We start from the raw sequence: 115,343 nt of genomic DNA, 5'->3' as shown, positions 1-115,343 counted from the left end.
CTGGCATATTTTCTGGCCTATGCAGCCCGTTCAACAAAATTTAGCCAATGTATTTCTTGAAGTGGCTAACTACCTAGAATCCAAGGCTAAATTGTTTCACCCTGTGACCGATTTAACGCCGCAGCCTTTACGCATCAATGAAGCCAGACTCAATGCGAGCACGGTAACCGCCCTGAACAACTGTAAAGCCACTCTATTGGCTCGATCTAAACGTGGGCATATAGACAGCGCCAGTGACCGTTTTTTGAATGTTTACTTCCTAGCGCAAGATATCCATGAGCGAGTGAGTTCAAGCCACTATCGCTATCAAGAACTGGCACAACACTTTGGACGATCGGATGTGCTTTTTCGATTTAAATACCTACTAGAGACACAAGCACAATCTTGTCGAAAGGTGGCGGAATCGATTCGTTTGGGTAATGAATACCAGCATGCTTCGGATTCAACATTGGCGCTAGATGAGCTTCAAAGCTCCCTAAACAACCTAAAAGAGCAGCAACGCCCTGAATGTCGAGCGCTTCTTGCCCAACTTGGCTATCTATTTACTAACCTTTCTACTGTAGAAAAACAACTTTCCAACGTAAGTAACCCCGACGTCACTATCATTGATGACGGCACGCTTGATGACACCGACCCACGCACCATAAAAACAATGTGGCAAAAAGTTAAAGCGAACCTCAATAAAGACTCACTGCTATTTCGACATGCCATCCGCATGGCCCTCGCGCTTACTGCGGGTTACGGCATCATTCAAGGGTTTGATATTGAACGCGGCTATTGGATCCTACTTACCACGCTGTTTGTTTGCCAGCCAAACTACAGTGCGACCAAGCAAAAACTTATTGCTCGTGTAATTGGAACATTGGCAGGTTTGCTTGTTGGTGTCCCACTGTTAACCCTCTTCCCATCTCAAGAGAGTCAGCTATTTTTCATTGTTATCTCAGGCATTATGTTTTTTGCCTTCAGAATGAACAATTACAGCTTTGCCACCGGGTTCATTACGGTTCTCGTACTATTTTGCTTTAACCAACTCGGTGAAGGCTATGCCGTGGTATTGCCTCGTTTAGCCGATACTTTAGTGGGCTGTGCTCTGGCTGTTTTAGCATTGATGTTAATTTTGCCAGACTGGGAATCAAAGCGACTTCATAAAGTGATGGCGGATTCCATACAATCGAACCAACACTATCTTGCTCAGATCATTGGCCAGTATAGAATAGGTAAGAAAGACACTCTAAATTACAGGATCTCCCGTCGCGCAGCGCACAACCATGATGCTAACCTAACTTCTGCAATCAGCAATATGCTAGCAGAACCGGGAAAATATCGTGCAGCGGTCAATGAAAGCTTCCGATTCTTAACATTAAACCACGCCTTGCTGAGCTATATTTCAGCGTTAGGCGCTCATAGAACACAACTGGATGACCAAGCCACGCATCAATTGATCTTAGATGCACACCGTGTGATCCATCAGCATCTAGAAGCAATACATCACCAACTTTATGAGCATAAAACAGAGTGCGATATTGATAGCTTCGGCCAAGACGACCTTCTTGCACGCTTAAGTGAATGGAGAGAAGAAGATGACAGTTCAGTTAGAATGGTGCTTCAACAACTTCATTTGATATATCGAATGCTTCCAGAATTGCACTCACTGGCCAGTAAGTTTGCCGTGCGCACTTTATGATTTCGGCACTTGATGATCTTTAACGCTTTATGATCTTTAACAGAAGCATTAAGCAAACAAAACCAATCACCTCTCATGCAGCGGCCAATCTATAGTGCCGCTGTTTGCTTGCCCTAAGTCCCCCTGATAAAAAATGTCATCGCTGATAAAAATATCGACGTTTATTTCACACGCCACTCATTATCATCATCTTAAGCTCAAAAAACACATGCCATTCGCCGAGATATTAGTCACATTACTTGACGAACAATTGAAGCGAACTTGACACTGCCCGGACAAAAAAACAGCGTTCAAAACTTAAAGTAAATCTATACAAGAGAGACTAAATTGATGTAATTGAAGTAAAGCTCTTCCTTCTCTCAAAATGTGTATTTTTCGGTCATACCGCCAGTAGAGGTAACGTTATGAGTTCACGACAATTTGAATTACTAAGAAACCAGCTTCAGCTACTTTCACCCCAACAACTGAAATCGTTGCAAGGTGAAATATCAAATACTCTAGGTGATCAAAATAAAGATTTGCTGACCGATGAAGAAAAAAACTTAATTTTCAACCTCTTCTCTTATGATGAGGCACCCAGTGTTCAATGAGCATAAGTTGCAGGATCTCACTAAGAGGTTTAAGCTGTAGATAGTACGAAGGAGTTTAGCTATGTCTATTTCCGGTATACAGTCAGGCTACCAAATGATCCAGCAGTCATCTGCAATGGCAGAAGACGCTGCGCGTGATATAAATCAGATTAATAAAACCCCTTCTCATGTGGAATCAGAGTTCCAACCAAAAACTGAAACTCCTCCAAAGCAAGACCTCGAATTACAGCAAGACCCTATCGTCACCCAAGATGACAGCCTTAGTTTCAACAAAATTGAATTTATGAAAGAGCCGGAACCATCAGCGCCAATATCCTATGTTGATTCCACGCAGCAATTAACTCAAGCGGCAGGTTATAATCGAATTGGGGCTAATATTGTGGAACGCAGCAATGAGATGATTGGTAGCTTGTTGGATATCCATATTTAGTCACTTCTCCTGCGATGTTTACCAAATATATACGTGTAAAAATCCGCGATAAACGGTTACCTCTTTTAACCAGCCCTTGTTTCTCAATTTGTTGTCGGTAGAATCGACCCAAATCAATTATGTTGTACTCTTATGCCAAAACTTAATCTGCATCGCCGTGACTACGTTTCAATTTTAGGTGGCGATATCTCCGCAGACGAATTAGAGCAAACGCTCCAGCCAAATTTTTCTCCAATCAAAAACAAACTGACACCTAGCCCTTATTTGACAGACAAGAACATCGAACGTCGCTGGAAAGCCCTCAATCAGGATGACTTAAAAGCCCAGCTTCTCGATCCCCATACTCTTGCGAATGCGCAAGCCTATGAAAAAAATATCGAGCACTTCATCGGGACGGTAAAAATCCCAGTAGGCATTGCGGGGCCACTTAGAGTCAATGGGCTATTTGCCAAAGGAGACTTTCTAGTCCCTCTTGCCACAACAGAGGCGGCTTTGGTCGCATCTTATAACCGTGGCGCGAAACTACTGAGCGCATGTGGTGGTGCAAGCGCAATGCTATTGAATGAAGGGGTGACTCGTACTCCGGCTTTCGCTTTTTATGGTATAGCTCAAGCAGGACAGTTCGTTGCTTGGGCGGTCACTCAGTACGACGAATTCAAAAAAATTGCGGAATCTACAACGTCACATGGCAAGCTCACCGATATTAATATCAATATTGAAGGCAATCACGTTTATATCGTTTTTGAATTCTTAACCGGTGATGCTTCAGGGCAAAATATGGTGACCATTGCCACCAATGCGGTTTTCGAATTCATTATGCAGCACAGTCCCATTCAGCCCGAGTATGCGTTCCTTGATGGCAACTTATCCGGTGACAAAAAAGCCAACACCCAGACACTTCGGAGTGTGCGAGGAAAGAAAGTAACGGCAGAAGCTCATATACCTGCAGAGTTAATTCAAAAGTACCTACATACGACGCCCGAAAAAATGATGCAATTTGGTCAAATGACAACAGTGGGTGGTACACTAAGCGGAACGATAGGCATTAATGCCCACTACGCCAATGCGCTGGCTGCACTGTATATTGCATGTGGCCAAGATGCGGCATGTGTCGCTGAATCCGCAATAGGTATGACAAGGATGGAGGTCGATCGCGAAGGCGGTTTATACGCCAGTGTTACGCTCCCGAATTTAATGATTGGTACGGTTGGAGGTGGCACATCCCTTCCAAGCCAGAAAGCTTGCTTAGACGTCATGGGGTTATTTGGTAATGGTAAATCCCAGGCGCTCGCAGAAGTCTGCGCGGCGTTATGTCTTGCGGGTGAACTCTCTATTGTTGGAGCATTCTGTGCAGGCCACTTCTCAAGAGCTCATCACAAACTCGCACGCTAATACTAAACTTCCCTCTCAAATCGCCACCTATTCAAACATTTTTGTTATTCAAAAAGCCTTACTTATCCAGTAAGGCTTTTTTCGTCTATGCTTTATTTTGAGTGAACGAGTAAAAAACATGATCTCCATCATATAAAACAATCAAAAAGTAACAGATATGAAAAATAAATGTGTATATTCAACTCACCAAATGAGCGAACGAACACAAAAGGCAGCGATATGACCAAGATAACGAAACAAAGCGAATGTAATGATACAAAATCATCCATCTTAGATCTGATTGTTGTCGGCGGTGGTATTAATGGTGCAGGCATAGCTGCAGATGCTTCGGGCCGTGAACTTACCGTTGGTCTATATGAAGCGAAAGATTTTGCTAGCGCGACTTCATCGGCGAGTTCAAAACTGATCCATGGTGGGCTGCGCTATTTAGAACATTATGAGTTTCGTTTAGTGGGTGAAGCGCTAGCCGAGCGTGAAATTCTACTTAAGAAAGTGCCACATATTGCTAAACCAATGCGTTTTCGTTTACCACATCGCCCATATCTACGCCCTGCTTGGATGTTAAGAGCTGGACTGTTTCTATACGATAACTTAGGAAAACGAACCTCATTAGCCGCGAGCCAAAAAATCAAGCTAAACGCTGGAGTTGTCACTAAACCCGACATGAAAATAGGATTTGAATATTCAGACTGCTGGGTTGATGATGCTCGTTTGGTTATTCTCAATGCCATTCAAGCTCAACAGAATGGCGCGGAGGTAAAGAATTACTGTAGCGTTGAAAAAGCTGAGCGTGATGGTGATATCTGGGTGGTCACTCTATTTGATCATGTCAGTCAACAACGATTCATTCGTCGCTGTCATACCCTAGTGAATGCGACAGGCCCTTGGGTGAAATCATTTATTACGGACAAAATGGATGAACAATCTCCTTATGGTATCCGATTAATCAAGGGGTCTCACCTTATCGTGCCAAAAATTCATGATGAGGAGCAAGCCTATATTCTGCAAAATGAAGATAAGCGTATTGTGTTTGTTATCCCTTATTTAGACAAATTCTCGATGATTGGTACCACCGACGTTGAATACGATGGAAAACCACGAGATGTCGCGATCAGCGCCGAAGAGACGAAGTATTTGCTTGATGTCGCGAATAAGCACTTTATGACTCAAACTCAAGAGACAGATATTATTTCAACATTCAGCGGTGTGCGACCGTTATGCGATGATGAATCAGACTCCCCACAAGCCATCACACGTGATTACACTATCGCCCTTCAGCAAGAACTTGAACAGGCTCCTTTGCTTTCAATCTTCGGCGGCAAGCTGACCACATATAGAAAACTAGCTGAATCTGCATTAAGCCAATTATCTGAATTCCTCCCACATATGGGACAAGCTTGGACAAAAGATAGCCCATTACCTGGTGGTGAAAGTTTTCATTTTAATACCCATTTTAGCCACCTCTCTAAGAAATTCCCATTTTTGAATCCTGTAATGATAAAGCGTTGGCTAACCACATACGGGAGTCGAACTGAGAAATTACTTCGCAACGTAGCATCGCAAGATGATCTTGGTCAGCAGTTTTCAGATGAGTGCTATCAAATCGAAATCGACTACCTTATTGATCATGAGTTTGCTGTCACCGTGGAAGATATACTCTGGCGTAGAACCAAACTAGGGTTACTTTTAACTACCCAAGAAATCGATAACCTAACACTGTATGTAAACAAGCTAAAATCGCCTCAAGAGATGAATATCGAAACTTATTGTAACGAACCGATCAGCGATACTCCCTTAAACGCTCAAGCAAAAGCAGTCAATGGGTAGTTAAGTATGAAAAAAAATGCAAGGCAACGCGACTTCGATATTGCACACAATAACGGTGTGATCACACACTTTTATTGTGTTGCATATAAAAAGCTAACAAATTGAATTATTAACGATTATATTTTATCTAATTTCGGCATTGGAACGGCACTTCTAGGGTAATCGTTAATAATTTATGAGCTCAAAAAACAACAACAACCAAGATATTCAAAAGTTCATGAAACCAGGGATGAAGGTTTCAGTCACTCTTGAATTTGGCCCCACAGATAAACTGATCATTCATACTCACTACATTGGCTGCAAAGACGAGCAATATCTCATCATTGAACTCCCTATCAAAATCTTAGAAGATCTATCCATGCGTCAACTGGCTAATGTAGATACCGTAATCCGCGGCATTTCGGATACCGAACTCGGACACATTATTGCTTTCAAAACGTCGGTGATAAATACCATTACCAAGCCTTTCCCGTTGCTTTTTTTAAGAGCACCTAAACAGTTTGCTACAAAGGCCGTTAGAGAACATCAACGCTATAAGCTTTCGCTTCCTGTGACAGTGAGTTATCAATCGAATGTCTTTGAAGGAACAATTCTCGACTTCTCAGTTTCAGGCTGCGGTCTTCTATTAGAGACCAGAAATGAATTAGTTTGCGACACAGAGATAAACGTTGAATCACAATTGAAGCGTTTCCTCCCTAGCGATATCAAATATTGTATTGTGAGTGTGAAAAGGCACCAAAAAGGTCAGTTGGTTGGTATTAAGTTTGATAATCCAATAATCATGGGAGACGATCTAAAACAGGAGATACTAGAGCAAGCTTTTATCGCGGGTAGTATTTGATCGTCACATGAACGCAGGGCTTACATTTAAGCCCTACAAATACGAATACAACTAAAAAACGAATGGGCAATGGGTGAGAAATGAATACACCACCATGGATCTATTCACTCTTCTGAATTAAGAAAATGCCTTTTAAAATGAACGAACGCAGCATGTAGCACATGTTCCTTAATTGGCTTAACAATCACATAATTAGCCCCAGCGGCGATGAATGCATCATTAGTAGAAGCAAGGCTATCTGCAGTACAAGCGTATATTGGCGTGGATATGTGTAAATCGTTTCGAATCGCCATGGTGGTTTCGATTCCGCCTAAATTCGGCAACTGGTTATCCATCAGAATCAGATCAAAAGACTCTGCCTCAATAATTTTCAGTGCACTCAACCCATCTTTCGTCCACTGCACATCCATCCCATATTTTTTACAAAATGCCTGTGCGATAAATGCGTTGGTACCATTATCCTCTACTAGCAGCACCTTCAGTGTTCTGTCAAAAAGCTCATGAGGAAGAAGTTCTTGTTCTGTTGATTGAAAATCAGAACCGACAGAACCACTCTTCACAGGGACAGTGACTACAAATTCTGTACCTACTCCCTTTTCACTCCCAACTTGAATATCACCCCCTAGCATATCAACCAGGTTCTTTACTATGGTCAGACCTAAACCACTACCACCGTATTCCCGTGTTGTTGTTGATTCCTCTTGTACAAAAGGATCGAACATTGCGTCCAAACGCTTCGGATCAATACCAATTCCAGAGTCCTTAATGTTAATAATCAGCATGTCATTATTTGCAGACTCGAACTGTTCTAAATCGAAGCCAATTTTAATGGTTCCAGAGTGTGTAAATTTCACTGCGTTGCTTAAAAGATTAAACAAAATCTGATTCAAACGAACTTGATCTGTGTAAATCAACGTATTCGTTGCCAAATTATTATTAATAACTAACTGAACATCATTTTCGGCACAGGCAGGCTGATAGATAGTTTCAAGCGTATTCACGAGTTCAGAAAACTTGAACTCATTAAGCTGAATATTAAACTTACCTTGTTCTAATTTTGAAAAATCCAGAATGTCATTGAGAACAGCCAATAGATGTTCACCACTATTGCATAAGACATCAATCTGCTTAAGGTTTTCAGCATCATGAATAGAGCGCTTTAATAGCTGGGATACACCCAAAATACCATTCAATGGCGTTCTGATTTCATGACTCATTTTCGCTAAGAAATCAGCCCTCATTTTTGCCGACTCTTCCGCCTCTTTTCTCGCTAAATCACTCTGTTTTTCAGCTTCAATGAAGGTTGTAACGTCTTGGCCTTGGACAATAATGCTAGAGATATCCCCTTCAATCCTTATCGGGGATAAATTCCAGCGGTAAACTTTATCTCCAATCGGAACGTTAACTCCGGTAAGCGTTGCGCCTTGAGCTGACATTCTAATATGAGGAATTAACTGGGACTTAAATACATCAAAATGAGGTAAAATCTTGTACTGTCCTAACTCGTTTGCTTTCGATAACTCTTTGCGAGCAGCTGGATTCATCTGCAAAACATCACCAGCGCCAGACCAAACAATAGTAGGAGAGAGTGCAAAGTTGAATAGATCTTGAAAAGACTTCTCCTGCTCAGCCAACCGCTCAAATGTGCTTTCGAGGGTGTGACCAATATGATCGAATTCATAGATCGTAGACCCTTCAAACCCTCTTTTGGCGTCTTTTATCCCGGCGAGTTTAGTGTAAGTCATTAATTTTGACAGTTCGTTAGAGACTTTTTTCTGCACCCATTTCCGTGTGAATGCAAAAACAGCGCAAATAGCGAGCATGGTGAAAATCAGGCCATACTGATGATTTCTTTTCAACGCCATTACACCTTTACTGTACTCGACAGTAAATACCGTCAGAGGTGTCTCTTCATCATTAACCTTCAATGCCGTTGCACTCACCAAAGTCTCTCCAAGCTCGCTATCAACTTGTTTTCTAAAACTAATAATGTCATCGGCAGTATAAGGCTCAGAACCTAGCAAGGTTGTCGCGATTGGTCGATCATCTAAAGCAAGTACCACATTATCGCTATTACTGCGTCGTTGAAGAGATTCGATCAACATGACGTTGTTATCGAGGATCATCCCAACATAAAGTTGGCCTAATACTTCTCCCGAATTATCATTGATTATCGGAGAACGCCTCACTAATAAGTGTTTAAGCCCTATTGAACTATGAAGTTCAAGTATGTGCCAATTACTATTAAACGCGACTTGCTCTGCAACATCATTAAGCAATTCAAGAGATAAACCGTAGAATTCGGCGTTGCCATCATCCCAGATAATACCCTTTGGTTTTGCAATAAAGCGTACATCAGGAACATGTTTAGGCTCACGTTGATCCAGCCCTAGGAAATAATAATCGAGAAGTTCTTCGTCTCCAGCCACAAAAAAATCCACCAACGTGTCACTTTTCGCATTACTGTCTTGGTGGATTTGCAAAACAGCCAATCGGTAATCAAACAGACTTTGAATCAAACTCGATGTCTGCTGAAGTGTTCGGTTGACTTCTTGTTTAATTATACGATTACTGAATTGAAAACTTTGTACAAGCACGCCCAACGTCAATATGCAGATCACCAAAATGACAATTTGTGAAATTAAGGTAACAAGTGAGCGTTTTTTCGTTGGGCCAAGCTTTATTTTCATGACTTATCTGAATACCTAAAAGCACGTTCTTTTAATTTTTGGATATGTTCGGGCTCATCCTCGGTAGAGACTACTTCAAAGTCTCCAGAATAAACGGTAGGCACCTTCTTACCTTCTAAATCAAGTTTGATCGCTTCTGCCATTGCAACGCCTGTATCATCATTCATTCGCATAACCGTCACATCGAGCTCACCACGCTCCAAAGCTTCAAGTTCGGCGGAGCCTCCTCCCCATCCGTTAATTTTGATATCCGTACGGTTCAGGTCTTCTAAAGCTTGCACCGCTCCCAGAGCAACGTCCGTCGAACAGGCGTAAATAAAATCGAGATCAGGCGTTTTTTCAATGCTCAACTTGGCAACATCATACCCGCTGGCTTTCGTCGTTTTTGTGTAGAATGATGAGCGCAATTCGTAATCTGAATGGTGACTCATCTCTTGAATAAAAGTATCACCCCTAGCATCACTGATGTAGCCTTCAGAAAAGTACAGTACCGAATAGTTACCTCCAGCCTTAACGTGCTGTTTGAAATAGTCCGCTAACGCTAAGCTTCCTGTTGAGTGGTCAAAGCCCACGTAGAAGAAAGGTTGGCGATTCTTCCATGCGCGTACTGGCGTTGTGATGTTTTGCAATATTAGCTTTGTTTTTTCGGAATTAATTACATGCTCAATAAATTTACGATGACGTGTTGTATCCAATGTAAAGATCAAGTAATCCGTTTCATTTTGAATGGCTTTTTTTAAGGAAAGACTTTGCTGCTTTACATCAATATTAGGGCGAGTAAATACTTGGTTAATTTGGTATTGGATGCCAAGTTCATCGAGCCTTGCTTCAAATGCTCTGATGTTGCGCACCCAATAATCAGATACCTGTTGACCTGGATACACAACCGAAATTGTGACGGGTTCTTTTTGTTTAACCGAAATCTTTTGTGAGTCGTTACGAACGATATCACTGAATATCTGGTTCAATTCATTCTGTTTCGGGAAAGTTTCCAGAAACTCTTTATATTCCCAATACCCTGTGAGAACTTGCGCTGGATGCGCCATTAATGGCATGGAAAAACTAGCCAATGCGGAAAGCAATAGTAAACGTTTCATTTTTATCTCAGCCTAGATGGACTACATTGGCCCATAATTATTAACCTAATCAATGACCATACTCTTACGCATGGTATGAAAATCATTATGAGTTAACCTTATTAAAAATGATAGTTCTATGCCAGATAAAGATGGCGGGAATAGCGTGTAAAAGAGAAGTTAAACCGATAAAAATAACGCGGGGGCTTTATCTATTGATCACAAGGATGAGTAATGTCAATTGATGTGCAGTGTTTCTAGATCCCAAAGTTTCTGAATTAATTGTTCCTTCTTTATTTTTGGCAACTTTTTCAGCTTAATTTCGTATTTTAAAGCCAAACTTTTCGTTTCAACAGAGTGACTCCAAACGAGCTCCAGTGGCCCTTTTCCGCGAAGAAACTTAGCCCCTTTTCCCATTTGGTGTTGTATGAACCGACGATCTACATCGACCGTTATTCCACAATATAGAGCATCACTTCGTGTCCGAATTAGATAAATATACCAAGACGGACACGTTTCGCTTACCGTTGTCATGAAAATCAGAGAACAGATTCAACTAACGCTTTGAGCTCAGCCAACTCGTTCTTCAATTCTGCCACTTCTTTCTCTAGTGACTCGATTCTTTGAGATGATGAGTTTTCAGAAGAATGGCTCATTGTTGAATTGACCGGCATTGCCGCCGCGATCGAATCCACGTCAACAGCACCACTTAAAAGATGCTGATAGCGAGATTCTCTCTTACCCGCTTCGCGTGGCAATTTCACCACCAAAGAACCTTCGGCACGATTCGCTAGCTTTTCAAGTACCGCTTCCACCTCTTTTACATCTGTGAATGACGCCAATCGATTAGTACGAGTGCGCAATTCGCCAGGAGTTTGAGGCCCACGAAGTAACATGCAGCAGATAATGGCGCGTTCTTGTTCACTAAACTGTAAATCGCCAAATTCAGTGTTACAAAAACGATGCTGATACTTACTCACACGGCTATTAAAGCTACTCTCATCACTCACTAAACGACGAGAGATAAGGCTCTCTACGACATCAAGAATATCTGAATCACTCAAGACCATGACAGGATCTCGGTTACTCTTCTGATTACATGCAGTGGTTAGACTATTAAGTGTTAGAGGGTAATATTCAGGAGTGGTTACTTCTTTTTCAATCAAGCAGCCAATAACTCTTGCTTCAACAGGTGACAGTTCAATGCTCATACTCAATTCCTTGTTTTTATTATTAGCTTTGTTGCACTAGTAAATCTAACGACTCAACCATTTAAAGCGCTGAATTTACGTTGTGAGTGTTAAATTCTGGCTCAAATTTTTAGCTTTGCATCTCTTGTGATGGGCAGTGTAACTATCGATATTCAAACATTGATATTCAAACATTGATATTCAAACATCGATATTCAAAAACATCAGTATCCAAACATCCGTTTTCGCTAATGCTCCGGAATCAGTGGGATGCGTTTCATATTGCCTTTTTCATCAACCAATATGATTTTTGCTCGGTTTAGCTCAATCTCAGTTATCTCTAATTTTGTTCGCTCAGAAATATAGGCCTCACGTAGTTTCTCTTGCTCCACTTCACCTTCAGGTTCTACGTCATGCGACTCGTAATCATCTTGTTCGACTGGCTGTTCCATGTTTTTTTTCATTACACTGTCATACTTAATAACGCATAATATAGCGAACGCACAAGCGAACACAATCGATTAAAGAGAGAGTGCTGATTAATTCACCAACATCGCCAGAGGATTGATCTTAAGGCTGTTCTGTATTCATTTGTTGTGCTTTAATCAAACCAGACATATTTTAGACTAGGAAAAAACTATGAGTAGTGTATTTGAAATCGTAAACCAAGCACGTCGTAAAAATAAGCTAAAACGTGAACTTGTTGATAACGAAAAAAAAGTTCGTGATAACCGTAAACGTGTTGATCTACTTGATAACCTTCTTGACTACATTAAACCAGAAATGAGCCACGATGAGATTCTGGTTATTGTTAAAAACATGAAAGCCGATTACGAAGATCGCGTTGATGACCACATCATCAAAAGTGCTGAGATCTCTAAATCTCGCCGTGACATCAGCCGTCGCATTCGTGAACTGACTGAAGAAGATAAGCAAACTCAAGGTAAAAAATAACCTTAGCTTATCGATAAGATTCTGGTAGACCTAGCTTGCACACAACCTAGTGTGTTGTTTCATTTCGCAGCTAGGAATATCTAGGTGACAACAAAAAAGCCGAAGCAATATAATATTGCTTCGGCTTTTCATTAACCTTTATCTATAAACCTTTGTCTATAAACCTTTTTTATATTGCTGGCTGCTCGTTTGCGCTAATGCCTGTTTTATCGCAACTAATGCCGGAGACTCGACCTTATCGCCACGAGTGTCCAAATGGTTCATCGATTCCTGTAGCATTTCTTGGAATAGCACAACCAAGGCTGCGTTATCGATCTCCGCTTTATCTAAACTCACTTTGGTCTGTGTTTTGATATTTCGTAGATCAATCAGAACATCAGAATAGAGCCCTGCACAATCTTTAAGTACGTCTGTATTCAAGAAGTTTTGTTCGCTGTACAAACTGTTGTGATCGCCTTTTTTCTTATCAATCACATAAGGCTTATCTTTCAAGTTAATGATAGAGGTTGTTTTCTCGCACCCCTTCAAACAACGATTATCCACACGCTTTTTCTTACAACCTACACTTTGTAAAAATAGGCACTGACGACTAGTTAGCATCGCAATCGGGTGGTAAATGCTATGAAACAGGCGGAAGTTATCTGGACGAACGATCTTACGCATCTGCAGTTTGCTTAACTCATTAGAGATAAAAGCACCACTGCCTTTGTACTCTTGTTGAATACATTTGAGCGCATACGAATTAGTGATATTCAGTTGCGGCCCTGCAATCCATTGAATGCCTCTTTCATAAGCCAGTTGTGCTACGCCTGTATTATTGGTGACGATCAACGCTGGCTTAACTGTATCTAAAAACGTTCTCGCCGCTTCAAAGTCATCTCCAATTTGAATAGCAGAAAACCAAGGGATCAAAGCTGGATTTTCAGTAAACAGTGTACTCAATTTAGCCAACTGTGTGCTCAGCGCCATTGGTAACTGATAGAAGACATCTAAAGGTGTCGTTGAAGTGTTCATTTCGCACAACGCAACATCTTCTGCCGATGAGATAAGTACAGATAATTTTGGAGCCGAAGTCAAAGGCGTTGATGGTGGAAGCTTTGGTAATTCAACGGCTTTCACGTAATCGGGGTCGCCTTTTACTACCGTTAATGACTTTGAATCATCAATCACTAAATCTTTGGTCTTCTCTTCCACCAGCGCCATGATATCCGTTTTTTCATCAAACAGATCTTTTTTCACTTTATCGATACTGGCTTCAGTAGTACAGCCGTAAATCTTAGTGAAGTGTGTAGACGAATTGTCTCTTGGGTTATCGATATACATATCTTGGGAGATGTTATCTTTCAGATATGAGTTCGAGAAGTCACGATTAAATACCGTGTATAAGCCTTTGGTATCGGTTAAAGGTTGGCCACCAGCACAATAAGTGTCTATCTGTTTACGCCAATTATCGACCACAGTATAAACGTAATGCGCTTTCTTGATTCGACCTTCAACTTTTAATGAGTAAACACCCGCATCAACCAACTCATTCAAATCACCATAAGCAGAGTTGTCTTTCATGTTCAGTGGGTAATTTTTGCCTACTTTCGTTGTTTCGTATTGATCACGGCAAGGTTGGCTACAACGACCTCGGTTCCCCGATGCACCATTTTTGACAGAACTGATGTAACAAAGGCCCGAAAAGCCAATACAGTAAGAACCATGCACGAACACTTCCATTAGAACATCATGCTCTAGTCCAAATTGAGCTAAATGTTTAATCTCGCTGATATTTAACTCTCGTGAAAGGTTTACACGGCTTGCACCTAACTTATTGAGTAATAAGATTTGGCCTTCATTATGAGTGTTCAATTGTGTCGAAGCGTGCATATCTAAGCTAGGGAAATAGTGCTTAAGAATATAGCCTAACCCAAGATCTTGAATGATAACGCCATCGATATGAGTGTTAACCAATTTATTCAATAAGCGGACAACCGTTGGTACTTCACTTTCAAGAATAATGATATTCAACGTTAGGAAGATTTTACAGTTGTTCTGATGAGCCAAATCAACCAAACCGTTTAAGGTATCTAGGTCGAGGTTTGTTGCTCGATTACGGGCATTAAACTTATCCAAACCACAATAAACGGCATCCGCGCCAGCAGCAATCGCCGCTTTTATCGAATCTATATCGCCACCAGGGGCCAACAACTCAAATTGATCTTTATTCACAGAAAATGTACTCGCCTTACTGTATAGCGTAATAATAAGGCGAGTATTTTACGGGTTTCGGTTACAAATTACCGCATGAGTCACACTTTTTTTTGAAATTAGCGATAGATCAGCACCTTAATTTCCCAAAGTACTCATCGCGTACCCACAATCAGTCGATTACTTAAAACAAGTTTCAGCCCAGCGAGCCAAACCTGCTGTAACCGAACCAAAGTAATTCCCACTCACAATCGGCACATTTGGCAGTTGAGATTCCACAGCCTGACGTAATACAGGAGAACGAGCAGAGCCTCCCGTCATGAAGATCACATCCGGTTTTTTCGCACTTTGCGCGACCGCTTCTTTCACTAAATCAACCATCTTCGCTTTTGGAGTCTCAATCGCGTCTATCATTTGGTCTAAACTGATGTCTACTTCAACCAATTCAGACACTAAATCCATCTTGACGCGAAATTCGTTGCAATCTGCAAGTGCTATTTTCGCTTCTTCCGCTTTTCTTACTACGCTGTAGCCTAATGTCTCTTGGTACATTCTAAGTAAGCGATCCAATTTTTCCGGAGACTGCGCCTCTTTTTTCAGTAGCTTAAGTGCTTTAAGGTTCTCGCGTGAATAAAAGTCGCGTTGTGCTTCTACATTGTTGATCGCAATCGGGTTCCAAAATTGAGTCAGAGGCATATCGATACCAGACAGTGACTTACTCGTGGAGCCAAAAGAGGTCATCAGCTGTTTGAACGCTAGGTAAATATCAAGATCATTTCCCCCAACTCGTTGCCCACTATGAGCTAATAAGCTGGCAGTACGATCACTCATGCCTCGCCACGTTGGTCCCATATCAATCAGCGAACAGTCGGTTGTACCACCGCCAATGTCCACAACTAATACTGTTTTATCTTCTGTTAGTGTGCTCTCGTATTCCAACCCTGCCGCGACAGGCTCAAATTGAAATTCAATATTATTAAACCCTGCGCGCTTGGCTGCTTGTAATAATATTTTTTCCGCTTGTTGGTTAGCGAGTTCACCACCACGACCGTGAAAGTTTATCGGACGACCAATCACCGTGTCGCGGATCTCTTGTTCACTTTGAGCTTCCGCTTTTTGTTTAATATTGGCCATCATGGCGCATACAAGATCTTCAAAAAAACTGACCTGAATATCATGCAACCCGCTTGCGCCTAAGAAGGATTTCGGCGATTTCACATAGTAAACATCTCTCGGATCTTCTAAATAAAGATCTAACGCCGCTTGACCAAAGGCTAAGTCACCTTTGATTAGGTCGATACTCTCTTCTCGATTGAAGGCAATCGCTCGGCGAAGTACTTGTTCACCAATCGCATCAGAAGGCGAAATTTTAAAGTGACGAAATAGATACTCAGATACAGATTCACGCGTCGGAGCACAAATAGTAGAAGGGATGTAAAAGTTGTCCCCTTCAAGAGAAAGTAATCTTGGTTGGCCATCAGACATCGAAGCAACAGAGCAGTTCGCTGTACCATAATCAAAACCTATAAACATTTTTACCTCTAGCCAATCCAAAAAGGTCGGCAATGCTACCTCAATTGGCTCTTAATTTCGAGCAGCAAAAACCTCAAAAAAAGCATAAATTTATACCTGAGGAAGACGTTAAATCTAAAGCTCTACCCTCTTCGAAGCATTACGCTCTAACTGGATCTGGTTCACAACTTGATAAATTACTCAAATAACGTTTCGGTTTAAGCCATTTTTTAGCAAGTTCTTTAAATTCAAACAATTAACCACACGAAGATTAACGCTGATTCTCATGACTATTCTCATCACTCCACTAAGCTTATGATTTTATAAAAAATATTATAATCCAGATATTAAAAACTTATTCATCACTCAATTAATATAGCCCCAGTCAATTTGACAGCCTACAACCTCGTTACTAACGTTTTACTGTCGTTTCTAATAACAATGTTTAGGAAGAACAATGAATAAAAATAAATTAGTAATAGCATTAGGCTTAACAAGCAGCTTAGGCTTGGTTGGCTGTGGTGACGGAGAGACCGGTACGACAGCAAACAGCAACGCCTATTCCGTCACAGCAATTGATGGATATCTAAAAAATGCCCAAGTTTGGCTAGATGTCGATGGCGATTTTCAACTCGATCCTGATGAACCGTCTGCCATTAGTGGCGATGGAGGTAAAGCCGTTCTTGATGTCTCCAATACCCCTAATCCCGAGAATTACGCCGTTATTGTTAAAGCAATAAAAGGTCAAACCGTCGATGAAACAACCGGACCTGTTTTATCTGATTATGTAATGTCAGCACCTGCGGGACAAACCGATGTTACTCCCCTCTCGACTCTTGTTCACGTAAAACTAGAAAGTGGCACTTTTAGTACCATCGAAGAAGCCGTTACCGATGTAGCAAATGACCTAGGACTTGAAGAAAGTGATGTTCTAGGCGATTACATCGAAGATGGAAAAACAGACGCTGCATACAGTGCTGAAGCTCTTGTGACTTCAGGTGTTATCCCAGAAGATACAACCGAATTATCTGATAATGCCGATGGTAGTAAAACAGATTTATCAGATAACTCAGAACAGATAGGGACCATTATTAAGGCTCCTGATTTTGATCCTGACAAAACTGCGATCATTCCTGGAGACAACGGAGGATATGAGTCTGTTGAAAATACAGACACAGATGGTGACGGCGTCATTGATGAGCTTGATGAGTTTGTTGACGACGATACGGAATGGGTTGATTCAGACAAAGATGGAACTGGTGATAACGCCGACACCAATGATGACAACGATGCAGCCCTAGATGTCGATGATGATTTCCCATTTGATAAAGATGAGACAACAGATACTGACGGTGATGGTATCGGTAACAATGCCGATCTCGACGATGATAACGATGACACACCTGATGCAAGTGATGACTTCCCATTAGACGAAAATGAAACAACAGATACCGATGGCGATGGTGTTGGTAATAATGCCGATCTCGATGATGATAATGATGACACACCTGATGCCAGTGACGACTTCCCATTAGATAAAGATGAAACAACAGATACTGACGGCGATGGTATCGGTAACAATGAAGATACTGATGATGACAATGATGGCATCTTAGATGAAGACGACGACTCTCCTCTCACCCCCGATTTAAGTCCTATTCAGCAAGTTATTACCTTCATGCGTGACAGTGGTACTTTCTATTCTCTTTGGGCAGATGAAGAGACACGTAACAACAACGGCGTAGAAACAACCGATGTTGAGGTATTTGTCGAAGAGTTCACAATGAACAATGACATAGGTACTTTATCTAAACTCTACCAAGTCGGTGCCGATGGAAGAACGCATACGATTGATCCAAATGATGATAAAGACATCATTCTAGGTCCACAAGGTTGGGAAATGTTCAATGATGTGTACTCACTTGCGATAGTAGGTGATGCCATATCTGTTTACCCTGCCGATCTACCAACATTAACCAGTACCGCTTCTGGCTATGTGCGAGATTTAAGTGGTAAATCAATTGCTGGTAATGCGGGCGAGTTGTCTGATTATGTCAATGAAACCGCGGTATTCCCACAAGGTTCTCAAGGTGGCTCAGTCAGTTTAACCGCTGATTTTGATGAGTATTACTTATGGAATAAACCTTGGTTCTATCACGGTACCGCGAATAACGAAGAAGACGGAAATAATGCAACATCATTTGCAGATGTTATTGTTAATACAGCGGCGGGAGACGGAGCTCTGGTAAGCACCGTTAAAGGGTTATCCATAGGTTACGATATAGGGATTGAACTGGTTACTGGTGGAGTGATCAACTACTACACTTGGGATTGGAGTTGGACTAATGGTCAAGAAACCATGGTGACTCTCAACGGTTCTGGTCAATGGACACAATCCACCGTCAATGGGGAAGAGGTCATTCGCTTCGATATTCCGCAATCTGTTATCGACCTATGGGGAGATGCTTGGGATCACGATACCAACCAACGCATTTTATCTGCTTACGATGGCTACCTATATGAAGGCGAGTTTATTGCTGCTGGCGATGCTGAAGATGACAACGATGGCTACCTATTGAATGCTGTTGCAAAAGAGGCATTAATTAACGCAATCAATATTGAAGGTTGGTGCTTCATTACCGAAACCGATTCAGGCTCAACTCTTGCCGATTTCGAAGCACAGCTAGCGGACTGTACATTACCGACCATGATGCCAGAAGACTCAATTTCTTACCGTGTTAGCGGTTCAGGAGAGACAAGATCCGCTGCGTATGGCGATAATAGCCAAATGCTACGCTTTAAAAATAGTGCCCCTAGCATGAAGTATTGGAACATGAACAGTAAGGGCATTTTAGAAATAGGTGAAAACGCGAATGAAATTTGGGACTACCGCAAACTTATTATTGATGTAAACGATGATAAGCAATACTCAGTGGCACATTTTGATCCAGAAGAAGGTTCAATATGGCTAGCGACGTATTTAGATGTTGATATAAATAAAGATATCCATACATGTGATGTCGATGAATCCGGTTGGAATGATGAAACCGACCAACCTATTAACTTCAAGACTTACGCTCAATATACCGCAGCTCTAGACTCCTGTCGTGAAGACGAAGACTACAAAACACCATTGTTTAGTACTCGCTTCATTGGTGATGAAAGAGTCTTACAAGCTGAAGATGAACGACTAAGCTTTATGGCCGACGGCTCAGGTAAATTTGAAGACCTAAACCCTGATGGAACGGTCATGGAATCCTTTAATTTCACTTGGGCAATGCACGATATTGATAAAGGTATAATCAAGCTTAGCTTCGCTTACACCGATGATAATAACGTCGCTCAAACCGCCACTGACTACATGACGATAGCCTATAGTAATGGGATTGAATTCAATGTAAAAGTATTCACCGTTTCTAGTGAATGGGGCGGAAACGCAATCACGGAAGAAGGAGAAATATGGTATTCAAACTATAGCAATCCGGATTCAGAATCAGAACTGACAGACTTAGGTTTTATCACCCCAGCAACACCATAAACAAGTCACTTTAACCTAAATTAAAAGCCAAGTTTTTTACTTGGCTTTTTTATTTCTTACATCCAAATAAAAAACTGTTAGATTTACGGTACAAGTTTTAGAGAGTAAAGATGAATGAAAACACCTTGTATTGCTGCGTGCAAAAACAGTGATGGTATCTGCTCAGGCTGTCATCGAACCATGGCTGAAATTATCGGTTGGAAAGAGTATTCAGACACTGAGCGTGAAACCATTATGAAGCAGATAACTAGCGTCTCACACACTCATCAATGTCCATCATGTGGTGAAGGTGCACACTGTGATATCAGCGCAGGGAAAAGCACCTGCTGGTGCTTTGAAGTAGAAGAAAGGAACACAAGTAAAGTGTCGGATAACCAAAGTTGTGTGTGTCGAAAATGTTTAACGGCTCTACCGACAATTTAGCTCTGAGTCAAAGAGTTCTAACGCAAATAACTGACATTTAAACCTACATTAGAAACCATAATAGACGCTCAAATTAAGGCTCATAGCACCATCATCTCCGTCAGGTGCTATCGAACTCTCTTTTACATATTGTCCTTCAATATCAAAAATTAATGGTGTGTTGTTTCTAAAACGCATCCCAGCACCAATACTCGGAGCCCATTCTGTACCGTGGTTTTCCGTTCCAATCGCGCTATAACCCAAAGTCCCGAACAGATTAAAATGATAATCCAATGGGATAAACCACTTACTCACCACACCTGCATGCCACTTAATTCGGTCATCTTTATCCGATACCACGATATATTCCCGCCCTTCTATTGCGAAAAAAGATAATGGACGATAACCAAAAACGACCCCAGCAAGCGTACTATCAAATTTATCATCATCTCGATATTGCGAATCGCTGAAGTTTGCCATGCTAAAACCGGCACCTAGGTACAACTGACTATACTCTTTCTCTTCTTCTTGCTGTGCATAACTCAGTGAGCTTATAACACTCAGCGCAAGAAAGATGGAGGAAACTGGATGCTTCATTATCACTTCCTTTTCTATTTGTCCCATAAAAAGGTTAGCTCATACGCAACCAGTCACTCTATAGCCATTAATATATGTGATTTAGATCTATTATTTGATCTTCAACGTATTTAGCTTTCAATACGTTCTATATCAATATTTAGCTATTAATACGTTTGGTTATCAAGATGTTCAGTTATCAATATCTTTAGCAATCAATGCAGTTTGTTCAAATTTGATTCCACCCCAACCTGTCTTGCTAAAGTTTCGGATATTTTGATGGTCCTTATCATCAGGGTTACCAAGTACATCGACACGGTAAAACTTCCCAAAACAGGAAAGCGTCTCCTCTTCCGTTAACTTGTGAAGCAAACCAAAGGCAAAAATTTTACATGAACCATTATTTTCTCCAGCTTCACTTCTTAAGTCACCGTTAGTAAATGAAGTAGGAACAAAGTCATAATTTGCATCAATGACATCCATGACCTGCTCAAATTTTATTTCCTTAGGACTATTTAATAAATCAAACAAAAAACCTTTTACTTCCATAATATATCCATATCCTCATGTACTTAATGTTAAATTTTATGCCAAATATGTGAAGAAACAAAGCACCATGAAATGCAACAACAACTATTTTGGTCATATAATGTAAATAGACAAAATACCATACTAAGGACGCCAATGAGCCATCGTGATACATGCTTATCAAATTCAGATCAAAAAATTATCGATCTTCAAAAATGGCAGCATACGGTTGATCTCATGTCTGAACTGTTTGGGGCTACCTGTGGGACCATCGTTCAATTGAGAGAAAATGAGTTCAATGTTGTGGTCGCGAGCCACAACAAAGAAAATTTCTTAAAAACAGACGTTTCTTGGCCGTGGGAAATGAAAAGTTTCTGTCGCACGATTATGGAAACCAAGCAGAACCTGTATGTAAATAATGCAAAGCAAGATGATTATTGGAAAGATGCTCCTCCGGTTACACACGGCCCCGTAGAATCCTACTGTGGGCTTCCTATCTATTGGCCAAATGGCGAACTATTTGGAACCATTTGTGTTATAGATACGAAACCAACCTCCTACCCGACAAAACTACTCAACTTACTTGAGCAATTCAGTAATTTGATCATGTCTGACTTAAAAGTTTATTGTCACTATCAAGAGCTACAAGATCTTGCCCTGACGGATGAATTAACAGGCCTGAACAATCGCAGAGGTTTGCATTTACTTGGTGAACAGCGAGTTAAAGATGCTAAACGGGCAAGACAAACCATTGGTGTAATTTACTTAGATATCGATAAGCTAAAACAAGTCAACGACCAACATGGACATTGTGTTGGTGACGAATGCATTAAAACTGTGGCAAAAGTATTATCCGAAAACTGCCGGGAAAGTGACATTGTGGTGCGAATGGGGGGAGATGAATTTGTCATTATGAGCTTATTTAACGATGAAGATGGATTCAATCATGATGAGCAACTTGAAGCACTCTGCCAACGTTTAATTAAAAACTACCACGTCCAAATCGAAGCTCAACCACAATTCGGTATGACATCTCTTAGCTACGGTCAAAAAACGTTCAATCACAACAGAGAACTTACAATCGAAGAGATGATCGAGCAAACGGATCACCTGATGTATCAAAATAAAAACAAAAAATGAGCCACAATAATAAGTAGAATAATCAAGGGATGATAATGAGCCGCACTCCACAGTTCGAGAACAGCAAGCAAAGCCCTATATCGAGCCATATCGGACGACGAATCATCCTAATCTTAATTCTGATAAGCAGTGCGGTAACCCTAATTACAACGCTGATACAGACCTATTGGGATTATAATCGTGAGTTGAGTGCCGTAGAAAGCCGCCACTATGAAATTGAGAAAATTCATATCGATTTACTCGCCCCATCACTATGGCGGTTTGACTTAGAGCTTTTACAGCAACGAATAGAAGGTCTTGTCAATTTACCTAAAGTCGATTACCTAGAAGTCGAAGCCGATAACTACATACTTAGAGCTGGAACCCCAGTAGAAAAGCAAATCATTTCTAGCCGCTATCCTATCAAATTTTCAATTTCAGAAAACGAGCCAAAAGAGGTCATTGGTAGCTTGTATGTAGAGTCTGACGCCAACACTATCTACAGCTATCTCTTAAAGCAATTCCTTATCACTCTTGGAATTAACGCGCTTAAAACCGCTATTGTCTGCTATCTGATTTTAATGATATTTCACCAGAGCGTTAACCGACGACTGTTCTCCATCGCGCAATATTTACGAAAATTCAACCCTCGCAACCCAAGTAAACCACTTACACTCCAATACACGCCTTGGATTATGGAAAAAGAAGACGAACTCAAATGGCTTGGAGATGAAACCAATAAAATCACGTCGAGTGTGTCCTCTCTTTATCGCGATATTAAATATCAACAAGAGCGTTTTGCTGACTTTGCCGATGTCTCTTCTGATTGGCTATGGGAGACTAATGAATCAGGGGTATTAATTTATGCTTCAGATGAAATGGTAAAAAATTTAAACCTCAACGGCTGCGAATCAGTTCCCCTATTTAACATCCCAACATTCAACAAGACTCACTCTTTACTCGCCCATATTAACGCAAAATTAAATTTCTCATTATGTGAAGAAAAATTGATAATCGAGGGCCAAGAGCGATTTTTACTCTTTCAAGGAACAGCAAAATATCAAGATGATACCTTTACTGGGTTTCGTGGGACGGCATTGGATATCTCAGCCTTAACTCAAGCTAAGGTAAAGCTAGAGGAGCTCAACCATACTCTTGAGAATAAAGTAAAAGAACGAACTCAAGAACTAGAAAATAATATGGTCACTCTGCAAAAGACCCAAGATCAGTTGGTCGAATCTGAAAAGTTAGCCGCATTAGGTGGGCTCGTTGCTGGAGTCGCTCATGAAGTAAACACACCATTAGGAATATCCGTGACCGCCGCGTCTATCATCAAAGAAATCACACAAGAACTTAACCAAGCATTTGCTGATCAGACATTATCCAGCGTTCAGTTTTCAGACTTGATGGAGCGCATGAGTGAGAGCACAATTATGCTGGAGGATAACTTAAATCGAGGTTCTAAACTGATACGTGACTTTAAACAAACTGCCGTCAACCAAGTGTCAGAATGCAGGAGCAATTTTGTTATCCATCAAGTATTAGATGCATTAATTACCAGCTTGCACCCTGAGACTCGAAAAATCCCCGTGACGCCAATCATTTCAGGCAGCGACACTCTTTCAATGAGCAGTTTACCTGGAGTACTCACGCAAGTGATCACCAATCTCATTATGAATAGTATCAATCATGCCTTTGCGGATTCATCTGAACCCGCAAAAATTAGCATTTCTTTCTATGAACAAAACAACGAGATTATCTTCGAATATATCGATAATGGTTCTGGAATTGAAGAAGCATTGCATCAAAAGATATTTGAACCTTTTTACACCAGCAAACGCGGAACTGGCGGCTCGGGGCTTGGGCTCAACTTAGTGTTCAACCTTATACACCAGAAGCTAGCGGGAAGCTTAAATTTTGAGTCATCCATTAATCAAGGCGTCCATTTTACATTCAGAACGCCGAAAGAGTTGCCGATATCACCAGAACAAAGCTCATAGCATTGTTCACCCTTCACAATTTATTGAGTATTAGTCAGGAAAGCTGTCACGGATCTCAGTAAACGTATCCCAGTTATCCAGCATTAAATCGACTAACACGGGTTCAAAATGCTTTCCTTTCTGAGACAAGATTTCCTTTCTAATCTTCTCATCAGGCCACGGTTTCTTATAACTTCGCTTAGCGCCAAGGGCATCAAACACATCTGCAATTGCCGTAATTCGCCCACTGATTGGAATATCTTCACCGCTCAATTGATTGGGGTACCCTGTACCATCCCATTTCTCATGGTGGTAAGCCGCGATCTCTTTGGCGACTAAAATCAATTTTCGCTTTGAACGACTTAAAATATCAACACCATATTCAACATGCTTTTGCATAATATACCACTCATCTTCAGTGAGCTTTCCAGGTTTATGTAATATGCTGTCTGGGATCGCCACCTTACCCACATCATGCAAAGGCGACGCTTGTTTAATCATAAAAGTATCATATTCCGAGAGACCATATAAAATCGCTAGCTGTTCCGATACCAGAGACACGCGTTGCACGTGCGCCCCCGTCTCTTTGCTCCTTGCTTCCACTGCGTTGGCTAAATTATAAACCAACTCTTTTGAGGTCTCTTTTAAATCCACAAGCAGACTAAGGTTCTCAAACGTCAACCCTATGTTATGCATATAGATTTCAAGTAACTGCTTATCTAACTCTGAAAGTGCAGTATTAATATTGATATAAAGCAGGTTGTTCACGCCACGCTCATCAGCCATAAAAAATACGTAGGCATCCTCGTAGCTCTGACTTTGCTTTTTCTTGGCCGCGTCATGACAACGTTTAGAGACAATATCCGGCAAACGGTCATATGCACATTCAGAGTAGGCATTCACATCCCCTCCCGTAGCCGCGAGTGTTAATGCGCTCGATTCCTCCCCTTCAGGCGTAGGCTGAACAACGCCATAAAAAGCCGAAACGTCCAATTTCAATAATGATGTCGCCTGCAACAAAGACGCCGCGGCATAAGCTTTCATCGTCGTGGTATTTTGCACATTAGCAGATGCTTGAATGACTAACCTCAGACCTTCTCTTTGCTTATCAATGGTACAAAGGTCTCGATATGCTCTTAGCATTGAATACAGCAATGTACGTAGCTTCTGGGTAGTTAACTCCGTTTTTTCCTTGTAATCATCAATTTCGTACTCTTGAATAACGATATCTTCAGGTGCCTGTCCTGCTTGTCCCGTTCGAAGTACCAAACGAATAAGCTTGTTATTTAATCCTCCGCGAATATGCCGAACCAGATCCAAGCCAGCATGTTCCGTTTCCATCACGACATCAACAAGGGCAATAGCAATATCATCGGCTGAATCTAAGATCTGCTTCGCTTCTTCACCCGACAGCGCTGAAATCAGCTCTAATTTACGCTCCTGAAATGTAAATCCACTCAAGGCTAATTTTGTGATTTGATGAACCTGATCATCATCATCTACAATTAATACGCGCCACGGTTTCAGAAGTTTATGGACTTTACTGGCTGATGGTTCAGTTTGTATTTCATTCCGATAATCAGAAAATAACTCCATCAGTAACCTCAATATTTACACAGACTCTTATAGGTTTAGCACACCAACGCCTATCTTGATCACTAATCAATTAACAAAAGACTCAAGAATGCAATTCAACACTAAATTACGCCATCAGCATGTTGCAACAATGTTAACAAAACAGTAGGGTAGGAATTTAAACGATTGTTTGATTTTTGAGGCCATGTGTGGAAAACCTACTAAAAGAGTACTCTGTTATTACTGAAATTCCTGTCGCCTGGGGAGAGATGGACGCACTCAATCACGTCAACAACGCGGTCTATTTTCGTTATTTTGAAACCGCTCGCATTGCCCATTTTAATAAAGTGGAATTGATGGAAGAGATGGCCATGACCAAAGTTGGGCCAGTACTTGGAGAAACTCAGTGTCGCTACAAACTCCCAGTTACCTACCCTGACACGCTTTTGATTGGCTCCAAAGTCACCGATATACAATCGGATAGGTTCACGATGCAATATGAAATTGTGAGCAAAAAACTTGGAAAAATCACAACGATTGGCAGCGCAACGATTGTTATGTTCGATTTCAAAACCAATCAAAAGGCTGAGTTATCGGAACGCCTTACTCTCGCCATTAAAGCGCTGGATAAAGAGCTAGCGTAAGCAGGTATGCTGTCACTTCACTCAATGTTAAGATAAATATCAATTCCACACTCTGACACTGATGGTAGTTAATGACTCGTTACGAACAGCTTGCTCAAGATATTAAGCGGCAGATTAGCCAAAAGGTTTGGCGATCTGGTGAAAAGATCCCTTCGGTACGAGTAAGCTGTAAAAGTACGGGTTATAGCATCGCCACCGTTTTACAAGCATATCAGTTACTTGAGAGCCAAGGTTGGGTGACTGCAAAACCGCAATCAGGCTATTTCGTCGCACCACAGATTGAAAACCTACTTAGCCCTCAAGCATCATCAAGCTCTACGAAGCCAAAACAGATTAATATCAACGATCAACTGTTTGATGTGTTACAGCGCAATAAACAACAAGACATGGTGCCCTTAGGCTCTGCCTTTCCCGATCCATCCCTCTTTCCCCAACAAGCACTTGCTCGAAACTTGGCTAGCGCGAGTCGCAAAATGCCTGAAAATAGCGCCATAATAAATATGCCTCCAGGGAGTGAAAGCCTACGCCGCAATATTGCCCAACGCTACGCTCAGCAAGGTTTATCAGTCTCACCCGATGATATAGTGATCACCTCAGGGGCAATGGAAGCGCTAAGTTTAAGTTTGCAAGCCGTAACAAAGCCTGGAGACTTGGTGGTGATTGAAAGCCCAACATTCTATGGCGCTTTACAGACGATTGAACGGCTTAATTTGCGAGCCGTCGAGATCCCAACCCACCCCCTTGAAGGGATTGATTTAATCGCGCTTGAAAAGGCATTAACTGAACTCCCAATCAAAGCATGCTGGCTAATGACTAACTTCCAAAACCCACTTGGATTTTGCATGTCAGATCACGCTAAGCAATCTCTTGTTGAACTACTTCATCACCATCAAACGCCTCTGATCGAAGACGATGTTTATGCCGAGCTGTTTTTTAGCCCAGATAAACCCAAACCAGCGAAAGCATTTGATCAACACGACGACGTTTTGCTCTGTGGTTCATTTTCAAAATGTTTATCTCCGGGTTTTCGTATTGGCTGGGTTGTCGCCGGACAGCGAAGCGAAACAATCCAGCGTTTCCAATTGATGTCGACTCTTTCAAGTAGCGTTCCAATTCAACTAGGGATCAGCCACTATCTTCAATTTGGCTCATTTGATGCACATTTAAGAAAGCTAAGACGCAAACTTGAACAGCATAAACACCAAATGCTTGCAGCAATACGAACTTACTTCCCTGACTCCATCAGCGTCACGGACCCAAGTGGTGGCTATTTCATTTGGATTGAATTCGGCGGTCACTTCGACTGTTCCCACTTCTATGAACAAGCACTCCAGTCTCAAATAGCCGTGGCTCCTGGAACACTCTTTAGTAGTGATAACCAAGGTTCTAAGCACATTCGGATCAACTACTCCTACCCATGCGAAGGCAGGATCTTAAACGCCATCATAGAGTTAGGTAGGCTCGCGCATTTAACCCTCAATAAACCCGAGTGATGTCACCAAACCAACTGTTCTATGTTTTTTCATCATAGCTGTTCTATCTCTAACAGTTAGCATCGTGGTTCAATGTCTGTTCACATACCTACCTTGAGTCAATAGTATGAAAACGACGGCCACAAAACATGAAATTAGATTGATCATCGTCGCCATTATCGGTGCACTTTTATTAATTTTCGGCCATTTAATTTTAGCGAAAAGTTTCTCTCATTTCCCTTGGGCTGAAATCACGGCAGCGCTGATCCCATTTCTTATGTTTGCCTTATGTGTCGGCTCCATTCATTACGCCGTGAATGCCGATGACAGCGACCACGGCAATAATAGCAACAGCAACAGCAACAGCAACAGCAACGATGATGAATGATTGTGACGCTCGGTTGTCTACACCTACGAAAAAAGCACTTAAGCCACGAGAGGGAGCGACTTAAGTGCTTGGTATATCTATTTTGAATGGCCTTTAAACCGTAGCAAAATTATTCATATTTGAATTGAGCCATCTCCTTATTTAGCTCTTGAGCTTGATCAGTCAATGCTCCTAGCACCTCATCCACATCATTTACTTGGGTAGAAACAGAAGATGAAGCATCGGCAATCGAGGTGATGCTGCCACTGATTTCATCGGTCACCGCTTTCTGCTCTTCAGTCGCGGCGGCAATTTGAATATTCATATCATTAATTTCAGTGAGCATTGAGACGATTTGCTCAAGCATTTCTGTATTTCGTTCACAACTTTCAACGCCTTTTATCACGGATGTATTCGCCTCCTCAATTCCGGTAGACACCGACGCGGTCTCTTTCTGAAGGGATTCAATTTTGGATCGTATCTCTTCCGTCGAAGCTTGTGTACGACTGGCAAGAGAGCGTACTTCATCTGCAACGACAGCAAAACCTCGTCCCTGCTCTCCTGCCCTTGCGGCTTCTATCGCTGCATTTAACGCAAGTAAATTAGTCTGCTCTGCAATGCCTTGAATGACATCCAACACTTCTGCTATCGAGTTGCTTTCACTGTGCAAACGACCAATCGCTTCCACTGCCGTGCGCATTTGAGCATTCAGTTCCGTCATTTCATTGCCTAAGACTAACCCGACTTGAACACTCTCACTTCCCGTATCATTAGCATTTTTTACAAAATCGGCGGCTCGGTTCGCAAACTGTGCCACTTCAGCAATCGACGCGCTCATTTCATTAACAGCGGTAGCTACAGACTCTGTTCGATGCGACTGCTCATTCACTGCTTCTCTTGTACTGCTCATATTTCCAGACATCGTTCGCGTGTTTCTATCGAGCTCATTAGTGGCGCTTGCAAACTCTTTGATCATATTTTGAAGTTGAGAAAATAGTTTATTCAGCGATACTGCGAGATCAGACATTTCATCTTTACCACGTTCATCCAACCGCTCTGTCAGGTCATTCCCTTTGCTGATTTTTTGAATTTGTAGTGAAGCCATCCTGATTGGGCGAGATATACCGTTTCCGACAAGATAAGAGATCCCAATTGAGATCAGTACAATCACGACAATACTGATGATCACCGTAGTTTGCACCGCTGAATTAAGGGCAGTAACATCCTTAAACGCTTCCGATTCGTCTATCTCGGTTAATATCCCCCAAGAAAGTCCAGCGGCATTGATAGGAGCGTACGCAGAGAGAACCGAGATACCACGATAATCTTGCACTAACTCATACCCACTCTGTCCGCTTAATGCTCGCTTTGCCGTCTCAGATTCAACAGGTTGCAGCCCGATAGCTGAGTTTTTACCTTTAATATTTTTGACTACACTGGCAGAAACGCCAGCCATTGAAAGAGCCGATAAATACTGACTTGGGTCTTCAATTAGAAAGCGAGGTTGGCTTCGTAGTAGCCCATCTTGCCCAATTAAATAGGTTTCTCCGCTCGCTCCTAACCCTGCCGCACTCCAGTTTTGATTAAACGTCATGATCGAATTAATGGCATCAACAGGCATTTGAAAAATCAGGGCTCCGATCCGTTGACCACCTGAAAAAACGGGCGTGCCTATAAATGATGCAGCAGACTCATAAGAGGGATAATAAGGAGAGAAGTCTTCAATATAGAAGTATCTATTGGATGCATTTTTTACCTGATTGTATGTTTTGGCTAGACCAGACTGGCGGTAAGGACCAGTAAGTAGATTGGTGGCAAAATCCAGCTCTTTATAAACGGAATACACCACGTTACCTTGGTTGTCGACCATAAAAATATCGTAATAGCCGAATGAGGTGAGAAAATGACGCAGCGAATCATGATACCGCTCGTGAACTTGATCATATCCTGTGTTTAATGGATCGGAATCTAATAAATGCTTTTCACCTACTTGATTAGAGTTTACACCGATGTATCGAGCTTGCAGTGCTTGCCCCGCAACGGACAGTTGGCTCAGGCGGCTTAATTCATTCGCTGATTTTTGATCATTTTTATCACGATATAGAGCACCAAATTGAGAGGTATAGTAATTGCGCAAGGCTGAGTAATCTTGCTCTGATACTTGCTCAATGGGATAACGTTCAAACTCTCGACTAAATGCAGTCAATGCATCTTGAATCGCCACATCGCTGGCTAACGTCTCTAGTTGGAAATGAATTTGATCGAAATATCGCTCAATTTCACCCTTTTTGATCTCTCTTACCGACAGTAGTTGACTTGATGCTCGCTCATGCAGTGCTTGTTTCGATAAAGAGGACGCTTTCCAGCCTACAAATCCCCCACTGACCACAACCCCAATCGCACAAAGTACAGTACAAGCTAAAATAATTTTAGTTGCAATTCTCATCCCAAAACCTCACAGCTAGATTGCTGAAATAATTCATGTATATCCCGAATCGATGTCGAGATCAGACGCACCTAGCCGTAGGTAAGTACCAACTTTATAATATGAATTTGTCTTGATACTCAGACGAAAGTTTAGAAGTGAAAATCGGTTTTATCGAATTTATTAATAGTTTTATTACTAACCCAGAAAGATTCATTGCTAATCACTATCAAAGGGGAAGATAGCCTGATGACTCACCGAGAAGGGGATGGTGAGCCACCAAGCTAAATGGTGGTTATCGCCGCTTGAGCTCATTTCAACGGCATCAACTTAACTAGCATTCAATAGGTCACATTTAGATGCACAGATAAAATCATTTCTATGTAAACCTTTAATTGAGTGACTCCACCATGTCACCGTTACCTTGCCCCACTCTAGTAAGGTTGCTGGATGATGAAATTCTTCTTCAGCGAGTTGCGCGATTTTATTGGAAAACGCCCATGCTAATTTATAGTTTTTAAAAGTATAGACTTTCTCAAGCTGGGGGATTTCATCTCGCTCTACAAGCGCCCAACCATTAAGTTCAGCTAAAAGCTCTTGCTGTTCAAATTTCGTTAGTGATACAGAATCAATGCTGCAAGCTTCGCAGCGTAGTTCGTTAAGCATGGTTCATTTCCTTAGATTTTGCTTTCGGTTCAAACAAAGGCGATAACATTTCTGCTTTCATCGCTTTGTGTACTTGGTCCATCAAGTCCTGCTGACTCAAACGATATAACGCCGCAATATCATCCAGTTCGTAATACAACGGCTGCATAATATCAATTCGATAGGGTGTATTCAGTACAGTTTGGATATCAAATGGTTGACGTTTCGCATCAGTACTATCCAGCGAATACACCGTTTCACCTGGGGAAGACAAAATTCCGCCACCATAGATTTTGCTTTTCCCGTTCTCTTTCACCAAACCAAACTCGACGGTAAACCAGTACAATCGGGCAAGATAAACGCGCTCTGCTGGGGTTGCCGCTTTTCCAAGCACACCATAAGCATGGGTAAATGCAGCAAAATCTTGATGCGTTAACATTGCACAATGGCCAAAGATTTCATGGAAAAAATCTGGCTCTTGTAAATAGTCAAAGTCCTCTCTGGTTCGAAGAAACGTTGCCACCGGAAATTTGCGTTCTGCTAACAGCGAAAAGAACCGATCAAAGTTAATTAATGCCGCAACAGGCTCGACTTGCCAACCCGTTTCTTGCAGTAAAATTTTATTGATATCATTTAATTGTGGAACACGATCGTGTGTTAATTGAAGCATGTCTAGTCCATCTAGATATGGACGACATGCCCTATCACCTATGACGCTTTGCTGACGAGTAACAAGTTCCGACCATATTTGGTCTTCTTCTGCACTCCACTCAACTTTCCCTGCACCGTTTACCGGCTTGGAATGATATTGCACCATCACCCCTCTCCTTTACATTGTGGTTACATAAAGCCTATCTCTCGACGCCGTTCATCGCCAACCCTCTTTCAAAATCAACCAGTTAATTGATGTAACATATTGTTTACAATTTTGTGTTTTTTTCTTATTTTTCATACTTATATTTCTTGTGGGAATGTTTGACTTTGACTCAATTGAAGTCAAAACTTGTTCGATAATTGATCAAAAATCGACAATGAGGGAACAATGTCAGATTCAGAACCGGTATGGATACCAACTCAACAGCGAGTAAGCTCTTCACTTCTGCATGGATTTATTGAACGTCTTAATGCGCAAGGCATGGATCTTGATGGCTTTCAACCACTCCACCAATGGTCGATAACAGAACCAAGATCGTTTTGGAAAGAAGCCTGGGAGTATTGCGCTGTCATCGGCTCTCAAGGAGAATGCATCATTGATACAGGAAGAGCCAAATGGGGCGATTATAGCCCCCCTAGAGATTCCATTTGGTTCCCACAAGCTCAGTTAAACTATGCAGAAAACCTTTTATGTTACGCCCACAAAACCCCAAATGAGATTGCGGTTTGGTTTAAAAACGAACGAGGGCATCAGCACAAGGTTTCTTGGCTGGAGTTATATGAACAAGTATCCGTTACTCAACAATGGCTGAAAAATAATGGCGTAGGCAAGGGAGATGTCGTCGCTGGTTACCTCCCATATTTACCTCAAACTCTCGTGGCAATGCTTGCGACCACAAGCTTAGGCGCTATTTGGACATCGACTTCACCCGATTTCGGTGCAAGCAGCGTTATTGAGCGTTTTGAACAAGTTAAACCGAAAGTTTTATTCTGTTGTAATGGTTATACCTTTAATGGCAAGACTCACCTTATGGGCGATAAAAACAACGCCATCGCCAATGCCATATCGAGTATTACCCATGTTTGTGAAATTGAATATCTAGAACCCTCCGCAGGTTTTCCTTCAAATAAATCAGAGAACTCAGCATTGACACATTGGGATGATTTACTCTCTTGCTTCTCTGCGCGTGAAGTGCAATTCGAGCGTGTTGCTTTTAATGATCCCCTCTTAGTTCTTTATTCCTCAGGCACAACGGGAAAACCCAAATGCATCACTCATTCTGTTGGGGGAACAACGCTCAATCACTTGAAAGAACATCAGCTGCACTGCGATATTAAGCCTAGTGACCGCGTTTTTTATTACACAACTTGCGGCTGGATGATGTGGAACTGGCATGTTTCGACATTAGCAAGTGGAGCAACCTTAGTGATTTATGACGGCAGCCCAATGTACCCAACAGCAGATACGTTATGGGAACTGGCGGATCATGCTGAAGTCAGTCTTTTTGGCACTTCGGCGAAGTATTTGGAAGCGTTACAAAAACAGAATATCAGCCCCCAATCGACTTATAATTTACACGCATTACGAACTCTCTGCTCAACAGGTTCCGCCTTGTATCCTGAACAATTTGATTTCGTTTATTCTCATATCAAACAGGATATTCATTTAGCCTCCATTTCGGGAGGAACGGATATTTGCGGCTGCTTTGTATTAGGTAACCCCATCTCTCCTGTTTATCGTGGAGAATGCCAAAATTCAGCGCTTGGCATGGACGTAAGGGTATTTTCAGATAGAGGCTTAGCCATTGAACAACAGCGCGGTGAATTAGTGTGTTTGAACAGTTTTCCAAATCAACCGATTGGCTTTTGGGGAGATAACGGAGAACGCTATCACCATGCGTATTGGGATAAATTTCCAAATATCTGGCACCATGGTGACGATGTATTGCAAACTTCAACACATGGCATGATTTTCTATGGACGCAGTGACACCACCTTAAATCCGGGAGGCGTGAGAATTGGCAGTGCTGAAATATATCAACAGGTCAATCAGCTTGATGCGATAGAGGATTCCATTGCCATTGGGGAACAGTTTCAAGGCGATGAGCGAATCGTACTTTTTGTAAAACTGTGTGATGGATTCAGTCTGAGTGATGATTTAAAACAGTTAATCGCTCAAACATTAAGAACCAAATGCTCCCCGCGCCATGTTCCTGCTATCGTTCACTCGATCAGCGACATTCCTAAAACCAAATCTGGGAAGTTGGTGGAATCAGCAGTTAAAAATATTGTGCATGGCATTCAGGTTAAAAATCTCAGCGCCATCGCCAACCCTGACGTTCTCGATGAAATTGCGGAACTGTATCCATCCACTTAACTCTTTCGCTGTATCGCTATAGCCGTATCGCTATAGCCGTATCGCTATAAATAACGTCATTATCTTGAGATTCATTTTATGATGCTCAATGATGACGTTATACTCCCCGAGTTCCCCCTCTCCTATGAGAAAAATTGATGGATTACGTACACCTATCTCGGATTAGCTTAAAACACTTAACGGCATTACACATTATGCTCAATAGCCATAGTGTGACTCTCACTGCTGAACAACTATGTGTCAGCCCATCAAGCGTCAGTAAAACACTTTCTCAACTCCGATCACTGCTCAATGACGAGCTTTTCTATCGTGATGGGACTCAATTGATCCCAACACCGTTTGCTTTAAAAATTGGTCCAACCGTACATTCTATCTTAGCGAGCATGAACGGTTTGCTTCACCAAGAGCAGTTCAACCCCGCGACGTATAATGGTTCGTTTTGTCTCTCCATGCGTGAGAGTGCTTTCGAAATTTTCGCTCCGACGCTTGCTCAAATTGCAGCCAAAGATGCACCTCTTGCGCGTTTCAATATCCATTCGAAAGAACACTTGGGGTTTGATGCATTACTCAGTGGGCAGGTTGATTTTATTATTCTTCCGCATGACATTAGCCAACCTCCAACCAATGATAAAGATCTGGTGTGGGAACGAATATTAGATGATGAGATGGTTTGCATCATGCACCCAAGCCACCCGCTGAGTGATCAAACGCTCACGATTGAGTCCTATCTTGCGAATAAACATATTGGGATTTTGGATAAGGAACTCTCGATTCCCTACTTTGAGCAAAACCTAACACAGCAGCATCACTCAAGAGAGATTGCGATATCTGTGGCTGATTTTGGCTCAGCAGCCGTACTGTGCCACCACACTGATTTCCTATTTACCAGTTCAAAGTGTTGGGCTGAAAAGGCATTACAAGCGCGAGGTTTAGTGCAAAAATCATTGCCGTTTGATTACGGAAAAGTAGCTTATAGCTTGGTCTGGAATAAGCCAAACATGAACGATCAAGCCATGACTTGGCTGCGTACTCAATTACGTCAGTTTGCGGTGTGAGTATAAAAAAGCGCGACCTTGATGGCCGCGCTTTAACTGTATTTAAGCTATATTTGAACTAGATTTAGCTGTATTTAAACTGCATTTAACTTACGTTTACAACGATGACATTATGCCTCAGCTAACTCGTTTTCTTCTTTGTTTACCGGAGCTTCAACCGGAGCTTCAACTTCTTGTAGTCGAGCAGTGAAGTGGCGCAGAACCGCAGGCTCATAAATGAAATCTAACCCTTTTACATTCTTCGCATTCGCTTTCACTTTCTCAAACGCTTCAATAACAAAGTCCATGTGAGTTTGAGTGTATGTCGCACGAGGAATGGTCAAACGTAACAATTCAGCAGGACACGGATGCTGCTTACCTGTCGCAGGATCACGACCCAATAGCAACGACCCAATCTCAACGGCGCGAATACCAGCCACTTTGTATAACTCACACGCAAGGGCATGGGCAGGGAATTGCTCAGCAGGAATATGAGGTAGAAGTTTACCCGCATCCACAAATGCAGCGTGACCACCAGCTTGCTGACACACAATGCCTAGCGCTTCTAACCCATCGACCAAATATTGCACCTGACCAATGCGGTACTCTAACCAATCTTGGCGCATACCGTCATAAAGACCAACTGCAAGACGCTCCATAGCTCCGCCTTCAAGTCCACCGTATGTTGGAAAACCTTCTTGAACCACACATAGAGTGCGACATTCAGTGTACACATCCATCAATGATTCATCTTTAAAGCAAAGCAAACCACCCATTTGAACCATGGCGTCTTTCTTCGCTGACATCGCAAGACCATCAGCATATTTGTATGATTCACGAGTGATCTGTTCGATCGTCCAATCTTGATACCCCTCTTCACGCTGCTGGATGAAGAACGCATTTTCTGCGTATCGAGCGGAGTCCATGATCACGGGAATATCGTATTTTTGCGCAATCTCGTAGACCGCTTTAAGGTTTGCAATTGAAACAGGCTGACCACCCGCTGAGTTACAAGTGATAGTACTTACAATGTATGGAACATTCGCTGCACCTGCTTCGATGATCGCCTCTTCTAGTTTGATCAGGTCGAAGTTTCCTTTAAAGTCTGCGCTCACTGCGGTGTCGAATGCATCGTCAAGATAGACATTTTTCGCCATACAGCAGTTAATTTGTGTATGTCCTTGAGTAGTATCGAAGAAGTAATTAGACAGAGCCACCATTTTACTGCGATCTAAACCCTTTTCCATCTCGCGTTTTTTAATCAACACTGGAATATAGATTTGCTCAGCACCACGACCTTGATGAGTTGGAATGGTCATTTCGTAGCCGAAAATATCTTTCACAGCATTCGACAGAGCGTAGTAACTACGGCTGCCACTGTACGCTTCATCACCCATCAACATTGCCGCTTGCATACGCTGAGTGATGGATCCTGTACCGCTATCGGTTAACAGATCAATAAACACATCATCGCTATCAAGTAAAAACGGATTCATTCCTGCTTTAATAATGGCTTGCTCACGGTATTCACGAGTCGTACGTTTCACAGGTTCAACAACACGGATACGAAATGGTTCTGGTAAATGCTTAAAGTTTTCCATAATAATGCCTTTTCATTCACTTGATGCTGACACACCAAATTAGTTCATCTATTAATTTCTCTATATAGAGAATTGCGTTCCGACTATTACACGAGCATATTTTGTCTAATTTAAATGAATGACTCGTTTAATAGTTCAAGAGAAAAAGAGTAGAAACACAATATTTAAAGAGGGTTTCGTTTTACCGAAACGAATAACCAACATCACCACAGATCAATTCAATATAGATCAATCATACGAAAATAGTTTCAAGAAAGTGGTACAAATTGATGAGGTTATACTGCGCACACTGCGCTATATGGCGAGAGACGCCAATGAACACACTCTATTCAGAAGAAAGGTGGAATGAAAGCTGATGATCCAGAGTATACCAAGCTAACATGGTTAGCCATGAGGTAGATTGCCACTTAAGGTACATATTCACTTGATGTTCCTTTGTTGAAATCCAGAATGAAACGTTATACTTACTATATTGTAAGCCATGATTTGAGTATGCACACAAATAAAATAACTGTGAACTCTACAACCAATATTTAAGCCTTAAGAATAAAACTTGCCGACACGTTCACAAATACACGACAACACTATGAAACTAATATCTATCAACTATTTTTAATGTCTAAAAATATTCCAATGATTTTATATCAAGAACAACCACTTGATGAGTAATAGGATGAGATTTGATTTTATAAATAGCGGAACACTTAAGAATAGTGCTTATATATAGACAGATGGAAGTTGAATGTCGCGCTTAACATACTGAATCAGCTCTTGATGGAACGTCATCATATCCTCCTCTCCACACTTTTCCCACTGTAAAGCCTCACCGATTACACCATGGTGTTGAAAAGCATTAAGACGCACTTTCACGCTTTCCGGCAGGCAATTTAAATAGTGACCAACACTCTCTGCTTCACTCTGTAGATCCGTCTTTCCAGGAATGTGCAGCAAGCGGACTTCATAGAGTTTTTCAACTTCTGCAAGGTAAGTCATCGACTGAAACACTCGATGATTATCTCTCCCAACAAGCCATTGGTGAGTCTCGTTTTGCCACGCTTTCAAATCGATCATCGCGCCATCTAAGTATGGCTCAACCTTTTGCCATCCAGATAATGAAAGCGAACCATTACTATCAATAAAACAGCTTAAATGGTTTAACTCTGCATCCTGCTTTATCGCTTTAAAGAGATCGACCATAAAGCCTATTTGCAAGGTTGCTTCCCCACCAGAAACCGTAATACCACTTAAGAACACATGGTTTTTGCGGATCAACTCAATCATCTGGCTCACTGAGAAGTGTTGTATTTTGGGGTTGGACTTATACTGGCAAACATCAATGCATTTATCACATTGCGTGCATTTTGATGGGTCCCACTTAACTTTTAGATCTGCATCTAAAGACAGCGCATCAGCTGGGCAGTGAGAAACGCAATCACCGCAATGGTTACAGTGATTAATGGTATGAGGGTTATGACACGATATACAATCGAAATTACACCCTTGCAAAAAAATGACAAGCCGGTTTCCCGGCCCATCGACACAAGAGAAGGTCAGCACACGGCTGACCTTCGCTTGTTTTTCTGTAGTACTTTTTATATTAACCCTAGCCATGAGTTGTTAGTATTTTTACAGAATTATTCGAAGCTTGGCGACATTTCGAAGCTCGCCACTCTTGGTTTACGTTCTAGAATCCCCGTATTTTTCGCCGCTTCCGCCCCTAAGAATGTCGTATTCGTTCTTGAGCCTTGCTCTGAGAATTTGGCGATGTCAGAAAGCTTAACCATATAGCCCGTTACGCGGATCAAATCATTCGATTCAACGTTAGCGGTAAACTCCCGATAACCAAGCTCCAGCGCCCCTTTACAAAGGTTAAACATCGCTTCTGGGTTAGATTTCACCGTCTGATCAATCGTTAAAATATCGCTGATTCCAGAAGTATAGTACTGATGGTGTTCTGCCGTCGCGCGTACATAACTCACAGGATCCGGTTCCGTTCCATATGGAATACGAACACCCGGAGTCACGCCATCATCTAAACTGATACCGCCTTGAGCGTGCAATAAGGCTTTCCCTTCCAAGCCATATTTAACCGTAGTCGACTCAACGATCTCTGCAAGTTTTTTCGATATTCTATGACCAAGTTGGTTCGCTTCTTCATCTTGACCATATTGTGCCGTGACTCCCTCTTTTTCCACTAGGATATTGATCGCTTCAGCCATGCCATAAATGCCAAACATTGGCGCAAAGCGAGACTCATCAATTAAGCCTTCAGTGGTTAAGAACCCTAGGAAGAAGTTCGACTCCTCATGCAAAAAGCGACTACGCTCATCAATCAGATCGAACATCACTTTACAGAAGGAAGGTAGCACTTGGTTTAAGAAATCCACACGATCATTCGATTTTAGTGCCACTTCTTTTAAATTCATACGAACCAGTGTGTTCGACCCACCCGCCAGTGGCAGTGAGTTATAGCAGCTTACGATACCGAACTTTTTATCACCATAAACATTCGCGTGGATTGGGTAGTTCGCGATATGAGGTTTACTGCATTCACAGATGTTACTTGCCGCTTGGCGTAATAGTGAATCAGGCGTCACCGCAGGGTCGTACATGAAAGTCAGGTTCGGAGCGATCTGTTTTAGCTCTGCATCCACACGTAAGATAGTACGGCAAATGATGTTGTCACTTGGGCCAATATTCACATGCATAAACGCATCTGGCAGAGTGCGATCCAGCATGATCCAAAACAGTTTCAGTTTTTGGTAAATCTGCGCTTCAGTTAAATCACCTACATATGGCAGCAACACATCATCGAGTTGACCAAGGTAAACAGGGATAGAAGTCACCGAAGGAACATGGTGATAAAGGATCGTGAGCAAATTTAGCGCTTCATCAAAATTGTTTGCCGCTTCAAGCTCTAAATGCTCAGAGCCTTGACGTAAGAATTTTGCGTAATCAGGTAACACATAACGAGGTTTATAAGGAGCATGCCCTTCAAACATGTCACACAGAACACCGCTATCTAACGCTTCTTTTGCTGCATCTGAAATTGGCATATACGGTAAGCTCGCTTCCGCTTCTAAAGCAAGATATTGAGACTTTTGCTTTGGCGAAAGGTGTGCATCCGTAATGATCTCTTGGAATCTCTGTTGTGTGGCGTTAAATGCTTGCTGGCTCATGCTTAAATCCTATCGACTTAAAACCCTATGTTTAATATGGGAACACTGTAAGTCAGATAGTGCATTTCCACAAATGAAACATATAGAATTATCAATTTCCAAATTGGAAATAGCGACCCCTTTATTTAAGCCTTATATTGAATTCTATAAACACAAAGGCAGACGAAATGATTGTTGATACATCCCCTTCGTCTGCACTGTACTCAAAGCGCTGTGGTGCAGCATCAAAATTGATTTAATAATTTTAACTCCGATCCCTAGTGAACCACTCTCAGAATCATCTTCTGTTTGATTAATCAATGTGATGTAAAGCGAAGCATCCTTCTTAGCCACATCCACGTTAAGTTCAATAGCTGAACCTTCCGGGCTGTGGCGGATAGCATTTTCAAATAAATTTTCAAATAACCTTGAAAGCAATAATTTATCCCCTTCAATCGTTGGGTAAGATTTATCGTCAAACACCAATGTTAAGTGTTTTTTCGTTAACTCAATCTTTGTGGCTTCTACGACGTCTTCCACCAGTGAGGCTAGATTAATTGGCTCTTGATGATAACTCGGCATGAGGCGTTCTTGCTTTGCCATATTGAGTTGAGTTTGCAACTGTTCTGACAATTTAAGAGCATTTTTATAAGCCACATCGATCATAGAATCTGGCTGTTGCTGCTGGAGCCTCCAAGTCTCTAAATAACCTAACACGCTCGATAGCGGAGTTTTCAGGTCATGGCTTATTTGCATGAGTTGAGAGTGCTGCGCCGACGATTGAAATTCTAATTGTAAGAACTGCTGCTGAATGCGCTTTGCCGCCAATTGATAATGTTGAGCAATCGGTTTTAGCTCTGGGACTTGGTTGATAAAGTTAGGGCTTAAACGGAAATCTTTGTCTGCTTGTTGTTCTAAATCTTTTGTTACGACCTCAATAGGCTTGAGCAGGCTCATTTTCACTAACCAATAAGCGACAATACTGAACCCGACAATCGTGACAAAACCGAGCATTAACGCCCAAAAAAGTGGGGTTCTGGTTTCAGAGTTAATAAGACTGGTATGCTGCTCACTGCCAATAACCACATAGAGATAACCCACCGTTGAACCGAACTCTTTGATTGGAGCCACTGAAAACACTTTGTTTCCGCTCAGATTTCGAGGGTCATCCCCCAAAATCGGGTAAGGTTCCCCCGCAATAAACGCTTTGATGGGTTCAATAGAGATTTGCTTGCTCACGAATGCATCTTTAGGCGCAGCATGGCTGGTTACGTTTCCTGACGCATCAAGAAAATAGATCTCAAAATCAGGTCCAATTAGCATGAGGGTATGGAAAATAGATTTCAGTGCGACAGGGTTATAATCCGTTCCAATCATCAAAGGATTATCGTCTCGCATATGAGCAGCCAGATCTTTATGCAAACTCTGCTTAGTACGTAGCTCCACTTTTATCTGCTGATTTTGATACATCACGGTCATCGCAACGGACGATGCAAAAAACCAAATAAAGGTAAGCAACAGTAAACGGATTTTAAAACTCATGGCTCACCTTATCTTACTGGCCGTAAGCGGCACTGTTATCTTTTGAATAGTACAAACCGTTAATCCATACCATTTTGGAATTTGTACCCCACACCCCAAACCGTATGAATAAATCGCTGGTTGTTTGAGTGAGTTTCTAATTTGCTACGTAAGCGGTTCACGGTGCTACAAACCGTATGTTGATAGCCTTCATATTGAGTGTTCCAAACATGATCTAAAAGTTCGTCCTTGCTATAGACCCGCCCCGGTCGCTTCGCTAAAAAGTGCAGCAGTGAAAATTCAGTCGCCGTTAACGCCACGGTACGTTCAGCCAGTTTGACATGATGCTGTTCAGGACAAATAAACAGTTGCCCAAACTGGAGTTGCGCCGATGGAGGTAGGTTTGCATCATCCCTTTTTTCACTCAAAGAGGCGTTATTTGTTGGGTGGGGATCTATCGCAGAGTGGTCTACCAAACGGGTATCTGCTGAGGATTGATCTTCCAAAGCATTATCTATCGGAACATCACCTATGGGCATTTGGTTGGTGAGTTGTCTATCGGAAGTGGTTTCGGGTTTTTGTTGTGATCGTTGACTCATCAGCTCTTGCCTGCGAAGAATGGTTCTCACTCTGGCTTGAAACTCTAGAACACTAAATGGCTTGGTCAGGTAATCATCTGCACCAGACTCTAACCCTTCCACCTTATCCACCTCAGAATCTCGCGCTGTCAGCATTAAGATAGGAATATGGTTTCCCTGTTGCCGCAACTCATAACTCAGCAACAAACCATCACCATCGGGTAAACCTCTATCCAAGATCATCAAAGAAAAAGAGTCCGATTTCATTAATTCTTTGGCTTTAGATAACTGATTAACACGAGTAACGCTGTGCCCTTGAAAACCTAAGTGCATGTGAATCAGCCCAGCTAAATCATCATCATCTTCGACAATTAAGATGTTCACTGGCGTAATCATTTCAGAATTTAGCATTCCCTTCCCTCATTCCTGCAACCCATCAACATGACCGGAATGAAGGAGGAAATATTTCACAAAATGATAATTAAGGTTACTTAACTCGGGTAATGATCAGTTTTGCCCCCGGATTTAAGAAGCGATGTGTCGCATTCAATGCAGATGCAGCCAACCCATCATCTTGACTTATAACGCCGGAATGAAAGGTAACGATGTCGTTATCATCTCTTGCGCTGTTAAAGCCTTCCCCACCGCCTGCGGGGCCCGGAACCGTCGCCGCAGTTTCGGAATTCGCTTCCGTTCCCGAATCCCAAACATCCATAGACATGGTGTAACTTTGACCAACACTAAACCCTGTTGTTTTAAGATCGGTTTCCCCGACAAAAGCATCATTGGTATTCACCAACATACTTGCTAAAGAGAGATGCGACGATTGATAAGGGTTAAGCGTGATCGACACAGTGTCTGATGCTCCCGGAAGAATTAAACCCGCCCCCGCCTTAGCTTGATACACATCACTGTTGGTATTGACTCTATCAAGCAGCATGCTGTTATCACCAGACTCAGCCAACATCTCCAACGCAACAGAAGAGGCTTGCCCAATATTAAATAAGTGATAATCACTGTTATGCCCAAGAACAACCAAAGGCGACATTGGCTGATTGGCCGTTTGGTTCTCAACCGTGATGGTAAATGTTTGGATTAGGTCTTTATCGGAGTCATCAGGACACCCTGCTAATAGTCCCACCGAAGCCGCAAGTATTAATGCACGATATTTCATAGCGAGCTCCTTAGTTAACCGTAATTGTCAGAGTCGCCACAGGATTTAACCAACGATGACTGCTTGAATCTAGGTCGCTCTTACCACCCGTTGCATCGCTGTCCCCAAGGTTCCCAGGATGAATATGAACTTTACTATTAGTCACCGCTGTTTCAACTCCCGTTCCGTTTAAACCAAAAGTGATAAATGGAGGGTTTGGCATACTTGCCGCTAATTCATCATTCGCTTCAGTACCAGCATCATAGCCATTTAAGGAGACTTTATAAGTGCCCGGTTCTGTCGGAATTTTCCAGCTATCTAAACCAACAAAACCATCGTTCGTTGGTAGCAGCATCGCGCCTAATGAAAGATATTGATGAGAGCCAGTATCAATTGAAACAGAAGCAGAGACGCCCGGATTCAAGATCCCTGATGCTGGATTTTCTTCCACAACCCCACCAGCGTTCGTCACAGCAGATGACAATCCTGAAATATCACCACCCTCTGCCATCGCCTCTAACTCAGCACTTGCCGATTCACCTGTTTTAAATAGCGAAATAGTTGAGTCATGCGCGGCAACAAGAATTGGTGTGAAGTAAATACCTTTAGTGGCATTAGTCAGCGTAATGTCCAAATCTGCGGCTTGTGTGCTAACACTTGAAAGCATACCGACAACGGCTAAAGATGCGGTCATCATTGGGGTGAGTTTTTTAGTATTTTCCATGTTCTGTCCATCCTATGTTTCGAAATAAATTGTTTTCGACACAATGATGATGGTTGTGAGATCTAGCAGCACCCTCACATAAATCTCATAAATTTCTCACAAGCGTTATTTTATAGAAGAAAATCCATTATCAGCACGAATAACTTTACAAATATAACCATAAAACAATTAGTTATAGAAAAATTGAATAATAGAAAAACTGAAGACTGAAGACTGAAGACTGAAGACTGAAGATAAATTGCCGCAGTCACTTTTAAAAAGCAACTGCGAAACAATTCAATTATAAGGGAAGTATTTTCTTAGGTATTTAGAGCGACGATACTCAACTCGACGATATTGAAATCAAGGTTACTGAAACGCACCTCTTCGACCGACACCCATGACCACTTTCTGTGCCCCTTTGCCTGCATCAATTTCAAACGGAACTGACACTTGTACATCATCAAAACCAGCGGCTGATAATACATTTTCAATTTTTTGTACGCTGAGACCATAGTTAGCATTTTCATCTTCAACTAACCAATCCCAGTGAACAAACAGACCATCATCTTCCAAGAGAGTATAAATTAAGCTCACACTATCTTGGAAATTTGGGAGAAAACCACATACTGATGACGCCACAACCAAATCAAATTGACGTCTAAACGCAGGGTGCTGCGCAGCTAAACCTCGTGACAGCAGGTCGACAACAGGTTCAACATTAGGTAACTCTTTTTTGTCCAACTCTTCTACCATTGCTTCAGACCCGTCTATCGCGACAATGTCTTTGACTAGTGGAGAGAGTTTTTGGCTTAATAAGCCCGTACCACAACCAAAATCTAATACACGAACATCTTCAAGGTTTATGAGCTTTTCCAGCTCATTGAATACAGACTGCGAAAACTGCCCCGTAGCTTGATCTTTTTCCCAGTTAACTGCGTATTCATCCCATTCGTTTGCCATCATGGCCTCCATCGTAACTTCTTGTATTCGGGAACTGCCGATAGAGTAAACCAAAATGATTCCAAGTTCATAGCGTTATTGCCCAATCTTTTGCACAAATCTGTCGTATGCAACATAACGATAATTAAGTATTCTAGGTGAGTCGTATTTATCTAGGTATATTCATGAATCTTTCTCAAGTTCAAGCATTCTGCACCGTTGCCGATCTTGGTTCCGTTTCGGAAGCTGCTCGCCAACTTGAATGCAATCGTACTAAGCTCAGCATGGCGATTAAAGCGTTTGAGAAAGAACTCAATATTCAACTTTTTACTCGTAGTGGCAACAATTTAACTTTATCTGAAGCCGGTAAAGCCATTTATAAAGACTGTGAAGATTTGTTGGTCACTGCGGCAAGAATCAAACAGACTTGTTCTCATGTTTCAGGTGAGTTTAATGCGGAGATTTGGATTGCACGCGATGACTCTTTGCCTGATGAAATGTGGCAAGAGCTGTCGCTGGATCTCAACAAGCGTTACCCCTCAACTTCATTTAATATTGTTTTGGCATCGAGTGGTGATCTCGCCAATTTAGTTGAGACCCAACAGGTAGACTTTGCCTTCGGTGTCGATTACGAACGAAACAATGATCCAAGGATCCGCTATCACCCATTAGGTAAAATTCGCATGATGTCGGTGTGTCGAGCCAGCCACCCTCTCAGTAAAATGCGCCGGGTCTCCGATGCTAACTTACGTAATGCGATGCAAGTCTCTATGAGCTATCTCAACGAAAAAGATAACCCTGAACTTCAACCTTTTTCTCTGCGTTACCTTGGTTTTTCGAGTTTTGATTACATGCTCAATACCATTTTAGCAGAGGATGCATGGGGGGTATTACCTGAGCCACTCATTCGCCATCATCTCCGCCAGCAAGATATTGCGGTCATTAAACACACCTATGGTCTAACGCAAGAGGATTACTGCATGTTAACCGCCGCAGGTATGGCAGAGCACCCAGGGATGACTTGGCTAGCCGATAAATTGAGCGATTATCTCTTCGACTTCTAACTAACGCGGTATAACCATCAGTCAGCGTCAATTTTAATGACAGCCAAAATTCCACCTAACCATCTGTTTATTAATGGTTAATTAGTTATCTCTTTCAATCCTCTATGATATCAGCCAGATACCAATTGTATATTTAGCCTAAGATGCGAACAATGAAGGCGTGTTCCCAATTAGGATTATTTGTATGTGTGCTAGGACAAACCAAAACGAAAATCGAGTTCTTATCTTTTCAGCCCTTTTAGCATCAGGCTTTGCTATTGGTGGTTTAGTTCTTGGTCTATTGGTTGGCTCCTTAGTAATCGTATTTGACGGTGTTTATTCTCTCGTCAGTTTACTGTTAACATTATTGTCACTCGCCGCATCCAAATACATTCAAAAACCGTCTGACGCCTCTTTCCCACATGGCCGTGCCGTTATTGAGCCCATCGTTATTGCGATCAAAGGAGCGGTAATATTAACAGTCGTTGGCTTTTCTCTTTATTCGGCAATTATTGCGCTCTTTAATGGTGGACGCGAAGTCGATGCGTCGATTGCGACTCTGTTTGGCGTAATCAATGTGGTCGGTTGTGGTTATGCGTGGTGGTATATTGCTCGTAAGAGTCGTACTTTCTCGTCTGGATTGATTGAAGCGGAATCTAAACAGTGGCAAATGGACACGCTACTCAGTGTTGCGGTTACAGCAGGCTTTGTGGTAGCATGGTTAGTGACATTGTCACCTTTCTCAGCTTACTCTGTTTATGCTGATCCCATGATGATGGTGTTGATGTCGTTCTACTTTATCAAGGTACCTTTTGATATGTTGAAAGGTGCAGTCCGTGAATTGCTCAACATGGCACCAAATAGAGAGATTTGCGATAAAGTTGATGAAGAAATTAACGCCGTGAATAGCGACAGCGAAGCTAATGCAAAATTGGAGTTAGCAGGCGTCACTAAAGTGGGACAAGAATTAAGAGTGACGGTTGATGTCCACTCTTGTGCGAGTAATAGCATTGCTGCAACCGAGATTGCACGTACTCGAAAAAATTTGCATCGCCGTTTATCTACTCTTCCTTTTGAGCTTCAGCTAAACCTAAATATTGCGAGCTAATAGATTTCACCGTCTCGCAATGACTCAGCACGCTAACAAGCCAATATCTAATGAAGAGCAGTATCTAGTGAAGTGCAGTATCTAATTACGAGCAATTTCTAGTGAAAAACATAAGCCTCACCTTAGGCTTATGCTTTTATTAAATTTAATGAGTTACGCTTTTATTGACTTATCTTTTGTTACCCAATAGCACACCAGAGATCCCACCGTCACCATTACAACACCTTGCCAGAAGGTAGAGCTTAAAGAGACACCTAAAATCAGCGAAGACAAGAATGTTGAAAATATAGGGGTAAAGTAGGACATGGTTGCCAATAGCATCATATTTCCACCAATTATGGCGATATTCCAAAGCGCGTAACCACTTCCCATAACCAAACCAGCCAACAAGAGATCTACTCCGGCACCTAAGCTAAATGTCATGCCTGCCTCGTCACTCAGCCCATATTGGATCCACAAGACGATTGCCGTTGCCGAGAAAAAAAGAGTAATGGCATTTTGACCATTAGCTAAACGTTTAGTTAAGTTGCAATAGATCGCCCATATGATCGCCCCAAAAAACGCCATAGCATAAGTGGCGGGGTTCGTCGCGACGTTAGCTACGATCTTACTGATCGTCAGTCCATCGTCTCCACTAATGCTCCACGCTACGCCAAAAAAAGCCAATATAATGCTAGGGTAAACAAGCCAACTGGTTTTTTTAGGGCTAGTAAGCACAGCAAATAACACCGTGAATGCAGGCCATAAATAATTGATCACCGCCATTTCCATTGCTTGTAAACGATCATTTGCCATACCAAGCGCTAAGGTTAGGAAAATCTCATAAACAACAAACAAGCCTCCTCCAACTAAAACATAAGAGGCTGATAATCCTTTAAGTTTCGGAGGCCCCATGACCAGTAATAAAAAAATAGCACTGACGGTATATAAGCAAGCAGCACCTCCTACAGGACCTAACTGTTCAGTGACATTACGCGATAGAGCCGTTAAACAGCTCCAAAAGAGAATGGCAGCACAGCCAAAGAGTGTAAAACGATATTTAACAAACAAAAGCATTCCCTTTAAATTATTTCACACAAACAGTACACATAAGCGTAATGCTTACTGTATGACCTTGTAAATAAGGTGGTTACTTGGATAAATGCTGAAAAGTAATCATCAACATAACGGCTTCTGCATCAAAATATTAACAATTATCGCTTTATTATATTGATCACACTGCATACAATCGTCTGGATCTAGAGAGGACTCTTAAAATGCTCGTGTCATACAACTTTAAACTTTATCTCAATAACAGCTTACAAACTATTATTGATGCACCTTCTTGTCAAAATGCAAAAGAGATATATCAACAAGTTGAGCAATACGCAAAAGCCAATAATGTTGTCATTCCGACCGCTTATGAGCTGTTCTTTTCTGGCTACATTCTTTATCGTCAGGGGATTTTTAACCGAGCCCTTAAAACGCACATTCATGCTCTCGATCTCGCACAGCAATATCGCTATGTCACATTAGAAAACTCTCTACACTTTATTATTGGTTTAGCCCTGTACCGTATCGGTGATAGCAGTAAAGCCATTGCATCACTTTCGAATGCCATCAAATGCAAAGAGCATAACCAGTCCAATCTAGCGTCTCGGGTCTACAATACATTTGGCATGCTCTTTCTAGACGCGGCTGACTACGATCAAGCATGCTCTTATTTCGCTCTTGCGTATCGAGAAATAGAACATCAGGAATGCATTAGCTATACACCCATTGTGACGAATTTAGCTTACCTCCATGCCATTCTTGGTAACACAGAGAAAAGCGCTCAATTATTTTCACAATTTAAGCAGAACCTTGAAACCTACCCCAATCAATTAGGGCAGCTATTTTATTACAGTGCTTACGCATCCTATTTGGAGATCAAACAGGACTACTCCAGTGCTCTAATCTATTTTTTCAAAACCATAAAATGTGCAGAAGAGATAAATGACGATGTTCAAATGCTAAACGCGATTGAAGAATATTGTCTGTGCTTGCTCCATCATTTCCCGGATAGAGCACTTGAACCCTATTTATCACATGGAATTAGACTTGCGAAACAGTTAGGAAGCACCGCAACCATTCAAAGCTTTTCCAATATCATATTTAGGCAAAGTGAAATGATTGGTTCTGAACATTACAAATACCAATTGATTAAGCGGGCCTACGAGTTACAAACGCTCTCCATTGAATTGCATACGAAAAAAGACAAAAGCTACCTTTCACAACTTTATCAATTAAACTCAGATCGAGTTAAGCTTGAGAGTGCGCAATCTATTGAGTCTAACCTTGAGCTAATTGCCTCTATTGGTGAGTACATCGCCTCACATAAATCGATGGATGATCTCATCATGAGGTTATACGACGACTTAAGTTTAGTGATGCCAATCAGCTCGCTTGCGTTAGCCACTTATCATGCCGATTTACATATCTTGGATTATTCCCATTGCGTGGTAAATGGGCGTTTATTAGACGCCTTCACCATCAATTGCAACAAGACACAAACACTAAGCACTTATTGTATCGAAACTCGACACTCGTTTACTCATGGGCAATTTAATGACCGTGTTTTTGAACAATTGACTGGAAAACAACCTGAATCTATCGCTTATGTAGATGACAAAATTGAGGATGAAGAAGGTAAGTTTCCATCCATCATTATGTTGCCTCTAATACTTGATGGTCAGATCCTTGGTGTTATGTCGGTACAGAGTCAAAAAGAGTTGGCTTATCGAGATTACCACCTCTCCTTATTCAAACATTTATGCTCATACCTGACGGTTGGATTGCAGAATAAAGCGCAGCAACGACTTCTGATACAGCAGCAAGGAGAGCTTGAAAAGCTGGTGTTGATCGACCCTCTCAGTGGTTTGTTCAATCGTAAATCTCTTGTTGAGTCGATCATTGAGCAAACAGAGGCGGTTAAAGGAACACAGAAACTTGGTATCTTGTTAATCGATATTGATTACTACAAGCAATACAATGATCGATACGGACACTTACAAGGGGATAACGTACTTGTCACCTTAGCCAAGTTACTTAGTTCGCATTTCGACAAACCAAATCACAAAGTATTCCGCTATGGGGGAGATGAGTTCTTGGTGCTACTGCCTGCAGATAGCAGTGAAACTATTATTGAATTGACGACCTCACTACAAGAAAAAACAGAGCAACTTAATATTGCTCATGCAAACTCTTATTGTAGCGATCGAATAAGTTTTTCGATCGGTGGCGCTATTTTTGATGTCAATACACTGAAAAACAGCAACGCACACTTATTGATTCAAACCGCTGATGATGCGTTATACAAAGTAAAAGCACATGGACGAGCACATATGCATATCGAAGATACAACTGATATTGAAGACACAACCGACATAGAAAGCTTTGCTGTTGTGCCATAAGCGGCACAACAGTGAGTTACCCTAGCAAGATGCCTTGCAATTCAGACAAAGATCGAACCTGGTAATTAGGGTTGATATGTTCAGGTTTCATCGCTTCAGCTGTATTCAGCCAACATGTCTCAATTCCAAAGTTTAACCCACCAAGCACATCTGAATGCGGGTTATCGCCGACCATCAACACTCTCTGCTTTTCTGGTCGACCGATCAGGTTATGGGTATGTTCAAAAATACCAATATCAGGCTTAGCGATGCCCACTTCTTCTGAAATAACCACATGAGAGAAGTAATCACTCATCCCTGTTCGTTCCAAACGAATGGCTTGCAGTTCAGTAAAGCCGTTCGTGATGATGCCCATCTTCACTTTTCCATTTAGGGCTTCCATCAACTCTTTTGCTCCGGGCAATAGTGTACAAATATCGGCCATCGCTTCTAAGAATGCACTATTCAATGCTGCCGTTGTTGTTTCTAATTGATCGGCCCAACTCTGAAAACGAGTGTGCTTGAGCTCGCTTGCTGTAATAACACCATTTTGGTAATCAACCCATAATGGCTGGTTCACTTCTTGGTAGACCGCAAAATCTTGCGCATTGAAATCAACGCCCAATCGAGAAAACATAAGCTGCATTCCTTTAAATGCATCAAAGTGGAACAGCGTTTCATCCGCATCAAATAAAATCCAATCGTACTTCATGTCGTTTCCCTTATTTTTATTGCGCTGTAGTGTAGTTGTTTTTTACTGAATGTTCTTCTCTTCAATGATTTTCACGACCTTAAAAACTGTGAGCAAAGATCAAAAACATTAAACCTAGTTGAAAAGCGCAATAAGAAATGATGCAACGCAACTTATGCAACTGACTTAGCCTCTATAACGTAAACTAAATTCAGCTGTTATTGGAGTCCAATATGAAGCATTTTTTACCATCATCCGTAATGTTAACGCCTTTTGTTGTAAAGTATTATGATTCGGAATTAGATGACCAAGAAGATGAAGAGCAAGAAAATGACAGTGTCTGCCCCAGTGATGAAGCGCCATCGGATATGAATAACCCGACATAACTTGCTCAATAAAAAGCCATAATTTGTTTTAAATAAAGAGTCGCATATTTTATGCGGCTCTTTTTTGTGACTCCTATAACACTATGATAGCAAAGGGTAATATCACTTTCTGTTGGTTAACCGATTGCGTCTTATCAATGTCAATTTTCATTTTTGTACCACGTAAAAAAACCAACCGTTTGCTTAGTGAGGGGGCTCACACTCTATTACTCTAAAGTGGTAGTACCTTTTGTAAATTGTCTCAGATCAAAAATGAAAAGTCCCCCTATGTGACAAGCTAAACCCAATTCAACAACTATACAAAATTCAATATTTACTAACGGAGTTATCCAATGGCTAGTGCATTTTTCATTCCAGCAATTAACTTAATGGGCGCAGGCTGCCTAACTGATGCAGCTGACAGCATCAAATCTCAAGGCTTCAAAAAAGGCCTAATCGTTACTGATAAAGTGCTAAACCAAATTGGTGTTGTGAAACAAGTTCAAGATCTTCTTAACGAACGTGAAGTTGCTACTGTTGTATTTGACGGAACTCAACCAAACCCAACAACTGGTAACGTAAAAGCGGGTCTTGAACTGCTTTCTGCAAATGAGTGTGATTTTGTAATCTCTCTTGGTGGCGGTTCTCCACACGATTGTGCTAAAGGCGTAGCTCTTGTTGCGGCTAACGGCGGCGAAATCGGTGACTACGAAGGCGTTGACCAATCTGCAAAACCAATGCTACCGCTTATCGCAATCAACACGACTGCGGGTACAGCTTCAGAAATGACTCGCTTCTGCATCATCACTGATGAAGCTCGCCACATCAAAATGGCTATCGTAGATAAGCACACAACTCCACTTATCTCTGTAAATGACCCAATGCTAATGCTTGCTAAGCCTGCTTCTCTAACAGCAGCAACAGGTATGGACGCACTGACTCACGCAATCGAAGCATATGTTTCTATCGCTGCAACGCCAATCACTGACGCAGTAGCGATTAAAGCGATTGAACTAATCCAAGCGCACCTACGTACAGCAGTGGCAAACGGTGACGATCTTGAAGCTCGCGACCAAATGGCTTACGCACAATTCATGGCGGGTATGGCATTTAACAACGCTTCACTGGGCTACGTACACGCAATGGCACACCAACTAGGTGGTTTCTACGACCTTCCACACGGTGTATGTAACGCAGTACTTCTTCCTCACGTACAACGCTACAACGCACAAGTATGTCCTGAGCGCCTACGTGATGTTGCAAAAGCAATGGGTGTTGATGTTGAAGGTATGAGTGCTGAAGACGGTGCTAACGCTGCTCTTGAAGCAATCAACGTACTTTCTAAAGATGTTGGTATCCCTGCTGGTCTTAAAGACCTTGGTGCGAAACTAGAAGACATCTCTGTTCTTGCTGATAACGCACTTAAAGATGCTTGTGGTTTCACTAACCCTAAACAAGCAACGCACAAAGAAATTTCTGCAATCTTTGAAGCTGCTATGTAACGTTTAGTTACCCTTGCCCTAATCAAAGCCCTGAATTCTGTTCAGGGCTTTTTCATTTCATGCCTATATTCGCGTCCGATTTCATCTCTACTTTGCATTGCTAATGCTGCCAATTCACAATAAAACTGTGCTTGATTACAAATAATTGCGCTCAAGAACTAACCAACTCTAATTCCTTTGTTATTGTTAATTGAAATAAAGCATAGCAAGGACATCGAATGCCGACTCAAATACAGCTTTTTGGATACAAAAGTTACATGAAAGCGCTCAAAGTAGCGGCGAAAGTGATTCCTATGCCTAAGCCCACACTATTTACGGGCGTGGGATCATCGATAGAGTTGTGTGAAGCGATATCACTCATTGGGATAAAAAAGCTACTGCTTGTCACAGATGAAAGCATTGTTCGATTAGGCTTACTCAAACCGATCCAACAGGCACTTCAAGACAGTGGTGTGGAAATGGCCATTTTTAGCCAAGTCCAACCCGACCCTACCTATTTACAAGTGGAAGCAGGGCTAAGAATTTACTTGCGCTGTGAGTGTGATGGTATTCTTGCGGTTGGAGGTGGCTCGCCCATAGATACCGCCAAAGTCATCGCGGCAAAAGTTCATAACCCAAAACCGATTCATAAACTTGCCGGATTGTTTCGAGTATGGAAAACCCCTTCCCCTCTATTTGCAATTCCAACAACCGCTGGAACTGGATCTGAAGTGACGATTGCCGCCGTGGTGTCAGATCCGGACTCTCATCAGAAAACGCCTTTAATTGATCCCAAACTTGTTCCCATGATGGCCGCTCTCGATCCTAGCATCATGGCAGGTCTTCCCCGCCCAATCACGGCGGCGACCGGGATGGATGCGCTCACTCATGCGATTGAATCTTACCTATCTATGAACGCGACAAATGAGACCAACGGTTATGCGCTAGCAGCGGTCAAACTCGTCATGACAAACCTACCCCTAGCCTATGAAAATGGTGAAAACTTAGTGGCCAGACAAAACATGGCTATAGCGTCTTACTACGCTGGCCTTGCCTTTACGAAAGCGAGCTTGGGTTACGTACATGCTATATCCCATAATCTCGGTGCGTTATACGGTGTGCCTCACGGGCTTGCAAACGCTATTGTTCTACCCTACGTTTTAGACTTTTCCCAACATGCAGCACAGCCTCAATTAGCGGAACTATTTCGCGCCACCAGCAACTCAAATGAAGAGATGTCAGAATCAGAACAAGCGCAAGCTTTCATTCAACTTGTCCGACAATTGCAGCAACAATTAAAAATCCCAGCAACGCTAGATATGTTGGTTGAAAATGATATATCACATTTGACGAAACTTGCTCTCAAAGAAGCTCACCATAACTACCCTGTCCCTGTTTATATGGGCAAAAAGCAGTGCGAACAACTTTTAAGATCCATGATGACTCCAGCCACTGTCATGGATGAAGCCCTGCCAGAGCCAAAATAGTAACTTGGCAATATAGTGACCTAACAATATCGTGACCTATCTAAAGTGAAGAGTTAAACTTGGCGCCTCACATTGCAGGTGCCTTGTTTCACCATTGCCAATTATCACTACTCGCTCAAAAAGATAGAAAACCATGCACAGCTCAACAGACTGCTTTACCCCTTTCAATCAATCCATTGAAACCTATACTTTTCCTGAGCGTTTTACGTTTCCATTTTACTATCAACCACATCCCTTGTGCATTCTGGCAGCTGAACAACTCCAACAGCATTTGCTCTCTCAAACAGAATGGCACCATAATTTCGGTGTAGCCGAGGATGCGCAAGATCCAGCAGCACCCGCAATAGGAAAAATGTTCGGTGTTTTGGTCGTCGAAAACTCACAAGGCGAGATCGGTTTCCTTTCTGCTTTTTCTGGAAAAATTGCAGACCGCAACTTACTGCCTCATTTTGTGCCACCTGTGTTTGATATGCTCGCTGAAGATGGCTTTTTCAGAAACGAACTGGATGAAGTAACCCAAGTAAGCAACAGATTGAAAGAGTTACAAGCAGATCCCAAAATTGATGAATACGAACGACACCTTGCATCAGAAACAGCCAATTCATTAGCGGAAATTGAAGCTCATCGCAACTTGATGATTGAGGGTAGAAAATCGAGAAAGGAGCGACGAGCTCAAGGTGAAACGAATTTAACCGATGACGACTTTACCGCTCTCAGTATTCAACTGAGCAGAGAGAGTGTCGCAGAAAAAAATCAGCTCAAAGCCCTTAAATCACACTGGCAAGAGAGAATTGATCTCGCGCAGCAGCAATTACTGAGCGTCACGGATCCGATCGTGGATCTAAAACAGACCCGTAAGCAACTTTCCAATGCTTTACAAAACAAGCTGTTCGATCAATATCGATTCTTAAAGATCGATGGCGAAGAAAAAAGCTTAGGGGCGATTTTCAAGCAGATGCCAAACCACGTTCCACCCGCAGGTGCTGGCGAATGTGCGGCACCAAAACTGCTGCAATTTGCTTTTAAACATAAGATGAAGCCTATCGCAATGGCTGAATTTTGGTGGGGCAGCGCACCTAAATCGGAAATACGTCAACATAAAAAATTCTACGCAGCATGTATGGGGAAATGCCACCCCATATTAGGTCACATGCTTGAGGGAATGGAGATTGATGATAATCCACTACTGAATAACCCTGCCGAAGGAAAAACTGTCGAGATTATTTATCAAGATGACGACATCGCAGTTGTAAACAAGCCCGCCGAATTCCTTTCTGTTCCAGGGAAAACCATCGAAGATTCTGTTTATCTACGCATGAAACAACAATTTCCCGATGCAACAGGGCCGCTCATTGTGCACCGTTTAGACATGTCGACATCTGGATTAATGGTGATTGTTCTTTCAAAACGAGCAAACAAAAGCTTACAAAAACAGTTTATCAGCCGTAGTGTAAAAAAACGCTATATCGCACTTATTGATGGTGAATTAGAGCAAGATGAAGGCGTGATTACACTACCAATGCGCGGTGATCTCTACGACCGACCAAGGCAGTTAGTATGTTTTGAACATGGAAAACCCGCCGAGACCAAGTGGCAAGTGGTGGGACGTCAATCTGGAAAAACCAAAGTTCATTTGTATCCAAAAACAGGTAGAACCCATCAACTTCGCGTCCATTGTGCCCATCATTTAGGTTTAAACATGCCGATTGTTGGGGACGATTTGTATGGCTTAAAAGCAGATCGTCTTCATCTGCATGCTGAAACTCTAGAGCTTGAACACCCGATCACAAAAGAAATTATGCAATTTCAAGCTGAAGCTGACTTTTAAAATGGAAAGGGGGAGAGACAGTCACTCCCCCCACTTATTTCAGCCATGCGTTACTTACGCCATTTCATGTACTAGCCAATCTAAAATACTTTTCAACTCTCTATCAGACATTGCTAATAGGCGATCCCCCACATACCACTCTATCATTGACTGATCTGGCAAGGCCGTAATTTGCGGGTAACCGAGCCAAATACCTTTCTCTTCAGCGAGTCGGTTACGCAGAACCAGAGCATTCTCATAGCTAACGGGCAGATAGAAATGCAGCATATTTGCCTGCGGTTGTGATGGGTTTAAAGTGAATAAAGGATATTCAGAGAATAACTGATAGATCTGTTGCGTGCGTTCATATAGAGCAGGCATCTGTGTAAGTCTTTCGTCAAACTGCATCGCCGCAGAGGCAATATAGGGACTGCGATGATAAACATTTCCCCCTTGTCTTTTCATCCACATCGACGCTTTTTCAATAAACGCTTTATCTCCTAATAACAGCGAGCCCCCCAAACCATTAATGCCCTTATACAACGAGACATAAGCGGTATTAAAGCCTTGAGCAATTTCTTGGTAGCTCTTCTGGTAGTACGCCGCACACTCCCACAAACGAGCGCCATCCATGTGTAAATGGATCCCTTGCTGCAAACAGTGATCTTTGACGGCTTGTAACTCATCCCACTTAGGTAACTGACCACCAATTTCACGCATCGGCAACTCGTATAAAACCGCTGCGATATCATCAGGCCAATGAGTAAGATCACTCACTCCCCATGTTCTAAATGGATCGCCAATGGGAAGAATATTAAACCGATTTTGAAGTTGATAACCTTGGCGTTCATGGCAATAGATATGGCTTGAAGGGTGCATCGCGACTAAATTATTGTTCTTCTCTTGGCAAACAAGTTGAAGAGCGGTTGGTTGAGTCATTGTGCCTGTCACAACAAAAACCGCAGATTCAAAACCAAGTAAATCCGCGACTTTTTGTTCAAAACCTTGTATTAATTCCCCTTCCCCATAAATGTCATGTTCAACATTATTCGCTTCACACCACTGAGCCATTTTCTGAAATAGTAATGCAGGCGAAAGCTCCTCATTCCCTGAAACCACCACATTGCACTGAGCACGTAAATCCTTCGCCATTTCTCTGTCCTTATTTATTCAATTCAACAGCAGCAGATTACCATGATCAGATGGAATCAAACATAAAACGTCTTTCAAAAACAGAGGTTAGCCAATGCCATTATTCATCGTTCCAAACAACAAAGCCCTCATCACCATTAACCGATAATGAGGGCTTATTGAATCGAACAATAAATGACTATCTAAACATGAGTATAAGGAGCAAATCGTTCACTCTAGAAGAAACCCAGTGGATTAACATCATAGCTAATCAACAAGTTCTTGGTATTTTGATAGTGATCTAGCATCATTTTATGAGTTTCACGTCCAATACCTGACTTTTTGTAACCACCAAATGCTGCATGTGCTGGATAGGCATGATAGCAATTTACCCAAATACGACCAGCTTCTATGTTCCTTCCCATTCGATAAGCTAAGTTCGCGTCACGAGTCCATACACCCGCACCAAGGCCATATTCGGTATCATTAGCTATTTCCAACGCTTCCGCTTCATCTTTGAAGGTCGTAATTGCAATCACTGGCCCAAATATCTCTTCTTGGAAAACTCGCATTTTATTGTGGCCTGCAAGCATAGTCGGCTGGATATAGTAACCTTTGTTTAGTCCTTCTTCTTGCTGGGCGATCTCACCGCCTATCAAGACTTCCGCACCTTCTTGCTTACCAATTTCTAGGTAGCTCAAGATCTTATCAAACTGCTCTTGTGATGCTTGTGCTCCAACCTGACAGTCAGTGTCCAGTGGGTTTCCTTGCTTGATCGTTTGAGCTCTCGCCACCACTTTGGCAATGAATTTGTCATAAACAGATTCATGGATCAGCACACGAGATGGACACGTACATACCTCCCCTTGATTGAAAAAGGCGAGTAGCATCCCTTCGATACATTTATCTAGATAGGCATCTTCGTGATCAAAAATATCTGGGAAGTAGATATTTGGCGATTTGCCTCCTAACTCAACAGTGGATGGAATCAAACTCTCTGCTGCACATTTCAAAATATGGTGCCCAACATCGGTTGAGCCTGTAAATGCAAGCTTGGCAACACGGTTACTGGTTGCAAGAGCCTGACCCACTTCGGCACCGTAACCATTCACGATATTCACCACACCTGCAGGAAGAAGATCACCTATTTTTTCCATCAGAACAAGAATGGAGGTCGGTGTTTGTTCTGCTGGTTTTAAAACCACACAACAGCCTGCCGCAAGAGCCGGAGCTAATTTCCAAGCCGCCATCAGCATTGGGAAATTCCATGGAATGATCTGCCCAACCACGCCGACAGGTTCAGGGAAATGATAAGTCGCGGTGTTTGAATCTAATTCAGCCGCAGAACCTTCTTGTGCTCGAATGCATCCTGCAAAATAGCGGAAGTGATCAACCACCAAAGGTAAATCTGCCGCAAGCGTTTCACGCACAGGTTTGCCATTTTCCCAAGTTTCGGCCACCGCTAACTCTTCAAGGTGTTGCTCAACGCGGTCAGCGATTTTCAGTAAAATATTTGAACGTTCAGTAACACTCGTTGCTCCCCAAGAAACCCTAACCGCATGTGCGGCATCCAGTGCCAAATTAATATCCGCTTCTCCTGAACGCGCCACTTGACAATAAACTTCGCCATTAACGGGCGACTTATTGCCAAAATACTCGCCGCCAACAGGTTTGACCCACTCACCGCCAATGTAGTTGTCATAATGAGACTTAAAGCCAACAACAGCATTTTCAGTTCCAGGTTGAGCATAAATCATAGTGAGATCCCTCTTTTTTATGTATCCACAATGTGTCTGTTTAATTAATTTATCTTTCGATTTAGTGTTTTAAACGCACTTCAATTTTGCGCTTGTTCATTTTCTATAACGCAATTCACAGACCAAGTTTGCGCCTCTTGTTGTTAATGAATTGTAAAGCTATGATTACCAAACGATAACAAACGACAGTTATAATGGTTGAACACCAGTTCTAAAGCGCAGCTCACTGTTCAAGTGTCCCAAAATGGCACACCCTCACTGTCTCAACTTGGAACAGTCATGGACCTAAATTCAACTCAGCAGATAGATTGGCTAACCTCCTCTTGGAATAGGAGTTCTGAAGCGGGATTAAAACAGCGCCGTCTACCAGAAGATATTCGACTCGCGAAATCTCAAGTTTCCGAACGTAGAGAGATCGTATCGGCACTGATTAGCGCCGTTAAAGAGCATGCTTTACCGCTGTTTAATCAAATGTTTGCTCGAACAGACAGCCGTTTGATCCTCACTGATATTGAGGGCGTGATTATTGGATCGTGGGGGCAAGAGCGCTTTAAAGAGAAACTAACCTCAATTGCACTGGAGACAGGCGTCTGTTGGCGTGAAAATCTCAAAGGGACCAATGCGATTGGAACGGCAATTGTCGAAGCAAAACCCGTCTCTATTATTGGCGATCAACATTTCATTCATCAGCACCGCTTTATTAGCTGTTCAGCCAGTCCTGTTTTCGATTTCCAGGGGAACATGCTAGGCATTTTAGACATCACAAGTGAACAGCAAATCCATAATGCATCCACTCAACTGTTAGTTCAAAATATGGTTCAGCTCGTCGAAAATAACTTGTTGTGCAAAGTGCCGAACGGCTCAGTACGCATGGATCTTGCTCTTGACCAATCGTTACTAACCAGTGGATGGCAAGGGATTGTGATTGCTAATGAAGATGGAAAAATTGTCGCACATAATAGCGTTGCATCTCAGCTACTCAACAATCACGTGATCTTAGGACAGCCTTTAGATTCTGTTGTTCAAACCTATCAAGAGAATCAACCACTCACACATCTGCAAGAGAAATCTGATCTGGTGTATGCGGTTCATTCGCTTAAATCCGCCCCCAAAAGCGTCAAATTGGCCACTTACTCCCCTTCTTGCCCACTTCATGATGGTGATGACAATATTGAACACGCGTGGCAGCAAGCGAATAAAGTCATCAATAAAAATATTAGTTTGCTCATCCTAGGGGAAACAGGTGTGGGTAAAGGTGAATTTGTAAAACATCTCCACCAGCAAAGTGATAGAAAACGGTCTCCACTCATCACGGTCAACTGCGGCGCACTTCCAAAGGAACTCATTGAATCTGAATTATTTGGGTATGCCCCGGGAGCTTTCACTGGAGCTAGCCCAAAAGGTTATCAGGGAAAAATCCGCCAAGCCGATAAAGGTATTCTATTTCTCGATGAAATTGCTGACATGCCATTAGAAGCACAGTGCCGCTTATTACATGTATTACAAGAAAAAGAGGTGGTTCCCATTGGCTCAAACCACTCAACAAAAGTAGACATTCAAATTATTGCAGCAACTCATAAAAACCTTGAAAAACTGGTGTCTACAGGAGAATTTCGACAAGATCTCTTTTATCGACTCAATGGGCTGATGTTCACTCTTCCAGCACTTCACGAACGACAAGATAAATCTGGACTGATTGATAAAATCCATGCCAAGTACAGCTCCGCAGAGCAAACCATTTGTCCTCATTTGATGCAACTTTTGCAGAACCACTCATGGCCCGGAAATATCAGGGAACTCGATAACCTGATTAAAGTGTCTGCTCTCCTTTCTGAAGGTAACACTCTCGTTTTAGATGACCTTCCGAGTCACCTAAAGCAACTATTAATGACGGCATCAGCGCCACACCAACCCTCATCAGAAATAAAAACAGACGATCTAAAAACGACAGTTGAAGAAAAACTCGTACAAACCTTTCAAGCAAATCAAGGCAATATTAGTAAAACATCTCGAATGCTGGGCATTAGCCGTAATACACTTTATCGAAAGCTAAAAAATCTTGGTTATTCAAATAAATAGAACTCTAGATTTGGTGATGTCCCTGTTCTTAATTTCGAATCATGCCCCTTAGCGGTATATATTAAAAATCATATAATTTACACTGTTCATACTTTCTAGAGTTAGACACGACTCATTGCTTACTAATGAGTAAAGAAACCTGACGGGAATGACAAGTAATTATGACAAACAAAAAAGTATTGATTCTATTCGCACACCCTTCCCAACACCGTTCTGAGGTCAACACTCCAATATTCAATGCCGCCAAAAATATTGAAGGGGTCACCACCGTCGATCTCTATCATGAATACCCGACTTTCAATATCAATATTGATAAAGAACAGCGTCGCTTACTTGAACATGATGTGATCATTTTTCAATTCCCACTCTATTGGTATTCAACTCCTGCTATTTTAAAAGAGTGGCAAGACTTAGTATTAGAGTATGGCTTTGCTTATGGAGCCGAGGGAAAAGCATTGAAAGGAAAAGCCCTATTCTGCTCCCTGACCGCAGGTGGTAAAGCCGATGCTTATCAAACCGACGGCTACAACCATTTTACGATTCGTGAATTGCTTTACCCAATTGAGCAAATGAGCGCGATGACCCGTATGACTTATTTGGCTCCCTTAGCGCTATTCGGGGCGCGTACCGCAGCAGAAGAGAGTCGACTTGATCAACATATTAATCAGTGGACTCAGTTGCTCACCGCTTTAGTTAACGACAAAGTTGATATGGAAAAAGCAAGCCAAGTCGAAAAATTAAATCATCACCTTAACGACATCATTCATAAGGACTAACCGATGACAGGCTATTTTCTACAAGCGTTCATTTACTTAGTTGCTGCGGTCATTGCCGTTCCTATTGCTAAGCGTTTAGGGCTAGGCTCTGTATTAGGCTATCTCATTGCTGGTGTCGTTATCGGCCCTATTATTGGCTTAGTGGGTGAAGAGACAACCACCATTCAACATTTTGCGGAATTTGGAGTGGTCATGATGCTATTTTTGGTGGGCTTAGAGCTTGAACCAAAAATGCTATGGGCGATGCGCAACCGCTTAATGGGATTGGGTGGGCTTCAAGTTGGCGGTACCACCGTTGTCGTGATGGGGATTGCACTCTACTTTGGTCAACCTTGGACTATCGCACTCACCATAGGTTTAGTTTTCGCTCTCTCATCTACTGCGATTGTATTACAAACCTTTAATGAGAAAGGATTAAGTAAAACGGAAGGCGGTCAAAATGCGTTCTCTGTACTGCTTTTCCAAGATATTGCCGTCATTCCAATGTTGGCTTTCATACCATTACTCGCTCTGCCAGAATTAATCGAACAAGCTCAAAGCGTCGCCGCCAATGCTGCTGAGCATCACGAAGAACTAAGCCTTGTTGCAGGGCTCCCAGGGTGGGCATACGGACTTGTGATTACGGTTTCTATTGCTAGCGTCGTTGTTGGCGGACACTTTTTAAGTCGTCCACTTTTCCGCTTTGTTGCGAGCTCAGGGCTACGAGAGATTTTTACTGCCACGGCATTAATGTTGGTCATTGGCATCGCGGCTTTAATGAGCTTGGTTGGGCTATCCCCTGCTTTAGGTACTTTCCTGGCGGGCGTTGTGCTGGCAAACAGTGAGTTTAGACATGAATTAGAATCCAATATTGACCCATTTAAAGGACTGCTTTTAGGCTTGTTCTTTATTACGGTTGGCGCTGGCATTGACTTTAGGATCCTACTCGATGAGTTTGGACTCATCATCGGCCTCACTGTCGGTGTGATGGCATTGAAAGCCTTGGTTCTCTACCTGCTTGCTTTCACTTTTCGAATCAAAAACAGTGACCGCTGGTTGTTCACCCTCAGCCTTGCTCAAGCCGGGGAATTTGGCTTCGTTCTGTTGAGTTTCACAGTGCAAAATCATGTCCTACCTGTGGATATTGCTCAGACGCTGTCTCTTGTAGTCGCGCTGTCGATGTTTTTAACTCCAGGGTTATTTATTCTTTTCGATAAGGCTATTCTGCCGCGTTTCCAACAGAAATCGAATCAACGAGAAGCCGATAGTATTGAAGAGAAAGGCACTGTGATCATCGCTGGCATTGGTCGATTTGGTCAAATAATCAATCGAATGTTAGTTTCAAATGGAGTGAAAACGGTTGTTCTTGATCACCAAGCGGATCAAGTTGATCTCATGCGCCAAATTAAAACCAAAGCGTATTTTGGTGATGCGACTCGTCCCGATCTACTGCATACTGCTGGCATTGAAGAGGCTGCAATGATTGTGGTTGCCATTGATAATCAAGAGAGCAACCTTGAGTTGGTGAAATACGTTAAGCACACCTATCCAAAAGTAAAAATATTGGCACGTGCATTTGACCGTGGTCATGGTTACTTATTACGCCAAGCGGGAGCGGATTATATTGAATCTGAAACCTATCACTCAGCACTCGAAATTGGTGCAGAAGCATTGCGCTCACTCGGCCATCATCCCTTCTTTGTAGAGCAACAAAAATCGACCTATAAAAATACGGAAGAAAAACAGTCCGATATTTTATATCAAGCGTGGGCGGATGATTCTGAAGGTGATCGCTTTGATAACAACTACCGTAAATTATTTATGGAGCTTGAAGACAATATCAAACATGCGATGACCAAAGATCGCTCAGACAAACATACACGCAATGAGCGAGGTTGGACGCCACCACCAAAAGGTTACGCCGACGACCTTTCTGAAGACTAACGCTATTAACGCACAAATAGATAAACGCTAATAAACGGGTTTTAAACGTTAATTTCGAATTACTTTTAAAACCCGCTGATACCGAGTCATCCAATTTTCATTCAAGATATCGTTACAAGCATCTTCTATCTAATTTTAGATTCAACCAAAAATATAAGAGTATTATGAGTTCCATCGCAACGAATAAATCAGATTCATCCCTTGCATATCAACTATTTAAAATGACTTGGCCAATGATGTTTGGGGTTCTATCTTTAATGAGTTTTCAGCTCGTGGATAGTGCATTCATTGGGCAACTCGGGGTTTTGCCTCTTGCTGCTCAAGGTTTCACACTCCCAGTGCAAATGGTTATTATCGGGATTCAAGTAGGCTTAGGGATTGCCACGACAGCGGTCATTTCCAGAGCAATTGGGGCGCAGCAAACTCGTTATGCTAAGCAACTTGGTGGTTTGATCCTAATGATTGGCGGAGTCGGTGTTGCGCTGATCTCTGGGATATTGTGGTTGATTAGAGAGCCTCTTTTGAGCTTGCTCAGCGCACCAGATTCCGTTTACCCAATCATTGATAGCTACTGGCCGGTATGGTTAGCCAGTGCGTGGGTCGGGGCTTTCCTATACTTCTTTTATAGTATTTGCAGAGCGAACGGAAACACAATGCTCCCTGGGACCATGATGATGGTTACCAGTGCAATCAACCTGGCGCTTGATCCCCTTTTCATTTTTACCTTCGACCTTGGTATCAATGGTGCAGCTTTGGCAACTGTGGCTGCTTTTGGTATTGGTCTATTGATCGTTGCCCCTCAAGTCACTCGAAAACATTGGGTGAGTTTTGATTGGAGTGATCTCAACATTGCTTCTAGCATTCGCTCGATTACGAATATTATGGGGCCAGCAATGACAAGCCAATTGTTACCGCCTCTCTCTTCAATGCTCGCCACAAAGCTCCTTGCGAGTTACGGCACCGCCGCCGTTGCTGCTTGGGCGCTTGGATCTCGATATGAATTTTTTGCGATCGTCTCTGTATTAGCGTTAACCATGTCAATGCCTCCGATGATCGGGCGTTTACTTGGAGCCAATAAAATTGCCGAAATTCGTCAGCTTGTCAGTATTGCTTGTCGCTTTGTTATTGGATTTCAATTTGTTATTGCGCTGATCACCTTTTTCATCTCAAGCCAACTTGCCGGGCTAATGACCAGCGATGCAAGTGTTGAAGCAATCCTAAATTCTCACCTGATGATTGTTCCCCTCAGTTTAGGTCCATTGGGGATATGCATGTTGATGGTGTCGGTCTCTAATGCCCTTGCGAAGTCATACACTGCCCTTACGATTTCAGCACTACGCTTATTCGCCTTCTTCTTACCTTGTTTATGGTTAGGGGCTCTCGTGGCTGATATACAAGGGCTATTTGTAGGTGCATTAGTGGGGAATATTCTTGCAGGCATAACCGCTTGGTTGATGTATCAAAAGATCATAACCAGAATAGAGAAAGCAGCGGTAAGTGATTAGACTTAAAAAAGTAAACGAAAAAGGAGCGAATTCGCTCCTTTTTTTATTCCTTGATAAGAATCATGATTGGAATTGTTTAATCAAGCGTTGCAGTGCTTCTATGTCGTCCACTAAGCGGCTTGTACGAGCAATGGAACTCTCAGATGTTGCAGATGTTTCATCGGCCAGTTCTTTAATATTCGCCACATTGTGATTAATCTCATTAGTCACCGTAGCTTGCTCTTCAACCGCAGCAGCAATTTGATGGCTACTGTCAGATACCTTGAATAACTTCTCGGATATTTGATTCAACACTTCGCCTGTATCATCTGCACGCATTTTACATTGTTCAGACAACACTTCACCACGCTCCATTGCGCTTACTGCCTCCGTTGCAGTCTGTTGAAGCTGAGTAATCATCTCTTGAATCTCATTGGTTGAATCGCCCGTTTTCGATGCTAGATTTCGAACTTCATCAGCAACAACGGCAAATCCACGCCCTGCTTCACCTGCTCTGGCCGCTTCAATTGCAGCATTCAAAGCCAGTAAATTCGTTTGATCCGAAATACTGCTGATCACTTCAAGAATACTTTCTATTTTCTGACTATTTAATGAAAGTTGATGTATGACCTTTCTTGAATTATCCAACTCGCTTGCAAGTTCATTCACCGAATTAATCGTCGCGGATATACACTCTAAACCTTTGGCTGACTCTTCATTGGCTTCTTCAGTAAGCCTTGAAGCAGCAGCTGCGCTACTTGCCACTTCATGGATTGAATGCGTTAACTCTTCAACAGCGGTGGCTACCTGCTCCGTTTCTTGGCATTGCTGATTTAAACTTTGCCCCATTGACTGAATCGTTCCAAATTCATCTTCAGCAGAGATCAAAATCTTTCCAGCAGTGTCTGTCGCACGCCCCGAAACCGCTCGCAACTCAGATTTTTTCATCAATAAAGCAAGCTCGATTTCAGAGTAATCATCAAAGCAACCAGTGTAAGGTTTTTCCATTAACGGATTGGAATATGAGTCTTGAGCTATTTTTCTAAGCACTTTAAAACGCTTGTTCTGAAGCGCTGTAACGCCCCCAAGAGCACACGTTAATACAAGTCCAATAGCACCGAATAGTATTTGTTGTTGCGAAGCAATTAACCCAACAAATAACGCCAAAAATGCAGCAAAGAAAACATACTGAATAAAATGATAAGAAATGCGCTTGCCAATATTCATCTTCCCTTTGTTCATATTGGCATAAAGTTGACCGGCACGTTCAGTTTGAGCTTCTGTTGGTCTCGATCTTACTGATTGATACTCAACCGTTTCGCCATCTTCACCTTTAATCGGAGTAACAAAAGCGGATACCCAATAATGCTTATCACCTTGGCATTGATTTTTTACCAATCCCATCCAGCTCTTTCCTGCTTTCAAGTATTGCCACATTTGTGCAAAGGCTTGCTTGGGCATATCACTATGGCGCACTACATTGTGAGGCTTACCGATCAACTCATCCATTTCATACTCAGCTACGTGACAAAAATCATGGTTAGCATAAGTAATTAAACTTGAAGGATCGGTAGTAGATATTAAATTTGCATCTTTTGCATATTCTTTATTGAAGTCATTTCTCATATGTGACTTATTCCTACTAAATAATCCTTTATTGATGATTTTGTACATATAACATGTAAAAAAATCACCAATAATGATTACTATCAATATAAGCCATAAATTTATAAATATTCTCAATATTAAGATTTATTGCATCTATTTATTTTTAAATACCCACTTAAATCAAACAAATTACTTCAATGCATCGACTCTATTTGTCAGCAGGAAACACAACGCCCGTTTGAGATCTAATTTCAGTCAGTACTTTTGCCACAAGTAAAGAACGATCTCTCGCTTGAGTATTTACAGTATTGGCCCTGACCTGCTCAGCAAAGATATTTACTTCATAGAACATGCGATTTTCTTGTTGCTCTACGCTTAAATCCGTTTTCAAACCACCGCGCTCAATCTTGATTACATCATTGCAAATTGAGATCATATTAACGTGTAAGCAAGCTTGCTCACCTTGGATCTCACTTGGAAGAAACGAGTCACTGGTTTTTGAATGGAGTATGGTTGCATCGAACCCATCATAACCAAGAATTACACTTCCATTTCCATCCACGCCTGAATCCAGTAAGTGTGCAGTGGCTTGAATCGATCTCGGCTCACCAAACAACTCTAATGTAGCACCTAAGCAGTAATAACCAATGTCCATGATTGAACCATTAGAGAAGTCAGGATTAAACGTATTTGGATTGTCACCGTTCAGATATTTTGGATAGCGCGATGAATACTGGCAATAACTGATGAGCGCTTTGCGGATTGGGCCAATCTGTTGGAGGTTTTGCTTAAGAACCTGAAAGTTAGGTATAAACGGGGTCATGAATGCTTCAAAAAGAACCACATTGTTCTCTTCTGCTGTTCTGTACATCTCTTGCGCGAGTGCATAATTAGAGGCTAATGGTTTTTCACAAATTACGTGCTTCTTTCCTTTTAACATTTGAATCGATTGCGGGCCGTGAAAGGAGTTCGGACTTGCAATATATACCGCATCAAAAGCATCAGAGATGGCGAATTCATCTAATTGATCAAAACAATGGTTCACATCATATTTGGCGGCAAAGTTTTCTGCTTGGACGAGGGAGCGAGAGTAAACGGCTGTAAGTTCGAACTCTCCCGTTTGCAACGCGCCTTGGATAAATTGCTCTGTTATCCAGTTAGTTCCAATTACTGCAAGCCTAATCATAATCTATATCTTCTCAATAGGTGTTTGCCGTAATTATGCCTTGTATTGCTCTTTTCGTCAGTGGTTTATAGCATATACAAAAAAGCTCATGGCGACTTGGCACATGAGCTTTAGAATTACTTATCGAATCTTTGCTTTGAAGCGATCAGTTACGATAGCTTAAAGAACGACAGTTGTTGTTTTTGTTGCTCAGCAAGACGAGATAACTCATTACTTGCGCTTGCACTCTGGCTAATTCCTGCAACATTCTGATTCACAAGTTCAGACATGTTCACCACATTACGGTTAATATCTTGAGTCACTTGCGACTGCTCTTCTGCTGCTGTTGCCACTTGAGTGTTCATGTCGTTAATATCAGTCACAGACTCTGTGATACCGACTAATGCATCATTCGCTTGACCCGTTAACGCTTTATTTCGCTCTAGCATATCTAAGCTCGTGAGCATGCTCTCATTTGCTAGACCTGATTGATTTTGTAACTCTTCGATGATCGTTTGGATTTCTTGTGTAGAATCTTGCGTACGTGCCGCAAGTAAACGAACTTCGTCTGCTACAACAGCAAAACCACGGCCAGATTCTCCAGCACGAGCGGCTTCAATGGCGGCATTCAGTGCTAATAAATTTGTCTGTTCAGATACACCACGAATCACTTCGATAACATCATTGATCTGCTCTGACTGCTCTTTTAATTTGCCTACAACTACTGCCGCATCACTTAATGCTGTGCCCATTTGTTCGCTAGCGTCAGCACTTTGAGCAAATACATCCAAACCAGCTTTCGCGAGCTCATCCGCTTGACGGGCCGTTGAATCTGCAGCCGTTGCGTTATCACTGACGTTATCAGCCGTGCTCGACAGTTCATTAACCGCCGAAGCCACTTGTTCGATTTCACTTAGCTCTTGGTTTGCATTCGATTCTGCTTGGGTCATTACGGCCGCAAGCTCTGTTGATGCAGAAGCAACGTCTTCACTGATACGAGTCAAAGCCTCAACTGTGCTATGTAATTGAGCGGCTGTCGTATTCACATCTCGGCTTAATTGAGCAATTTCATTGTCACCATCGCTATCAGCACACACTGTCAGGTTCCCCTGGGCTAATTCACGAATAACAACTTGTAGTTTTTGAATCGGCGATACAATCAAACCAGATAACCACCAAGCAACAACAAGAGAACCCGCGAATACAGAAAGCACCATCAAAATCGCGTTGATTTCAACTTGCTCATTGTTCTCTTCACTTTCGCGCATCGCTTGGCCTGCCGCAGTATTGACTTGTTGCGACAGTTTATTGATTGACTCAACCATAGTTTGGCCAACATTGCGGTAACCAGCAATGAAATCATCATTACTTTGGTTCAAAGACAACCCTTGATCACGGCGGTTGAAGTAAGTTACCGCTCTCTCTGAGTACGAAACATAATCTGAAATGGCTTTACGAACAACACTGACTTCACGACTAAAGGTTTGTCGGTCATCAATTTTATCAAGTTCTATATTGATTGCCTGCATGCCACTTTTTAGCTCAGTTAAAAAGTTTTGGCGGCGAGATGAATCATAGATCGAATATACAGCACTGATTCTAAGGGGATAAACTCTATCATCGATTTTTGCCAATTCATCCTTGTAGAAAACAATAGAATCAACATTTTCACTAATGATCTGTTGCTCTGCATCTAAATTGGATTTAGTGACCCATAAGGAAATAAATAGTGATAGGGCTGTAAATAATACTGGAAGCAGTATTTGAAACCGGATAGATGTGTTTTTTAGCGATAGCTGCATTAGTACCTCGATCTGTTGATTTATCGTCCTTGCGCAGAAATTCCTTTAAATTCTGGGCGCAAATATAGATCTAAATCACACTTTTGTCTAGGTATAATTCCACTAGTTTCATACACTTATTGACGATTTTATACAGCCAAATTATTGGCTATGACAGTATCTCGACATTTTCTTCCACCCAAAGAAAAACCCACTAAGCTTTCACTTAGTGGGTTTCCTATTCTTACTCGCAGCAATCCAGCTACTAAAAGTGCTCCATGCATCGAATCCTTGATAGTGTGCTGTAATCCTTCAGCGCAATCCATTTCATCGCCATCCTAGCGGTGTCCTTGGCTATCCAGCCTGTTAACTATCCTAGTTAACGCTCTTCACTTATCCTTAAGTGGTGTCCTTTATCCATCATCCTGATGGTATTTTCCTCAATCCTAGAGGTGGTCCATTAACTTTCCATAGTGCAACCATCCAAGTCGCATAGCTTCCAGCTAATGTCCTTTGCTTTCCATGCCAATAATTCTTCCTGAATTATCGAATCTTCGTCCTGAAGATGACCTATCCTTGGGTCTTTCCTGTTCCGTGTCTGCATCCTGCTGACAACATTAAGATTACGCCAACTTGAGTTTTCGACAATGATAAAATGCAGATATTTATCCAAGCATCATATTTAAATATCAACAAATAACTTATAAAACAACATCTTAAAACCAACACAAGCTATCGTCGGCGTAATATAGTGACTTATACTTACGAGCTTGTAAGAGATCTCTTACAAACGATAGGGAGCAACTCTTATATTAGTAAATTCTCAACTACAAAATAGAGAGATCCAAATCACATTATTTTTTCATCCGAACGATTGTCCTGGCAATTCACTCTCAAAACCCATTCTTGTCACCTGCTTTACAATCCTCATGCCTACCTATAAGTAATCTAAGCAAAAACAACAATTCTGGGATTAAGTAAGTTACAATTTGCATTCACTAATGATCTGGGCTTTTTTTTGTGACCATCAATACCTCTGCTAATTCCGTCATCGTACTCGATTTTGAAACAACAGGACTCTCCCCCAACCAAGGTGACCGAGCCATTGAAATTGGCGCGGTACATATACAAAATGGGGAAATTGTTGATACTTTTCAGCAACTCATGAACCCAGGGTTCCGAGTGAGTGGATTTATTGAGGGTTATACCGGCATTACAAATAGGATGCTCCAATCCGCAGCGCCCTGCGATGAAGTCATGGATCAATTTTGTGATTTTATTGGAGATCACAATTTGGTGGCGCACAACGCCTCATTTGATCAACGATTTTTAGATGCTGAATTGAATTTGATCAATCGACAATATAGTGGGAAATTCGCCTGTTCAATGCTAATTGCACGACGACTCGTACAAGAATCTCCAACTCATAAATTGGGCGATTTAGTGCGATTTCTACAATTAGAGAATGATGGCGTATTTCACAGAGCATTAGCCGATTCAGAAATGACCGTTAACTTATGGCTCTACATGATCAACAAACTTATGGATCAGCACAACATCACTGACCCAAGCTTCCAGTTCATGCAGAAGATATCGAAGACAAGTAAATCTAACATCGGAAAGTTGTTAACTAAGAAGTAAAAACATAATTAGAACGTATGAAATGTGCTGTGAGTGCTAAGTTCATAGGAGCTAAGTTTGTAGGAGCTAAGTTTGTAGAAGCTAAAGCTTCACAGCACACAAAACATTAGAAAACGTTCAGATTAGACTCAACAATCAATCCTAAGCCAACTCTAGTTTGCCTGTGGTTGTAATCAATCATCGACTCGCCATATCCTTCCCACACTTGGAAATACAAGCCAGCAAATTTTGACAGAGGATAAGTGTACCCAACCTCAACATGGCCTTTATCGGTGCTAAAGTTATAGGCTGTTTTTAATTTAAAGTAGCCCGCTTTACCATGGTATTTCATCCACACTTCATAAGGTGGAATAAAATCCTCGATGTCTTTATTGTCTTTAAGGTTCGTCGCGTACCACCCCTGAAGGCCGAAATCTAATTTGGTATTCACACGTTCAATCGCAATATACCCCATATCCCATGAGCGACTGGTAAGCGCTTCTTTACCATTTGATTGGTGCCTATAACCATATTCAATATTGTTGAAAATACCGTACTTACCTTGATGCATCATGAACATCTGAGGTTTGTAGTTGGTTTCACGAAAAGGTGAACTGGCATCGGTATTACCAAGTTGCCAAAGCGATAGTTGAGTATATGAGGCCATTAATGTCCCATATTTCATTTGCACTAACGGAATGGCGAGCGAAAACTGATATTTAATCTCAGCTTTACTCATTTTATCCGCTTTGTTGTCATATGCTTCATCATAAACTTCTTGGTTAATGTCACTGGTGTAAGTTTGCATGAAATAGGTGTCATCGTAGATCGACAAGCTTTTATTAGATTTTGCATTTACGCTTACCGGTAGCGCTGCGCACAGAGCGATTATGACTATCGCTAATTCGTGCGTTCGGACAAATTGGATCATTTTTAACACCATAACTTAAGGGGCAGCTGCCTTTATTTGTAAATATTATCAACCTTTGCAGTGGATCTCTAGAGATCATACAAAGAAGATAAGTAAATACTCAACAAGCAATAGGTGTCACACGAGTTCGAGATCATTGAATAACTCAAACAGTTGGTGAGATTTGTAAGGTTTCGGTAAATACGCATCCATCCCTGCTTCAAAGCAATGCTGGATATCTTCGTCTAGCACGCTTGCCGTTAGCGCGATGATTGGCAATTTAGTGCTCCCCTGCTCTACTTCCCACTGACGAATGAGTTTTGTTGCTGTCAATCCATCCATTACAGGCATCATACAATCCATCAAAATCGCATCAAACTCTCCACCTTGAGTGATGGCATCGACGGCTTCTTGTCCATTACTGGTAATAAAATAGTCATACCCCCCCTTTTCTAGAAAGAAACTCGCAATTTTTTGATTCATTAAATTATCTTCAACAATCAAGACTCTCCGGTTCAACCCTCTTGTTTTTCCAACAGGAACCGTCTCTGCATTGATGTCCGAATGATTGATTTTTGGTCCCCTATTCTCGACCAATGTATGCAGATGATTTCTAAAACGATTACCTAAAAATGGAAGCGTTATTTGTCCATGAGTACCTAAACCTGCCACAGGTTGTTTAAATAGATGATGCTGACAAACCAAAATCATGTTGCTAGGGTAACACTGCTGTAATTGTTGCAAGCACTTACTCAATGAGTGGTGAACAACATCGCAGTACAGCACCAAATCAACGTCATGTTTCACATCTAACGCTTCTTCAGTGCTATGAACTTCAATGATATTAATCCCCAACAAATTGCATTCTGTTTTTATCTGAGACGTATATGTGAAGTGGTTATTGACTAATAAAGCACGTTTCAACTTGAGAGGTTCATTCCTGGCCTCACCTTTGAACGCCCCAACTGCAATTGAAAATTCAAAACAACTACCGACATTCTTGGTTGATCGTGCATGAATCGATCCCCCCATCAAGTTGACTAACTGTCGACAAATAGCAAGGCCTAATCCTGTCCCCCCAAACTGCCTAGTGATGCTGCCATCAGCTTGGGTAAACGGTTCGAAAATAGACTCCAATTTTTCGGCCTCAATGCCCATTCCGGTATCCGCTACAGAAAAATATAATTCCGCGCTTTCTGCACTGATTTCCTTATACTTCACTTCTGTTTTTATATGGCCGTTACGAGTGAATTTAATTGAATTAGACAGTAGGTTCATTAAAACCTGTCTGACACGGTGATCATCTGTGAATACCTGATCAGGAATCGCGGGATCAATGGAAATGAGTAGCTCTATATTTTGGCTGTTCGCTTTCGACAAGATTAAATTAACCGAGTCGTATACTGCTTCCTTAATATCAGAACCATGAGGATTTAATACCAAATTTCCGGACTCTATCTTGGATAAATCGAGGATGTCATTAAGCAGTACCAAAAGGGAGTGAGACGAAGAGTCTATATCATTAAGAACTTCCTTCTGATTCGAATTTAGCTGACTGTCAGATAAGATCTCTGTCATCCCGATAATACCATTCAGAGGCGTTCTTATTTCATGCGACATATTGGCTAAAAACGCACTTTTCGCCTTATTCGCTAAAATAGCCGACTCTTTAGCCGCCAATATCTGCAACTCATGCTCTTGCTGGAAAAGTATGATCTGATTAACTCTAAGAGCAAACTTAGTAAACTCATCATTTCCATCAATTTTTATTTGTTGAATTTCGCCCTTTCTCTCCTCAAGTGCCGACATCGTAGTTAATATTTTAGCTAACTTTCGATTAACTCGTAGAGAAGTGCTGGCTCCTAATATGCAAAGCATCACTATCACAAGCCCAACAAGTAAAGATAGTATTATTACTAAGCGCTGTTCGGACTCTATACGACTGGCTAGGTTCGACGATAACTGAGATGAAAATTGATTGATCGCTAACGACAGTGACTCATAACGTTTTTCTAAAAGAGCAGCATGCAGTGTAAAGTCCGAGCCTTTTGTATCATTCGCTAACACTTTATTCCGAAAAGCTTGCCCACTCTGAAAGTCGGTTTGGGAAAATAACAGAAGCAATTTTTCGACCTGCTCCTTACTTGCTCCGGAAGATATAAACTGTTCAAGATACTGCTGCTGCCTTTCGATGGCTTGATATACAAGAGGTGAGTTATCGAGTAGATGATCAGGATTAATCGCTAAATCACTAATTAACCATGCCTCTTTCTGAAGCCAGTAAGATAGCCAGGACAGATCATCTAAAGCGCGATCTGAAATGTAAGTAAATTCAGATAATGGAATGAACGATGACTGACTGACTTGCTCCAAAAGATCGCGAGTTAAATCAAAGATCCAATAGCCTGTATCCGTAACTTCAGTAACCTCTAAAATAGCGAGTTCATCGATAGCGTCTTTTAACTCATCAACATTGGATTTGTGCTCTTCAAGGATTTGATTATTAGCTGAACTTGTAAAATAAAACTCCACTTTCTCCAATTCAATATTAATCGGCTGTGACAATTCATTATTGCGAGAGTGGGTATTTAAGGCTTTACGTACTAAATTAGATACATTATCTACCGATTTCATCGCTTCTATTTTTTCAGATAAAATAGAGTACCGTTTCAATTTTTCTTTATTACTGAGAATCTTATCTACGGCAAACGCACTGATTATCAACGCTGAAATTGATGTAATAATAGTCAAACGAGCTTTTATTGATAATTTGGTTAATATTAGCATTATTCTCGTCCTTGAAAGTAACACACCCTAGCCTACAGTTAATAATAGACATAAAAACGATTCTTAATCATGAATTTTATATAATAATAGCGTTAAGGTTAGTTAATCTCCGATGAAAACGTCTTGGCTGTCACTGATTTTTGTTACTTTAATCATTGCTTTTGCATCCCCTGCAACAGCTTATCAGTATGTGATTTTTTCTTTAAATTCAGAGATAAAGCCACTATCCAAAAGCCAAACAAAAATGCTCTACCGCGGAAAAACAAATCATATCCAAGGTATTAATGTTCATTTAGTTGATTTACCAACATCTTCTAAACACAAAGAACAATTTTATCGCGCGTTATTAGGTAAAAACCCGAACCAAATGCAAATAATATGGGCTAGACAATCTTTTTCTGGCCGTGCAAAAGCACCATTTCAATTAAGAAAAAGTGATACTAGTTCCATTCTTTCTTGGCTAGAAAAGAATTCGACAGGTATTGCCTATTTACCGATAAAAGAAGTACCTCGCAACGTCAATATACTTTATATAACTAAAAAAGTGGATTAATCATGAAAATAACCACACTTATATTAATGGCTTTATTCACACCCATTGCATTTTCACAAGTGCAATTAAATGATTCATTACAACTTAGTGGATTTGGTAGTTTTAGCTTAGCGAGAACAAATCAAGACACTCCTATTTTCACTAAGAGAATGATTAATAACGATTGGTGTTTTGACTGCGATACGATATTAGGAGCCCAACTTGATTTGGATTTCTCGCCTCAATTACGAAGTTCCATTCAAGTAGTTAAAAGGCCCCAAGATGATTTTTCTGAGCCCGAACTGGAATGGGCGTTTATTTCTTATCAGTTTAATGATTTCAGTATCAAATTGGGTCGCTTAAGACTCCCACTATTTATGATGTCGGAATACTACTATGTTTCCCATGCCTATCCTTGGATCCGACCTCCTCAAGATGTCTATGAAAGTATTTTAGGTATCACACACTATGATGGTCTTTCATTTGGTTGGGATCACTGGATGACGGATGACATGCAGCTGCATTTGTCTCCTTTTGTAACCGTCCCTCATGAACAGCACTACAACGCCTATGGCTTACAATTGTCGATTAAATCTCACTACACTTTCGGATTATCTGCTGATATCTACTACGACGATAACGCTATACGACTCGCTTACCTAAAAAGCTCATACACACAAACACTTAGCCAAGGTGAAAGAACCGATGAAGAGATCGATATGATCTCTTTAGGTTGGAACCAATATTTCCATGGTTTCAATCTACTCATTGAGACCGTTTTTACCAAAGAGCTGCACTCTAATTGGTACATCAGCGTGGATAAAACCTGGAACAACTGGACGCCATATTGTCAATACAGCCAACAAAGACGGATAGCCAGTAGCGAATCTCTGTTATGTGGTGTCAAATATTCGCTGCTAGCTAATTTGAGCATAAACATGGAATTTCAGCATATCTACGGACAAAAAAATGCTCTCAATGGACACTTTACTCAAATCCAAAAACCAGAGGACGGGATAGAGAATGAAGTTCAACTCTATACTTTAGGATTATCGTTTACTTTTTGAGTTGATAACCAGACCAGCATCTCATCAATAGCTAGGGTAAAGTACACAATTACATTACAAATGGTGTGATAAAACCATATCATCGAGAATTAAGTCTCGCTATATTTAAATGTCAATTCCCTATTAAGCAGAATGAATAAGCTTTTAAAGCCTAGAAATCAAAGGTTTTTCACTATAAATAGCTTCATTATTTTTACTAGCAGATTAAGACTTTTGCAATTACAATTCCGCCACATAAAAACAACAACATAAAAACACCCCCAATAACCCCTGAATGTTTAGATCCCCCTACAATCTAAATGATTCGAGAACGTGAAAGGTCCTGAGTAAAAATGAGTCCTGAGAAACATCTTCTAGACTGGCAAACTAGCCAAACGATTGCCGAAACCGTATCTCCCACTCTTGGTCAACTGTATAGAACAAAAGGTGTAGAGGTTATCCTTTTTGGGAAACCACTGGTCAATGCTACTACCATAGAATTTATCAAAGCCCACCGTGTTGCGCGACGCTACACAGGCACAACACTTTCACCTGAACAAACCCTCCCATTTATTCAACATTTATCATCCATGGATCTTTCCCCATGTAGAGTCGATGTAGGCCAACTTGCTCACCAATATTGGACGAATCATGACGATACGGATGCTCTAGCAGATTTTCTTCAAACCGCACTGATTGATGCATTAAATGGACGAAAATTAGAAGCACCTCGTGACGTTGTTTTATATGGGTTTGGTCGAATCGGCCGTTTGCTGACTCGCTTACTTGTTGAAAAAAGCGGCCCTGGTTACCCTTTGCGATTACGTGCAATTGTCGTTCGTGGCGGGAAAAAAGGTGATCTGGAAAAACGTGCGAGTTTGCTCCGCCGAGATTCCGTTCACGGTCCATTTAACGGCAGCATTATTGTCGATGAAGAACGTAAAGCCATTATTGCGAATGGCAACTACATCCAAGTTATTTATGCCAACAAGCCTGAAGATATTGATTACACCACTTATGGTATCAATAATGCCCTTGTTGTGGATAACACCGGTGTATGGCGTGACAGCGAAGGCTTAAGCCAACACGTGGCGTGCAATGGCGCAGACAAAGTGCTTCTCACCGCACCAGGAAAAGGCGATATCAAAAATGTCGTATTCGGTGTAAATGAGAAGGATATTCAAGCTGAAGATACTATTATTTCAGCTGCAAGTTGCACCACAAATGCGATAACTCCCGTTCTTAAAGCCGTTAATGATAAATATGGCATCACTTCTGGTCATATTGAAACCGTTCACTCTTTCACTAACGACCAAAATTTGATCGACAATTTCCACTCCGGCGATCGTCGTGGGCGCTCTGCATCATTGAACATGGTTTTGACATCAACTGGGGCAGCTAAAGCGGTAGCAAAAGCGCTACCTGAATTAGCAGGAAAGCTAACGGGTAATGCGATTCGAGTACCAACACCAAATGTTTCGATGGCGGTGGCAAATCTCAACTTGAAATCTATGGCAGAAAAAGATGAGTTAAACGCTTACCTACGTGAAATGGCACTCTCTTCTCCATTGTCAGCTCAAATCGACTACACAGATTCTACGGAAATAGTGTCTAGCGATTTGGTAGGATCTCGTCATGCTGGCGTTGTCGATGGTGTAGCAACAATTGCTCAAGATAATCGCTGCGTACTTTATATTTGGTACGATAATGAATTTGGTTATAGCTGCCAAGTTGTTCATTGTATGGAACAGATGATGGGCGTGCGATACAAAACCTATCCGATCGTTAAATAAGCGACTCATTAAATGAGCTGAGTGAAAAATCAGCTCATTTAAGATACAGCGCAAAGAATTAAACTCCACGCTTAAAACAATGAGATACACTCCCCCGCATTTGCCGCTCTACGTGAGCGGCTTTTTTGGTATTCCAAATAGAACTAGTCGTAGCATTGATATCGTCTTCATCAAAATCTACATTCGTTCATCTTTTATTCATATTAGGTACGCTAGATTAGAGTCAGAAATAAGAGAGGTTAATATGAAAAGAATATTGGTTACTGCATTTGCGCTATTCGCTGGTTTCATGGCATTAATTACTAGCTTGCTACTTGCAATCCCACTAACCATCGCAGCGTTAGTGACAGGAAAACGAATTCAAAATCAGATGCGCGCTCAGGGTTTCAATGCGACACCCGAGAACGCACATGTCATTGAAGGTGAATTTGAAGAGATGTCTTCAAAATCTGGAAGCTAAACCATCCACACCACTCGTGCGGCAAGAAGAATAAGCACCGCACCTGAAAGGCGATCAATCAGTTGAGCTCTAGAGCGTAGCTTATCTAGCAATCTAGGGCTCGATAACATGAAGGTTAAAAAGGTATACCACAAACCATCAACTAAAAATGGAGTCGCAACAATAATCGCTTTACTCGCGGGTTCATCCCCAACTGCGACAAATTGACTGAATAACGCAATAAAAAATAGAGCGATTTTTGGGCTCAAAAGTGAAATCAAGAACCCTTCACGAGCGGATTGCCACACGCTGACTGTTTTCCCTGATTCAAGTTTTTCAGCCACTCCCCCCTTTGATCTCAACGCATTAAAACCTAAATAAGCCAGATATAACGCGCCTGCATAGCTAATGGTTTTAAAGATAATTGGCGACTGCTGCAATACTACCGCCAAACCAATTAAGGTCACAAACGCATAGATACCAATGCCAAATGCATGTGCCCACGCGGTCGCTAACCCATTCTTACGCCCACCAGCTAAACTGTGCTTCGCAACCATTGCCAAGCTCGGACCTGGGGACATGGCCCCTAAAATACAAATTGTGAAAAGTGATAACCAAACTGTGAATGTCATAATGTTCTCCTAGATACTGAATTCACAGTAACAAGTCTCTGCTATTAATTGAAATCAAACATAATCATATCGCTCATGATTTTAAAACATACCCTATCGAGTATTCTGATTTATCCAGCACTGATTTAATCATCTCTCGACCCCACTGGTGCGCAGGATCTTGGTCGTATTTTGGGTGCCAAAGTAACCAATATTTGTGAGTCGGTGTTTCTACTGGCAATGGTAGATATGAAAGTTCAATAAGCTGCGACAGGTTATGTGCAATATGAAATGGAATCACCATCAAGTAGTCGCTTCGGCAGAGCGAATTAAAAGCAGCAGAGAAAAAAGGAACCGTAAGGGCAATGTTTCGTGCGCGTCCAATGTCCTTTAAAGCTTTATCAATATAGCTATCTTTATCCCCTCCGCCAGAAACTCGAATATGGGAATACGCTAGCATCTCTTCAACGCTCAGAGCGGTATTACGATCAAGCGGATGCCCTTTTCTCATCACACACACCGAGCGATCTTCTCCTATTTGTACGCTTGATACGCCTGCGGGTTTCTCTGGCAGCATAGTTGAAGCTAATTGAATGGGCCCTTCGGCAAGTTGACTCAAATACTCTGGTAGCCACAACTGATAATGTAAATTCACTTTCGGAGCTTGAGTTGCAAACAGTTGAGCAATTTCTGGAAGAATATATTGGGCGACATAATCACTTGATGCCATCACAAATTGATCATCCCATTCTAATGGCTCGAAGGGTTTATCATCGATAAGCGTTTCAAATTCACTAAATAAGTCCACCAGCTTAAGTGACAACTGTTCGGCTCTTGGAGTGGGGATAAGTTGATTCCCATCTCGAACCAGCAAAGGATCGTCAAACCACTCTCTTAATTGACTCAGTTGACGGCTGACGGCGGATTGAGTGATATGCAAACGCTCAGCAGTTCGACTGACGTGCCTCTCTTCTAACAACACATAAAGTGAGCGCAACAGGTTAAGATTCATTTTATTCAGCATATACAACCTATTAATTGAGCCGCTCGGTAAGAGAAATAGACCATCTATTTTTTGTCTTTCATCTGTTTATTGAAAAATTCATTCAATACCGCGTGTGTCATTAAGTGACGAAGTTCAGGGTAAGTATGTAAGTGATCACGAATCTCATTGATCCGAGCCATACTACACGCCTCCACGTACAACATCATATCGGTTTCACCGCTAATTGCATGACACCACTGAACTTCGGGTATTGCTTCAATTTTCTTTGCATAAGATTCGCAGCAGTGTGTAGAACTTGATGTATCAAACTTTAATGCCAAATATGCTCCAAGACTTGTTCGTTCAGACTTTGCTTCTGCAAGCTTCACCTCATAACCGAGAATGACACCATCATCTTCTAGCTTTTTTATTCTCGCGGTTACAGCAGAGCGCGATAGATTAATGTCACGAGCTAACTCACTCACCGAACACCGACCATTAATTTTCAATATGTCGATGATCTGCTGATCAAACTTATCCAAGGCTCACTTCCTTATGCTTATGAATGTTATGTGTATTCCAGTCCATTTATTATTTATCCACTTATTACGCAGACTTATTTCTAATTTGACACAAAAAATAACATCCGAAAAGTAGGCAATATGACTTTAAGCGCAAAAGATAAAAGTCAAAATGACGGTGATATGAGACGTTTTGGTAGCTGTGTCCATTGCCAATCCAAGGTATGCTGCATTTAATCTGAATTAACATCTTATCTATACAGCGAATTGATCGTTCACATGCAGCGCATTTCCCGTTAGATCATTTTTCAAGGAACGATTAATGAGCCAACTAAAACAAGAGATCACCTTATTTTCCGGGATCGGACAACTTTCGACGACTCTACTCGGTACAGGGCTATTCATGATCCCCGCCATTGCGGCAGGTATCGCAGGGGAGGCCTCTTTGTGGGCATGGATAATACTCTTCATCGCTATTTGCCCTATTGCTCTCACTTTTGCCCAACTCGGTAAACGTTATCCTAACGCTGGCGGTACGGCCTATTTTGTTAGACAAGCGTTTGGCGTGAAGTTAGAGCGTAGCGTTGCGTGGTTATTTGTCAGTGTCATTCCTGTCGGGCTTCCTGCGGCCATTGAACTGGCTGGCGGGTTCGCCCAACAACTGCTCCCCTCTCCGCTCAACAATGCCATGTTGGCGCAAGTGTTAACGATAGCGCTACTCATTATTGTCAGCTTGATCGGCAGTAAATCTTCAGGCCAGCTACAAACCGTTATCGCTTTAAGTATCTTTTCCTTAGTTGGCGCTTTCTTCTGGGTCGGAGATATCGGCACACAAGACTTAACGATGCCCGCATTAACCTCTGATTCACTCTGGTCCATTGGGGCGGCCTTAGGGGTTATGTTCTGGTGTTTTGTTGGGATAGAAGCGTTTGCTCATATGGGAGAAGAATTTAAAAACCCTCAACGTGACTTTCCGATTGCGATCATTGTCGGCTGCTTTGTTGCAGGGGCGACTTACTGGGCTTGCTCAGTCGTGATACTAAAATTCAATGCTTATGGCAGTGCCGCTTTTGATAGTACTTCGATCCCTTGGCTGAGTGAGCACCTGTTTGGTTCTGGGATAAAAACCGTCATCAGCCTACTCGGGTTCTTTGCCTGCTTTGCCAGTATTAACCTTTACACGCAGAGTTTATCCCGAATGATTTGGGCACAAGCGAGGCAGCATCAACCAGATGGGAAACTGGCGAAAGTATCCCGCCGAGGCGTTCCTGCTAATGCCACTTATCTGGTTGGCGGTATCCTATTGATTTCATGTATCGCTGGGGAAATATCTGGTATGGATTTGGAGTTTTTCCTAAAGCTTGCCAACGGGATATTTGTATTTATCTATCTGCTCGCAATGCTAGCCGCTTTCCAGTTACTAACTGGGTTTGCAAAATGGCTTGCGGCTATCTCTCTTCTACTTTGCACCTTGGTTTTTGTCTGCTTAGGGTGGTCAATGCTGTATGCCATTACTATCTTTGCTCTGCTCTCTATTCCATGGAAGCGCATTTTCATCAATCGCTCTATTTCTTGGGATAAGAACCTTAGAAAACAAAAATAAGGCTTCACTGCGAGACAAACGATTCGCTATTGCCTACATTGCTTTTAATTAAAAAGCATCACTAAAACGGTCTAAATACTGCTTTGGAGTTAGACCTCGATGCTTTTTGAACATTCGATTAAAACTCGCAACATGCAAATACCCTAATCGCTCCGCTATCTCTTCAATGGCAATGTTGTGTCTTAACAACTCGACTGCAATGTTACTCAATACATACCCCATGATGGTGGAAAAATTTAACCCAAGTCGATGCAGACGCCTTTGAAATTGTTGCTCAGATAAACCAAGTAACCCAGACACTCTTTCAAGCGTTGGCAAACCAAAATGACGGCTGTAGTTGATGGTTTCATAAATCACTTTCAGTTCATCTTCTGCGTCTGGCATATTCAAATATTCATCTAAGTCACTAAAACTCATCGCCAAACGCTTTTTATCGCCAGAAAGAACCTGCCTTGTTGCTAAGCGTAAGTTTGAGTTAAACCACACTTCTGTTTTCGAGTGATTCCACTCGATTTCGCAACCAAAGTATTGACGATATAGCGAATCGTTATCTCTTTTTCCAGACAGCATGACACGGACAGGGGAAAAATCCTCACCTAGATAGCGACGAAGCACCTTAGTCATGAAAACGGCAACCCGAACGCTATCGTGTACTTTTGCTTCAGATTCAATAGAAGGGTTATGGTAAGTCCACTTTAGGATCGGCCCAACTTGAGCGCCCGCAAGAAAGACACCAGATTGCAAACAGTGAATCCCAGTATTAATCCGGCGAATCGTTGAAGATAAGTCGTGACCCGAAAAAAACCAATATCCTATCGAGCCTATTTTGTCCAAATTAACCCTTTTCGCAGCCTCAAACATCGCATCAGGATTGCCCGTTACCGAGTTAAGACTCTTGAGCCAGCGATTCACTTCCGAGATAGGGATCAAATTCATCGGATTTTTGAATACCGATGGGGGGAAAACTAAATCTGCCGAGTTAATGTCATACTCATCAAGCATTTCTTGGTAAATATAGATGACACTTAACCCTCTAACAAAATGCCCATGTTTTTTCATCTTCGCCCCCAGAGACAACATAACACATCAATAATAACGCCTATATAATATAATCTGTCATTTCCTGAAAGATAATTGAGGCTTAAGTCACAATAAAGCCATCGAAACAATACAGGATCAATCAATGAGTTTACTTAGCGTACCCTTTGTCGGTACTGGCGCTGATACAGCCTTACATGTTGTCGCTGGTGTCGTACTGTTGGCCACTATTGCTGCTGCTGGATTTGGTTTCTGGCGTTTGCACGAATTACCAATTAATAAAGCGCACAGTAAAGATCACCATCAACTTGGATTGATAACGGCGCTCACATGGATTGGTTTTGTTTGGCACTGGGTGTGGGTTTTAGCCGTAATTCTGGCATTCGTCGATATGGAAAAAGCGATCCTAAACTTACGCGACATCTGGAAAAGTGAACCGAGTAACGTAACTTTAGCTCCAGAAACTGAACCAACGATAAACCAACAACAAGAGAAAGCAATGGAGAATCAATCATGTTAGAAGGTTTAGCGGTATGGGCTCTTTTCATCTATTTGCTGAGATTAGTCGGCATGCCATGGAACAAAGCGACTAAGTCATTCTCTTATTTGGGTGGTACATCTTGGCTTCTTTTCGTCTGGGTTGGATTGATCAATTATACCCCAATGGATCTCTCTGGTGGCTCTGTGGTGCAATCGCCTCACATTCAACTTCGTCCAGATTCAATCAAGATAAATGGAAAAGTAAAACACATTTACATACAACCGAATCAGAGAGTCACTAAAGGCCAACTGATCTATGAGATTGATAGTGAACAGTATGAGATCGCTCTACGCCAAGCGGAAGTCAAAAAGGCCGTAGCACAAGTGGCACTCACCGCAGCTCAAGAAGATATTGCTATTGCCACTGCTGACTACCATTCTAGGCAACAAGATCTAGCGACATCGGAAAGCCAACTTGAGTCAGCAAAAGTGGATTATACACTTCAACAAAAAATGTTGATGCGCTATCAAGAGCAAAACCGTGTCGTGAACAATACCATCACTGCCAGTGACATTGATAAGCAGATCAGCACGGTTGATATGGCAAAACAAAATGTGGTTACTATTCAATCACAGATTAAGAAAAAGCAAGTAGATGCGGATAAAGCAAACTTAAATATCACTAAGTCAACGCTTGCCGTCGACAGCAGAAAAGCAGACATATTAAGTGCGGAGCAAACGGTCGCAAAAGCACAATGGGATCTAGATAGTACTAAGGTATACGCACCAGCAGATGGTTTTGTGACTAATTTCATTCTACGTGAAGGGCAACTAATCTCCCGAATTCCACGCTTACAAATGTACACCGATGAAAAATACGTCTTAATGCGAGTCAATCACCAAGCAATACGCAATGTGAAGGCTGGGCAAGTCGCTGAATTTTCATCATCAGTGTATCCAGGCAAAGTTTTTTCAGCAGAAGTTGAAGGGATTGTTGAGGCCACGGGAGAATCACAAAGTAATCTACTAGGCTTGGAACCTTCAGTCAGAACAACAACAGGGAAAAACTTAAACAATAAACACCACTTTGTTCGCCTTAAACTAGATGAGCCTGAAGGCTATGATATTCCGGTTGGCTCTGTTGGTTTAGCCTGGATAAGTGGAGATAAACCTGTGGCGTTTATGGGCTTCTTAGATGTTATTCGTGGCATCATCATAAGAATGAAGTCACAGCTGTACTTCTTCTATTCCATCTAATGAATAGGCATACCATTAGCGTTTATTAATCCAAGACAAAACCGATTAAGCACTTTAACTTAGTCGGTTTTTTTCATTTTCTAGCGGAGCGAGCAATGTGGATAGCTCACTATTTTTATGTGAACTAAAAGGCAAAACGAAAGTAAGTATCGCATCCTCTATATTGGTTTGTTTAAGATGGTACGAAACATTCACTCAGCGACCACTTATGAAAAAAGACTATCATCGCAGACTGGTTCCTGTTATTCGGTACCTTGAACAGAACTTTAATCAGCCCCTAAATTTAGAAAAAGTCGCCGATCTTGCCTATCTTTCGCCCTATCACTTTCATCGAATATTTAAAGCTGTGGTAGGTGAAACTCTAAATGAATATTTACGCCGACTACGAATCGAGAGTGCTGCTAATGATCTGTTTTACAAGAAAAGCCCAGTGATAGAAGTCGCACTTGAGTATGGCTTTTCGAGTTCACAGAGCCTTGCGAAAGTTTTCCGCCAATATTTCAACCTCACACCGAGTCAAATCAGAGATTGTTCCAACATTGATTCGTTTTCAGCATTATTACAAAGTAGCAAGATCGGACACACACTGCGCAAGATTGGACACGATTCAGAAAATGACGCTCGCTATACTGAATCTAAATTAACCCAATGGAGCAGCACCATGGATATTCAACACTTCGATTCAAGTACGCTAGCATATATACGAGTAACAGGGCCTTACGGTGAAAACTACGAGCCCGCGGTTGGAACACTCTATAACTGGGCAGGGCCAAACGGACTGGCAAGTAACACATCAATCTTCATTTACCATGACAACCCTGAAATCACACCCACCGAGAAATGTAGAACAGATATCTGCCTGATGGTTCCTGAAGACACAAAACCAGGCTCAGGAATAGAGACAAAGAACTTTACTGGTGGGAAGTATGGCGTGATCCGTAAAACCATCACTAGCAAAGACCAATATGGATCCGCTTGGGATGAACTCATGTCTCAGGTGGTTGAGCAAGGACTAGATTGCGATGACCGCCCTTGCTTCGAGTTGTATCACAGCTACGACATCAACACGGGAGTCGCTGACGTTAGCTTTTGCACCGCGCTAGCTGACTAATACTTTTTGGTTATTAGTCTCAGGCTGTTTATATCCTTATCATTAGCAATGTTATATTTATTTGCAAAATACAATTGCAAAATGCAAGGACGATCTCCAATTTGAACTCAATTGGTCACAAATTGGGCATAAACGTGCATATAAAAGTTGGCACACTAAGTGCATTAATATAAATGACCCTTCTTAAGCCGAGGGTCACCTAGCCAACTGACGTTGTTAGTGAATAATTTTTGTTCACATTATATATAAGCCAATTGCCCTTTTGCGATTGGCTATTTTTTTGTCTCAAAATCAATACCCCCGCTGACAAACCCTTTCAGGTGACAACTGCAACCCCATCGACATGTTCTGTTAGATATCACGCGCTTATCAATTTATCGAAACCGGGTTCGCCTTGGTATCCAATATCATTTAATGAGAAAAACCACTGTACTTTCATAATGTGTATGGTAATATCTTACCCGCTCTGTGTTCAGAGTTATTTAGAGTTCAAGTAAATGTGAAACCCTCAGATGCAACCTACCAGTTATTGTCTTTTGATTTCCCTATTTGTAAGCAAGATAAATAATTCTACCGCTCAGCACTTTATATATACATACAATTAAATTTTAAGGGACACATTATGTCTAATACAAATACTGGTACAGTAAAATGGTTTAACGAAGAGAAAGGTTTCGGCTTCATTTCTCAAGACAACGGCGACGCTGACGTATTTGTACACTTCCGTGCAATCGCATCAGAAGGTTTCAAAACACTGAAAGAAGGCCAAAAGGTTTCTTTCAATGTTGAAAACGGTCAAAAAGGCCTACAAGCTGCGAACGTAATCGCACTTTAATTCTTTATCGAATTAAACTGAATTATATGAATAGACGCTAGCTTCTAGCGTCTATTTTCTTTCTAGCGATTTTCACTTCACTTTCTACCGCGTCAATCTCCGACTTATAAACACTTCTTTTATACTCCATTTATAATTTTCTGTTTTTATAATACCTTGATTTACAAAGTTTATTGATTCATTTGGCCCGAAGTATTTTCAGTCAATTGATATCGACTACTACTAACTGATTTTTCAGTTGCTAATTTACAAATTCACCCACATTAAACAAAAGGTACATATGTCAAAAAATACAGGCCCAAAGCGTATTTGGTATCATCGCTCTCAGCCGAAAACGTTTCGTAAATAAATTAATCGATACATTGTTTGTTCTTATTACTGACACAAACTCATGTTATAACCATAAGAATCAACGCTTTACCAAAAAATCATCAACATACTAAAACATAGGAATACTCTATTTGAATATACTGTTTACCATTTACACGAATAACACATCTTGGAATGCAACCATTCACCAACTAAATAGCGACGTGCTTTATCGTCATGTTATGCACAGTGGAAACCTCTCAAGCTCATCCATACATTTCACTTATGATGAACTTGAGAAAAGCGGAAAAATATTAGACCAAAATGAACACAATATCGGGCAATTCTCATTACAGTGATGATAAATACACCTCGATAGTATGCACTTAGCAGACAGCATTAGTCTGTAAAACAGCGATAAATGTAAAAATGGACAGAGTCGGTTTTATCCTCTCAACTGACTCTCAATAACGAAAGCATCTGAAATCCTCACAAACCGCCTTATCTTATCCGTAAAATAAAACCTCATTTGAAATTTTTTTACCTAGACTCTCGCTTATCCTTTAACCCTCATCAATTATGCGTATAATCCCCGCCTTACCAATTAACAATCCTAAGTGGGAATAACCATGTCTAAAATGTTCTTCAAAGGCCGAATCGAAACAAGACAGAATCACGTCCAATCTGGCTACAATGTAGACCGTAAGATCAAAGCGGGAACAGAAGAATCACCAATTTCAGTATTGGTTAACTCAGAAGCTCGTAAATTGGAAATGGAAGCGCTAGCGGCAGAAAATGCGCTGTTCGTGGCAATTACCGTTGATGCAGAAAAAGAAGAGAACACAATTGAGTTTGATACGGTCATTAATAAGCCGAAAACAACAGTGTTTGAAAAAACACCTAACCGTAACGACCCATGTGTTTGTGGAAGCGGTAAAAAATACAAGAAGTGCTGCGCTTAAATAGCCATTTGCACATCAATACAGGGTTAAGTATTTCAATGACGTTTAACCCTGTTAATTTTCAGTTTAGCTAATTTGAGCCCAATGACCAGTTGGCCTCACATACCTTATTAAGTCTCTATAAAAAGATATTTCGTTCTTCGAGACATTCGTATGAACCCACTTGTACCTCACGACAAACCCATGGGCGATTCTCATAAATCGTACACATTTTAGTATAGCGGTCGAGAGCAGAACACCAACCATCATCAAGCCGAGCCATCACCTCCCCACCCCATTGATCGTGAGTTATATGTTCCTCTGGAACGCCAGTGTCTGAAATAATAATCACTTCTAAACGGCAGCAACAAGCTTGGCAGTTTGCACAAGAAACTTCTAACGCTTCGTTATCCGTGCCACTAACGTTAGCGACTTCAATATTGGTTACTTCAATCGTCATAAATAAATACACTTAACTCAATTGCAAGCATAGTAGCCTAATTTGACAAGTTTCTCTCAAATCTTTTCAAAACGACACTGACTATATTACAACAAGATCAGAGCTAGACATTAACTCAAGGGAATTGAAGCAACATCACATAATGTATTGTACTAGGTAATATCTAACGGACATCTCAAATTGATCATCGATTGTACGATTTCTACTGAGTGCTGTTACTTTATATCATATACTATACGCCATTAGATGCTGTATGTTACAGCGTCGTAAGAGGTGAGAATACAGTTACAAAATGGTTAAGTTTATTAGAGAAAGAAATGACATTTTACGCAGTAAAAATAGACGTTTTTCTGCTTATATTGCCCTTATATTCTTATTCATATTATTTGTTGCAACAGCGATCAGCCTAGTCACTCACAAAAATATCGACCAAGCTCGCGCTGAAAAGCAAACCTCCGAAATTCTGCGTATGCAGGATCACCTTTTATTAAAAGTGAGATCAATAGGCACCGACCTTACCTACTTCGCACATAGCGATCTTGCTCAGTCGGTATTGATGTCTAATGAACCTAAAAGCTCTTCATACCTAGCATCATTAATGCTGAAAATCACTACGATAAAAAAACAGTACGACCAAATTAGAATTATCGATAGTCAAGGTCAAGAAGTGATCCGAATCGATCAACAGGCGACTAACACATTCTTTCAAGTCCCGAGTGAGGGGTTGCAAGACAAATCCGCACGTTACTATTTCCAAAAAACACGTCAACTGAAGCCAAATCAGATATTCATTTCAAAGTTTGACCTCAATAAAGAACATGGAAAAGTTGAATCCCCAATTAAACCTATGATCAGGTTTTCAACACCTATTTACTCTTCTACTGGATCTTTTCTTGGTATTGGCATTATCAACTACAGAGGTAGCGACCTTCTCCACTCTCTTGACGATCTAAATATTCATAACAATGACAATATCTATCTTGTTAACGACAATGGATACTTGCTGAAAGGCTATGACAAAGAGAAAGAATGGTCTTTTATGTACCCTGAGAAAAAGCAGTATAAGTTCTCAGATGAGTTTTCTACGGTTTGGGCTTCAATGACGACGTCGCCTGAAGGGATGGTGACAACACCTCAAGGTGAGTTCTACTTTCTAAAAACCGCCTTAAACCCCTTTAATGAGCTTTCTAGTGTCAATAGTGAGAGTCTCTTCCTTGTGATGCATGTACCTAAGAGTGTTCTCACTAATGAGTTTTCAGCCCTGATGGAAAACATCCTCATTGCGATCCTTTTAGTTACTCCAATCGTGGCCTTTTTGTCATACCAACTTGCAAGCTCACAGGAAGAACATAAATGGCTTGTAGAAAAATTAACCATTGAAGCTCGCCATGACGGTTTGACCGGGCTCTATAATCGCCACGCTATTGTAGAATTCCTCGAAGAACAAATAGATAAAACCCCAAGCTCCATTCCTCTTTTATCTGTTGGCTTTATTGATGCGAATAATCTTAAGAAGATAAATGACAATTATGGCCATGAGGCAGGAGATAATTTAATTAAAGGCTTGGCTAAAGCGATCAGCTCAACAGTGCGTACCTCTGATTTTTCCGCACGTCTTGGAGGAGATGAGTTCCTAATTGTCTTTATGAACTGTAACGTAGAAGATGCCAGTCACTCTATGCATCGTATTTTAGCTAATTTACGAACTCTAGGCTTAAAGGGCAACATGGACTGGAGCATGAGTTACGGTTGTGCAGAATTGTTGGATAACGACAGCGTGGAGTCACTCATTGGTCGAGCTGACAAAGATATGTATAAGCAAAAGCTAGCCAAGAAGAACCAGTAGTTCACTGTTTTACATGACTAAAAAAGCCTCCATTTCTTTCAAAGATGGAGGCATTTTTGATCTTTCGAAGCTAACTTAATGCTTATTGACATTCAGCGCTGTTAAATCCCCTTTAGGGTTAATCAGGTGAGGCAAGATTTTTGCTAAATTCAAGTCAATGTCTTTATCCGTTATCGGATTAATGACTTCGTTGTACCATCCCAACAAACCTAACACAGCGTAACCGATAGCATCATCTTCATCACTGTGCTCAATAATAATCTGCAAAAAACGCAAAATGGCCTTATCAGCTGATTCAGCTTGTTTACGAGTAGCGTGAAAGATGTCGGTTGATTCTGCAACCAAACCATCAAACTCAGTTTCGATTGCAACTTTAAAAGAGCCGCCATCAACGGAAATTCTCATTTCATTCCAGCCATTGGTTATTCTAACAAGAGAAATAATATCGAATTAAATGATCCCTGTCGTTGACTAACACTGCATCTCATTTGATCTAACTACTGAAAAATTGTCATTCGCTCAATTTACAAGCGCTGCTCACATGCAGAGTGAAGTATTGAAGAACATCCGCACTCCGCTACATCCTTTTTAGGGGCTTTACGACACTATCTAAGCCTTCAATTTTTAGGCATAAGCAAAGCTTTAATAATTCCCCCAGCTCGCCTTCAGGAAAGCCTTTCTTATCAAACCACAACAAATACTCTTCGGGTAAATCGATAAGGACACGACCCGCAAACTTTCCATATGGCATCTTGATTTTAGCGAGTTTAAGTAAATTTTGTTTTTCTAACACGTTTTATCTACCGTAATAATCTGCATGTTCAAAGTGGAGGGTAACATTGAATTTGTGGCTTACCAAAAGCAAATAATAGAACACATATTTTTCCTATTAAACTTTCATTTCATGCAACGAAATGGAGTTGCTTCGCCTGACTGAGCACATCAATCATCGATACGAGCTTAGAGTTCTTGTTTTTACACATTCTACTTAACTGAAAATGTGACCCATCACCTATGCCTATTCTTCTACGTTATGCAATGCCACATTAATCTTTATAATCTTATCGACAAACACACCCATAAATTCTGGTTAATCACTTTTGTACCATTTGAACGGATGAAAATAATGACGACATTGAATGAACAACTAGCCAACTTTAAAGTCATTCCCGTGATTGCAATCAATAAAGCGGAAGACGCAATCCCTCTTGGCCAAACTCTTATTGATAATGGTATGCCTTGTGCTGAAATAACGTTCCGCACTGAATGTGCCCCAGAGGCTATTCGCATTATGCGAGCCAAATACCCTGAGATGTTGATTGGTGCTGGTACGATCTTAACTAACGAGCAAGTAGATCAAGCTATCGATGCTGGCGTTGATTTCATTGTAAGCCCTGGGTTTAATCCTAGAACCGTTCAGTATTGCCTGGATAAAAATATCCCCATCATCCCTGGCGTTAATAACCCTAGCCTCGTAGAGCTGGCAATGGATATGGGACTTAGCACCTTAAAATTCTTCCCAGCTGAAGCTTCTGGCGGCACTGCAATGCTCAAAGCTCTATCTGCTGTTTATCCTGTTAAGTTTATGCCGACAGGAGGCGTAAGCTTAAAAAATCTTGATGAGTATCTATCCATTTCGTCCGTGATTACTTGCGGAGGTACGTGGATGGTACCTACCAACCTCATTGATGAAGGTAAATGGGAAGAGTTAGGTAAATTAATTAGCGATGCTATAACGCATGTATGAGAGATACATGACATAGAATTTCGAGATAACTGAGCCCATAATAAAGACAATGTCGTGAGACATTAAGGTAACCTAAAGTAAGATTTGAGTTCTTCCTTTTATCCGCAAGCATTCGTCACATCAGCTCTAAAAGCAGTAATAGAACAGGAGGCATCGATGGCCTCCTTTTATCGCTTTTAGTTCGTCTAAGCGATTTGAATTATTTCAAATACGAAAAAGCCCCAAGAAGCTCTTGAGGCTATTCATTTTACACGACGATTTTATTCGTAATCAGATGCGTAAGTCTCTTCATAAGTATGAGAGTAAAGCTCAAATAGATTGCCGAACGGGTCTTCTAGGTAAACCATTTGCGCTGGTTTTGTCTCATCTTCTGGGTGGTAACGCATAATATCCATGCGTACTTTGCCGCCAAATTGTTTAGTGCGTTCAATCACACCGTGGAAGTCATCGGTTTGCAGGCAAAAGTGGAAAATACCAATTCGAGAGAAATCAACATTATGACGTTCTTGGCGCTCTTTCATTTCAAATAATTCAACGCCAATGCCATCTGAAGTCACTAGGTGTGCAATGTTAAACCCTTTAAAGCCTTCGCCAAAAACCGCGACACACATTCTGCCAATCGCTGTTTCGCGCTCTTCTTCAACTTTAGTATTACCCATTACAACGTTTAGGCCAAGAGCATTAGTATAAAACTCAACCGCTTTATCCATATCGCCAACCATTATGCCTACATGATTCATTTTCATAACTTACCCCAAATTCAGATGATTGATTCGTACTTTGTGTCGATGAAATGATTGTATGTTGCTTAAGGTATAAATAAAAATTATTGATAGTTATTAAAATAATAATATAATTTTATAGCATCCATTTAGCTAAGATATTCAAAGATGAAATGCCTTGATATAGCGGTTTAATCTCATCGAGTAAAAATCAGACAATTCTTCATCATCTTCGTCGTGGCAATCAGTGCAAGTTTCTTTAGGGTCAAACTCCTCATGAGGAAGGTGGCACTCAACGCACTCCATCTCTTCGCTCTCTCTATGTTTTACGTTATGTTGACGCCCTTCCAGAATGCCGAAATCATCATGACACTCCACACAGCTATCATATTCAAACTTTAGATCATCAGAAGGATCTTCATCTTGGTGACACTGCCCAGCACAGGTTTCATCTTTTAAATGAAAATTCGCTAAGTTATTTTCATCTGGATTAGGCAAATCTCCAGCGTATGCCGATACACAGAACACACTAAATAACACAGCTATTGAACCTTTAATGATACGCATAACTCTTATCCTCGCTAATCCATTGCGGCCTTTCTGTCACGTAAAATATCTTCATGACAAGTTGCACATAGCCCAATACGAAACTTCTTACTGATTCCAATGATAGGATCGGAATCAGCGTGTAAATTATGGCAATTTGAGCACGTAAGCTTGGTAACATGTACATCATGGGTCCATTCACTGCGCCTTAAATTTTGAGGAGTATGGCATGCAATACATTGTTCGTTCTGTACAAGAATGGGCATATCGATATGATCATCAAATGGGATGATATTCAGCACATCTGAATCCTTTGGATGAGCCCCTTTTCTACCATGGCAAGCGGTACAATTGTTATAAAACTCAGGGCTTGTATGCGCGCCAACAGAAGAAATGGCATCTATGTTTTTAAGCAGACGCTTTTTTTTATGACAACGGATGCAACGCTTGTTCTCTTTGACTAAGATTTGCATTTCAGCATCATTCGTCACTTGGCTAGAAAATGATTTTGCTTCTTGGGTTATTAAAGGCTGGACACTTGACTCAGAAGAATATGATGTCGACACATATAGAGCATTAGCGATGATCAGCCAGAAAAGCATAGAAATATATCGAGTGACTGTTTTGGCCATAATAGTACTCTTTTATTTGAGAATGATTTGAGCCATTTTGATTAGCTCAAATCATTTCAGTTCATTGAAAAAATGCAATATTGCGCTTATTTAAATTCGAGATTTAATACTCCACGATGGAATATGTGATTGATCTGTGAATTGTCGAACACCGCGATACCAAATGGATACTCTTTACTCAAATCATTAAATTGAACATCTTGAGTGGCTGCATTTTCTCCAGTGGTCACCAGTTTACGTTTCATTTCAAGCGTCCAGACGCCATCTTTCCACTCAGCTCCTACGTCTATATCGCCACGAGAACCTGTAAATGGCTTACCCGTTAGCCCCGGAATACGATCCAATTTATCGTAACCAGCGGTGAAAGGTTGTTTCTCGGAATCTAAAATAAGCAACGTATCATCGGTCAAACTCGCCGATATATACGCTGGCTGTCCATCTTTTATGTTATTAACGTAGCCGCCACCTGTTTTACTATCTCCTTTACGTCCCCAACCTTTATTTTGCTTTGGATCCGTATTGCTATCTACATATTGGTCATCCAATTGATTATGAACTGCCGTTCTTACCCCTTTCCAGTGCCACATATCGATAAATTCACCTTCTCGCTTGGTGTATTTACGCGCAGGGTTTTTATCTTTACGTCCGGCGTTCATTCCATCTTTTGCTCTATGGCAAGCGATGTTACACCCCTTATCAGCAAAGCCTTCGGTGTTAATGTCCCAGAAAACCGCAAATTTATCTTCGTAATAAGTATTGTCGTGTCCGGTACTATCTTTATTCTTAAGCTGTTTCCAAGTGCCATCCTCTTGCTTCACCCAAGGAAAACGGTCGATGCTTTTAGTTGGATCGGCATAGGTAAATAGAAAATAAACATACTCATCATCATACAATGACTTCATTTCAACACTGGTTTTTTTAATCCCTTCATAACCATTATTGGGTTTATAAGGCAATTTTTTTAATTTCTGAGTTATCGATTTAGCTTGCTCCCAAACCGGATCTATTTTCCCATCAATAGTAATATTTGAAGTGATTTTACTGCTCTCCAAAGTCTTTCCTTTGGCCTGAGCGGCATTTATAGGCACTATCGCTAATGCGACCATGGTGGATACTGCGATTATTGAAAGCTTCATTGCTATTCTCCTAATGTCCATTGCTATGCTGTTATATTAAGCGTAGGAATGAATAGCCATTTGTCAGTTGATCAAAATCAAGTTGTGAGCGGGGAGAGAGGTTCGTTGAATACATCTGTGACGCTATATCGATAAGCTGATAATTAGGCTTATCCAATAATCTCAATATGATAAATATATTTATCACTTTCCATCTGAAATTCTTGTATTTTAATTGGGCGATACGTGGGACATCGCTCAATATAACCAACACATAATTCGTCTATAGTTATAAAAGTTTTATTTGATAATGAGTGGGTATGTTCGAGCTATTTCAATTTAGTCTCTATATTCTTTATGGCTTTATTTTCATTGCAATAGGGTTTTCTATTCTATTTCGTGACATGCGTTTTAGTCATTTATCTATTGCCACCGCCCTCCCCTCATTAGCTGTTTTTGGGTTTATTCATGGTCTGCATGAAATCTCAGAGCTATACCTGATTGTTTATCAACAAGATATTCTTATGCACAATACGGTGAAGTTATTTAAGGTAATTAAGCTTTGGGTATCTTTCATTGCTCTGGGTTGCTTTGCAATGCAAATGCTGACGATGACGCAATGGCAGCGTAGAGACGAATTGAAAAAGTTAATTCAAGTCACCATCATCTTATTCATCATCTATTTTTGTTATCAGTTTGCCATCAAAAACATCGATGTCTTCCTTAATGAATGTACGCTATATATCCGCTGGTTATTTGGATCAGGATCTGGATTACTTGCAGGGTTAGCACTGATCAACTACTCCAAGAAATTAAAATTCGAAGAACGACAAGCCTCTCATGCCGTCCAGCATCTTGGTATATCTATCATTCTGTATGGTCTATTCGCTGGTATTTTTTACATCGATGATCTGTTTTATGGTGTCCCTATTCGAGGCGGCTTGGCTTTTGTTATTCTCATCTACCTTCAAAAAACCATGGCGCTATTCGATGCAGAACGACAAACTCAAATAGAAAGAGCACTTCAAAAAGCGCTGCATAACAAAAAACTGAGTGATGTCGGAGAACTCACATCAGGTATTGCCCACGAGATAAAAACACCGCTCAGTAGTGCTTTGATGCGTTGTGATATTTTAGAGAAACAGATCAACACAACAGGCTCAAGCGCAGCAGACTTTAAGCCTCAACTTGAACACATTCGAAAAGGTCTGTTAAAAGCCGCACACATTAGCCAAGAACTACTACAATTTTCACATAAGAGAGCACCAGTAATTGAAGAGATTTCCGTCAGTGTCTTAATCGATGAGGCTTTACAGTTAATGGTACATCGACTCGACGAGTTTGATATTCGTGTATTTGTGCCCAATGACTTGCATGTATTCGCAGATAAAGAGCAGATTGAAGAGGTCGTCGTCAACATACTCAACAACGCCATTGATGCCTCGACAGACAAAAAAGTAGTCTGTATTGAGGCACAACAAAAAGGGCTCAATATTCACCTGTCGATCACAGATTTTGGTAGTGGAATAGACGATAGCATTAAAGATAAAGTAACAATGCCATTCTTTACCACTAAGGCTAAAGGTTCAGGCACAGGGCTAGGTCTTACGCTTTGTCAAAAGATACTGGAACAAAATCATGCAAGATTCTGGTTTCAGAATACGAGTGATGGGCTCTGTGTCGTTATTGAATTACCAATGGAGTACTCATGGGCTTAAAACTGCTCTTAGCTGAAGATGATTTCGATTTACGAGAGTCGATTACCCTTGCTTTAACTATGGATGGCTTTGACGTCACGGCCTGTGAAAGTGCAGAACAAGCCATCGGGTGTACTATGCGCCATCAGTATGACGTCGCGTTGCTTGATTTAGTCATGGAAGGCATGAGTGGCATTGATGCCATTGCTTCCCTCAAGAAGTTAAATCCGAACATTGGGATCGTCATAGGAACCGCATTTGGGACGATAGATACGGCTGTAGATGCAATGAAAAAAGGAGCGGACGAGTTCTTAACGAAGCCGTTTCAATTACAAACCTTATCCGTCACGCTTAAACGAGTTCATGCTGAAAAATCTCTAAAAGCACCAACAGCAGATAAAGATAGCGATCAAGTGTTTAGTGCTTTGGCCAATCCTATTCGCCGCAATGTCATCTATCAATTAACGATTCATCAAAAGCTCAAATTTATGGATCTATGCCGCTTAGTCGGTATTGATGATCATACAAAGTTCAACTTTCATTTACGTCAATTGATTAAAAGTAACCTGGTAAAACAAGAGGAAGGAAAATCATATATATTGACGAAAAAAGGGGTTGATGTTGAATCTCGCCTTCATTTATAGGCGCAATCGGTGCTCTTGAGTAAAATTGCACTGATTAAAACCTTATCAAAATGAAGCAAGTAAAATCGTGAAGTTCAATAATGGATCGAAACCTCGATCAAATCAATATCCGACTAAAACACTATGGTATTATGTGCAAATACCGTACTACATAATACCAATCACAGTAAGTAGATGGTCATAAAAAGCGTAGGAAAAATGCTTGAGAACAAGGCAGAAATTTTCGATAAGTAGTTATTCTACAATCAAAATTTCTAACGCCGTTATCGGGTATTTTAACAAGCTAGGATGATCAGTTATTTACTACGATTGGTATAACTACCTGTATTGAGGCAACACCATGGCACTATCATTTAAGAAAATTTTCAAAGGCAACAAAGAAGAGGCTGAACAGGTTAAAGTGACAACAGAAGCAGCGTCATCAGAAAACGCAGCAACTGAAGATAAGACTCAAGAAACATCAGGTGAAAAAATCAAACACAACACGCCAAGTGGCTGCTGTGGCTCTTGCTCGTAAGTAACTACGACTAAATTATTATTAATTATAAGCCTCGATTTTCGAGGCTTATTCATTTCCCAACTGTTATTTCCCAACAGCTCACACTACTGAAATTCATCACCGTGATTCTCAAGCCTCTTATGGCCGCACTCCTGACACACAATATATCGGTCTACTAATTCTAAAGAGGCCAGCGCTGGACTTGCCACGCCTGAGAAAAAACCTTCAAGAAATGCTTTAAATTGCTCTTTTCTACTTTTTCCGTATTTCGATGGCTTTTGTTTAATTATCTCTTTATGCAGGGTTTCTTTATTGCATTGAACGCAAAATTGTTGATTCATATTCCATTAAGCCTTTGAATTATTCATTATATTTTCATATGCATTAAGTCACATCATCATAAACAAATCAATAATTTATAAATTACTTTTTGGCATAAAAAAAACCGTCTTAGACGACTACCTAGACGGTTTCATATACGCTCAATAACTGGCGATAATCATAATCGCCTAGTAGAGTTACACCTTAAACATACTAATCGCACTGCTTAAACGTGATGCCATTGTATTAAGCTCATCAGCGGTACGAACGTTTTCTTGTACGTCATTCGCGGTATTAGCCGCCAAATCATTCACACTCACAACATTTTCATTAATCTCTGCCGCTACGCTAGACTGCTCTTCAGCTGCGGTGGCGATCTGATTATTCATGTCTTGAATGGTTTTGATTTCACGCTCAATTGTCGAAAGAGCGCTGCTCGCTTCATCTGACTTGCCTAGTGTCTGTTGAGCATTGGTGGCATTTTCTGTCATCAAACCTACTGAGCGTGACGCCTGCTCTTGTAGCTTCTCAATCATAGATTGAATTTCATTGGTACTTTGTTGCGTTTTCGTCGCTAAAGTACGAACTTCATCGGCTACAACTGCAAAACCACGACCATGTTCACCTGCACGAGCTGCTTCGATTGCAGCATTCAGCGCCAGCAAGTTGGTCTGATCGGCAATGCCACGAATAACATCTAGGATACCACCCACATTCTCAGTTTCAGTATGCACGTTGGTGATAACCTCTTGAACTTGGCCAATGTCGTTCACCAACCGAGTGATCTCTTCGTTCATTTGGCTCACAACTTGTAAGCCTTGAGCAGAACTTTGGCTCGCATCATCAGAAGAGCTAGAAGCTTCCACGGCGTTCTGTGCAACTTCATTGACTGTTGCCGCCATTTCGTTCATCGCGGTTGCGACCTGTTCTAGCTGCATCATCTGAGATTTCGACGAAGTATCCACTTTCGCAGATGAAGCACCTAATTGCGTTGAAACGTTAATCAGATGATTAGATGACTCATTAATATCGGTAATGATGCTTTTAAGATTGTTCGCCATGGCTACCGTAGAGCGGTAAACACCAACGCTACTATTGTCTAGTTGGGGCACATTAGTCAGATCACCATTAGCAATTTTGTTTACTAACGCTTCAATCTCTTTCGGCTCACCACCAATAGGAACGTACATCAATTTCGTAATCAAGAAATATACGCCAGCAACGCCTAAAACGATAAAGAATAGACCTGAAAGTACGTTTACTTTAACCGCAGAATTGGATGTTGCATTAATATCGTCCCATTTCGCCCACGCCCATACCGTCCAGTGGAGAGAATCTATCTTCGAAGAAACAACATAGAAATCCCCTTTATCCGGTACTGAGTATGAGTGCTCACTACTAGATTCATTGGCATACTGCTTATAGCTTGGGCGTAAATCAAACAGGTTTTTTCCTACATAATCTGCATAGCTTGCCGCCATAGTAAAGCCATCTTCACGAGCTACAAATATATTCGGTTCTGATGAAAGTTCGTTTACATAATCCGTGATATCACTCATTTTCAAGCTCATACCAACAGTCGCAATAACGGTTCCATTTTGTTTAACTGGTACCACAAATGCCATCGTCAAGTGACCGGTGCTGGCCATAAATGGATTAGTTACCGTACGCTCCGCCCCTTGCATACCTTTAACAAACCACTCTCGCTGCTTTTGTTTTGCGTTAAAATTTGGAATGACCCCTCTATTTGATGCATCGTAAGTTGTCCCGTCAGGTAAACCGATAAACATATTCAGAGCTTTCATTCTTTGTGCGCTATCGACTAAAAGACCTAATGCTTTTTCATCAATTTCAACTTGACCTTGCTCAACATCAATTGCAGAAACTAAGCTTTCTAACGCTGTAAAATAGCTTTCAACTCGACCTTCAACTGACTTCGCGATTAAAAAAGATTTATTAGATAAATTGTTACGATAATCACGTGTAGACGAGTTGTTGATTTGCGTATAACCAAGGCTAGACAACACCAAAATAATCAGAGCAATCAATGCCCCGATAGACAACATTAATTTATTTCTTGCGCTCATAAGGATCTCGACTTCCAAATAGTGGATATATTCATTATGTAGAACGGAGGTTTATTCAACACATGAACGAATCGTGAGAATGTTATAATAGTGGTAATTCACCGCTCATTTCGTCCATTATTAAATTAACTGAAGGACAATCAATATATCGGCAATACCACTTTAAACTTAAGGTAGATTCATAGCGTTGCGCGAAGAATCTTTTGAAAATGCGAGATCACGGGCATGGGTCTGTCCAATATCCAACATAGGTCAAACTACCAGAAGCAAAAAGCCTCCTTCAAGTCCGTTGAAGAAGGCTTTGAAAAGATGACAGTAAGCGCATTGTCATCTAAGAAGTCACGATCTGTTTATCTACTCATCATCTAATGGGAGCAGCTTTGTACTTCCTCCATGAATTTTTTCACGTCGCCTCTGTATTAATGCGTAAAATCCCGGGATCAAGAATGTTCCAACCAGCAACACACACAGTAAACCGCCGATCAATGAGACGCCTAATGAGTTTTGGCTTACATGCCCTGCCCCTGAAGCAAATAGCAGCGGCGTAATACCTAATATAAACGACCACGATGTCATGTTTACGGCGCGAAAACGTAGCTTACCACCAGAAACCGCAGCCTCATCGAGTGGGATTTCTTTCTCTTCACGTTCCACTTTAGCAAACTCCACAATCAGTATTGCGTTTTTGGCGGCTAACGCAATCAACAGAACTAACCCTATTTGCGCGTAAAGGTTGAGTGGCATTCCTGCGATCGTCAACGCTAAGAATGAACCGAGTGTTGCAACGGGCACCACCAGTATGATCGCGAGAGGAATACTCCAACTTTCATATTGAGCCACCATAAACAGGTAAATGAAGATTAAGGCCAAGGCAAAAGCATAAATCGCCTGATTTCCCGCTTGTACCTCTTGGTATGCCATGCCAGTCCACTCAAACTGATAACCTTGCGGCAGGATATCAGCCGAGACGCGCTCCATTGCAGCAATGGCATCACCACTGGAATATCCCTCCGCGGCTTGGCCTTGAATAATTGCGCTGCGATACATGTTGTAGCGCCACGCGACATCGGGTTCGAAAACCTGTTCATACGAAACAAGAGTACTAAGTGGAATCATATCACCAGACGACGAACGTACATGAAACAGAGCAAGATCTTCTATCCCACTACGGTGCTCACTATCGGCTTGCATCGTTACACGAAAGTTCTTACCGAACATCGTAAAATCATTCACATAAAGTGAACCTAAATTACCCTGCAACGTTTGAAATACTGATGCCAACGGAATGCCAAGTTGCTGAGCTTTCTCGCGATCAATATCAACATAGTAGTGTGGGACATTGGCACGAAAAGTACTGAAGGTATAGGCGATCTCAGGTTGCTTATTCGCTTCCTGAATCACGTCATTCATTAGAATCGCTAAGTCCGTTCTGCTACGCCCTAAAGAATCTTCAAGTACATATTCAAACCCTGAAGCAGCGCCCATGCCAGGAACAGCAGGAGGCCCCATCGCAAACACTATCGCTTGTGGTAATTCGGCAGCAGCACGACCGTTGATCCTAGCAGCGATGGCATTGGCTGACTGCTCACCGTCCATTGCATTACGCTCGTCCCACGGCTTTAACTTGATAAATAGAGAGGCTCCATTCGATGCCGCAGCGCCTGTCATAAAGGCATAGCCGTTAGCGACCGTAATTCCGTCGATAGCGGGTTCCTGCTCAATCATTTCCATCAATTGCGCACTGGTCTCTTCCGTTCGAGATAAAGATGCGGCATCCGGTAGCTGCACATTAACCAACAAAATCCCTTTATCTTCTTGTGGAACAAATGCCGTTGATGTGGTTTTCGCTAAGTAAGTCACCGCCCCTAAAGCAAAAACGAAGAAGGTAGCCAGTAAAAATACTTTCTTGACTAAGAAACTCGCCCCTCGTCCATAGCGTTCCGTCACTTTGTCTAAACCACGGTTGAATGCTTTAAACCAACTCGCGGTATTACCACCACCTTGTTTAAGAACTAATGAGCACAAAGCAGGAGACAGCGTTAGTGCATTAATCGATGAGATCACAACCGATATACAGATAGTGAGAGCGAACTGGCGATACATAATACCTGTAATACCCGGAAGCATAGCGACAGGTAAGAATACTGCGAGCAAAACTAAGGTAGAGGTGACAATTGGCCCCGTCACCTCCTTCATCGCGATCAGCGTTGCTTTTCGTGGTGAGAGGCTTGGATCCTTTGCCATCGTCGTGTCGACATTCTCAATAACCAAGATGGCATCATCTACGACAATACCAATGGCTAAGATAAGCCCGAAAAGGGTCACGGTATTGATAGTAAAACCGGCCAACACCATAATCGCGAATGTGCCAATTAATGAAACCGGAATGGCAACCACAGGGATGAGTGTGGCGCGCGCACTTCCCAAGAACAGGTAAGTAACGGCGATAACCAATAGTATTGCTTCAATAAGCGTTTTCAGTACCCCCTTAATCGACTCTTCCACGAATAACGTCGTGTCATAACTTGTTTCATAGGCCATGCCTTCAGGGAAATTACCACTGAGGCCATCAAGCAGATCCATAACGGCTTGTCCGCTCTCTAAGGCATTGGCATCCGACTGCAACGATAGCGTGACAATAGAGGCATCTTGACCACGGAATTGACCGCTTCCATCATAGAATTTTTTACCAAGCTCAACGCGAGCCACATCCTTTAAGTAGACAGTCTCACCATCACTTTGAGCCCGTAATACCACCTCTTCAAACTCGCTTACCGATTCAAGTCTTCCTTTTGTCACTAGGTTAAATTGCACTTCTTGCGGATTGTTATAAGGTGCAGCACCAATACGGCCGGTTGCAACCTGTACATTTTGCTCCGCAAGCGCAGCGTAAACATCGGAGGTCGTCAGCTTCAAGTTGGCCATTTTTTCAGGGTCAAGCCACACTCGCATGGCGTATTCACCGCCACCTATCACATTAACTTCACTGATCCCTTTAACACGTGCCAGTTGATCTTTCACATTCAAGTTAATGTAATTGATCAGAAATTTATCGTCATACTCACCATTCGGAGAGTAGAAGTTCAATACCATGAGAAGATCTGGTGAGCGTTTTTTGACAGTAACACCAACCATTCGAACATCTTGAGGTAGCTTAGATTCAATTTGAGAGACACGGTTTTGAACATTGACTTGCGCCATGTCTGGATCGGTCCCTACATCAAACGTGACGTTAAGGGAATAAGAACCATCATTGGCGCTTTTTGAAGACATATACAGCATATCTTCCACACCATTCACCGAAGTCTCGATTGGATCGGCAATAGCTTGCTCTACCACTTCTGCACTTGCACCGGTGTAATAGGCATTCACGCTCACAGATGGAGGGCTAATTTTAGGGTACTCCGCCACTGGAAGTACCGTGAGCGCAATCATCCCAGCAAGCGTGAGTATAATGGAGATAACCAGCGCAAATTTAGGACGCTGAATAAAGAAACGACTTAGCATAGACTTCTCCTTTATTTCACGTCAGTTGTTGCTGATTGTTGTTCCAAACGGACTGGCATCCCATTGCGGACGCGTTGCAAGCCTTGAGTGATCACGCGCTCACTGTCTGCGATACCGCTACGGAGGATGATCCCCTCTTCGACTTGTTTACCTAACTCAACATTACGACGTTCCGCTACATTGCCTTCCGTCACGATCATCACGAAGTTGCCTTCTAGATCGGTCTGCACTGATCGGCGAGGAACAACAAAAGCTTTATCGACCTGCTTCTGGCGTAACTCAACACGGACATGTTGCCCTGGGAGCAATCGCTGGTCAGGATTATCGACAACAGCTCGCATCGCGATCGTACCCGTATTGAGGTTGATACGGTTGCCTAAGTAATCAAGTTTGCCTAAATGCTCAAAAACATCACCTGTCTCTAAAATGACTTGCACTTCGACATTCTGAGATTCACCTGAGCCATCCCCTTGAATTTGATCAATCCCTAGCGCGATGCGTTCGCGTTCACTCATACTAAAACGAGTGTGAATAGGATCTAAACTAACCAAGGTGGTGAGCACGCCGGAAGAGGGAGAAACGAGATCGCCTTTGCTCACATTTGTATCACTGATTCGGCCTGAAAATGGTGCTGCGATTTGAGTATGAGAGAGATTTACTTCAGAGAGATTTAATTGTGCTGTTGCGGATTCAACACTAGCTTCAGCACCAAGTAAATTGGCCGTTAATGCATCGAATTCAGATTGAGAAATACTGCCTTTAGGTAGTAAGTTTTTTCCACGTTCAAAATCCAACTGTGCTTTTTTAAGAAGCGCATTGGCTTGCGCAACCGCAGCTTTTGCAATCGCGACTTGAGCTTCAAACGAGGAAGGTTCGATGGAGTAAAGCAGTTGGCCTTTTTCGACCATTTCACCTTCGACAAAATGGCGCTCTTTAAGATACCCAGATACTTGGGCTGTGATCGCCGTATCTTCAACTGCCTCAACGCGTCCAACGTAGCGTTTGCTTTGTTGGTGAGCAATGACATTTACATCCTGTACAGTCACTAAGGGTAAAGGTGCTTGTTGATTTGATGTGGTAGCTTCACCACAACCAACAAGTACTAAAGAGCTAATAATGGATGTAAGTAATAACTTCTTTCGCATTGATAAACCATAATATTGAATTAACAGAAAGTCGTTAAACCTTATCAATATCAAGTGTTTCAATGTCCGAAGATTATCAAATCCTACGGCGCATTTGTTTCAAACTGTGTACTGCGATATGAATCATTTGCGTTGATTCATCACCTCTATTTATGCTTCATTAATAGGGAACCTAATCGCATAAGCTTCCATAAAATCTTGACGGATATGTTGCTCTAAATGAGACGCTCTTTCTGTCGGACAGAAAATCATGAAATGAATCAATTGCTCACCCGTAGAGGAACTGGTGACATGAATATGAGGCTCAGAACCAGGTAAATCAACGCCTGCATGTTTCTCAATCACAGCATTATACCGACGAGCGACATCGATGAAGTCTTCACAATGTTCTTCAATTTTCGAAATCAATTCAGGAAACATTGGATACACATTCACAAAATCTCGCACCGTAATATTGAAGTTATGATAAACATAACGCTTCATGAAATTGAGATTCTTTACCGGGTAAGTAAAAAACATACTATTAGGCAATGTCGCCGTTTTTCCGGTGTAATGATATTGGCCGTGGTGAAGATCGATTTCCTGAATAACGGTTGCCATCATATTATGTTCGATAACTTCACCACAAAGCTTACCAACTTCGATCCAATCTCCAATCCGAAAAGAGCGAGAACTCGCGCGTTGAATTGAACCCGTAAAACACAAAATGATCTCTTTTGAGGCAACCACGATAGCCACCGCAATGGCAGTCACAGATAGTGCAAACTCATTAATTTCAAATCGCCATAATGCAAAGAGAGCAAAAATAGTTAAGGCAAATGACCAATTCTTAGTTCGTGACATCCAGTTGCGTTGCTCTTCCGAAAGAAATGCAACATCCCCACGAATACGTGACAGTGTTATTCGTCTGATGAGAGCAATAATGGCTATGATTAACAAACTGGTGAGAGTTTTGTAAGTAAGAAGAAAATCAATTACCAACGACACTTTGTCCATGTTCTACACCTTTGACGCTTTTCATTATTTGGGAATATCACGACTAGCTTCCCATAATCGACGATTATCAGCCACTTTATTTTGATTATTTACTGAAATTTATAAACTAATTCAAAAGTTTGCAGATACAAAAAAGGCAACTTAAAAAGCTGCCTTTACGATTTGATGCTTAGCGAGAGTTAGTTACTTGTAGTTTAGTGCCGTTTTCTCAACTAATTTAACGATAACTTTCACAGAAAGCTCCATACCTTGAACGGTAATGAACTCATGAATACCGTGGAAGTTGTAACCGCCAGTGAAAATATTCGGACATGGTAAACCCATAAATGATAAACGCGCACCATCAGTACCACCACGAATTGGTTTAATCATTGGTTCAACGTCACATTCAATCATAGCTTGCTTTGCCAATTCAATGACATGTGGATGTGGTTCTACCATTTCACGCATATTGAAGTAGCAATCTTTCATTTGAACTTCAATACGATCATGACCAAGCGTTTCGTTCAGTTCAGCGGCTTTTTGCAGCATGAACGCTTTGCGGTTCTCTAAACCATCACGGTCAAAGTCACGAATAATGTAGTTTAGTTCTGTACGTGCAACGTTCATCGAACCTGAACCAAGGTGGTAGAAACCCTCGTAGCCTTCTGTTGTTTCAGGCGTTTCATCTGCAGGCATCATCGCTTGGAATTTAGCCGCAATATTCATCGCATTAACAAGTTTACCTTTTGCAGTACCAGGGTGAACACTTACGCCGTGGCAAACAACCGTTGCATTGGTCGCATTGAAGTTTTCAAATTCCAACTCACCAACGGGGCCACCATCAATCGTGTACGCCCACTGAGCACCAAACTTCTCAACGTTAAACAGATCAGCACCACGGCCAATCTCTTCATCTGGAGTGAAACCAATGCAAATCTCACCGTGTGGGATCTCTGGGTTCGCAACAAGTGTTGCCATCGCGGTTAGGATTTCTGCAATCCCAGCTTTGTTATCTCCACCAAGTAGAGTTGTACCATCAGTAGTAATAATGCTGTGGCCATGAAGCTTATGGAGATCTGGGTATTGAATTGGTGAAAGAACTTCATCACCTTTACCTAGAGCAATATCACCGCCACGGTAATCATCGATAATTTGTGGTTTAACATTGGCACCAGAAGCGTCAGGCGCGGTATCCATATGCGCAACAAAACCAATCGCAGGTACTTCATAATCAACGTTTGACGGTAATTTGGCCATCAAGTAACCATGTTCATCTAGGCTAACATCACTCAAGCCCATCTCGATCATTTCAGCTTTCAACTGTTCAGCCAGTACCAACTGACCCGGAGAACTTGGGCAAGTTGCATCAGACGGGTTAGATTGAGTATCAAAAGTTACATAACGGATAAAGCGATCAACAAGATTATTCATATTAAATTCTCAAAGCTTAAAAGCGGAAACGACTGCCATCAGGGCAGAAAGATAACCACTAGCAAAAGAGTTAACTAAGCCAGTGCAGTTAGATGCGCTAAATAGTACGCGGAATTGGATAAGATAAATTGCGGTGAATCAGTTTTTTTTAAGAAAGAACTGTTTTCTAAAGATAATGAGATATACAACAGGATCGAATAAAAAACGCTCATGCGAACCAATGGTTACAGGGCATGAGCGAGTTATATAGTAGATTAGTTCAATATAAGAATTACAGTAAAATGAACATACCTGCTAGGCAAGCACTCATTAGGTTAGCTAATGTACCGGCAACTACCGCTTTTAAACCTAAGTTTGCCACTTCTGAACGGCGCTCAGGTGCAATCACGCCGATTGAACCAAGTTGAATCGCAATAGAACCGATGTTAGCAAAGCCACATAACGCGAATGTAATGATCACTTGGCTGTGTTCTGAAAGTAGTGCTTTGTTCTCAACAAAATCAATGAATGCCACAAACTCGTTCATTACCACTTTCTGACCAATATAAGAGCCCGCTGCTAATACTTCATGGCTTGGGATACCAATCAACCATGCTAATGGCGAGAAAATGTAGCCAAAAATTGCTTGTAGCGTGATGCCCGTGAAGCCAAATAACTCACCTAAGCTTTCTAGCCCAGTATTGACCATCGCGATAACACTCACAAAAGCAATCAGCATAGTGCCCACCGCTACCGCGACTTTCATGCCACTCATTGCACCGCTTGCTAATGCATCAATCACATTGCTTTGGTCCGCTTTATCCATCTCAATATCAGATTGGTTACAAGGAGTATCACGCTCAGGAACAATGATTTTCGCCATCATTAAGCTACCTGGAGCCGCCATAAAGCTTGCGGCAATGAGGTACTTAAGCTCAACGCCTAGCCCTGCATAACCCCCTAAAACACTACCCGCAACGGAAGCCATACCACCAGCCATCACGGCAAATAGCTCTGAACGCGTCATTTTTGATAGAAATGGACGGATAAGCAGTGGAGATTCACCTTGAGATAGAAAGATATTACCAGTAGCGACTAATGACTCAGCTTTACTCGTACCAAGAAATTTCTGAATCGCGCCACCAATCACTTCAATCACTTTTTGCATGATTCCAAGGTAGTAGAGCGCAGAAATAAGAGCACTAAAAAAGATGATGATTGGTAGAACACGAATCGCAAAAATGAACCCGCTGTTCGCCAGATCCCCAAATAGGAATGCAATACCAACATCAGCAAATCCAAGCAGGCTAGATACACCACTACTTAAACTGGTAAGCGCCGCTTGTCCCCAAGGAAAATAAAGAACAAGTGCAGCAAAACTTACTTGAAGTAATAACGCACGCGAAACCGTTTTCCAGTTAATCGCCTGGCGGCTTTCAGATAGTAGATACGCGCAAGCCATTAGTCCGACGATGCCGACTAAGCTAAATAAAATGTTCATTATATTGTCCTATTAAAGAGTGGAAATAAAAGCGGCACCAAAAGAATTGGCAAAAAAGGTATAGGACTGTGATTCGCCCGAGCAATTTGCAGCGAATGAATGAAGGAACAAGTTGTTCATATTGTAGATCACCTTATACAAGCATTAAAAATAGCTGGTCCGGTCCTTGAGGTCGTTCACTGTTCCATGTGACGGCTTGTATTGGCTAAGCATCGGCTTAAAACCGGGAGAGGATTATAACGAACAAAACGAGATATTCATCACATTTTCACACGCAAACGTTCAACCGTTTATTTTGCGTACAAAGCGACGAAAGATTGATTCAAAGGCAAAGAGATTCAGCAAGCTATCAAAACCAAGAAAGCAACAACTCACCCATAAAACCAACAAGAGGTTTATTTTTAATCAGCGCCTCATCCCTAAAAAATGACAAGCTCATCCCTTAAAAATTTTTAATAGGAGGATGATCACACTTTAGATATACGCCACTATCTAAGCATGCATAAACACTAGGATCTAAAAATGGTTATCAACAAATACTATGTTTTTATTGCTCAAGAACTAAATGAGTCAGAGAAACAGGAACAACAATCCCTAACGGAGCAAGAATTGCACCGCCAAGAATTATTGAAAAATGCACAACAGCAAGGTGGGCTATAAGCTTATTCTAGTCGCAGTCAACGATCTCAATTGTTGGAGCAGGGTCTTCAGCATCCAAAACGATAGATCGCCTATAACTTATATAACAGCGACTATTATCTGTATTACTACTCGCTGTTATTTTTACTTCATTTTCCGCCCCCACAACTCCAACACCATAGAGGAGCCAGTCTTCCTCTCCAGGAATTGCACTTAAGCCAGTCACTAAATTAGACAAGGTTGCAAAATTAGCTTTGGGATACCCATAATCAAATTCACAAAAGGTCGTTAAATCTCCTGGGTCTGAACCGCAGTCAGGCAGCATTGCAATAATATCAGCCTTATACTTACCCCCTTCTTTGTACCCGTTGACACTGGCTTCATTTTCCAAACCAGCAATGGCGAACTTTCCATATGTAATTCCAAGAGCACCTTCAAGCGAACCTTTCATACCTTCCAAAGCGGCTTGCTTGGCATCACTCTGTAGATTCAAAAATTTTGGAGCGGCAGTCACCGCTAAAATACCCAAAATAACGATAACCACAACTAGCTCAATTAAAGTAAAACCTTTGTTTTTCAATATATTCACCTATATTCATTCACGTAATCGTGACTATTTATAGTGCTCAAACGACTTATAACGCTTAAACTATTCTGCACATTCAACACAATAGCTGTCATTGTACTTTATTTTACTGTTCAAAATCCACACTCATTCTGCATCATTGTTCTCCAACATTCGGCAATATCGCTCACCTAGCGCAGTCAGATCGTTAAAGTCAGATACACGTACAGCAAACTTTTAATCGCAATTACCCTCACGTTTAGTAAAGTAGGGTTTAATTTCACTGTAGGCTAGAAATTTAGGTGCTCATGGATTTCACGGTAAGAACCGCGACACAAGATGATTATGAATTTACATTTTCTCTCAAAAAATTGGCTGAGGTAGATGCTATTACTGCGATTTTTGGCTGGGATGAAGAGTTACAACGCGAATTACACCTTATCGAGTGGCACCAAGGGCTTCCGGAACTTATTTACGTTGACGGGGAACCGGTTGGCAGCTACATGTTGGTCGAAAACAATGAGATTTGGCATTTTTCACGTTTTTTCCTACTACCCAATTTTCATGGGAAAGGGATAGGAAGCAAAATTTTACAACAAGTGAGCGACACTCTCGATTCGTATCAACAACCTTGCAAACTCTGTTACTTACAGGGAAGCCGAGTACAGACACTCTACCCTCGCTTTGGCTTTGTTAAATGCAGTGAAGATGATCAGTTTGTCTATATGATCCGTTATCCAACGAAATAACCCTACGAAAGAGTCAGTAAAACGAATGATGATGCTACATAAGTAATGACACTACATAGGCAATGGAATTAAATAAGCGAAGTCGGATCAAACAAAATATTTAAATGGTTTATTTGGACTCGATATCGAAAAACAAAATGGGCCTCATGCAGTTAAAGCGTGAGGCCCATTTTTTATTGAAACGAACTTAATATCCTAAGCCCAATTCAACTACAGTATTTTTCTATAAATCAGTTATTTAAGCAAGCGAGCTCTAAATTGGCGGCCTTTCATTTTTCCGGCTTCAATTTTTTTCAGCGCCTGTTTCGCCACAGAACGATCAACAGCAACGTATGCACGAATAGCAAGTAGGTTGATTTTACCTACCATTTTGCCATCAATACCACCTTGACTAGTTAGCGCGCCCAGAATATCCCCTGCGCGTACTTTCTGCTTCTTCCCGCCATCAATTTGAATGGTGACCATCTTAGCTTGGTAAGGCTGTGCCGCTGGTTTTGCAGGTAATGTCACTGGCTCAATTGGCATGTCCATGTATTCATCAATCTGCATGACACGATGCATCTCTTTTTCGCTAAAGAAGCTGCATGCGATACCTTTACTTCCTGCGCGGCCTGTACGACCAATACGGTGAACATGGACTTCAGGATCACGAGATAATTCAAAGTTGAATACAGCATCAAGGTTATCAACATCAAGACCACGAGCAGCAACATCTGTAGCAACAAGAATGGAAACACTCTTGTTAGCAAACTGTACCAATGCTTGATCTCGTTCGCGTTGCTCTAAATCCCCATGCAATTCAATAACACTGAATCCACGATGATGCAGCTCATCCGCTACGTTTTGTACTTCTTTTTTGGTATTACAGAATACCACTGATGATTCTGGTTGATGGTGCAATAAAAGTAATTCAAGCGCATTGTCACGAGCTTCACTGCCTTCCATTTTATAGAAGAACTGCTGAATACTTGAATGATCGTGAGTCGATTCTACTTTCACCATCTCAGCTTGCTTCGTAATACGATCAGCAACTTTTTTGATTTCTGCAGGGAATGTTGCACTGAAAAGTAACGTTTGACGATCTTTTGGTGCTTCACTGATAATTGCATCCAGTGAATCTTGGAAACCCATATCCATCATACGATCCGCTTCATCAAGAACCAGTGTATTTAGTTCTGACAAATCGATACGTCCACGATCCATATGGTCAAGAATACGACCAGGTGTACCCACTAAAATATGAGCGCCGTGTTCCAATGAACCAATTTGTGGTCCCATTGGCATACCGCCACATAAAGTCAGCACTTTAATATTATGAATAGTACGAGCAATAGTTCGGATCTCTTTTGCTACTTGATCCGCCAACTCACGGGTTGGACAAAGCACTAACGTTTGAACTCGAAAGCGTTTCACATTCAGGTTAGACAGTAATCCCAGAGCGAATGCTGCTGTTTTTCCTGAACCTGTTTTACCTTGACCGATTACATCCTTGCCAGCCAAAATCGTTGGTAAACTCAACGCTTGAATCGGTGTCATTTGTGTATAACCAAGAGAATCAAGGTTTGTTAATAGCTCTGGTTGAAGACCCAAAGTGGAAAAAGATGTATTGCTCAAAGTAAGCGACCTTTCGTTAAACGTAATTTAGCTGTGTATTATCGTTATTTGACGCTGCGATACTAGTGTTATTTAGAATAATCTCGATGAGATAAAAAAACCGACGCTCATGCATCGGTCTATTTGGATTAAAGCCGGAAATATCTAAGGCACACCGTGGCCTTTTGAAGCGACCCAAATTCGATACCACTGTTCACGCGTCATCTCTAATTTAAGTGCTTCAACCGCTGCTTTTACACGCTCGATTTTACCTGAACCAATGATAGGCAATGGTTTTGAAGGTAGGCGACGAACCCAAGCGTAGATGACTTGATCAATACTCGCAGCACCAAGCTCTACTCGAATCGCATCCAACTCATCTCGTACACGTTTCGCCTGCTCAGTTTCGCCACTGAATAATTCACCACCCGCTAAACATGACCAAGCCATCGGGCGAACTCGGTTCATTTGCAATTGATCCAACGTTCCATCATCAACCACATCAAAATTAAGGGGATTGATTTCAACTTGATTGGTGACAAGCGATTTTCCTAAGCGTGATTGCAATAACTCAAATTGACGAGGGCTAAAATTCGACACACCGAAATGCTTAACCTTACCGACTTTATATAACTCAGCGAAAACATCAGCGACTTCATCAGCATCCATTAATGCATCTGGGCGATGTATCAACAGTGCGTCAATATCATCCACTCCTAAACGCTCAAGTGAATTATTTACCGACTGATGAATATGAGCGGCGCTAGTATCGTAATGATTGATTTTACGATCTGGACTCTTCGCCCCACATAAGTTGATATCACATTTAGTGACGATTTGGATTTGTTCTCTAAGAGCAGGCTCTAAAGCCAAGGCTTCACCAAATAATTTTTCGCACTCGTAGTTACCATAAATATCGGCGTGATCAACCGTCGTGATGCCAAGAACAATGTGCTGTTTCAAAAAATTAAGACGTTGCTTTGATGTCATTTGCCAGTCAGCCGTTCGCCAATAGCCTTGAATCATCTCTGACAATTCTGGTCCTTGTGGCGCAATGGATACTTTAACAACCATCGGTTCTCTCCTATATAATGTCTGTTGCTACCGTAAACTTGTTTCGGGCAATCTTCAATCAATTAACACATATAGAGTTGCTGGCTCGCAATCAACGTCCATTATATGGTACACCACCCAAAAATTAACTAACCCTAAACGAATTCACTAAAATCTATAAAGCGATCCTTCCCTCTATCTATTATATACTTCTCTGCATGAACCCATTTTTAGAACCACATTTGATGACTTTGGAGAACAAATGTCAGTGACCAGCCAGCTATCCCTATTTCGAGACGTTGTACAACAAGGTTCATTTTCCAAAGCGGCAGCTCTACACGACATGGACAACTCTTCACTTTCAAAGCAAATAAAGAAATTAGAGGTGGCGCTAGGCGTTCAACTCATTAACCGTTCCACACGATCATTTTCATTGACCTCTGCGGGTGAGGACATTCTTCAACAAACCCATATTCTGCTTGATACGCTTGACCAAATTCATAACATTGCAGACTCTTATCATGCAGAGCCTAAAGGTATCTTACGCATCACTTCTGGGATTTTCTTTGGACAACAGTATCTTCAACCTGTGATATCAACGTT

The 115,343-nt window shown here is 41.6% G+C and carries 96 protein-coding genes and 2 pseudogenes (2 of these 98 only partly in view); 47 read left to right on the top strand and 51 right to left on the bottom strand.

Annotation, left to right across the window (positions count from 1 at the left end):
- The 6 genes from yccS to OCV39_RS18105 form a co-directional block, all read left to right on the top strand.
- Positions 1–1,684 carry the 3' portion of a YccS family putative transporter gene (gene yccS / locus OCV39_RS18130; protein ID WP_261889611.1) on the top strand. Its footprint begins 470 nt before the window's first position, so the window shows 1,684 of its 2,154 coding nt (coding positions 471–2,154); its start codon lies off the left edge, out of view; it ends in the stop codon at positions 1,682–1,684.
- Positions 1,685–2,088: 404 nt separating this feature from the next.
- Entirely contained in the window at positions 2,089–2,274 is a 186-nt protein-coding gene (locus OCV39_RS18125; RefSeq protein ID WP_113799755.1) for a hypothetical protein, read from the top strand.
- A gap of 61 nt (positions 2,275–2,335) precedes the next feature.
- Entirely contained in the window at positions 2,336–2,704 is a 369-nt protein-coding gene (locus OCV39_RS18120) for a hypothetical protein (RefSeq protein WP_171755841.1), read from the top strand.
- Positions 2,705–2,836: 132 nt separating this feature from the next.
- Complete coding sequence (locus OCV39_RS18115; RefSeq protein WP_261889610.1) at positions 2,837–4,096, top strand: hydroxymethylglutaryl-CoA reductase; 1,260 nt, start codon at positions 2,837–2,839, stop codon at positions 4,094–4,096.
- 219 nt (positions 4,097–4,315) lie between these two features.
- Positions 4,316–5,923, top strand: a complete 1,608-nt coding sequence (gene glpD / locus OCV39_RS18110) for a glycerol-3-phosphate dehydrogenase (protein ID WP_261889609.1) — start codon at positions 4,316–4,318, stop codon at positions 5,921–5,923.
- A 175-nt stretch (positions 5,924–6,098) separates the two neighbouring features.
- Entirely contained in the window at positions 6,099–6,764 is a 666-nt protein-coding gene (locus tag OCV39_RS18105; RefSeq protein ID WP_261889608.1) for a flagellar brake protein, read from the top strand.
- Positions 6,765–6,868: 104 nt separating this feature from the next.
- Here OCV39_RS18105 and luxQ read toward each other — a convergent pair whose 3' ends face one another.
- The 5 genes from luxQ to OCV39_RS18080 all read right to left on the bottom strand — a co-directional run bounded on the left by luxQ (position 6,869) and on the right by OCV39_RS18080 (position 12,184).
- Positions 6,869–9,454: a quorum-sensing autoinducer 2 sensor kinase/phosphatase LuxQ gene (luxQ, locus tag OCV39_RS18100; RefSeq protein ID WP_261889607.1), complete on the bottom strand. Its 2,586-nt coding sequence runs from the start codon at positions 9,452–9,454 to the stop codon at positions 6,869–6,871.
- Positions 9,451–10,551 carry an autoinducer 2-binding periplasmic protein LuxP gene (locus OCV39_RS18095; RefSeq protein ID WP_017053567.1) on the bottom strand — a complete coding sequence of 367 codons (1,101 nt, stop codon included), beginning with the start codon at positions 10,549–10,551 and terminating at the stop codon, positions 9,451–9,453. The genes luxQ and OCV39_RS18095 overlap by 4 nt, the downstream gene beginning before the upstream one ends.
- A gap of 216 nt (positions 10,552–10,767) precedes the next feature.
- Positions 10,768–11,064: a GIY-YIG nuclease family protein gene (locus OCV39_RS18090; RefSeq protein WP_261889606.1), complete on the bottom strand. Its 297-nt coding sequence runs from the start codon at positions 11,062–11,064 to the stop codon at positions 10,768–10,770.
- Between the two features lie 5 nt (positions 11,065–11,069).
- Positions 11,070–11,741 carry a YceH family protein gene (locus OCV39_RS18085; protein WP_261889605.1) on the bottom strand — a complete coding sequence of 224 codons (672 nt, stop codon included), beginning with the start codon at positions 11,739–11,741 and terminating at the stop codon, positions 11,070–11,072.
- Positions 11,742–11,968: 227 nt separating this feature from the next.
- Positions 11,969–12,184 carry a hypothetical protein gene (locus OCV39_RS18080; RefSeq protein ID WP_240697155.1) on the bottom strand — a complete coding sequence of 72 codons (216 nt, stop codon included), beginning with the start codon at positions 12,182–12,184 and terminating at the stop codon, positions 11,969–11,971.
- A 175-nt stretch (positions 12,185–12,359) separates the two neighbouring features.
- Between OCV39_RS18080 and OCV39_RS18075 the strand changes: the two genes are divergently transcribed.
- The gene (locus tag OCV39_RS18075) at positions 12,360–12,674 is read left to right on the top strand and encodes a DUF496 family protein (protein WP_113799774.1); all 315 of its coding nucleotides are present in this window, start codon (positions 12,360–12,362) and stop codon (positions 12,672–12,674) included.
- A gap of 156 nt (positions 12,675–12,830) precedes the next feature.
- On the opposite strand, the gene OCV39_RS18070 is transcribed toward OCV39_RS18075, so the two are convergent.
- Entirely contained in the window at positions 12,831–14,888 is a 2,058-nt protein-coding gene (locus tag OCV39_RS18070) for a peptidase U32 family protein (protein WP_261889604.1), read from the bottom strand.
- Positions 14,889–15,047: 159 nt separating this feature from the next.
- Entirely contained in the window at positions 15,048–16,400 is a 1,353-nt protein-coding gene (gene yegD, locus OCV39_RS18065; protein WP_261889603.1) for a molecular chaperone, read from the bottom strand.
- Positions 16,401–16,836: 436 nt separating this feature from the next.
- On the opposite strand from yegD, the gene OCV39_RS18060 reads away from it, so the two are divergent.
- On the top strand, positions 16,837–19,917 hold the full coding sequence (locus OCV39_RS18060) for a hypothetical protein (protein ID WP_261889602.1): 3,081 nt from the start codon (positions 16,837–16,839) through the stop codon (positions 19,915–19,917).
- Positions 19,918–20,031: 114 nt separating this feature from the next.
- Positions 20,032–20,340, top strand: coding sequence for a cysteine-rich CWC family protein (locus tag OCV39_RS18055; RefSeq protein ID WP_261889601.1), 309 nt, complete (start codon positions 20,032–20,034; stop codon positions 20,338–20,340).
- A gap of 48 nt (positions 20,341–20,388) precedes the next feature.
- Here the strand turns inward: OCV39_RS18055 and OCV39_RS18050 are convergent, their stop codons facing one another.
- The gene (locus tag OCV39_RS18050; RefSeq protein WP_261889600.1) at positions 20,389–20,916 is read right to left on the bottom strand and encodes a porin family protein; all 528 of its coding nucleotides are present in this window, start codon (positions 20,914–20,916) and stop codon (positions 20,389–20,391) included.
- Between the two features lie 171 nt (positions 20,917–21,087).
- Positions 21,088–21,444 (bottom strand): HopJ type III effector protein, encoded by a 357-nt coding sequence (locus OCV39_RS18045; protein ID WP_261889599.1) that lies wholly within the window; start codon positions 21,442–21,444, stop codon positions 21,088–21,090.
- Positions 21,445–21,579: 135 nt separating this feature from the next.
- Between OCV39_RS18045 and OCV39_RS18040 the strand changes: the two genes are divergently transcribed.
- Both OCV39_RS18040 and OCV39_RS18035 read left to right on the top strand, forming a co-directional pair.
- Positions 21,580–22,563 (top strand): sensor domain-containing diguanylate cyclase, encoded by a 984-nt coding sequence (locus tag OCV39_RS18040; RefSeq protein WP_261889598.1) that lies wholly within the window; start codon positions 21,580–21,582, stop codon positions 22,561–22,563.
- 35 nt (positions 22,564–22,598) lie between these two features.
- Positions 22,599–24,542, top strand: coding sequence for a sensor histidine kinase (locus OCV39_RS18035; RefSeq protein ID WP_261889597.1), 1,944 nt, complete (start codon positions 22,599–22,601; stop codon positions 24,540–24,542).
- 30 nt (positions 24,543–24,572) lie between these two features.
- Here OCV39_RS18035 and OCV39_RS18030 read toward each other — a convergent pair whose 3' ends face one another.
- Positions 24,573–26,117, bottom strand: a complete 1,545-nt coding sequence (locus OCV39_RS18030; RefSeq protein ID WP_113799790.1) for an HD domain-containing phosphohydrolase — start codon at positions 26,115–26,117, stop codon at positions 24,573–24,575.
- Between the two features lie 188 nt (positions 26,118–26,305).
- Here OCV39_RS18030 and OCV39_RS18025 point away from each other — a divergent pair, with 188 nt between their 5' ends.
- The 3 genes from OCV39_RS18025 (at position 26,306) to OCV39_RS18015 (ending at position 28,600) form a co-directional block, all read left to right on the top strand.
- A complete protein-coding gene (locus OCV39_RS18025; protein ID WP_171755831.1) occupies positions 26,306–26,740 on the top strand; it encodes an acyl-CoA thioesterase in 435 nt (144 codons plus the stop codon).
- 71 nt (positions 26,741–26,811) lie between these two features.
- A complete protein-coding gene (locus OCV39_RS18020) occupies positions 26,812–28,233 on the top strand; it encodes an aminotransferase-like domain-containing protein (protein ID WP_136995261.1) in 1,422 nt (473 codons plus the stop codon).
- 106 nt (positions 28,234–28,339) lie between these two features.
- Positions 28,340–28,600, top strand: coding sequence for a hypothetical protein (locus OCV39_RS18015; protein ID WP_171755829.1), 261 nt, complete (start codon positions 28,340–28,342; stop codon positions 28,598–28,600).
- 109 nt (positions 28,601–28,709) lie between these two features.
- Here the strand turns inward: OCV39_RS18015 and OCV39_RS18010 are convergent, their stop codons facing one another.
- The 3 genes from OCV39_RS18010 to phhA all read right to left on the bottom strand — a co-directional run bounded on the left by OCV39_RS18010 (position 28,710) and on the right by phhA (position 32,466).
- Positions 28,710–31,025 carry a methyl-accepting chemotaxis protein gene (locus OCV39_RS18010; protein WP_136995259.1) on the bottom strand — a complete coding sequence of 772 codons (2,316 nt, stop codon included), beginning with the start codon at positions 31,023–31,025 and terminating at the stop codon, positions 28,710–28,712.
- Between the two features lie 309 nt (positions 31,026–31,334).
- On the bottom strand, positions 31,335–31,670 hold the full coding sequence (locus OCV39_RS18005; RefSeq protein ID WP_017052326.1) for a 4a-hydroxytetrahydrobiopterin dehydratase: 336 nt from the start codon (positions 31,668–31,670) through the stop codon (positions 31,335–31,337).
- Entirely contained in the window at positions 31,663–32,466 is an 804-nt protein-coding gene (gene phhA, locus OCV39_RS18000; RefSeq protein ID WP_261889596.1) for a phenylalanine 4-monooxygenase, read from the bottom strand. Before phhA ends, OCV39_RS18005 begins: the two co-directional genes overlap by 8 nt.
- Positions 32,467–32,691: 225 nt before the next feature.
- On the opposite strand from phhA, the gene OCV39_RS17995 reads away from it, so the two are divergent.
- Positions 32,692–34,680 carry an acetoacetate--CoA ligase gene (locus tag OCV39_RS17995; RefSeq protein ID WP_261889595.1) on the top strand — a complete coding sequence of 663 codons (1,989 nt, stop codon included), beginning with the start codon at positions 32,692–32,694 and terminating at the stop codon, positions 34,678–34,680.
- Between the two features lie 137 nt (positions 34,681–34,817).
- Positions 34,818–35,735, top strand: coding sequence for a LysR family transcriptional regulator (locus OCV39_RS17990; RefSeq protein WP_136995257.1), 918 nt, complete (start codon positions 34,818–34,820; stop codon positions 35,733–35,735).
- A 110-nt stretch (positions 35,736–35,845) separates the two neighbouring features.
- Here OCV39_RS17990 and tnaA read toward each other — a convergent pair whose 3' ends face one another.
- From tnaA to OCV39_RS17950, 8 genes are all read right to left on the bottom strand, one after another.
- The gene (tnaA, locus tag OCV39_RS17985; protein ID WP_261889594.1) at positions 35,846–37,315 is read right to left on the bottom strand and encodes a tryptophanase; all 1,470 of its coding nucleotides are present in this window, start codon (positions 37,313–37,315) and stop codon (positions 35,846–35,848) included.
- 717 nt (positions 37,316–38,032) lie between these two features.
- Positions 38,033–38,926 (bottom strand): YjjW family glycine radical enzyme activase, encoded by an 894-nt coding sequence (locus tag OCV39_RS17980; protein ID WP_261889593.1) that lies wholly within the window; start codon positions 38,924–38,926, stop codon positions 38,033–38,035.
- A 23-nt stretch (positions 38,927–38,949) separates the two neighbouring features.
- Positions 38,950–40,494, bottom strand: a complete 1,545-nt coding sequence (locus tag OCV39_RS17975; protein WP_261889592.1) for a YjjI family glycine radical enzyme — start codon at positions 40,492–40,494, stop codon at positions 38,950–38,952.
- Between the two features lie 144 nt (positions 40,495–40,638).
- Complete coding sequence (locus OCV39_RS17970) at positions 40,639–42,015, bottom strand: sensor histidine kinase (RefSeq protein WP_261889591.1); 1,377 nt, start codon at positions 42,013–42,015, stop codon at positions 40,639–40,641.
- Positions 42,016–42,074: 59 nt separating this feature from the next.
- A complete protein-coding gene (locus OCV39_RS17965) occupies positions 42,075–42,983 on the bottom strand; it encodes a response regulator transcription factor (protein WP_261889590.1) in 909 nt (302 codons plus the stop codon).
- Positions 42,984–43,059: 76 nt separating this feature from the next.
- On the bottom strand, positions 43,060–43,746 hold the full coding sequence (locus OCV39_RS17960; RefSeq protein WP_017054626.1) for a spondin domain-containing protein: 687 nt from the start codon (positions 43,744–43,746) through the stop codon (positions 43,060–43,062).
- A gap of 10 nt (positions 43,747–43,756) precedes the next feature.
- Positions 43,757–44,422, bottom strand: coding sequence for a spondin domain-containing protein (locus OCV39_RS17955; protein ID WP_390903273.1), 666 nt, complete (start codon positions 44,420–44,422; stop codon positions 43,757–43,759).
- Positions 44,423–44,797: 375 nt separating this feature from the next.
- Entirely contained in the window at positions 44,798–45,391 is a 594-nt protein-coding gene (locus tag OCV39_RS17950; protein ID WP_017054624.1) for a class I SAM-dependent DNA methyltransferase, read from the bottom strand.
- A gap of 164 nt (positions 45,392–45,555) precedes the next feature.
- Between OCV39_RS17950 and OCV39_RS17945 the strand changes: the two genes are divergently transcribed.
- Complete coding sequence (locus OCV39_RS17945) at positions 45,556–46,434, top strand: LysR family transcriptional regulator (RefSeq protein ID WP_261889588.1); 879 nt, start codon at positions 45,556–45,558, stop codon at positions 46,432–46,434.
- Positions 46,435–46,618: 184 nt separating this feature from the next.
- Entirely contained in the window at positions 46,619–47,521 is a 903-nt protein-coding gene (locus OCV39_RS17940; RefSeq protein WP_261889587.1) for a cation diffusion facilitator family transporter, read from the top strand.
- Between the two features lie 153 nt (positions 47,522–47,674).
- On the opposite strand, the gene yddG is transcribed toward OCV39_RS17940, so the two are convergent.
- Positions 47,675–48,577: an aromatic amino acid DMT transporter YddG gene (gene yddG / locus OCV39_RS17935; RefSeq protein WP_371711440.1), complete on the bottom strand. Its 903-nt coding sequence runs from the start codon at positions 48,575–48,577 to the stop codon at positions 47,675–47,677.
- Between the two features lie 200 nt (positions 48,578–48,777).
- Between yddG and OCV39_RS17930 the strand changes: the two genes are divergently transcribed.
- Positions 48,778–50,952, top strand: coding sequence for a sensor domain-containing diguanylate cyclase (locus OCV39_RS17930; protein ID WP_261889586.1), 2,175 nt, complete (start codon positions 48,778–48,780; stop codon positions 50,950–50,952).
- A gap of 16 nt (positions 50,953–50,968) precedes the next feature.
- Here OCV39_RS17930 and yjjG read toward each other — a convergent pair whose 3' ends face one another.
- The gene (gene yjjG / locus OCV39_RS17925; protein ID WP_113799818.1) at positions 50,969–51,643 is read right to left on the bottom strand and encodes a pyrimidine 5'-nucleotidase; all 675 of its coding nucleotides are present in this window, start codon (positions 51,641–51,643) and stop codon (positions 50,969–50,971) included.
- Between the two features lie 212 nt (positions 51,644–51,855).
- On the opposite strand from yjjG, the gene OCV39_RS17920 reads away from it, so the two are divergent.
- The 4 genes from OCV39_RS17920 (at position 51,856) to OCV39_RS17905 (ending at position 56,783) form a co-directional block, all read left to right on the top strand.
- Positions 51,856–52,008, top strand: coding sequence for a hypothetical protein (locus OCV39_RS17920; RefSeq protein WP_261889585.1), 153 nt, complete (start codon positions 51,856–51,858; stop codon positions 52,006–52,008).
- 332 nt (positions 52,009–52,340) lie between these two features.
- Positions 52,341–53,489, top strand: a complete 1,149-nt coding sequence (gene yiaY / locus OCV39_RS17915; RefSeq protein ID WP_261889584.1) for an L-threonine dehydrogenase — start codon at positions 52,341–52,343, stop codon at positions 53,487–53,489.
- 218 nt (positions 53,490–53,707) lie between these two features.
- Positions 53,708–54,955 carry an iron-containing alcohol dehydrogenase gene (locus OCV39_RS17910; RefSeq protein ID WP_261889583.1) on the top strand — a complete coding sequence of 416 codons (1,248 nt, stop codon included), beginning with the start codon at positions 53,708–53,710 and terminating at the stop codon, positions 54,953–54,955.
- Positions 54,956–55,088: 133 nt separating this feature from the next.
- Complete coding sequence (locus tag OCV39_RS17905) at positions 55,089–56,783, top strand: RluA family pseudouridine synthase (RefSeq protein ID WP_261889582.1); 1,695 nt, start codon at positions 55,089–55,091, stop codon at positions 56,781–56,783.
- Between the two features lie 54 nt (positions 56,784–56,837).
- Here the strand turns inward: OCV39_RS17905 and OCV39_RS17900 are convergent, their stop codons facing one another.
- Together OCV39_RS17900 and exaC are read right to left on the bottom strand one after the other, a co-directional pair.
- The gene (locus OCV39_RS17900; RefSeq protein WP_017054614.1) at positions 56,838–57,914 is read right to left on the bottom strand and encodes a threonine aldolase family protein; all 1,077 of its coding nucleotides are present in this window, start codon (positions 57,912–57,914) and stop codon (positions 56,838–56,840) included.
- A 215-nt stretch (positions 57,915–58,129) separates the two neighbouring features.
- On the bottom strand, positions 58,130–59,650 hold the full coding sequence (gene exaC, locus OCV39_RS17895) for an acetaldehyde dehydrogenase ExaC (protein ID WP_261889581.1): 1,521 nt from the start codon (positions 59,648–59,650) through the stop codon (positions 58,130–58,132).
- 279 nt (positions 59,651–59,929) lie between these two features.
- Here exaC and OCV39_RS17890 point away from each other — a divergent pair.
- From OCV39_RS17890 to OCV39_RS17875, 5 genes and pseudogenes are all read left to right on the top strand, one after another.
- A pseudogene (locus OCV39_RS17890) lies at positions 59,930–61,537 on the top strand (sigma-54-dependent Fis family transcriptional regulator); the annotation flags it as partial.
- Positions 61,538–61,582: 45 nt separating this feature from the next.
- Positions 61,583–61,729 (top strand): annotated as a pseudogene (locus OCV39_RS21220) (helix-turn-helix domain-containing protein); the annotation flags it as partial.
- A gap of 161 nt (positions 61,730–61,890) precedes the next feature.
- Positions 61,891–62,505: an NAD(P)H-dependent oxidoreductase gene (locus OCV39_RS17885; RefSeq protein ID WP_136995956.1), complete on the top strand. Its 615-nt coding sequence runs from the start codon at positions 61,891–61,893 to the stop codon at positions 62,503–62,505.
- A 3-nt stretch (positions 62,506–62,508) separates the two neighbouring features.
- Positions 62,509–64,428, top strand: a complete 1,920-nt coding sequence (locus OCV39_RS17880; protein ID WP_261889579.1) for a monovalent cation:proton antiporter-2 (CPA2) family protein — start codon at positions 62,509–62,511, stop codon at positions 64,426–64,428.
- 164 nt (positions 64,429–64,592) lie between these two features.
- Positions 64,593–65,933 (top strand): MATE family efflux transporter, encoded by a 1,341-nt coding sequence (locus tag OCV39_RS17875; RefSeq protein ID WP_261889578.1) that lies wholly within the window; start codon positions 64,593–64,595, stop codon positions 65,931–65,933.
- 60 nt (positions 65,934–65,993) lie between these two features.
- Here OCV39_RS17875 and OCV39_RS17870 read toward each other — a convergent pair whose 3' ends face one another.
- The 3 genes from OCV39_RS17870 to OCV39_RS17860 all read right to left on the bottom strand — a co-directional run bounded on the left by OCV39_RS17870 (position 65,994) and on the right by OCV39_RS17860 (position 70,487).
- Complete coding sequence (locus OCV39_RS17870) at positions 65,994–67,538, bottom strand: methyl-accepting chemotaxis protein (RefSeq protein WP_261889577.1); 1,545 nt, start codon at positions 67,536–67,538, stop codon at positions 65,994–65,996.
- Positions 67,539–67,728: 190 nt separating this feature from the next.
- Positions 67,729–68,706, bottom strand: coding sequence for a Gfo/Idh/MocA family protein (locus OCV39_RS17865; protein WP_261889576.1), 978 nt, complete (start codon positions 68,704–68,706; stop codon positions 67,729–67,731).
- A 149-nt stretch (positions 68,707–68,855) separates the two neighbouring features.
- Positions 68,856–70,487 carry a methyl-accepting chemotaxis protein gene (locus OCV39_RS17860; protein WP_113799838.1) on the bottom strand — a complete coding sequence of 544 codons (1,632 nt, stop codon included), beginning with the start codon at positions 70,485–70,487 and terminating at the stop codon, positions 68,856–68,858.
- A 999-nt stretch (positions 70,488–71,486) separates the two neighbouring features.
- On the opposite strand from OCV39_RS17860, the gene OCV39_RS17855 reads away from it, so the two are divergent.
- Positions 71,487–72,107: a 3'-5' exonuclease gene (locus OCV39_RS17855; RefSeq protein ID WP_017054600.1), complete on the top strand. Its 621-nt coding sequence runs from the start codon at positions 71,487–71,489 to the stop codon at positions 72,105–72,107.
- 106 nt (positions 72,108–72,213) lie between these two features.
- Here OCV39_RS17855 and OCV39_RS17850 read toward each other — a convergent pair whose 3' ends face one another.
- Both OCV39_RS17850 and OCV39_RS17845 read right to left on the bottom strand, forming a co-directional pair.
- Positions 72,214–73,017 (bottom strand): phospholipase A, encoded by an 804-nt coding sequence (locus OCV39_RS17850; protein WP_017054598.1) that lies wholly within the window; start codon positions 73,015–73,017, stop codon positions 72,214–72,216.
- 117 nt (positions 73,018–73,134) lie between these two features.
- Positions 73,135–75,783 carry a hybrid sensor histidine kinase/response regulator gene (locus OCV39_RS17845; protein ID WP_261889575.1) on the bottom strand — a complete coding sequence of 883 codons (2,649 nt, stop codon included), beginning with the start codon at positions 75,781–75,783 and terminating at the stop codon, positions 73,135–73,137.
- Positions 75,784–75,895: 112 nt separating this feature from the next.
- Between OCV39_RS17845 and OCV39_RS17840 the strand changes: the two genes are divergently transcribed.
- The 4 genes from OCV39_RS17840 (at position 75,896) to OCV39_RS17825 (ending at position 79,614) form a co-directional block, all read left to right on the top strand.
- Positions 75,896–76,336, top strand: a complete 441-nt coding sequence (locus OCV39_RS17840) for a hypothetical protein (RefSeq protein ID WP_261889574.1) — start codon at positions 75,896–75,898, stop codon at positions 76,334–76,336.
- 2 nt (positions 76,337–76,338) lie between these two features.
- The gene (locus tag OCV39_RS17835; RefSeq protein WP_261889573.1) at positions 76,339–77,382 is read left to right on the top strand and encodes a sulfate ABC transporter permease; all 1,044 of its coding nucleotides are present in this window, start codon (positions 76,339–76,341) and stop codon (positions 77,380–77,382) included.
- Between the two features lie 332 nt (positions 77,383–77,714).
- A complete protein-coding gene (locus OCV39_RS17830; RefSeq protein ID WP_261889572.1) occupies positions 77,715–79,154 on the top strand; it encodes a glyceraldehyde-3-phosphate dehydrogenase in 1,440 nt (479 codons plus the stop codon).
- A 244-nt stretch (positions 79,155–79,398) separates the two neighbouring features.
- A complete protein-coding gene (locus tag OCV39_RS17825; protein WP_017054593.1) occupies positions 79,399–79,614 on the top strand; it encodes an FxsA family protein in 216 nt (71 codons plus the stop codon).
- Here the strand turns inward: OCV39_RS17825 and OCV39_RS17820 are convergent.
- The 3 genes from OCV39_RS17820 to OCV39_RS17810 all read right to left on the bottom strand — a co-directional run bounded on the left by OCV39_RS17820 (position 79,611) and on the right by OCV39_RS17810 (position 81,731).
- Positions 79,611–80,225: a LysE family translocator gene (locus OCV39_RS17820; RefSeq protein WP_017054592.1), complete on the bottom strand. Its 615-nt coding sequence runs from the start codon at positions 80,223–80,225 to the stop codon at positions 79,611–79,613. The genes OCV39_RS17825 and OCV39_RS17820 overlap by 4 nt on opposite strands.
- Before the next feature lie 73 nt (positions 80,226–80,298).
- A complete protein-coding gene (locus OCV39_RS17815; RefSeq protein ID WP_261889571.1) occupies positions 80,299–81,228 on the bottom strand; it encodes a LysR family transcriptional regulator in 930 nt (309 codons plus the stop codon).
- Between the two features lie 44 nt (positions 81,229–81,272).
- Positions 81,273–81,731, bottom strand: a complete 459-nt coding sequence (locus tag OCV39_RS17810; protein ID WP_261889570.1) for an Lrp/AsnC family transcriptional regulator — start codon at positions 81,729–81,731, stop codon at positions 81,273–81,275.
- A 301-nt stretch (positions 81,732–82,032) separates the two neighbouring features.
- On the opposite strand from OCV39_RS17810, the gene yjeH reads away from it, so the two are divergent.
- Complete coding sequence (gene yjeH, locus OCV39_RS17805) at positions 82,033–83,313, top strand: L-methionine/branched-chain amino acid transporter (RefSeq protein ID WP_261889569.1); 1,281 nt, start codon at positions 82,033–82,035, stop codon at positions 83,311–83,313.
- Positions 83,314–83,361: 48 nt separating this feature from the next.
- Here the strand turns inward: yjeH and OCV39_RS17800 are convergent, their stop codons facing one another.
- On the bottom strand, positions 83,362–84,372 hold the full coding sequence (locus tag OCV39_RS17800; RefSeq protein ID WP_017054588.1) for an AraC family transcriptional regulator: 1,011 nt from the start codon (positions 84,370–84,372) through the stop codon (positions 83,362–83,364).
- Positions 84,373–84,496: 124 nt separating this feature from the next.
- On the opposite strand from OCV39_RS17800, the gene OCV39_RS17795 reads away from it, so the two are divergent.
- The 5 genes from OCV39_RS17795 to OCV39_RS17775 all read left to right on the top strand — a co-directional run bounded on the left by OCV39_RS17795 (position 84,497) and on the right by OCV39_RS17775 (position 89,305).
- A complete protein-coding gene (locus tag OCV39_RS17795) occupies positions 84,497–84,871 on the top strand; it encodes an MFS transporter (RefSeq protein ID WP_136995942.1) in 375 nt (124 codons plus the stop codon).
- Complete coding sequence (locus OCV39_RS17790; protein ID WP_261889568.1) at positions 84,865–86,088, top strand: HlyD family secretion protein; 1,224 nt, start codon at positions 84,865–84,867, stop codon at positions 86,086–86,088. Before OCV39_RS17795 ends, OCV39_RS17790 begins: the two co-directional genes overlap by 7 nt.
- 208 nt (positions 86,089–86,296) lie before the next feature.
- Positions 86,297–87,199, top strand: a complete 903-nt coding sequence (locus tag OCV39_RS17785; RefSeq protein ID WP_017054585.1) for an AraC family transcriptional regulator — start codon at positions 86,297–86,299, stop codon at positions 87,197–87,199.
- A gap of 622 nt (positions 87,200–87,821) precedes the next feature.
- Entirely contained in the window at positions 87,822–88,034 is a 213-nt protein-coding gene (gene cspE, locus OCV39_RS17780) for a transcription antiterminator/RNA stability regulator CspE (protein WP_017054584.1), read from the top strand.
- Positions 88,035–88,972: 938 nt separating this feature from the next.
- Complete coding sequence (locus OCV39_RS17775; RefSeq protein ID WP_113800195.1) at positions 88,973–89,305, top strand: PBPRA1643 family SWIM/SEC-C metal-binding motif protein; 333 nt, start codon at positions 88,973–88,975, stop codon at positions 89,303–89,305.
- Between the two features lie 118 nt (positions 89,306–89,423).
- Here OCV39_RS17775 and OCV39_RS17770 read toward each other — a convergent pair whose 3' ends face one another.
- Complete coding sequence (locus OCV39_RS17770) at positions 89,424–89,744, bottom strand: YkgJ family cysteine cluster protein (protein ID WP_017054582.1); 321 nt, start codon at positions 89,742–89,744, stop codon at positions 89,424–89,426.
- A gap of 292 nt (positions 89,745–90,036) precedes the next feature.
- Between OCV39_RS17770 and OCV39_RS17765 the strand changes: the two genes are divergently transcribed.
- Complete coding sequence (locus OCV39_RS17765; RefSeq protein WP_261889567.1) at positions 90,037–91,590, top strand: sensor domain-containing diguanylate cyclase; 1,554 nt, start codon at positions 90,037–90,039, stop codon at positions 91,588–91,590.
- A 75-nt stretch (positions 91,591–91,665) separates the two neighbouring features.
- Here OCV39_RS17765 and OCV39_RS17760 read toward each other — a convergent pair whose 3' ends face one another.
- Together OCV39_RS17760 and OCV39_RS17755 are read right to left on the bottom strand one after the other, a co-directional pair.
- Positions 91,666–91,995, bottom strand: a complete 330-nt coding sequence (locus tag OCV39_RS17760; RefSeq protein WP_261889566.1) for a hypothetical protein — start codon at positions 91,993–91,995, stop codon at positions 91,666–91,668.
- 172 nt (positions 91,996–92,167) lie between these two features.
- Entirely contained in the window at positions 92,168–92,383 is a 216-nt protein-coding gene (locus OCV39_RS17755; RefSeq protein WP_017054579.1) for a putative quorum-sensing-regulated virulence factor, read from the bottom strand.
- Between the two features lie 333 nt (positions 92,384–92,716).
- Here OCV39_RS17755 and OCV39_RS17750 point away from each other — a divergent pair, with 333 nt between their 5' ends.
- Entirely contained in the window at positions 92,717–93,337 is a 621-nt protein-coding gene (locus OCV39_RS17750) for a bifunctional 4-hydroxy-2-oxoglutarate aldolase/2-dehydro-3-deoxy-phosphogluconate aldolase (RefSeq protein WP_261889565.1), read from the top strand.
- Between the two features lie 260 nt (positions 93,338–93,597).
- Here the strand turns inward: OCV39_RS17750 and OCV39_RS17745 are convergent, their stop codons facing one another.
- From OCV39_RS17745 to OCV39_RS17730, 4 genes are all read right to left on the bottom strand, one after another.
- Positions 93,598–94,083: a VOC family protein gene (locus OCV39_RS17745; protein WP_017054577.1), complete on the bottom strand. Its 486-nt coding sequence runs from the start codon at positions 94,081–94,083 to the stop codon at positions 93,598–93,600.
- Positions 94,084–94,221: 138 nt separating this feature from the next.
- Complete coding sequence (locus OCV39_RS17740; protein ID WP_261889564.1) at positions 94,222–94,626, bottom strand: cytochrome c3 family protein; 405 nt, start codon at positions 94,624–94,626, stop codon at positions 94,222–94,224.
- Between the two features lie 14 nt (positions 94,627–94,640).
- Complete coding sequence (locus OCV39_RS17735; protein WP_113800191.1) at positions 94,641–95,237, bottom strand: cytochrome C; 597 nt, start codon at positions 95,235–95,237, stop codon at positions 94,641–94,643.
- A gap of 86 nt (positions 95,238–95,323) precedes the next feature.
- Positions 95,324–96,373, bottom strand: a complete 1,050-nt coding sequence (locus OCV39_RS17730) for an ethylbenzene dehydrogenase-related protein (RefSeq protein ID WP_136995188.1) — start codon at positions 96,371–96,373, stop codon at positions 95,324–95,326.
- A 299-nt stretch (positions 96,374–96,672) separates the two neighbouring features.
- Between OCV39_RS17730 and OCV39_RS17725 the strand changes: the two genes are divergently transcribed.
- The 3 genes from OCV39_RS17725 (at position 96,673) to OCV39_RS17715 (ending at position 99,210) form a co-directional block, all read left to right on the top strand.
- Positions 96,673–98,070: a sensor histidine kinase gene (locus OCV39_RS17725; protein WP_261889563.1), complete on the top strand. Its 1,398-nt coding sequence runs from the start codon at positions 96,673–96,675 to the stop codon at positions 98,068–98,070.
- Positions 98,061–98,693: a response regulator gene (locus OCV39_RS17720; RefSeq protein ID WP_017054572.1), complete on the top strand. Its 633-nt coding sequence runs from the start codon at positions 98,061–98,063 to the stop codon at positions 98,691–98,693. Before OCV39_RS17725 ends, OCV39_RS17720 begins: the two co-directional genes overlap by 10 nt.
- 340 nt (positions 98,694–99,033) lie before the next feature.
- A complete protein-coding gene (locus OCV39_RS17715; RefSeq protein ID WP_261889562.1) occupies positions 99,034–99,210 on the top strand; it encodes a CCGSCS motif protein in 177 nt (58 codons plus the stop codon).
- An 86-nt stretch (positions 99,211–99,296) separates the two neighbouring features.
- Here OCV39_RS17715 and OCV39_RS17710 read toward each other — a convergent pair whose 3' ends face one another.
- From OCV39_RS17710 to OCV39_RS17680, 7 genes are all read right to left on the bottom strand, one after another.
- Positions 99,297–99,533 carry a hypothetical protein gene (locus tag OCV39_RS17710; RefSeq protein ID WP_017054391.1) on the bottom strand — a complete coding sequence of 79 codons (237 nt, stop codon included), beginning with the start codon at positions 99,531–99,533 and terminating at the stop codon, positions 99,297–99,299.
- 177 nt (positions 99,534–99,710) lie between these two features.
- Positions 99,711–101,600, bottom strand: a complete 1,890-nt coding sequence (locus OCV39_RS17705; protein ID WP_136995191.1) for a methyl-accepting chemotaxis protein — start codon at positions 101,598–101,600, stop codon at positions 99,711–99,713.
- Between the two features lie 354 nt (positions 101,601–101,954).
- Positions 101,955–105,107, bottom strand: coding sequence for an efflux RND transporter permease subunit (locus OCV39_RS17700; protein ID WP_261889561.1), 3,153 nt, complete (start codon positions 105,105–105,107; stop codon positions 101,955–101,957).
- Between the two features lie 11 nt (positions 105,108–105,118).
- Positions 105,119–106,252 (bottom strand): efflux RND transporter periplasmic adaptor subunit, encoded by a 1,134-nt coding sequence (locus OCV39_RS17695; RefSeq protein ID WP_113800186.1) that lies wholly within the window; start codon positions 106,250–106,252, stop codon positions 105,119–105,121.
- 150 nt (positions 106,253–106,402) lie between these two features.
- Positions 106,403–107,248, bottom strand: a complete 846-nt coding sequence (locus tag OCV39_RS17690; RefSeq protein WP_017054395.1) for a mechanosensitive ion channel family protein — start codon at positions 107,246–107,248, stop codon at positions 106,403–106,405.
- A gap of 183 nt (positions 107,249–107,431) precedes the next feature.
- Complete coding sequence (pepT, locus tag OCV39_RS17685) at positions 107,432–108,661, bottom strand: peptidase T (RefSeq protein WP_017054396.1); 1,230 nt, start codon at positions 108,659–108,661, stop codon at positions 107,432–107,434.
- 271 nt (positions 108,662–108,932) lie between these two features.
- Positions 108,933–110,141 carry a NupC/NupG family nucleoside CNT transporter gene (locus tag OCV39_RS17680; protein WP_136995195.1) on the bottom strand — a complete coding sequence of 403 codons (1,209 nt, stop codon included), beginning with the start codon at positions 110,139–110,141 and terminating at the stop codon, positions 108,933–108,935.
- 522 nt (positions 110,142–110,663) lie between these two features.
- On the opposite strand from OCV39_RS17680, the gene OCV39_RS17675 reads away from it, so the two are divergent.
- Positions 110,664–110,801, top strand: a complete 138-nt coding sequence (locus OCV39_RS17675) for a hypothetical protein (RefSeq protein WP_170961645.1) — start codon at positions 110,664–110,666, stop codon at positions 110,799–110,801.
- A 7-nt stretch (positions 110,802–110,808) separates the two neighbouring features.
- On the opposite strand, the gene OCV39_RS21135 is transcribed toward OCV39_RS17675, so the two are convergent.
- A complete protein-coding gene (locus OCV39_RS21135) occupies positions 110,809–111,363 on the bottom strand; it encodes a type II secretion system protein (RefSeq protein WP_113800224.1) in 555 nt (184 codons plus the stop codon).
- A 290-nt stretch (positions 111,364–111,653) separates the two neighbouring features.
- On the opposite strand from OCV39_RS21135, the gene OCV39_RS17665 reads away from it, so the two are divergent.
- Positions 111,654–112,094 carry a GNAT family N-acetyltransferase gene (locus tag OCV39_RS17665; RefSeq protein ID WP_261889560.1) on the top strand — a complete coding sequence of 147 codons (441 nt, stop codon included), beginning with the start codon at positions 111,654–111,656 and terminating at the stop codon, positions 112,092–112,094.
- Between the two features lie 234 nt (positions 112,095–112,328).
- Here the strand turns inward: OCV39_RS17665 and dbpA are convergent, their stop codons facing one another.
- Complete coding sequence (gene dbpA, locus OCV39_RS17660) at positions 112,329–113,708, bottom strand: ATP-dependent RNA helicase DbpA (RefSeq protein ID WP_029203549.1); 1,380 nt, start codon at positions 113,706–113,708, stop codon at positions 112,329–112,331.
- Between the two features lie 144 nt (positions 113,709–113,852).
- Positions 113,853–114,761, bottom strand: coding sequence for an aldo/keto reductase (locus OCV39_RS17655; protein ID WP_261889559.1), 909 nt, complete (start codon positions 114,759–114,761; stop codon positions 113,853–113,855).
- 241 nt (positions 114,762–115,002) lie between these two features.
- On the opposite strand from OCV39_RS17655, the gene OCV39_RS17650 reads away from it, so the two are divergent.
- Positions 115,003–115,343, top strand: partial view of a LysR family transcriptional regulator gene (locus OCV39_RS17650; RefSeq protein ID WP_017054403.1) — the beginning only. The gene runs 607 nt beyond the window's last position; the window shows 341 of its 948 coding nt (coding positions 1–341); it begins with the start codon at positions 115,003–115,005; its stop codon lies off the right edge, out of view.

It is taken from the genome of Vibrio cortegadensis (genome assembly GCF_024347395.1).
Classification (GTDB): domain Bacteria; phylum Pseudomonadota; class Gammaproteobacteria; order Enterobacterales; family Vibrionaceae; genus Vibrio; species Vibrio cortegadensis.
The sequence above is the reverse complement of the archived record's forward strand: the minus strand, read 5'-3'. Positions and strand labels throughout refer to the sequence as shown.

Coding starts and splice junctions, on each gene's coding strand:
- OCV39_RS17760 (WP_261889566.1), bottom strand. CDS start 91,995: ATGAGAATTTCCGTTGATGGCGGCTCTTTTAAAGTTGCAATCGAAACT.
- pepT (WP_017054396.1), bottom strand. CDS start 108,661: ATGAATAATCTTGTTGATCGCTTTATCCGTTATGTAACTTTTGATACT.
- phhA (WP_261889596.1), bottom strand. CDS start 32,466: ATGGTGCAATATCATTCCAAGCCGGTAAACGGTGCAGGGAAAGTTGAG.
- OCV39_RS18120 (WP_171755841.1), top strand. CDS start 2,336: ATGTCTATTTCCGGTATACAGTCAGGCTACCAAATGATCCAGCAGTCA.
- OCV39_RS17945 (WP_261889588.1), top strand. CDS start 45,556: ATGAATCTTTCTCAAGTTCAAGCATTCTGCACCGTTGCCGATCTTGGT.
- OCV39_RS17995 (WP_261889595.1), top strand. CDS start 32,692: ATGTCAGATTCAGAACCGGTATGGATACCAACTCAACAGCGAGTAAGC.
- OCV39_RS18030 (WP_113799790.1), bottom strand. CDS start 26,117: ATGGAGTTATTTTCTGATTATCGGAATGAAATACAAACTGAACCATCA.
- OCV39_RS17675 (WP_170961645.1), top strand. CDS start 110,664: ATGGTTATCAACAAATACTATGTTTTTATTGCTCAAGAACTAAATGAG.
- OCV39_RS17980 (WP_261889593.1), bottom strand. CDS start 38,926: ATGGCTAGGGTTAATATAAAAAGTACTACAGAAAAACAAGCGAAGGTC.
- OCV39_RS18005 (WP_017052326.1), bottom strand. CDS start 31,670: ATGCTTAACGAACTACGCTGCGAAGCTTGCAGCATTGATTCTGTATCA.
- OCV39_RS17745 (WP_017054577.1), bottom strand. CDS start 94,083: ATGAAAATGAATCATGTAGGCATAATGGTTGGCGATATGGATAAAGCG.
- OCV39_RS17990 (WP_136995257.1), top strand. CDS start 34,818: ATGGATTACGTACACCTATCTCGGATTAGCTTAAAACACTTAACGGCA.
- yddG (WP_371711440.1), bottom strand. CDS start 48,577: ATGCTTTTGTTTGTTAAATATCGTTTTACACTCTTTGGCTGTGCTGCC.
- OCV39_RS17825 (WP_017054593.1), top strand. CDS start 79,399: ATGAAAAGAATATTGGTTACTGCATTTGCGCTATTCGCTGGTTTCATG.
- OCV39_RS18035 (WP_261889597.1), top strand. CDS start 22,599: ATGAGCCGCACTCCACAGTTCGAGAACAGCAAGCAAAGCCCTATATCG.
- cspE (WP_017054584.1), top strand. CDS start 87,822: ATGTCTAATACAAATACTGGTACAGTAAAATGGTTTAACGAAGAGAAA.
- OCV39_RS17730 (WP_136995188.1), bottom strand. CDS start 96,373: ATGAAGCTTTCAATAATCGCAGTATCCACCATGGTCGCATTAGCGATA.
- OCV39_RS17930 (WP_261889586.1), top strand. CDS start 48,778: ATGCTCGTGTCATACAACTTTAAACTTTATCTCAATAACAGCTTACAA.
- OCV39_RS17765 (WP_261889567.1), top strand. CDS start 90,037: ATGGTTAAGTTTATTAGAGAAAGAAATGACATTTTACGCAGTAAAAAT.
- OCV39_RS17940 (WP_261889587.1), top strand. CDS start 46,619: ATGTGTGCTAGGACAAACCAAAACGAAAATCGAGTTCTTATCTTTTCA.
- OCV39_RS17690 (WP_017054395.1), bottom strand. CDS start 107,248: ATGGACAAAGTGTCGTTGGTAATTGATTTTCTTCTTACTTACAAAACT.
- OCV39_RS18050 (WP_261889600.1), bottom strand. CDS start 20,916: ATGAAGCATCCAGTTTCCTCCATCTTTCTTGCGCTGAGTGTTATAAGC.
- OCV39_RS17920 (WP_261889585.1), top strand. CDS start 51,856: ATGAAGCATTTTTTACCATCATCCGTAATGTTAACGCCTTTTGTTGTA.
- tnaA (WP_261889594.1), bottom strand. CDS start 37,315: ATGGAAAACTTTAAGCATTTACCAGAACCATTTCGTATCCGTGTTGTT.
- OCV39_RS17860 (WP_113799838.1), bottom strand. CDS start 70,487: ATGCAGCTATCGCTAAAAAACACATCTATCCGGTTTCAAATACTGCTT.
- OCV39_RS17695 (WP_113800186.1), bottom strand. CDS start 106,252: ATGCGAAAGAAGTTATTACTTACATCCATTATTAGCTCTTTAGTACTT.
- OCV39_RS17740 (WP_261889564.1), bottom strand. CDS start 94,626: ATGCGTATCATTAAAGGTTCAATAGCTGTGTTATTTAGTGTGTTCTGT.
- OCV39_RS17870 (WP_261889577.1), bottom strand. CDS start 67,538: ATGAGAAATGACTTCAATAAAGAATATGCAAAAGATGCAAATTTAATA.
- OCV39_RS17820 (WP_017054592.1), bottom strand. CDS start 80,225: ATGACATTCACAGTTTGGTTATCACTTTTCACAATTTGTATTTTAGGG.
- OCV39_RS17815 (WP_261889571.1), bottom strand. CDS start 81,228: ATGCTGAATAAAATGAATCTTAACCTGTTGCGCTCACTTTATGTGTTG.
- OCV39_RS17900 (WP_017054614.1), bottom strand. CDS start 57,914: ATGGCGAAGGATTTACGTGCTCAGTGCAATGTGGTGGTTTCAGGGAAT.
- OCV39_RS17960 (WP_017054626.1), bottom strand. CDS start 43,746: ATGAAATATCGTGCATTAATACTTGCGGCTTCGGTGGGACTATTAGCA.
- OCV39_RS18115 (WP_261889610.1), top strand. CDS start 2,837: ATGCCAAAACTTAATCTGCATCGCCGTGACTACGTTTCAATTTTAGGT.
- OCV39_RS17655 (WP_261889559.1), bottom strand. CDS start 114,761: ATGGTTGTTAAAGTATCCATTGCGCCACAAGGACCAGAATTGTCAGAG.
- OCV39_RS17750 (WP_261889565.1), top strand. CDS start 92,717: ATGACGACATTGAATGAACAACTAGCCAACTTTAAAGTCATTCCCGTG.
- OCV39_RS18060 (WP_261889602.1), top strand. CDS start 16,837: ATGAATAAAAATAAATTAGTAATAGCATTAGGCTTAACAAGCAGCTTA.
- OCV39_RS17790 (WP_261889568.1), top strand. CDS start 84,865: ATGTTAGAAGGTTTAGCGGTATGGGCTCTTTTCATCTATTTGCTGAGA.
- OCV39_RS17700 (WP_261889561.1), bottom strand. CDS start 105,107: ATGCTAAGTCGTTTCTTTATTCAGCGTCCTAAATTTGCGCTGGTTATC.
- OCV39_RS17840 (WP_261889574.1), top strand. CDS start 75,896: ATGAAAACGTCTTGGCTGTCACTGATTTTTGTTACTTTAATCATTGCT.
- OCV39_RS17845 (WP_261889575.1), bottom strand. CDS start 75,783: ATGCTAATATTAACCAAATTATCAATAAAAGCTCGTTTGACTATTATT.
- yjeH (WP_261889569.1), top strand. CDS start 82,033: ATGAGCCAACTAAAACAAGAGATCACCTTATTTTCCGGGATCGGACAA.
- OCV39_RS17970 (WP_261889591.1), bottom strand. CDS start 42,015: ATGAGTTTTAAAATCCGTTTACTGTTGCTTACCTTTATTTGGTTTTTT.
- luxQ (WP_261889607.1), bottom strand. CDS start 9,454: ATGAAAATAAAGCTTGGCCCAACGAAAAAACGCTCACTTGTTACCTTA.
- OCV39_RS17875 (WP_261889578.1), top strand. CDS start 64,593: ATGAGTTCCATCGCAACGAATAAATCAGATTCATCCCTTGCATATCAA.
- OCV39_RS18090 (WP_261889606.1), bottom strand. CDS start 11,064: ATGACAACGGTAAGCGAAACGTGTCCGTCTTGGTATATTTATCTAATT.
- OCV39_RS18075 (WP_113799774.1), top strand. CDS start 12,360: ATGAGTAGTGTATTTGAAATCGTAAACCAAGCACGTCGTAAAAATAAG.
- yiaY (WP_261889584.1), top strand. CDS start 52,341: ATGGCTAGTGCATTTTTCATTCCAGCAATTAACTTAATGGGCGCAGGC.
- OCV39_RS17775 (WP_113800195.1), top strand. CDS start 88,973: ATGTCTAAAATGTTCTTCAAAGGCCGAATCGAAACAAGACAGAATCAC.
- OCV39_RS17715 (WP_261889562.1), top strand. CDS start 99,034: ATGGCACTATCATTTAAGAAAATTTTCAAAGGCAACAAAGAAGAGGCT.
- OCV39_RS17680 (WP_136995195.1), bottom strand. CDS start 110,141: ATGAACATTTTATTTAGCTTAGTCGGCATCGTCGGACTAATGGCTTGC.
- OCV39_RS17885 (WP_136995956.1), top strand. CDS start 61,891: ATGACAAACAAAAAAGTATTGATTCTATTCGCACACCCTTCCCAACAC.
- OCV39_RS17735 (WP_113800191.1), bottom strand. CDS start 95,237: ATGGCCAAAACAGTCACTCGATATATTTCTATGCTTTTCTGGCTGATC.
- OCV39_RS18085 (WP_261889605.1), bottom strand. CDS start 11,741: ATGAGCATTGAACTGTCACCTGTTGAAGCAAGAGTTATTGGCTGCTTG.
- OCV39_RS18045 (WP_261889599.1), bottom strand. CDS start 21,444: ATGGAAGTAAAAGGTTTTTTGTTTGATTTATTAAATAGTCCTAAGGAA.
- OCV39_RS17800 (WP_017054588.1), bottom strand. CDS start 84,372: ATGAAAAAACATGGGCATTTTGTTAGAGGGTTAAGTGTCATCTATATT.
- OCV39_RS18015 (WP_171755829.1), top strand. CDS start 28,340: ATGAAAACGACGGCCACAAAACATGAAATTAGATTGATCATCGTCGCC.
- OCV39_RS17880 (WP_261889579.1), top strand. CDS start 62,509: ATGACAGGCTATTTTCTACAAGCGTTCATTTACTTAGTTGCTGCGGTC.
- yegD (WP_261889603.1), bottom strand. CDS start 16,400: ATGTTTATAGGTTTTGATTATGGTACAGCGAACTGCTCTGTTGCTTCG.
- OCV39_RS17785 (WP_017054585.1), top strand. CDS start 86,297: ATGAAAAAAGACTATCATCGCAGACTGGTTCCTGTTATTCGGTACCTT.
- OCV39_RS17725 (WP_261889563.1), top strand. CDS start 96,673: ATGTTCGAGCTATTTCAATTTAGTCTCTATATTCTTTATGGCTTTATT.
- OCV39_RS18010 (WP_136995259.1), bottom strand. CDS start 31,025: ATGAGAATTGCAACTAAAATTATTTTAGCTTGTACTGTACTTTGTGCG.
- OCV39_RS17905 (WP_261889582.1), top strand. CDS start 55,089: ATGCACAGCTCAACAGACTGCTTTACCCCTTTCAATCAATCCATTGAA.
- OCV39_RS17965 (WP_261889590.1), bottom strand. CDS start 42,983: ATGCTAAATTCTGAAATGATTACGCCAGTGAACATCTTAATTGTCGAA.
- OCV39_RS18105 (WP_261889608.1), top strand. CDS start 6,099: ATGAGCTCAAAAAACAACAACAACCAAGATATTCAAAAGTTCATGAAA.
- OCV39_RS17770 (WP_017054582.1), bottom strand. CDS start 89,744: ATGACGATTGAAGTAACCAATATTGAAGTCGCTAACGTTAGTGGCACG.
- OCV39_RS18095 (WP_017053567.1), bottom strand. CDS start 10,551: ATGAAACGTTTACTATTGCTTTCCGCATTGGCTAGTTTTTCCATGCCA.
- OCV39_RS17795 (WP_136995942.1), top strand. CDS start 84,497: ATGAGTTTACTTAGCGTACCCTTTGTCGGTACTGGCGCTGATACAGCC.
- OCV39_RS17910 (WP_261889583.1), top strand. CDS start 53,708: ATGCCGACTCAAATACAGCTTTTTGGATACAAAAGTTACATGAAAGCG.
- OCV39_RS17975 (WP_261889592.1), bottom strand. CDS start 40,494: ATGAGCCAGCAAGCATTTAACGCCACACAACAGAGATTCCAAGAGATC.
- OCV39_RS18125 (WP_113799755.1), top strand. CDS start 2,089: ATGAGTTCACGACAATTTGAATTACTAAGAAACCAGCTTCAGCTACTT.
- OCV39_RS18080 (WP_240697155.1), bottom strand. CDS start 12,184: ATGAAAAAAAACATGGAACAGCCAGTCGAACAAGATGATTACGAGTCG.
- OCV39_RS17850 (WP_017054598.1), bottom strand. CDS start 73,017: ATGATCCAATTTGTCCGAACGCACGAATTAGCGATAGTCATAATCGCT.
- OCV39_RS17835 (WP_261889573.1), top strand. CDS start 76,339: ATGAAAATAACCACACTTATATTAATGGCTTTATTCACACCCATTGCA.
- OCV39_RS17950 (WP_017054624.1), bottom strand. CDS start 45,391: ATGGCAAACGAATGGGATGAATACGCAGTTAACTGGGAAAAAGATCAA.
- exaC (WP_261889581.1), bottom strand. CDS start 59,650: ATGATTTATGCTCAACCTGGAACTGAAAATGCTGTTGTTGGCTTTAAG.
- OCV39_RS17720 (WP_017054572.1), top strand. CDS start 98,061: ATGGGCTTAAAACTGCTCTTAGCTGAAGATGATTTCGATTTACGAGAG.
- OCV39_RS17865 (WP_261889576.1), bottom strand. CDS start 68,706: ATGATTAGGCTTGCAGTAATTGGAACTAACTGGATAACAGAGCAATTT.
- OCV39_RS18040 (WP_261889598.1), top strand. CDS start 21,580: ATGAGCCATCGTGATACATGCTTATCAAATTCAGATCAAAAAATTATC.
- yjjG (WP_113799818.1), bottom strand. CDS start 51,643: ATGAAGTACGATTGGATTTTATTTGATGCGGATGAAACGCTGTTCCAC.
- OCV39_RS17710 (WP_017054391.1), bottom strand. CDS start 99,533: ATGAATCAACAATTTTGCGTTCAATGCAATAAAGAAACCCTGCATAAA.
- OCV39_RS17665 (WP_261889560.1), top strand. CDS start 111,654: ATGGATTTCACGGTAAGAACCGCGACACAAGATGATTATGAATTTACA.
- OCV39_RS17705 (WP_136995191.1), bottom strand. CDS start 101,600: ATGAGCGCAAGAAATAAATTAATGTTGTCTATCGGGGCATTGATTGCT.
- OCV39_RS18055 (WP_261889601.1), top strand. CDS start 20,032: ATGAAAACACCTTGTATTGCTGCGTGCAAAAACAGTGATGGTATCTGC.
- OCV39_RS17830 (WP_261889572.1), top strand. CDS start 77,715: ATGAGTCCTGAGAAACATCTTCTAGACTGGCAAACTAGCCAAACGATT.
- glpD (WP_261889609.1), top strand. CDS start 4,316: ATGACCAAGATAACGAAACAAAGCGAATGTAATGATACAAAATCATCC.
- OCV39_RS18020 (WP_136995261.1), top strand. CDS start 26,812: ATGACTCGTTACGAACAGCTTGCTCAAGATATTAAGCGGCAGATTAGC.
- OCV39_RS17955 (WP_390903273.1), bottom strand. CDS start 44,422: ATGATGACCGCATCTTTAGCCGTTGTCGGTATGCTTTCAAGTGTTAGC.